The sequence below is a fragment of the Arthrobacter saudimassiliensis genome (assembly GCF_059090665.1).
In genome coordinates this window covers 1-110,606 of sequence record NZ_JBNHFX010000004.1, presented here as the reverse complement: position 1 = coordinate 110,606, position 110,606 = coordinate 1, and the positions used below count along the sequence as shown (strand labels likewise).

The window sequence follows — 110,606 nt, the reverse complement described above, 5'->3', positions numbered from 1 at the left end:
GCAGGAACGGATGCGTGTTGACCAGGGTGTCTCCTCCGGTGCTGGCGTACCGGATATGCGCCACGAACGGGGTTCCCTCCAGCTCGCGGGCCTCCGCCGCGTACTGCACGTCCTCGTACGCGGCGATCGGCGCCTTGTCCACCTTGGGCCGCCCCTGGGGATCGAAGAGCCCGATGCCGAACCCGTCCGCTTCCCGGCGGCTCTGCTGCGCCAGGCTGTCCGGGGCGGTCAGCAGCCAGAACGTGGCCTTCGCCGGCGCGCCGGTGTGCATTCCAAACAGACGGCACATGGTTCCTCCTCGGGGGCCCGCCGGGACCGCAGATGGCGCCGGCACCGGGACCTGCCATCAGGCTCCCCGCTCGGCCGCGGAGGGGCAAGGGACAGCGCCCGTTCCTCCGCCGCCCCGCCCGGATCCCGTGTCCGTCCCGGGTTCAGCCACGGGCAGAAGCGCCGCGTGCCGAATGACGCCCGGCCGGGCTTTGCGGTAGAACACTGCTATGAGCGTTCGTACCCCAGACCCTTATCCCGGCTGGCTCTCGGAGGAGGATCTCCACGAAGCCCGGCAGCGGCTGCCCATGGTCTATGTGGAGGCCGTTCCGGTGCGCTGCGACCCGCTGGGGTACGTGACCGAGGTGGGCCTGCTGCTGCAGGGAACCAACGAGGGTCAGATCGTGCGCTCCTTCGTCTCGGGCCGGGTGATGTACCGTGAGACCATCCGCGCCGCCCTGCTGCGCCATCTGGAAAAGGACCTCGGGCCCATGGCGCTGCCCCAGCTGCCGCCCTGCCTGACCCCGTTCACCGTGGCCGAGTATTTCCCCGCCCCCTCACAGACCGGGCTGACCGACGAACGCCAGCACGCCGTCGCGCTGTGTTACGTGATTCCGGTGACCGGTGAGTGCAATCCGCGGCAGGACGCCCTGGAGCTGTCCTGGCTGACGCCCGAGGAGGCGCTGCGCCCCGAGGTGTACAACGAATTCTCCGGCGGCCGCGGCGACCTGCTCCGGCAGGCCCTGGCCTCCGCCGGCTGGGGTCGCTGAGCGGCGTCGTTACCGCACCTTTATATACTGGGGGAACCGTCCGAGGGAGAAGGAACCAGCAATGCCAGAGAACCAGCCGGAGACGTATGCCTTCCGGGTGAACGCGGAACACCTCCGCCCGGGCCAGGCCCTGGTTCTCGCCGACGGCAGCGCCGCCCCGGTCGAGTCGCTGAGCGTCGAAACGGATGACTTCGGCGTGCCCGCCCTCGCGGTGGCCCTGCTTGAGGACAACCGGACCGTGCGGATGGCGTACGGCTCCACCGTGCGGGTCCAGGCGCCGGCTCCGGAGGGGCCGCCGTCGGCCGCCGTCCGTTCGGTGCCCACTGAGGAGGAAAGCTTCACCGCCGTCCTCGACGCCGCCGCCCGGGCCCACCCCGACGAACCCGCCGTCCGCGAGATCACCGCCCGGCTGGGCCGCGGCTTCAACGTGAAGTCCGGCAGCCAGCTGCAGGACGTCCGGGACCTGGCGCACCTGCTGTACGTGGACCTGGCCGACGCCCGGCACGCCCTGCAGGTCAGCACCCTGCTCACCGGGCTGCCCTTCGACGGCAACTTCGGCCGCTGGCACTGGATCCAGGGCACCCTGGCCCTCGCCTCGCACATCACCCGCGAGCAGGGCGACCCGGAGGCCTCGGCGGCCTTCGCCCGGGCGGTGCGGGCCGCGGACGACTCCGAAACCGATCCGCTGAAGGCCAAGCTCGCCGCCGAACTGCTGCAGCGCCAGCTCAACCAGCCGAACCTGTACGACCGCGAGATCCACCGCGCCGCCGAGGCCGGAGACCAGGCCGCCGAACGGGAATGGCGGGTGCTGCGCCTGGACACCCTGCTCTATCTGCGCGCCCACGGCGGCTCGCAGACCCTCTCCGCCGGTGAGCTGGAGCGGCGCATCGACGCCGAGCTCGCCGCGGTCCGGGCCCTCGGCCGCGACGGCCAGCCCGCCTAGCCCTGCCCGCCCCGGTTCCCCTGCGGTTCCCTGCTGCTAGCGCGGCGGCCGGGTCGAATCACGCACCACCAGCTCCGGCTGGAAACTGACGTGCCGGTGGTGGTGGTCCTCGGCCAGCTCATCTTCCAGCAGTTCGACGGCGGTGCGCCCGATCAGCCGCGCCGGCTGGCGGATGGAGGACAGCGGAACAATGGCTGAGGGCGCGAAATCAATGTCGTCGTAGCCGATCAGGGCGATGTCCTGCGGCACCCGGATACGGTGGCCGAACACGAAGGCCTGCAGCAGTCCGATGGCGAGCAGGTCGTTCGCCGCGAAAACCGCATCGGGGCGTTCGGCCGCCGGCCTGCCCAGCAGTGCCTCGCCGACGCGGCGGCCCTCCAGCACGGTCAGGGACTCGGTATCCACCACGTCCAGCGACGCCCCGGGAACGGCGTCGACGGCGGCCCGGGCTCCCGCTTCACGGTCCGCCACCTGGTGCAGGGACGTCGGGCCGCCCACAAACGTGACCCGCCGCGCTCCGCCCTCGAGCAGGTGGGTGACCGCCATCCGGCCGCCCTCGACGTCGTCAACGGCCAGGGAACAGTACTGGGAGGCCGGCGCCTGTTCATCCACCAGCACCACCGGGGTACCGCGGGAGCGCAGCCGGTCGATCCGCCGCCGTTCCGGTGACTGGGGGGTGATCAGCACGCCGCGCACGCGCTGTTCCTCGAACAGGTCCAGGTAGACCTGTTCCCGGCTGCGGGACAGCCCCGAATTGCCCACGATCACGGCCTGCCCGTGCGCGTCCGCGGCCGCTTCGGCACCGCGGGCGATCTCGTTGTAGAACGGGTTCCCGGTGTCCTGCACCACCAGCCCGATGGTGCGCGAGCGGCCCGCCTTCAGCTGCCGGGCGACGTCGTTGCGGACATACCCGAGGTCCTCGATGGCCTTCTGCACCCGGCGGCGCCGGTCTTCGGAGACCATCTCGGGCCGGTTGATCACGTTGGAGACCGTGCCGATCGAGACCCGGGCTTCCCTGGCGACGTCCTTGATGCTCACCGGGAATCTCTCCATGCAGTGCCTTCACTTTCACATCGGTCGTGGTGCGTCATGCGGGCTGGCTTCGGCCCGGACCGCCGCGGCCGTCCAGGGTGCAGGGGTCCATTCTAATGAGCCCCGTCCCACGTGGGGGCGGAAATGCCCTCCGATGACGGCGGGCAGCCGGGCGGCCCGACGGGCGGTCCGCCGGTGCCGGGCAGCCGAACGCCGTCAGGGGCGCATGTATGCTGGGCCACACGCTGAGAAGGATCAGCGGTTCTGCGGGAGCCCTCCGGGGCTGAGAGGGCTTAAGCGCCGACCGCCGCACCTGATGCGGGTTATGCCGCCGTAGGAAAGGACCCTCCGATGCACCCTGCCCTCCCCGCTCCCGGCGGCCCCGCCGCGCCTGACAACTACGCCCCCGACCGCTCCGTGTCGGTGGACGTCGCGGTGGCCGGCGCGGGCGTGATCGGCCTCGCCGTCGCGTGGCGGCTCCGGTTGGCAGGATTCCGGGTGGCGCTGGTGGATCCCGCCCCCGCCATGGGGGCCTCCCGGGCCGCGGCCGGTATGCTGGCCCCAGCCAGCGAGGTCCAGTATCAGCAGGAGGCCCTGTTCCCGCTGATGCGCGCCGCCGCCGGGGAGTATCCGGAGTTCGCTGCGTCCGTGGAACGGGCATCGGGGCTGCCGTCCGGCTACCGGGCTACCGAGACCCTGGCCTGCGCAGCCGACGCCGCCGACCGGCGCGCCCTGGAGGACCTGCGCCGCCTGCAGGAGGCGCACGGAATGGCGGTGGAACCGCTTCCGCTGCGGGCCGCCCGCCGGATGGAGCCGGCGCTCAGCCCAGGGCTGGCCGGCGTCTTCCGGATTCCGAGCGACCACCAGGTGGATCCCCGGATGCTGGCCGCCGCGCTCCTGGGCGCCCTCGGCTGCCGGGACGCTGGCACCTGGGGAACACCGGGTGCCGACGACGGCGGGCCGGCGCTGGTTCTCCGGGACCGCGCCGAGGCGCTGCACCGCACCGCCGACGGTGCCGTGGCCGGACTGGTCCTGGCCGGCGGCACCACCGTGCGCGCCGGCTGGACCGTGCTGGCCACCGGAGCAGGCCCGGAACCGGCCAACCTTCCGCCCGGGCTCAGCCTGCCGCCGGTGCGGCCGGTGTTCGGGGACATCCTGCGGGCGCGGGTGCGGCCCGGGGCTCCTCCCCTGCTCGAGCGGACCGTGCGCGGCCTGGTCCACGGCGTTCCCGTCTACCTTGTGCCGCGGGCTGACGGTTCCCTGGTCATCGGCGCCACCTCCCGCGAGGACAACCGCCCTGGGGTGGACGTCGGCGGGGTCTTCGCCCTGCTGCGTGATGCCCGGGCGCTGGTGCCTGCGGTGGACGATCTGGAGCTGGTGGAGACCATGGCCCGGGCCCGGCCCGGCACCCCCGACGATCTGCCCTGTCTGGGCATTCCCCGCACCGACGACGGCCGCCCGGTTGCCGGGCTGGTGCTGGCCACCGGCTTCTTCCGGCACGGCGTGCTGCTGGCGCCGCTTGCCGCCCGGCTCACGGCCGGCCTGATCGCCGGCACGTCCGGGGCCGATCCTGCGGACGCCGCGTATCTGGCCGCAGCTGCCCCGGACCGTTTCCGCTCCGTCCCGACGCACCTCTGAAAGGAACCATCCATGCCGGCCATTACCTTCAACGGCGCCGCCCGCGCCGTGCCCGAGGACACCACGGTGTCCCAGCTCGTCGCCGCCGCGCTCGGCCGCGCCCTCGACCCGGCAGGCCAGCCGGCCGACGGCGGCCGGCTGGGCGTCGCGGTGGCGGTGGACGCCGTCGTCCTGCCGCGCAGCCTCTGGCACACCACACCGGTGGCGGACGGGCAGAGCATCGAACTCGTGACCGCCGTGCAGGGAGGCTGATCATGGACACCTTCACCGATCCGCTGGTCATTGACGGGGTGGCCCTGGGCTCCCGGCTGATCATGGGCACCGGCGGGCTCAGCTCGCTGCACACGCTGGAACAGGCGCTGCTGGCCTCGGGCACCGCGCTGACCACGGTGGCCCTGCGTCGGTACGCCCCGGCGTCGGGCAGCTCGCTGTTCGAGGTGCTGGAGCGCAACGGCATCCGGATCCTGCCCAACACCGCCGGCTGCTACACCGCCCGGGACGCGCTGCTGACGGCGGAGCTGGGGCGCGAGGCGCTGGAGACGGACTGGGTCAAACTGGAGGTCATCGCCGATGACCGGACGCTGCTGCCGGACGTGGTGGAGCTGCTGGACGGCGTCGAGCAGCTGGCGGCCCGCGGCTTCCGGGTCTTCGCCTACACCTCGGATGATCCCGCCGTCGCCCGGCGGCTGGAGGACGTGGGCGCCGCGGCGGTGATGCCGCTGGGGGCACCCATCGGCACCGGACTGGGGATCCTGAACCCGCACAACATTGAGCTGATCTGCACCCGGGCGCAGGTGCCGGTGATCCTGGACGCGGGCATCGGCACGGCGTCGGAGGCCGCCCGGGCCATGGAGCTGGGCTGCGACGCCGTGCTGCTGGCCTCCGCGGTGACCCGGGCCCAGGATCCGGTCGCCATGGCCGCGGCCATGGCGCACGCCGTCGCCGCCGGCCGGCTGGCCGCCGGCGCGGGCCGGATACCGGCCCGCCGGCATGCCCTCGCCTCCTCGCCGATGGCGGGACGGGTGGACACCGGTGGGCCCGCGGAGATCCCGCGCGGGGACTGGGCTCCGGCCGGAGACGGCGCCTAGCGCGCCGCGGTGACCCGCGGTTCGTAGCGGATCGGTTCGAACGTCCGCGCGACCAGCAGGCGCAGCTCCTCCAGCCCGCCGCTGACCAGGCCGGCGGCGCGGGCCTGGACCAGCACGTTGCCGATCGCGGTGGCTTCGACCGGACCGGCGTATACGGTGCGGCCGGTCCGGTCGGCGGTGAGCTGGCAGAGCAGGCTGTTCTGCGATCCGCCGCCGACCACGTGGACCGTGCGGATGGTCCGCCCGGTGAGCCGCTCGATCTGTTCCAGGACGTCGGCATAGGCCGCGGCCAGGGACTCCAGGATGGAGCGCACCACCTCGGCCCGGGTCTGCGGCGGCCGGATCCCGCGCTCGGTGCACCATTCGGCGATGCGGGCCGGCATGTCCCCGGGCGGGGTGAACCGGTCGTCCATCACGTCGAAGACCGGCATCGGCTCCGTGACGGCGGCCGCCTGGCTGATCAGTTCGGCCAGGTTGCTGGTGCGCTGGGCGTCGGTGGCGCCGGGACCATCCCAGGTCCGGATGGACTCGGAGAGCAGCCAGAGCCCGGAGACGTTCTTCAGGTACCGGATCCGCCCGTCCACGCCGCCTTCGTTGGTGAAGTTGGCGGCGTGGCTTTCGGACGTGAGGACCGGCGCGGGCAGCTCCACGCCCACCAGGGACCAGGTGCCGGAGGAGATGAACGCGGCGTCCTCGTCGGCGAAGGGCACGGCGACGACCGCTGAGGCGGTGTCGTGGGAGCCGACCGCGGTCACCGGCAGCCCGGCGGGAGCACCCAGTTCCGCGGCCACCGCCGGCAGCAGGCCGCCGATTTCGGCGCCCGGAGCGACCAGCGGCGCGAACAGGTCCGCGGGCAGTCCCAGCCGGCCCATGAGGTTGGCGTCCCACTGCCGGGTGCGCGCATCCAGCAGCCCGGTGGTGGCGGCGTTGGTCTCCTCGGTGACCTGGGCGCCGGTGAGCCAGTAGGCCACCAGGTCCGGGATCAGCAGGGCCCGGTCGGCCGCGGCCAGGTCGCCGCGCTGCCGGTCCACGGCCAGCTGGAAGACCGTGTTGAACGGCAGGTGCTGCAGGCCGCTGCGGGCGTACAGATCCTCCGGCGCCACCGCGGCGTGCACGGCCTGCACGCCCGCGGCGGTGCGCTCGTCCCGGTAGTGGTACGGCAGGCCGAGCAGCTTCCCGCCGCGCAGCAGCCCGTAGTCCACGGCCCAGGAGTCGACGCCGATGGACCGGACGTCCGGTTCCTCCCGCAGCGCCTGCGCGAGCCCTGCGGTCAGGGACCGGTAGAGCTCGGTGATGTTCCAGTGCAGGCCGGACCCGTTCCCCTCATGCAGCCGCACCGGCTGGTTGGGGAAGCGCGCCACGTGCCGCATCCGGATCCGCCCGTCGGCCACGCTGCCCAGGATGACGCGGCCGCTGGTCGCCCCCAGGTCGACGGCCGCCACCGCTGCCGATGTGCTCATGCTCTGTCCTTATCTCTTGCCCGATGCGCCGCTCAGCGCAGGAACGCGGCGGCGACGCCGGCGTCGACCGGGATGTGCAGGCCGGTGGTGTGGGAGAGGTCGGAGCCGGTCAGCACGGCGGCCGCGTTGGCCACGTTCTCCGGCAGCACCTCGCGCTTGAGCAGGGTGCGCTGGGCGTAGAACTTGCCCAGCTCCTCCTCGGGGACGCCGTAGACGGCGGCGCGCTTGGCACCCCAGCCGCCGGCGAAGATGCCGGAGCCGCGGACCACGCCGTCGGGGTTGATGCCGTTGACCTTGATGCCGTGCTCGCCCAGTTCGGCGGCCAGCAGGCGCACCTGGTGGGCCTGGTCGGCCTTGACCGCGGAGTAGGCGATGTTGTTCGGGCCGGCGAAGACGGAGTTCTTGGAGGAGATGTAGAGGATGTCTCCGCCCATTTCCTGCGCGATCATGGCCTTGGCCGCGGCCTGGGAGACCAGGAAGGAGCCCTTGGCCATGACGTCGTGCTGCAGGTCCCAGTCCTTTTCGCTGGTTTCCAGCAGCGGCTTGGAGATGGACAGGCCGGCGTTGTTGACCACCAGGTCGATGCCGCCGAAGGCCAGCACGGTGGCGTCCACCGCGGCGGCGACCTGCGCGGCGTCGGTCACGTCGGCGCGGACGCCGATGGCGACGTCGGAGCCGCCCAGCTCGGCGGCCACCTGCTCGGCGGCCTCCAGGTTCAGGTCGGCGATGACCACGCAGGCGCCTTCGGCGGCCAGGCGGGTGGCGATGGCCTTGCCGATGCCCGACGCCGCGCCGGTCACCAGGGCGATCCGGGTGGCGTGGCTGCGCGGCTTGGGCATCCGCGCCAGCTTCGCCTCCTCCAGCGCCCAGTATTCGATGCGGAACTTCTCGGACTCGTCGATCGGCGCGTAGCTGGAGATGCCCTCGGCGCCGCGCATGACGTTGATGGCGTTGAGGTAGAACTCGCCGGCCACCCGGGCGGTCTGCTTGTCCTTGCCCCAGGAGAACATGCCGACGCCGGGCACCAGCACGATGGCCGGATCCGCGCCGCGCATGGCGGGCGAATCGGCGTCGGCGTGGCGCTCGTAGTAGGCCTGGTAGTCGGCGCGGTAGGCCTCGTGCAGTTCCTTCAGCCGGGCAACGCAGTCCTCGATGGAGGCGTCGGCGGGCAGGTCCAGGACCAGCGGCTTGACCTTGGTGCGCAGGAAGTGGTCCGGGCAGGAGGTGCCCAGGGCGGCCAGCCGCGGGTGCTCCGCGGCGGCCAGGAAGTCCAGGATCCGCGGGTCGTCCATGAAGTGGCCCACCTGCGGGCGGTCATGCGAGGCCAGGCCGCGGATCACCGGGGCCAGCGCGGCGGCCTTGGCACGCCGTTCGGCCTCCGGCAGCGCCTCGTAGCCGGGCTGCACCGGGCCGAACGGCTCGGCCTTGGAGTGCTCGGCGATGTAGGCCTCGGCGGTGTCGATGATCCACCGGGAGTTGGCCTCGGCCTCATCGCTGGTTGCGCCCCAGGCGGTGATGCCGTGGCCGCCGAGGATGGTGCCGACCGCGGCCGGGTTGGCTTCCTTGATCGCGGCGATGTCCAGGCCCAGCTGGAAGCCGGGGCGGCGCCAGGGCACCCAGACCACCTTGTCGCCGAAGATCTTCGCCGTCAGCTCCTCGCCGTCGGCAGCGGTGGCGATGGCAATGCCGGAGTCCGGGTGCAGGTGGTCCACGTGCGCGGCGTCCACCAGCCCGTGCATGGCGGTGTCGATCGACGGCGCGGCGCCGCCCTTGCCGTGCAGGCAGTAGTCGAACGCGGCGACCATTTCATCTTCGTGCTCGACGCCGCGGTAGACGTTCTTCAGCGCGCGCACGCGGTCCAGGCGCAGCACGGCCAGGCCCTTCTCCCTGAGGGTGCCCAGGTCACCGCCGGAGCCCTTGACCCACAGCAGTTCAACGTCCTCGCCGGTCACCGGGTCGGCCGCGGTGCCCTTGGCGGAGGTGTTGCCGCCGGCGTAGTTGGTGTTCTTCGGGTCCGAACCGAGCCGGTTGGAACGGGCGATCAGGTCGGCGACGACGGTCTGCCCGGCGGTCGGGGTGCTGGCGGGGGCGTTCATGCGAAGGGTCTCCTCGTGGAGTGGACGAAATCGAATGGAGGGCGGAAGCGGGAGGGCGGGCGCCGCCGCCCGGGGCTCAGGTGCCCCGGGCGGCAACGCCGGACGGGCTCAGGAGCCCCAGGAGGCCTGGGTGCCGCCGACACGTTCCTCGGCGATGCGCTGCTGGTAGCCGGACGCGGCGTAGGCGGCCATGGGATCGGCGGGCAGGCCCCGGGACTCGCGCCAGGCGGCCAGCTGCGGGCGGACGTCGGTGTAGAAGGCGTCCATCAGCACCTGGTGCGCACCGAGCACATCGCCGGCGGCCTGCGCGGCGGCGAGGGCCTCGCCGTCGATCAGCAGGGCACGGGCCGTCATTTCCTGGACGTTGAGCACCGAGCGGATCTGGCCGGGGATCTTGTCCTCGATGTTGTGGCACTGGTCCAGCATGAACGCGACGCCGGCCTCCGGGTCCAGCCCGCCGCCGCGGACCACCTCGACCATGATGCGGAAGAGCTGGAACGGATCGGCGGCGCCGACGATCAGGTCGTCGTCGGCGTAGTTGCGGGAGTTGAAGTCGAAGGAGCCGAGCTTGCCCAGGCGCAGCAGCTGCATGACGATGAACTCGATGTTGGTGCCGGGGGCGTGGTGGCCGGTGTCCAGGCAGACCTTGGCCTTGTCGCCGAGGGCGGCGACCTGGGTGTAGGCGGTGCCCCAGTCCGGCACATCGGTGTGGTAGAACGCCGGTTCGAAGAACTTGTACTCCAGCACCAGGCGCTGCTCGTCGCCCAGCTGGGCGTAGATTTCGGCCAGCGACTCGGCGAGGCGGTCCTGGCGTCCGCGCATGTCCTGCTGCCCGGCGTAGTTGGTGCCGTCGGCCAGCCAGATCTTCAGGTCCCGGGAGCCGGTGACGTCCATGATGCGCAGGCACTCGAGGTGGTGGTCGATCGCCTTGCGCCGCACGCCGGGATCGGCATGCGTCAGCGAACCGAACTTGTACTCCTCGTCCTGGAACGTGTTGGAGTTAATGGTGCCCAGCTCCACGCCCTGGTCGGCGGCGTAGCGGGCCAGCGCGGCGTAGTCGTCCACCTTGTCCCACGGAATGTGCAGCGCCACCTTCGGGGCCAGCCCGGTGAACCGGTGGACCTGGGCGGCGTCGGCGATCTTCTCCTCCACGGTGCGCGGCGTGCCCGGGGTGGAGAACACCTTGAAGCGGGTTCCGGAGTTGCCGAAGGCCCAGGACGGAAGTTCGATGGCCTGCGCGGCCAGCTGGGGGGCGATGTCGTCGAATTCAGGCATGTGCATCACTTCTCTGTGGATAGCCGGCGGGCGGCGCCGCAGATACGCATGGACACCGCATTGAATCGTTTCACCAAACTAAGCCCGAACCGTGAGCCAGGTCAAACGTCGCCCCAGCAGCAACACGAGCACCACGGGAAACTTTGTCTTGAAACGTCTCAAGTTTTGGATACTATGAGTCCGGCAGCACATGAGAGCCCCCTCACAGGGATCACCGCCTCCGGCCTTCCCGTCCGGACGGTCCGGCTGCCGCCACAGGTGCGAAGGTCCTCCCGGACCCGCCACATTACGAAGGAGTGATGAATGGGCCGTTCCCCATCCACGGCTGACCTGCCGGAGCTGGTCCGGCTTCCCGCGGAGACCACGCGCACCCGCCGGTGCTTCCTGCTCCACGTCCGCCCGGAGCGGCTCGCCGAGTACGTCGAGGTCCACCAGCGGGTCTGGCCGGAGATGCTCGAGGCCCTGCGCGAGACCGGCTGGCGGAACTATTCGCTGTTCCTGCGCGCGGAGGACGGCCTGGTCGTGGGCTACTACGAGGCCGACGACGCCGAGGCCACCCAGGAGCGGATGGACGCGCACCCGGTCAACACCCGCTGGCAGGCCGAAATGGCGCAGTACTTCGTCGAAGGCACTTCGGCGCAGACGCTGACGCAGTACTTCCACCTCGCCTGACTCTGTCTTCTTCGGGGCACACCCGTGCCCGCTTCACAGCACCTTCTTCACCGTTGCAGAAAGGCTCGCCATGAGCAGCACCACGAAGCTCGGCGGATGGAAAGCCACCATCGCCGTGTCTATGTCCAACTACATCGAGGCCGGCTCGATCATCGCCCTGGCCACCAGCCTGACCCTCTGGCAGGAGTACTTCGGGTTCAGCAACCTGCTGGTCGGCCTGGTCGCCGCCCTGAGCGCCAACGCCTTCGGCGCGGCGATCGGCGCCCTCATCGGCGGGCCGCTGGGCGACCGGTACGGGCGCAAGTTCATCTACACCTATGACCTGATCCTCTACATGCTCGGCACCCTGCTGGTCATCTTCGCCGTGGCCCCGTGGATGCTCATCGTGGGCGTGATCCTCACCGGCATCGCCGTCGGCGCCGGCGTGCCCGTCGCCTGGACCTACATTGCCGAAGAGGCGCCCGCGGAACACCGGGCCAAGCACGTGGGCACCGCCCAGCTGGCCTGGTCCCTCGGCCCGGCCCTGGTGTTCCTGTTCGCCACCCTCGTGGTTCCGCTGGGCCTGACCGGCAGCCGCATCATCTTCGCCCACCTGTTCGTGGTCGCCTTCGTCACCTGGTGGATCCGCCGCGGCCTCTCCGAGTCGGCCACCTGGAAGAAGTCCGACGAGGAGCGGCGCGTCGCCGAGGCCGGCGGCGTGAAGCGCCGCAACTACCGCGAGCTGCTGACCAGCGCCACCAACGTGAAGGCCCTGCTGTTCCTGACCGGCGTGTACGCCCTGTGGAACCTGGTTGCCGGGCAGATGGGCATCTTCATGCCGCGCGTCTACGAGACCGCCGGCGTCGAATCCGCCACCCAGCAGAACCTGCTGCAGGTGCTGCTCTGGACCCTCACCGTGGCCGCCACCTACTTCGGCTTCATGAAGTACGGCGACCGGGTGGACCGCCGCCTGCTCTACGGCATCGGCGCCGTGCTGGGCATCATCGCCTGGCTGCTGCTGGTCTTCGCGCACGTGACCATGCCGGTGCTGATCCTCTTCGCCGCGCTGTGGGGCATCTCCGCCGGCATCGGCGCGCAGGCCTTCTACGCGCTGTGGGCCGCCGAGATGTTCCCGACCCGCCTGCGTGCCAGCGCCCAGGGCGTGCTGTTCTTCGTCGCCCGCATCGTGGTCGGCCTGCTCAGCTACTGGTTCCCCACGCTGCTCGCCGAGCAGGGTGTGCCGTTCGTGGGCATGATCATGATCGGCGCGCTCGTCGCCGCCATGCTCATCGGCGTCGTTTGGGCCCCGAACACCCGCGGCAAGACGCTGGAGGACATCGAGGCCGAGCGTTACGGCCGGGCCCCGGAAGCGGCACGGCAGGACGCGCTCTAACCCCGGCTTCTCCGGCGGCTGACCGCCGCGGACAAGCTCTCCACGCAAAGGCCTTCGGTCCGGCCCGGGTACATAGCCCGGCCCGGGCCGGAGGCCTTCGTGCTGCCTGGGCCGCACCGTGGTGACTGCCGTGTGCGACGCGGGGACCTGCCGCGCTCCGCTTTGGGAAAAACCCTCCAGTTTGTGCGTTTACCTCCACTGCGCAGCGGAGGGATCTGCACAAACCGGAGGAATTCAGAGAAACCGGAGGAATCCGGACGGCGCTCAGGCCTTGGGGCTCAGGCGGGGCGCACAAACCGGAGGAACCAGGACAAACCGGAGGGATCCGGAAGGATCCGGACGGCGCTCAGGCCGGGGCGCGCACCTCGCGGGGTGCGGCGGAGCCCGGGTCAGCCGCCGGCGGCATCCCGGCCGTGCGGCGGCGCAGCACCGTGGCGCGCCAGTGCAGCAGGAGCACCACGGCCATGCCGACGGCGGCGCCGATCACCGTCTCCACGGCCCGGTCCTGCAGCAGCACCGCCGGGTCCGAGGGGCGTGCCAGCTCGGTGCTGACCAGCGCCAGCGGGGTCACGAACACCTGCGCCAGGGCGTACTGGCGGAGCACGAACATCTCCGCGGCGAACTGCAGCAGGGCGATCACCACGGCCATCTGCCAGGGCTCCAGCCCCGGCCACAGGATCAGCGCGGTGACCAGCAGGCCCGCGAACGTGCCCAGGACCCGCTGCACCCCGCGAAACATCCGGCTGCGCACGGTCTGGCCCACCAGCGGCACGGTCGCGGCGACCATCGCCCAGTAGTTGTGCCCGATGCCGAGTGCGGTGGCGATGCACCCGGCGACGGCGGCCGCGAGCAGGTGCAGGCCGGCGTCGGCGGCAAGGGCCCGGCGCTGGGCCGGCGAGAAGCGGGCCCGGGCCGGCCGCCGCCAGCCGGTGCGGTGCCTGCGGCTGAGCAGTCCAAGCTGTCCCAGGACCAGGGCGAAGACCACCGTGCAGACCGCGGTGAGCAGCGCCTGCCAGGCCGGCGGATGCGACGGCATGGAGGCGATCGCGCCGTAGGCGAAGATGTGGAACAGGGAACCGGCCGGGCGCAGCCGCCACAGGCCCGCGGCCAGGCTCGCCAGCCCCGCCACCAGCGAGGTTCCGGCCACGATGTCCCACGCATCGGGATGCAGCCGGGCGGAGGCCACCGCGGCGGTGACCACCAGGAGCATCAGCGCCCCGGCACGCAGCTGGTGGCCCAGGCGTGCCCGGTGCGCCTCGTTGCGCCCGTAGATGCCGGTGAAGGCGCCGAAGGTCGCGAAGATCGCCAGGTCCACCCGGCCCAGCACCAGCAGCAGCAGCAGCGGCACGCCCACGCCCACCCCGCAGCGCAGCGCCACGTGGTGGTCATTGTGCGCAGGGGCCAGGGCGAACAGATCTCGCAGATGCTTCAACGGGACGGCGGTACCTTTCTCGGATCCGGGGCAGAGTCCACCCGGGAAAGGCGGGCGGTGGGGCGGCGGCGACGGCGCCGCCTGTCCACGCTACTCCCGCGGTTTGGCGGGCCCGAACTTTTGTGGTGCACCTCCCAGCCGCCCTGCCGGCACCGGCCGCCGGGCACCGCCGTCGCCCCGCCGTCGCCCCGGAAGCGGCGCGCCGCCGGTAGGGCAAAATGGGAGGGTGTCCTCCTCATCTTCCTTTTCCTTCACCCTTGGCAAGCGGCTGCGCGAGACGGCGCAGCCCACTGAAGAGCAGACGGCGGCCAACGGCGGTGAGTTCCAGGGGCGCACGGGCGTGATCTCCACGCCGCACGGCGAGATCCGCACGCCGGCGTTCATCGGCGTCGGCACCCAGGCCACGGTCAAGGCGGTGCTGCCCGAGGCCATGGCCGATCTCGGGGCGCAGGCGCTGCTGGCCAATGCCTACCACCTGTACCTGCAGCCGGGCGCGGATGTGCTCGACGCCGCCGGCGGGCTCGGGAAGTTCATGAACTGGCCCGGCCCCACCTTCACCGACTCCGGGGGCTTCCAGGTGATGAGCCTGGGCGCCGGGTTCAAGAAGGTCATCAACATGAACGCGGACGGCAGCACCCACGCGACCGGGGCGGACGACGACGTCGCCCCCGGCAAGGAGCGCCTCGCGCACGTCGATGACGACGGCGTCTGGTTCAAGTCCCACATCAACGGGGACAAGCACCGGTTCACCCCGGAGATCAGCATGCAGGTCCAGCACCAGCTCGGCGCGGACATCATGTTCGCGTTCGATGAGCTGACCACGCTGATGAACTCCCGCGGCTACCAGGAGCGTTCGCTGGAGCGCACCCGGCTGTGGGCCATCCGCTGCCTCGAGGAGCACCGGCGGCTCACCGAAGAGCGCGCGGACAAGCCCTACCAGGCGCTGTTCGGGGTGCTGCAGGGTGCGCAGTACGAGGACCTGCGCCGCAAGGCCGCCCGGGACCTCGGCGCCATGGACTTCGACGGGTTCGGCCTGGGCGGAGCGCTGGAGAAGGAGAACCTGGGCACCATCATCCGCTGGTGCACCGAGGAGCTGCCGGAGGACAAGCCGCGGCACCTGCTCGGCATCTCCGAGCCGGATGACCTGTTCACCGCCATCGAGAACGGCGCGGACACCTTCGACTGTGTCTCCCCCACCCGGGTGGCGCGCACCAGCGCGTTTTACACACCGTACGGGCGGATCAACCTGCTCAAGGCCCGGTACAAGAAGGACTTCTCGCCGCTGGTCGAGGGCTGCCCCTGCTACACCTGCACGCACTACACCAAGGCGTACCTGCACCACCTGTTCAAGGCCAAGGAGATGCTCTCGGCCACCCTGGTCTCGATCCACAACGAGCACTTCACGGTGAACCTGGTCGACGACGCCCGCCGGGCCATCGAGGACGGCACGTTCTTCGAGCTCAAGGCCGAGGTGCTGGGCAAGTACTACGGCGGCGCGAAGGAAGCCTAGGCGGCGCCCGGACCGTTAGTCCCGGATCCGGTCGATCCGCTCGGTGGCGCCCGCCGCCGGCGCCCGGCCGGGCTCGGCCGGGATGCGGGCGGTGGCTGCGTCGTCGGCGGCAGGCGTGCCGTAGCTCGGCTCGTGCTTCTTCAGCAGCCGGATCACGACGCCGGTCACCGGGATAAAGAGGAACTCGACGCCGGTCTTGTACAGGAAGCCGAAGATCACGTAGTTCAGGAACCCGGCGGCGTCGCTGATGCCGATCACCGGCGCAGCGACCGCGCAGAAGATCAGCGTGTCGGCGAACTCGCCCACTCCGGTGGAGGCCATCAGCCGGCCGATCAGGGCGCGTTCCTGGAAGCGGCGCTTCATCCGCACCAGCACGTAGGAGTTCAGCAGCTGGCCGACCAGGAACCCGAGCAGGCTGGCGACGACGATCTGCCAGACCGGGCCCAGCGCCTGCTCCAGCGCCGCCTGCTTCGCGATGCCGCCGGCGTCGTCGAACCCGGGCAGGGCAATGAGCACCGCGAAGCTGAGCACCGCCAGCAGCGACATGGCAAAGCCGGTGTAGATCGCGCGGCGGGCGGCCTTGAAGCCGTACACCTCGCTGATCACGTCGCCGAGGATGTAGGCGAGCGGAAAGAGGAAGAAGCCGCCGTCGGTGATGATGCTGAAGTCGCCGAAGATCGGGCCGATCACCACCCCCTTGCTCGCGCCGATGTTCGACAGCACGATCACCACGCACATCACCGTCAGCAGGATGTCGTAGTGGGAGCCGCGCCGGCTGGCGAAGGCGGGGACGGAAAGTACCTCGGTGGGGGTCTCTGTACGCATGGGTCCGTTTTCGGTAGTGGTTCGCCTGGCCTAAGCCGGCTGTATTAGCACTGTGCCCGCTGCCCCGGGCGGCCGCCGCCGGTGGCATCTGCGTTCCGATGCGGCCGCGTCCATTCTGCCATGTCCGGGAGCGCGCTGCTGTGGATTGCCCTCCCGCCCGGCGGCCGCAGCGCCTACTGTGGTGCCACCGGTCCAGGGCCCAGCACCCGATCAAGGCCGGCTCAGGTGCCCAAGGAGGCGCGCGGATGATGGAGCAGACGGACGACGGCGGCCTCCTCCGCCCCGCGCTGCGGCTGCCCGGACGCCGGCTCGCCGCCCCCGGGGCCCGGGTCCGGTTCGGGCCCACCGCGTTCGCCGTCGGCTACGGAGTCGCCGCCCTGGTCCTGGCCGCCATCGCCACCGCCGCCGTCGGGTGGGGCACCAGCCGGGATTTCTGGGGCTACGCCTGGATCGCGGTGATCGCGGCGTTCTACGCAGCGGGCCTCGGCCTGCCGACGGCGGTGCCCGTGGGCATCGCCCTGGGGCTGGCGCTGCGGCCGGTGGCCAGCCAGTGGCTGCACGTGCTGGCCTTCTTTGCGGTGCCGGCGCTGCTGACCTGGCTGGCGGTGGCTCTGGCGGTGCGGTCGGTGTTCGTGCCGCTGTTGATGGGGCTCGCGGTGGGCGTTTCCGCGGCCCTCGGCCGGGCAGCCGTCTGGCGGCTGGTCACAGTCGGCTGAAGCGGTGGCACCAGCCGCCGTTCCGGGTGGAAGATAGACCCATGTCTGCTAACACACATCCGGCCGCGGCACCGGCCGTAACGCTCACCATCGCAGGTTCCGAGGCCACCGGCGGCGCCGGCGCGCAGGCGGACCTGAAGACCTTCCAGGAGCTCGGCGTCTACGGCATCACGGCGCTGACCTGCATCGTCGCCTTCGATCCGAAGGACAGCTGGAACCACCGCTTCGTTCCGGTCGAGCCGCAGGTCATCAGCAACCAGCTCGAGGTGATCCAGACCGCCTATGACCTGGACACGGTTAAGATCGGCATGCTCGGCACCCCCGCCACCATCGACACCGTGGCCAAGTCGCTGCAGAGCCAGGAGTGGGCCAACATCGTGCTCGACCCGGTGCTGATCTGTAAGGGCCAGGAGCCCGGTGCCGCCCTGGACACCGATCAGGCGCTCAAGGCGCAGATCCTGCCGCTGGCCACGTTCGTGACCCCCAACCACTTTGAGTCCATCTCGCTCTCGGGCATGGACGACATCACCAGCGTCGAGGACCTCAAGGAGGCGGCGAAGCGCATCCACGAGGCCAGCGGCGCCGTCGTCCTCGCCAAGGGCGGGGTCCGGCTGGAAGGCGACGACGCCGTCGACGTCTTCTACGACGGTGAAACCCTGGAGGTGCTGCGCGCGCCCAAGATCGGCGACGTCGCGGTCAGCGGCGCCGGCTGCACCCTCGCCGCGGCGATCACCGCCGAGCTCGCCAAGGGCGCCTCGCCGCTGGAGGCGGCGAAGACCGCCAAGGCGTTCGTCACCGAGGGCATCCGCAACCGGGTGTCCTCCAACGCCCCGTTCGACGCCCTGTGGCAGGGCGGCGCCGGCAGCGGCCCGGCCCTCTAGGCCTGCCTGACGTTCCCCTGCGGGGCCGGTGCCGACGGCACCGGCCCCGCAGCCGTTTGCGGCCACGGTCGTTAGTGCCATTCCGATAAGGCAAGTCATTGCGCGGCGTCAAGGGTGCGGGACGAAAGTGCGCGGCTTTTGAGCCAATCTCCAACTTCTTCGAGGGTTACTCTCAGCTCCTTCCTCGGCTGCCCCTATGGTGTGGCTACGGCTGCAGGACTAATGGGGGCCGTAGGTGCACGCTGGCACCCCGCTCGGGGGTTGGGGGCACTGAGGAAAGCTGTCGCAGCGTGCCAGCAGCCGGTCTTGAACGTCTCGTAAGCGTCTGTCCGGTGACGCGCGGCGGAACGTTCAAGGAGCAGGATGAGACTCTCGAAGCATCGGGCCGGCGCAGGGGTGGTTGCCACCCTGGCCGGTGTCGCCCTCACCGCAGGCCTCGGCCTGCCGGCGCAGGCGCAGGAAACGGACGGCGGCGAAGCCCCGGCGCAGGGCATCCAGGTTCGGGATTTCGAGGCCCTCAAGGTCTCACCCAGCCTGCGGGACCTCAACGGTGAGGTGTCCGCCTATGTGCAGTTCAAGGGCGACGGCGCGTTCGGGCAGACCCAGCCCGAGGCCGTCAAGGAGGGCCGGGAAAAGCCGGTCAACAAGCGTGAACGGGTCCGCCAGATCCGCTCCAACATCGAGGCCCAGGCGCAGTCCGCCGCGGCCGAGGCCTCCGCCGAGGCCCTGTACACCACCACGAACACGCTGCCCGGCGTCGCGGTGCGCGGCGACGCGGAGGCCATCAAGGCACTGGCCGGCCGCGACGACGTCGCCAGCATCACCCGCATCGTGCCCAAGACCGTGGACAACAAGGGCGCCGACATCGACACCCGGGCACTGGACAGCTGGGTGCAGCGCAGCGAAACCGGCGAGGGCATCACCATTGCGGTGCTCGACACCGGCATCGACTACACGCACTCCTCCTTCGGCGGCCCCGGCACGGTGGAGGCCTACCAGGCCGCGCAGGCCTCTGCGGCCATCCCGGCGGCGGACTCCGGCCTGCTCGATCCGGAGAAGTTCATCGGCGGCTACGACCTGGTGGGCGATGACTACAACGCCGACCCCTCCTCCCCCACCTATCAGCCGGTGCCGAAGCCGGACCTGAACCCGCTGGACTGCGGCGGGCACGGCTCGCACGTGGCCGGCACCGCCGCCGGCTACGGCACCAACGACGACGGCAGCACCTTCCGCGGCGACTACACCAAGCTCACCGCCGAAGAGGTCAACGGGATGCGCATCGGCCCCGGCTCCGCTCCCGAAGCCAAGCTGGTCGGCATCCGTGTCTTCGGCTGCGAGGGTTCCTCCGCCGTCGTCGGACAGGCCCTGGACTACGTCCTGGATCCCAACGGCGACGGCGACTTCTCCGACCGCGCCCAGGTGGTGAACATGTCCCTCGGCTCGGAGTACGCACCGTACGACGATCCGGAAAACGCCATCGTGGACAAGCTCACCGAGCTGGGCATCCTCTCCGTCACCTCGGCCGGCAACGCCGGCGACGTGTACGACGTCGGCGGCTCGCCCGGCAACGCCCGCTCCTCGCTGGCGGTGGCCAGCAGCATCGGTTCCCAAGTGACCCTGGACCGTGCCGATGTGCTCGCCCCCGCTGATGTGGAGGGCACGGCCTCGGGCCAGTACAGCTCCAACTTCAACTACTCCGACCCGGCCGTCACCGAGGAGCGCCTCACCGGCAGCGTGGTGATGGCCCCGGCGAACAACCGGTTCGGCTGCGAGGCCTTCCCGGCCGGCTCGCTGGCCGGCAAGTGGGTCTGGATCCAATGGGAAGAGAACGGCCAGTTCCCGTGCGGCTCCGGCGTGCGCTTCAACCACGCGCAGGCTGCCGGCGCCACCGGCGTCGTCCTGGACTCCCCGCGCTCGGTGTTCGACGCCGGCATCGGCGGCAACGCGGCCCTTCCGGGCATCCAGCTGAACCGCGACTCCTCGGACCGGCTGCGGCCCGCCGCCGTCGCCGGCACCCTGGAACTGCGCCTGGCGCCGGAGTACATGGCGACCGCCACCGGCCCGTCGGAGTCCCAGGACACCGTCAGCTCCTTCTCCTCCCGCGGCCTGCACGGCTCCAACGGCGTGGTGAAGCCCGACGTCGCCGCTCCCGGCTCCTCGATCGGCTCCGTGTCGGTCGGTTCCGGTGACGGAGCCTCGACCAGCAGCGGCACCTCGATGGCCGCTCCGCATGTCGCCGGTCTGGCGGCGCTGATGTACGCGGCGACGGACTACAACCCGTATGAGGTCAAGACCGCGATCATGAACACGGCCACCCACGACCTGTTCTCGGCCGAGGGCACCGTCCTGGCCCCGAACCGGGTGGGCTCGGGCCGGGTGGACGCACTCGATGCGCTGAACACCAAGGTGCTGGCCTACGCCACGGATGATCAGGCGCTGACCAGCGTGAACTTCGGCGTGCTGGAGCTGGGCGACGAGGCGCTGCGGCTGACCCGCAGCATCACGGTGGAGAACAAGTCCGACACCCCGCGCCGCTACACGGCCTCGTACCTGGAGTCCTCCACCATGCCGGGCGTGGCCGTCAGCGTCAGCCCGCGGGTGGACGTGCCGGCCAACGGCAAGGCCACCGTGGAGGTGACCCTGGACATCGCCGACCCGTCGGCGCTGGCCAAGACCATCGATCCGGGCGCCGAGACCGAGCAGCTGGAGCTGGCCCGGCAGTTCCTGGCCGACGTCTCCGGCCGCGTGCAGCTGGCCGCCGACGGTGTGCCGACACTGCGGGTGCCGGTGTACTCCGCGCCGAAGCCGACCTCCGCAATGAGCGCCGGCACCGGGGTCGCGTTCGCCGACGCCGAGGCGGGCGCGGCCGACGTCGTGCTGCGCGGCCGTGACCTGCAGCAGGGTGAGGGTGCTTCCCGCTACCTGTCGCTGGTCGCCCCGCTGGTGCTCGGCGCGGAGAGCCCGCGCCTCGAGAAGGTGAACCTGGAGTCGATGCGGTCCATGGACCTGCAGTCTGTGGGCGCGTCCTCGACGCTGCCCGCGCTGCGGGCCGCCGGAGCCGACCAGCGGGACGCGATGCTGCACTTCGGCGTCAGCACCTGGGCCAACTGGCCGATCCTCGGCGGATCCAACGAGATTGACGTGGAGATCGACGTCAACGCCGACGGCATGCCGGACTTCATCGTCGCCACGACCCGGGCCGCCGACCTGGACCTGGTCCTGGTCTCCACCTACCGGCTGGTTCCGGGCGGCAGCCCGGAGCTCACGGACCAGTACGGGGCCAACGGTGTGACGGGTGAGCTGGACTCCAACACCTTCGACACCAACGTCGTGACGCTGCCGGTGGCCGTGGAGGCGCTGGGCCTTGATCCGGCCGCCGACGCGCTGCCGATCCAGTACCGGGTCAGCACCTGGAGCCCCTACAACTCCAACGAAGCCGGCCGCAACGTGCCGGTCGACGAAACCGCCTGGATCGGGTTCGACGCCGTCAACCCGGCCCTGTGGTTCAGCGGTGCGACTCCGGAAGCCGGGCTGTTTGCCGACGTCGACGGCGGCAAGCTCACCGTGAACCGCGGGGCCGAGGTCACCGACGCCAAGGCGCTGTTCCTGCACCTGCACAACGGCACCGGGGACCTCTCCGGCGCCGCAGGCCTGGGCGGCCGCACGGAGATCCTGCCGATCTCGGTGCCGGCTCCGGTGGTGAACCCGGTGAGCGCCGTCGCGGTCTGCAACGCGTTCAAGTCCGAGATCAAGGTGACGGTGTCCAACCCCGGCGACCGCCGGGCGGACATCACCATCAACACCCCGTACGGCAACGCCAAGGTGCAGAAGCTGCAGCCCGGCGAGACCCGTACCGAGGTGATCAAGACCCGCAAGCTGACCACCGCGGCCGGCGAAGTGACCGCCGACTACAAGTGGACCGGCGGCGGCAAGGCCGAGAAGGCCGAGTTCACGGCTCCTTTCGGGGCAGTGAAGTGCAGCCGGTAGCCTGACGCGCTGAGTGCAGCACAGCAGCGGCCGTCTCCCTTCGGGGAGGCGGCCGCTGCTGTGTCAGGCCGGTGCGGGAGCTGCGGCGCCTAGGGCACGTATCCCTCAGTGAGTGCCCTGGCTACGAAGTGCAGCTGGAAGTACACCGGCCAGATCACCATGGCGGAGCCGACGATGATCAGGCCCCTCCGTGAGCCCTTCCCCATGTGTCCGGCATCAGGCTTTCGGCCGGTGCGCTCCAGCATCAGGGCCCAGGCCGGTGGAAGAAGCATTGGCAGCACTGCGAGGACCTGATCTCCGTCGCCGTACCGGTAAATGCGCCCCGGCACCATGGTGTTCAGCGGGACCTGCAGGAAGAGCCAGACAGCCAGGACCGTCGAGGCGGCAAAACTGATCCAGCAGAGGCGCGTGAGGTAGCGGGACGCGTAGTTGCCCAGTTCCAGCTCACGCGCGGTGAGTGTGCCTGGGCCGCGGCCCGTCCCGGTTCCGGCTTTTTCATCGCCATCCGCCGTCTGTTCCGCCGCCGGATTCTCCGGGGGCAGGCCGGGACGGCCGCGCAGGCCCGCGTTCGCCCCGAGGCAGCGCTCCCCGAGAACGCCGATGGCGGCGGCGAGCGCGACGGCCAGCCATACCGTTCCGGTGTACAGGGGATTCCAGAGCTCCACCACTACCGCTCCGAATGCGCCTGCAGGAAGGAGTAGACCTCGGTCTCGTCGACGCCGGGGAACGCGCCGGGCGGCAGCGCCGCCAGCAGGTGGGAGTGGGCGCGGGCGCTGGGCCAGGCGTTGCCGGACCACTCCGCGGCCAGCTGCTGCGGGGGCACCCGGCAGCAGTTCGGATCCGGGCAGGTGGACTTGGACCGTTCCTGGGTCTCGCGGCCGCGGAACCACTTCACGTGCGCGTATGGGACGCCGATGCTCAGCGAGAACAGCCCGGCGGAGCTGCGCTCGGTGCGGGCGGTGCACCAGTATGTGCCGGCCGGCGTGTCCGTGTACTGGTTGAAGGCGCTGAACTGGTCCGGCACGTTGAACACCTCCCGCGAGGTCCAGTACCGGCAGATCGGCTGGCCCTCGATGGCGCCGGTATGGTCCGCCGGGAAGGTCACGCCGTCGTTCTCATACGCCTTGTAGACGATGCCGGATTTGTGCACCTTCTGGAAGTGCGTGGGAATGCCCAGGTGCTCGGTGGCGAGGTTGGTGAAGCGGTGCGCGGCGGTCTCGTAGGAGACGGCGAACGCGTCCCTGATGTCCTCGACGGCGATTTCCTTGGCAGCCTTGGCCCGCTGCAGGAACTCGACGGTGGCCTTTTCCGGCAGCAGCAGCGCCGCGGCGAAGTAGTTGGTGGCCACCCGCTGGCTGAGGAACTCCCCGTAGCTCTGCGGGGTCTCATGCTGCAGCACGTAGTGGCCCAGGGCCTGCAGCAGCACCGAGCGCGGATCGTGGTCGGACTGCTGGGACTGGGTCAGGTAGATCCGCTTGTTCTTCAGGTCGGTGACCGATCGGGTGGAGTGCGGCAGGTCGTTCACGTGGTGCAGCGAGAAGCCCAGGTGCGCGGCGATGTCGGCGATGACGTGCTGGGACAGCGGCCCGGCGGTGTGGCCCACCGAGTCCAGCACCTGCTGCGCCGCCTGCTCGTACTCCGGAAAGTAGTTGTTCCGCTCGCGCATCATCATGCGCAGTTCGGTGTTGGCCCGGCGGGCCTCCTCCGGGGTGGCGATCTGCTCGTTCAGCCGGCGCTCCAGCTCGGCCTGCAGCCCGACCAGGGACTCCAGCACATCGATCGGCAGCCTTGAGCTGATCCGCACCTTCGGCAGGCCCAGCGACTCATACAGCGGACCGCGCTGGGCTCGCTCCAGCTCGATCTCCAGGGCGGCGCGCCGGCTCGGCGGCTCGGCCTCGCCCAGCAGCGCGTCAATCGTCACGCCCAGCGCCTTGGCAAGGGCCTGCAGCATGCCCAGCTTCGGCTCACGCTTGCCGTTTTCGATCAGCGACAGCTGGGAGGGCACGGTGCCGACGGCGGCGCCCAGCTCCTCGAGGGTCAGGCCCTTCGTCTTGCGCAGGTGCCGCAGCCGGCGTCCCAGGGCGATGCCGTCCATCCGGTCGTCGGGCACGGGGGCCTCCGGCGCCGGCCGGTTCCATGTTGAACTGGTCACATTTTCACGGTACGCGAAGAATCGCGTTTTTTTCCAGAGAAAACCTCTGGAAGAGGGGTTGTTTTTGGCGAAAAGTGGTTCCCACAGCAAGGGAAACCCGGCCGGAAGGGCCGGGACACAGATCCAAGGAGATGTTGGAAATGACGCAGGAGACGAGCACCGCCGCCGAGCAGCTGGCCCAGGAATGGGCCACCGACCCGCGCTGGGAAGGCATCGAGCGTGACTACACCGCCGAGGACGTCGTCAAGCTGCGCGGCCGCATCCAGGAGGAGCACACCCTGGCCCGCCGCGGCGCGGAGAAGCTCTGGGACCAGCTGCGGAACGCCGGCGACGAGGGCTATACCAACGCCCTCGGCGCGCTGACCGGCAACCAGGCCGTCCAGCAGGTCAAAGCCGGCCTGAAGGCCATCTACCTCTCCGGCTGGCAGGTCGCCGCCGACGCGAACAACTCCGGCCACACCTACCCGGACCAGTCCCTCTACCCGGCCAACTCGGTGCCCACGGTGGTCCGCCGGATCAACAACGCGCTGCTGCGCGCCGACCAGATCGAGTTCGCCGAAGGCATCCAGTCCGTCGAGGACTACCTGGTGCCGATCGTGGCCGACGCCGAGGCCGGCTTCGGCGGCCCCCTCAACGCCTATGAACTGATGAAGGCCATGATCCAGGCCGGCGCGTCCGGCGTGCACTGGGAGGACCAGCTCGCCTCGGAGAAGAAGTGCGGCCACCTCGGCGGCAAGGTGCTCATCCCCACCGGACAGCACATCCGCACCCTGAACGCCGCCCGGCTCGCGGCCGACGTCGCCGGCACGCCCACCGTGGTCATTGCCCGCACCGACGCCGAGGCCGCCACCCTCATTACCTCCGACGTCGACGAGCGGGACCAGGAATTCATCACCGGCGAGCGCACCGCGGAGGGCTTCTACAAGGTCCGCAACGGCATCGAGCCCTGCATCGCCCGGGCCAAGGCCTACGCTCCGTACTCGGACCTGATCTGGATGGAGACCGGTACTCCGGACCTGGAGATGGCCCGCAAGTTCGCCGAGGCCGTCCGCTCCGAGTTCCCGGACCAGATGCTGGCCTACAACTGCTCGCCGTCGTTCAACTGGAAGAAGCACCTGGACGACGACACCATCGCCAAGTTCCAGCGCGAGCTCGGCGCCATGGGCTTCAAGTTCCAGTTCATCACCCTGGCCGGCTTCCACGCCCTGAACTACTCGATGTTCGACCTGGCGCACGGTTACGCCCGCTCCGGGATGAGCGCCTACGTGGAGCTGCAGGAGAAGGAATTCGGCGCGGAGGGCCGCGGCTACACCGCCACCCGCCACCAGCGCGAAGTCGGCACCGGCTACTTCGATGCCATCTCCACCGCCCTGAACCCCGAGGGCAGCACCCTGGCGCTGGCCGGGTCCACCGAGACCGCCCAGTTCCACTAACCCCATCTTCCTGCCGGCGCCGCCTGCCCTTGCCGGCGCCGGCAGGAACCCCCGTTGTGCACTTCTGAAGGAGAACCGCCATGAATGACCCGATCACCCTGAACGGAATTTCCCTCACCGCGCCGGCCGTCCGGCGCCAGGAGGAGATCCTGACGCCGCAGGCGCTGGACTTCGTCAAGGCACTGCATCGGGCCACCGCCGCCCGCCGGCAGGAACTCCTCCAGCAGCGGCAGGCCCGCCGGCAGAAGATCTCCAACGGCGCGGACCCGTCCTTCCTGCCCGAAACCCGTGACATCCGCGAGGACTCCACGTGGCGGGTGGCCCCGGTCGCCCCTGGACTGGAGGACCGACGGGTGGAGATCACCGGGCCGGTGGACCGCAAGATGACCATCAACGCCCTGAACTCCGGCGCCAAGGTGTGGCTGGCGGACATGGAGGACTCCTCCACCCCGTCCTGGACCAACGTCGTCAACGGCCAGCTGAACCTGCGCGACGCCCTCGAGCGCCGGATCGACTTCACCTCGCCCGAGGGCAAGGAGTACAAGCTCTCCGGCGGCCAGCTGACCGACCTGCCGACCATCGTGGTCCGGCCCCGCGGCTGGCACCTGCCGGAGAAGCACATGCTGGTGGACAACACCCCGATCGCCGGCGGCATCGTAGACTTCGGCCTGTACTTCTTCCACAACGCGCACCGACTGATCGCCGAAGGCCGGGGCCCGTACTTCTACCTGCCGAAGATCGAGAACCACCTCGAGGCGCGGCTGTGGAACGACATCTTCATCCTGGCGCAGGACCTGCTGGGCATTCCGCAGGGCACCATCCGCGCCACCGTGCTGATCGAGACCATCACCGCGGCGTTCGAGATGGAGGAGATCCTCTACGAGCTGCGGGACCACGCCGCCGGCCTGAACGCCGGACGCTGGGACTACATCTTCTCGGTGATCAAGAACTTCCGCACCCGCGGCCCGCGGTTCGTGCTGCCGGACCGGAACATGGTGACCATGACCGCCCCGTTCATGCGCGCCTACACCGAGCAGCTGGTCCGGGCCTGCCACCGCCGCGGCGCGCACGCCATCGGCGGCATGGCGGCCTTCATCCCGAACCGGAAGGACGCCGCGGCCAACGACGTCGCCATGGAGAAGGTGCGCGCGGACAAGACCCGCGAGGCGAACGACGGCTTCGACGGCTCCTGGGTGGCGCACCCGGATCTGGTGCCCGTGGCCCGCGAGGTCTTCGACTCCGTGCTCGGGGACCGGCCGAACCAGGTGGAGCGGCTGCGCGAGGACGTGGTGCCCGACGACAAGGCGCTGCTGAACGTGGCGGCCACCCAGGGCGTGATCACCGAGCAGGGCGTGCGCTCGAACATCGAGGTCGGCATCCGCTACATCGAATCCTGGCTGCGCGGCAACGGCGCGGCGGCGATCAACAACCTGATGGAGGACGCCGCCACCGCCGAGATTTCCCGCTCGCAGATCTGGCAGTGGATCCACTGCTCGGCCGTGACCGATGAGGGCGAGATCATCACCCGCCACTGGGTCGAGGAACTGCTCGAGGAGGAGTTCGCCAACCTGCAGCGCTTCGACGGCGACCGCTTCGAGGACGCCCGCGAGCTGTTCGAGGAGGTCGCCTGCGGCGAGCACTTCCCGACGTTCCTCACGGTTCCGGCCTACGCCCGGTTCCTGCACGAATCCCAGGGTGAGCTGGCCGCCGCATAGGAGGCACACGGCACACAGGGGGTCCGACGCCGGCAACGGCGTCGGACCCCCTTTCCGCGTCCTGCCGTCCACTTGGTTTGCTTAACCGACCAAATGGTCCGTAGCGTGGAGGCATGGCTTCCTCCCCTCCCGCCTACCGCCAGGCCGGCCGCCGCGAGTGGCTGGCGCTTTGCGTCCTCATGCTCGCCGTCGTCCTGCTCGCGGTGGACGCCACCGTCCTTTATCTGGCCGTCCCCGCCCTGACGGCGGAGATCTCCCCGACCGCCACGCAGCTGCTGTGGATCGGTGACATCTACTCCTTCGTGCTGGCCGGCCTGCTGATCCCCATGGGCAACCTCGCGGACCGGGTGGGCCGCAAGAAACTGCTCATCATCGGCAGCACGGCCTTCGGCATCGCCTCGCTGATCGCCGCCTACTCCCCCTCCGCGGAACTGCTGATCGCCTCCCGGGCGCTGCTCGGCGTCGCCGGCGCCACGATCATGCCCTCCACCCTGTCGATCGTGCGGGACATGTTCGAGGACCCGGTGCAGCGCACCCGCGCCATCGCCGTCTGGTCCGCCGGGGCCACCGGCGGCGCCGCGCTGGGCCCGCTGGTCGGCGGGGCGCTGCTGGAACGGTTCTGGTGGGGCTCGGTGTTCCTGATCAACGTGCCGATCATGCTCGTGGTGCTGGTGGCCGGGCTCATCCTGCTGCCCGAGTCCCGCAACCCCAACTCGGGACGGGTGGACCTGCTCTCCGCGGTGCTGTCGGTGCTCGCCATCGTGCCGGTGGTGTACGCGGTGAAGCACGCCGTCGGCACCGGCCTGGACTGGACCGTACCGGCCACCGCCGCGGCCGGCGTGCTGGCCGGCATCACCTTCGTCCGCCGGCAGCGCCGGCTGCCGCACCCCCTGGTGGACATCGACCTGTTCCGCATTCCGGCGTTCAGCGGCGCCGTGGTCGCCAACACGCTGTCCATCTTCGCGTTCAGCGGCCTGCTGTTCTTCTTCTCCCAGTACCTGCAGCTGGTGCGCGGCTACGGACCCCTGATGGCCGGGCTGGCCGAAATGCCGGTGACCGTGACCTCCATCCTGGTCATTGCGTTCATCGGGTTCCTGCTGACCCGGCTGGGCCGCGGCCGGTCCATCGGCGCCGGGCTCGGCGTCGCCGCCCTGGGCCTGGCTGCCCTGGGCCTGGCCGAGGGGCTGCCCACCTACTGGGGCATCGGGCTGGCGCTGGCCGTGCTCGGCCTGGGCGTGGGAGTGGCGATGGCCCTGTCCACCGACGCAATCGTCGCGGCCGCGCCCCGGGAACGCGCCGGCGCCGCGGCGTCGATCTCCGAGACCGGCTATGAACTGGGCGTGGCGCTGGGCATCGCCGTGCTGGGCTCGCTGCAGACCGCGCTCTACCGCGCCAACCTGGCCCCGCCCGCCGACCTCGCGGCGGCGGACCGCGCGGCGCTGGAGGACTCACTGGCCTCCGCCAGCAGCCGGCTCACCGACCCCGCACTGATCGAGCAGGCGCAGCATGCCTTCACCGGCGCCATGCAGCTGACCAGCTATGTCGCCGCCGGGATCCTGGTGCTGGCCGCCGTGATTGCCTGGCGGGTCATCCCTTCCCCCACCGGAGCGCAGGAGCAGCAGCATGTCGGGCACTGAACCGGCCGGCGGCCGGGAAGGCGGCCGGGACAAGGAACGCACCCGGCGCGGCATCCTCGACGCCGCCTCCCGGCTGGTCGCCGAGCAGGGCGGCGGAGTGTCCCTCGCCGACGTCGCCGCCGCCGCCGGGATCTCCAAGAGCGGGCTGCTGCACCACTTCCCCGGGCGGGAGGCGCTGCTGCTCGCCCTCGTCGAAGACGCCGCCGAACGGCTGTGGACCGAGGTCCGCGCCCACGTGGACCTGGCGGAGAACCGGCCGGGCAAACTGCTGCGCGCCTATGTGCGGGCCCTGACGGAGGGCGGCGACACCGTGGCCCAGGTCTTCGCGCCCACCGGGCTGACCGCCGCCGTCGGCACCCTGCCCGGCATCGAGGAATTCATGGAACGCGACGCGAAAATCTGGCGGGAGGCCTTCGCGGCCGACGGGATCGAGCCGGCCCGGAGCATCGTCGTGCAGCACGCCGCGGAGGGACTGGCCGCCTCCATGGGCAGCCCGTACCTCACCGCCGACGAGCTGGCCGCCGCCCGGGCGCACCTGCTGGAGCTCGCGGAGCCGTAGCGGCCGCCCGGCACGCCAAGGGGTGGCCACAAAACGCGGAGGCGGGGCGCCGGCACGGGCGGTGAGGCCCCGAACAGCCTGCCGCGCCGCGCGGGCGTACCATGGATTGGCCGCTTCTTCAGCAGCCCTTCCCCGATCTCCAAGGTGCGTTTTTCTTGAAGTCCTCCTTCGCCCAGGCCCTGGCCCGCGGGCTGAACGTCCGGCACATCCGCTTCATGGCGCTCGGTTCGGCCATCGGCACCGGCCTGTTCTACGGATCCGCCTCCGCCATCCAGTCCGCCGGTCCCGCCGTCCTGCTCGCGTACATGATCGGCGGCGCCGCCGTCTTCCTGGTCATGCGGGCCCTGGGCGAGATGGCGGTCCGGCATCCGGTCTCCGGTTCCTTCGGCCAGTACGCCAGCCGCTACCTCGGCCCGTTTGCCGGGTTCATCACCGGCTGGACCTTCGCGTTCGAAATGGCGATCGTCGCCATCGCCGACGTCACCGCCTTCGGCATCTACATGGGCTTCTGGTTCCCGGACGTGCCGCGCTGGATCTGGATCCTCGCCGTCGTGCTGCTGATCGGCGCGTTGAACCTGATGCGGGTGAAGGTGTTCGGCGAGACCGAGTTCTGGCTCTCGATCATCAAGGTCAGCGCCATCATCGCCATGATCCTCGGCGGCGCGGCGATCATCCTGTTCGGTTTCGGGCTGGAGGACGGCGCCAATCCGGGCCTGGACACCATGCTCGGCTCGGGCGGCTTCTTCGCCAACGGGTTCTGGGGCCTGCTGGCCTCCTTCTCCATCGTGATGTTCGCCTTCGGCGGCATCGAGACCATCGGCATCACCGCCGGCGAGGCGGAGGAACCGAAGAAGGCCATCCCGGCGGCCGTGAACACCGTCCCGCTGCGCATCCTGATCTTCTACGTCGGTGCGCTGTCCGTGCTGATGATGATCTTCCCCTGGCAGGACATTGACGGCTCCACCAGCCCGTTCGTGCAGATCTTCGACTCGCTGGGCATTCCCGCCGCCGCGCACATCCTCAACGCGGTGGTCATCACCGCGGCCCTGTCCGCCATCAACGCCGACACCTTCGGCGCCGGCCGGATGATGTACGGGCTCGCCCGGCAGGGCCAGGCCCCGGCCGCGTTCGCCCGGGTGTCCCGGCACGGGGTGCCGTGGCTGACGGTCTCCGTGATGGCGGTGGTGCTGCTGGTCGGCGTCGTGCTCAACGCGCTGCTGCCGGAGGAGCTGTTCACCATCATCGCCTCGATCGCCACCTTCGCCACGGTGTGGGTGTGGGTGATGATCCTGCTCTCGCACATCGCCATGAAGCGGGACATCAAGCGCCGCGGCCTGCCCGCCTCCGAGTTCGGCGTGCCGTTCTGGCCGGTGGCCTCCTACGCCGCGCTGGCGTTCATGGTCTTCATCGTGGTGCTGCTCGGCGTCATGCCCGGCACCCGGGTGGCCCTGATCGTGGGCGCGGCCTGGATCGCGCTGCTCTTCGTCGCCTACCGCCTGTGGGTGCGCGGGGACGGGCGGCTCCGCGCGGAGCTCGCGGACGAGACCGGAGCCGACGACGGCGCCGCGCCCGCCCCGGCCCGCGCCGCGGCGGAATGATTCGGGCCCGGCGGAGGTTCTTTCCGGCATGAGAATCGAGATCTGGTCCGACATCGCCTGCCCCTGGTGCTTCATCGGCAAGCGCCGCTTCGAGACGGCGCTGGAGGGCTTCGCCCACAAGGACGAGGTCCAGGTGCAGTGGCGCAGCTACCAGCTGGACCCGTCGCTGCCGGAGCACTACGACGGCACCGAACTGCAGTACCTGTCCGAGCGCAAGGGCATGGACCCGCAGCAGATGTCGGGCATGCTGGCGCATGTGGCCGAGCAGGCCCGCGGCGAGGGCCTGGCCTACGACTTCGAGAACCTGGTGGTGGCGAACAGCTTCACCGCCCACCGGCTGATCCACGCGGCGCGGGAGCTGGGCGGCGCCGGTGCCGCCGACGCCGTGAAGGAGGCGCTGCTCTCCGCGCACTTCGAGCAGGGCCGGAACATCGGCGACGTCGAGGTGCTGGTCGCGATCGGCGTCGACGCCGGGCTGGACGCCGGCCGGGTGCGGACGGCGCTGGCCGGGGATGACTACGCCGACGACGTGCGGCAGGACATTGCCGAGGCCCGGGCGCTGGGCGTCAGCGGCGTGCCGTTCTTCGTCATCGACCGCCGCTACGGCATCTCCGGAGCGCAGCCGGCGGAGGTGTTCACCGGAGCGCTGGAGAAGGCCTGGCAGGACGCCAACCCGCTGCAGATGGTCACGCCCGGCACCGACGGACCCGCCTGCGGCCCGGACGGCTGCTGAGCCGGAGCACCCGGGAAGTTAAACATCGGAGGGCCGTGCACACGCACGGCCCTCCGGCGTTTAAGCGGTGCGGGCCCTACTCGTCGAGCACCAGCACGCGGGCGTGCAGGATGGTGCGCTGGTGCAGTGCCGTGCGCACGGCGCGGTGCAGCCCGTCCTCGAGATACATGGTGCCCTTCCACTGCACCACGTGCGGGAACAGGTCGCCGAAGAAGGTGGAGTCCTCGGCCAGCAGGGCCCCGAGATCCAGGGTGGACTTCGTGGTCACCAGCTCATCGAGCCGGACCTGCCGCGGGGCAACGGACGCCCAGTCCTTGGGCGTCTCGTATCCGTGCTCGGGGTAGGGGCGGCCATCGCCAACAGCTTTGAAGATCACCAATCAAGAGTACGAGACGAACCGCCCGCAGACCCAGCGGACACGGCCCGCGCCGTCCCCCGCTCCGGCCGCCGCCGCTCCGGCGCGGGGTCCGGCGCAGACCTGCGCACGAAACCGGGAATACTGGAGGCATGACTTCCGCGAACACCTGGGGCCTGCTGCTCGACGTCGACGGGCCCGTGGCCAGCCCCGAATCCCGGACCGTACGCCCGGAGATCATCGAGAACCTGGTCCGCCTGGCCGTTGCCGGCTGGCCGGTGGCCTTCAACACGGGGCGGTCGGTGGACTTCATCGTGGAGCAGGTGATGAACCCCATGATCGCCGCCGGGCTGCCGGCGGATGTGCGGGTGCTCGCAGTGTGCGAGAAGGGCGGGGTGTGGTTCACGTTCACCGGCGACGGCCCGGACCAGCCGCAGGTCGATCCCGGGCACCGGCTGCCCGGCGACTTCGCCGCCGACGTGCGGGCCCTGGTGGCGGAGCGGTTCGCGGACCGGATGTTCTTCGACGAGACCAAGCTCGCGATGCTCTCCGTGGAGCAGCGGACGGACGTGACCAACGCCGATTACCTGGCCGTCCAGGAGGACTTCGAACTCGCCGTCCTCGGCCTCGCCGCCCGCCGCGGACTGGGCATCAGCCGGCTCGGTCAGGTGCTGCCCGCCGTCGACGGTTCGGTGCCGTACCGGGTGGATCCGACGATCATTTCCACCGACATCGAGGCGGTGGAGGCCGGCAAGGACCTGGGCGTGCGCAGGGTGCTGGAGCTGCTGGAGCAGGCCGGGGCGCCGGTGCCGGCGGTGTGGCGCACCATCGGCGATTCCCGGACCGACTACGCCATGGCCGATGAACTGCATGCCCGGGGTTTCGACGTCGCGCACGTGGACGTGCGCCCGGCCGACGGGGTGCCTGCGGTGCCGTATCCGGTGCTCACCGCTGCGGAGCTGGTGCACGACGACGCCGGCGCGGTGTTCATCGCCCGCTGGGCCGCCGTCGCGGCCGGGGAGGCGGACGACGACGCCGGTCTGGGCCCGCTGGGCGCCGCACCGGCGGGGTTGGAGACGGCCGAAACCGCGCGGCACAGCAATTCGTAACATTCGGTTCATAGTTGATTTCACCCGGTGATACGTTGCCGGAATGAGCGCGATTCCCCAGTCGATCCCTGTCCTTGACCTGAGCACCGCCCGCCGCCCCGACGGCACGTTCAACCCGGATTTCATTGACCAGCTGCGTGAGGCCACGCACCGCATCGGCTTCTTCCAGCTGGTCGGCTACGGCCCCGCCGCGCAGATGGTGGAGCCGCTGTTCGAGGTCACCAAGCGGTTCTTCGACCTGCCGCTGGAGGACCGCCTGGAGCTGGACAACCGCCGCTCGCCGCACTTCCGCGGCTACACCCGCCTCGGCACCGAAATCACCCAGGGCCGGCCCGATGCCCGCGAGCAGGTGGACTTCGGCCCGGAGCGCGAACCGGTGGCCGAGTACCCCGCTGACCAGCCGTACTGGCTGGTCCAGGGCCCGAACCTGTTCCCGGACACCAAGCTGCCCGAGCTGCGCGAAGCGTCCATGGCCTGGGCCGAGGAGATGAGCCGGGTGGGCGCGGAGCTGCTCAGCGCCATCGCCGTCTCCCTCGAGCTGCCCGAGGATCACTTCACCGAACCGTTCGAGGGCACCCCGGCCTGGATGGCCAAGCTGATCCACTATGTGGGCGGCGTCGTGCAGGAGGCCGGCACCCAGGGCGTGGGCTCGCACGCCGACTATGGCTTCGTGACCCTGCTGCTGCAGGACGAGGTCGGCGGCCTCGAAGTGCGCCCGCACGGCACCGACACCTGGATTCCGGTGGAGCCGATCCCGGGCGCGCTGGTGGTCAACCTCGGCGAAATGCTCGAAGTCGCCACCCAGGGCTACCTCTCCGCGACGATCCACCGCGTGCTGGCTCCGGCCCCGGGTGTGGACCGGTACGCCATCCCGTTCTTCTGGTCCCCTCGCCTGGATTCGGTCATCGACCCGGTGCAGCTGCCCCCGGCCCTGGCCGAGCAGTCCCGCGGCATCACCGACGACCCGGAGAACCCGATGCTCGCCTCCTACGGCGCCAACGTGCTGAAGGGCTGGCTGCGCGCGCACCCGCAGGTCGCCGAGCTGCACCACCCGCACCTGCTGACGAAGAAGTAGCTGCAGGAGTTTCTAAGTGCGCGACGGCGCCGTCCGGCCGGGGGTCGGGCGGCGCCGTCGCGTTTGAGCGGTTCGGTCTCGAGGCACACTCACCGCGGCGGGAACATCAGGTGCCGGCTTTCCGGCAGGAACTCCTCCCACACGCTGGGCGTCGGCGGCAGCCGCCGGGTCTCCTCCGCCTGCCCGCGTCGGCCTCGACGCTTCTTCTTCCCCTGCCGGTCCTGATGTCCCATGTCTGCTCCTTGCTCCGGTGAGTGATGTGCCCACTGAACAAGCTCAAGTGCGCTTGAGGTCAAGCGGCTGCGTCACGGAACCGGCGGCGCGGCCCGCACGCCGGTCAGGCGGCGTGCTCTTACGCTGCCGACAGCACCGCCACCAGGAACCCTGACTCCGGCGTGAGCGGGCGCAGGTCCCAGGTGGACAGCTGCAGGTCCACCCGCAGCCCCGCGGCCTCGGCGTCGGCGAAGAACTGCCCGAAGTCGTAGCCGCGGCCGGCGCCGAAACCGATCACCACGCGGCCCTCCGGCGCCAGGTGCGCGCGCATCCGGGCCAGCACCTCGCCGGCGGTGCCGGGGGCCAGGAACGTCATCACGTTGCCGGCGCAGACGATCACGTCGAACGGCTCGCGGATGCCCTCGCCGGGCAGGTCCAGCTCCGCCAGGTCCCCCACCAGCCAGGTGGCCTGGGGATGGTCCTTCCGGGCCGCCTCGATCAGCTCCGGGTCGACGTCGACGCCGACGACGGCGTGGCCGCGCCTTGCCAGCTCCCCGCCCACCCGGCCGGGCCCGGCACCGGCGTCGAGGATCCGCGCGCCGCGCGGAACCATCGCGTCGATCATCCGCGCCTCGCCGTGCAGGTCCGCGCCCTGCTCGCGCATCTGCTCAAACCGCTGGATGTACCAGGCGGAGTGTCCCGGATTCTGCTTCTTTTTGGCTTCCCAGAGGGTTTCCTTGCGCATCCTCCCAGCCTACTCAGCCGGTGCCCGTGCTCCCTGCCTTCTCAGCGCGCCGCCTCGGTGCCGCGGGGGCGCCCGGCCGGCGCCTCGTCCCACGGCCGTCGGGCGGCAGCGGCGGGCAGCGCCGCGGAGGCGAGCAGGGCGAGCTTTTCGGCATCCACGGAGCCCTGGTCCGGATGGAACACCACCAGCTTCAGTCCGTCCGCGCCGCCGATGTCGAGCCGTTCCCGGTTCAGGGTCAGTGCGCCGACCAACGGATGGTTCAGCCGGAGCCGGCCGCCGTACTGGCTGCGCACCTCGTGCCGGGCCCAAAGCTGGACGAACCGCGGGCTGGCCAGGGACAGCTCGCCGGTGAGCTCGATGAACCGGGGATCGTCGACGTCCTTGCCCACGGAGTGCCGCAGGTTGGCGACCAGGCATTCGGCGGCGGCCTGCCAGTCCGGATACAGGTCCTGTTCCGCCGGGTCCAGGAACAGGTCGCGGAGCTGGTTGCCGCCGACGGCGAGCCGGGGCGAAAGCGCCGCGGCGAGCGGGTTGGCGGCCAGGATGTCGAAGTAGCGGCCCTCGATGACGGCCGGCTGGGCGAGGGAGCCGAGCAGGTTCAGGGCGCCCGGCGGCGGCACCTCGGCCCGGGCACGGCGCCGGCGCTGCCGGGGCGCCTCGCAGACCAGGGTCATCAGGTGGGACAGGTGGTCCTGGTCGAGCCGGAGCACCCGGGCCAGCGCGTCGAGGACCTGCAGGGAGGGATTACGGTCCCGGCCGCGCTCCAGCCGCAGGTAATAGTCGGCGCTGATGCCGGCCAGCATGGCCACTTCCTCCCGCCGCAGGCCGGGCACCCGCCGCGCACCGCCGCCGGGAATTCCCGCCTGCTCCGGGGTCACCAGCTCACGCCGGGCCCGCAGGAAGTCGCCCAGCGCGTTGGTTGTCTCAGTCATGCGCCTACCCTACGACGCTCCCGGACGGGCTGCGGTGGCCCTGTCACACCCCCGGATCGCGGGGGCTCTGGCTGGGGCCGGCGGCCGCTCCTAGCGTCGGGGACGGCAGGCACCCCAGCCGCCGACCATCCGAAAGGCAGCATCATGACCGTCACCCTGATCACCGGAGCCAACAAAGGCATCGGCTTCGAAACCGCACGGCAGCTCCTGGCCCACGGCCACACCGTCTATCTCGGCGCACGCGACCCGGAGCGCGGCGCGAAGGCCGCGGCGGAGCTGGGCGCCTTCTTCGTCCAGCTCGACGTGACCGATGACGCGTCGGTCGCCGCGGCGCTGGAGACGATCGGCCGCGCGGAAGGGGCGCTCGACGTGCTGGTGAACAATGCCGGCGTCATGGCCAACGGCACCGTCGACGGCCCGACCGCGCTCCGGTCGTTCGACACCAATGCCGTAGGGATCGTCCGCGTCACCGAAGCCGCGCTGCCCTGGCTGCAGCGGTCATCGCAGCCGGTCGTCGTCAACGTTACGAGCAGCATGGGCTCCTTCTGGGCCGTGACCACGCCCGAGCGGCCGGAGTCCGGGCTGACCACGGCCCCGCTGTACGCGGCGTCCAAAGCTGCGGCCAACATGCTGACCCTGCAGTACGCCAAAGCACACCCCGACATCAGGTTCAGTGCGGTGGAGCCGGGCTTCACCGCCACCGACATGACGGCGGGGATGGACGGCGGCCGGCCCGTGGAGGTCAGTGCCCGGACGATCGTCCGGCTCGCGACGCAGGCGCCGGCCGGCCCCGCCGGAACGTTTTCGGATGAGGGCGGCCCCCTGCCCTGGTAGCCGCCCGCTCCGACCGGGCCGCTGCGGCGGGTTACTGGGCGATGAACGCAGGTTGAACGGGTAACGTATCGGTATTACTCTTCTACGGACCCAAAAACGGGGTGGATGTCAAGGGTGCCCGGCCAACGCGGGGCCCGGAACGTGAGGTATTGCCAATGTCCGGTCGGCTTCTGCATACGGCCCGGCGGGGCGGCGTCGTCCTGGGACACGTCCTGGTCTACGCCCTGATCTGGCTGTCCCTCGCGCTGCTGGTGGCCGCCGTCGGTATCCGCTTCTACTTCGGTGAGATCTCCGTGGGCCAGATGCTGCTGAACCTGGTCTCGGTGGAGGCCGACGGCGGCGGCGGCGACCTGGTCTGGAAGGGCATCCTGGGCATCGGCGTGGCGCCGCTGCTCATCACCCTGGCGCTTGCGTACTGGCAGCACCGCCGCCGCCGGCGCCGCCGCGGGGGCGAGGGCCCGTCGCCGCGCACCAAGTGGATCACCCGCGCCGTTTCCACGGTCGCGGTGTCCGCGCTGGTGGTGGGCAGCACCACCGCCTTCGCCACCACCGTGAACATGGCCGACTACATCAAGTCCGGCAATTCCAAGTACGACGTCGGCGACTACTACGCGGAGCCGACCGTCACCAGCGCCGACGGCGCGCGCAACCTGGTGCTGATCTACCTGGAATCCGGCGAGGGCACCCTTGCCGATGACGAGCTGTTCGAGAAGGACGCGTTCCTGCCGCTGAAGGAGGCCACCCCGGCCGCCGAGGGCTGGCAGAGCGTGGAGAACTTCCAGCAGTACGCCGGCGGCGGCTGGACCATGGCCGGCCTGGTCTCCACCCAGTGCGGAGTGCCGCTGAAGAGCGCGGGCGGCGACGGCGGCCGCGGCGTCGGCGGCGTCGACACCTACATGGGCGGCACCACCTGCCTGGGCGATGTGCTGGCCGAGCACGGCTACACCAACGTCTTCCTGGGCGGCGCCAGCTCCTCGTTCGCCGCGAAGGACACCTTCCTGGCCAGCCACGGCTACTCCGAGGTGAAGGGCCTGAACGACTGGCGGGACGCCGGCGAACCGGCCGACAGCTTCCGCCCGGACTGGGGCCTGAGCGATGAGCGGCTCATGGCCAACGCCCGGGACAAGGTCGACGAGCTGCACGCCGAGTCCGAGCGCACCGGCAAGCCGTTCAACCTGTCCGTGCTGACCCTGGACACCCACGAACCGGTGCACATCTACGACTACTGCGACGTGGACACCGAGAACCGGGTCACCTCCGCCTTCCACTGCTCGCTGACGCAGGTGGCCGGCTTCGTGGAGCACATGGAGGCCCAGGGCTACCTCGAGGACACCGCCGTGGTCATCATGGGCGACCACCTCAAGCACATGAGCGCCGGCGACGCGTTCCACGAGCAGCTGGATTACCACCCGAACCGCACCATCTTCAACCGGATCTGGGTGCCCGGCCAGGACCAGGGCACCGTGCTGCGCGACGGCGTCGACCAGCTGAGCATGTACCCCACCCTCCTGGAAGCCGCCGGCCTGACCCTCGAGGGACGGCAGGCTGGACTGGGCGTCTCCGCCTTCGCCCCGGAGGTGCCGGCCGGCTCCGCGCAGGCCATGCACCCGGAGGCCTACGCCGAACTGCTGGACTCCCGCTCCGCCCAGTTCTACACGCAGGCCTGGGCCACCGACGACGTCACCGAGTAGCCCCAGCCCGATCAAGTAGCGCCGGCCCGGTCACAAGTCCGCCGCAGTGATGGACGATGGGAAGGTCAGACCGGGGCCGCCTGCCGGCGGACCCGGCCCCCCACAGGACGAAAGGCGGAAGCCACATGGCGGATCTGGGCGGAATGGCGGACAAGGCCAAGGACGCGGCCAAGGACCACCCGGAGCAGGTGGACCAGGCCAAGGACAAGGTCAAGGACAAAGTCACCGGCAACAAGGACGACGAGCAGAAATAGAGCTCAGCACAACGAAAGCCGGGCCGCCCGAGTTGGGCGGCCCGGCTTTCTGCCTGTCCGGCCCGGCCGGCGGCAGGGCATCAGCCCAGTTCCCGCTGGCGTTCCACCTCCCGGGCCACCTGGTCCTCCCGGACGCGGAAGCCGAAGCTGCCGTACAGCGCCAACCCCCAGAGCAGCGCCGCCACGGACAGGCCCAGCGCCGGCCACACCGGCCAGAAATAGCCCTCCGGCGTCGTCCACCACCAGATCATCAGCATGCCGGCCAGCGCGACGGCCCACACGACAAGCACCGCCTTGTACACGCTGCGCGCGATGACGATGGTCCGGGCGCGGCGTTCCAGGTCTGAGTCGCGGTCCATTGTGAGTCTCCTTTACCGGTGCGCCGGCCCGCCGGGTCCAGGGACCGCGGCGGTGCCGGACTGTCCATCCCGTGTCGGAGGCCCGGCTCACGTGGTCGTTCCTGCGTGGTCGCGGCGTCTCCCGCGGGCTTGGTACAGACGCTACGGACGTGCCCCTGCGGCAGCCAGAGCCCCGCTCAGCCCGGGGCCTGACAAGACCCCCGCTCACGGCTGTTCGCCCGGCCCGGCGGCGCCTACCCTGAGCGTATGACTCCTGCCTCGAACGCCCTCGGCAGCTACCTGCGGGCCCGGCGCGAGCTGATCACCCCGGAGCAGGCCGGCATCCCCGCCACCGGGGTTCGGCGGGTGCCCGGGCTGCGGCGCGAGGAGGTGGCCATGCTCGCCGGGATCAGCGCCGACTACTACCTGCGGCTGGAGCGCGGACGGGACCGGCATCCGTCCGTGCAGGTGCTGGAATCCATCGCCCGGGTACTGCAGCTCGACGACGACCACCTCGCCCACCTTCTGACGCTCGTCGCGGAGGTGCCCCGGCACCGGCCCCGGCGGCCGCCCCGGGAGACGCCGCCGGAGGGGGCACTCAAGCTCATGGAGTCCCTGCCGCACCCGGCCTTCATCGAGGGCCGGTACTTCGACATCCTGGCCTCCAACCGGCTCGCGAAGGCGTTGTCCCCGCGGCTCGACGTCGGCGGCAACCAGCTGCGGGACATGTTCCTCGACCCGTCCGAGCAGGCCCTGCACCCGGACTGGGAAACCGTCACCGAGTGCTTCATCGCGAACCTGCGGCAGGCCGTGGGCAGCGACGTGGACAACCCGCGGTTCATTGACCTGGTGGGCGAGCTGTCACTCGCCAGCCCGTACTTCCGTCAGCTGTGGGCACGGCACGAAGTGCGCGGGCAGAAGGGGACGCCGATGCGGCTGAACCACCCGCAGGTCGGGGAGATGACGCTGAACCGGGAACGGCTGGCCATCAGCGGAGCGGATCACCTGATGCTGGTGGTCTATCACCCGGACGAGGGAACCCGGGACGCGGAGCGGCTGGCCCTCCTCGCCTCCGCCGCTCTGCCCGCCGCAACGCCGGTCAGAGAAGAGGCGACGTGACGGCCTGGGTGCTGCATGTGGACCTCGACCAGTTCATCGCCGCCGTCGAGGTGCTGCGGCGCCCGGAGCTGGCGGGGCAGCCCGTGATTGTCGGCGGCCGGGGTGATCCCACCGAGCGGGCCGTGGTGTCCACCGCCTCCTACGAGGCGCGGGCGTTCGGCGTCGGCTCCGGGATGCCGCTGCGGGTGGCGGCCCGGAAGGTGCCCGACGCCGTGTTCCTGCCCGTGGATGCCGAGGCGTACCTGGCCGCGTCGGATACGGTGATGGGCACGCTGAAGGCCCGGCCCGGCGCCGTCGTGCAGGTCCTGGGCTGGGATGAGGCCTTCGTCGGCGTCGAGACCGAGGATCCGGCGGCCTACGCCCGGGACCTGCAGGACCCCGTGCTGGAGGCGACGCAGCTGCACTGCAGCGTGGGCATCGGCGACACCCTGATCCGGGCCAAGAACGCCACCGACTTCGGCAAGCCCGCCGGGCTCTTCCGGCTCACCGCGGAGAACTGGCTGGACGTGATGGGCGCTCGGCCCACCAAGGAGCTGTGGGGCGTGGGCAATAAGATCTCCGCCCGGCTGGCGAAGCTCGGCATCAGCACCGTGGCCGAGCTGGCCGCCGCCGATCCGCAGGCGCTGGTGCCGGAGTTCGGGCCCAAGATGGGGCCCTGGTACGCGCAGCTGGGCCGCGGTGACGGCAGCAGCGAGGTGGACGACACGCCCTGGGTGGCGCGCGGGCACAGCCGCGAGACCACCTTCCAGCAGAACCTCACCGAGCCGGAGCAGGTGCTCGACGCCGTCCGGCAGCTGACGGACGACGTGCTGAAGGACGTCGCGGCGGAGGGCCGGCCGGTGATCGGGCTGACCCTCAAGGTCCGCTACGCGCCGTTCACCACCAAGACCCACGCACGGAAGATTCCGGAGACCGCCGACGGCGGCGAGGTCCTCGCGAGGGCGCTGGACCTCGCCGCGGCGATCGAGCCGGGCCGGCCCATCCGCCTGCTGGGCCTGCGGGCGGAAATGCCCATGCCCGATGACGCGCGGCAGGGACACACGCCCACCCGCGGCGGATGGTGAAGCTCGGCCGGCGACAAGCGGGGCGCGCGGTGACTAGTCCTCTGCGGCCACCCGGATGAGCACCTTGCCGGTGACGCCGTCCTCCACGGCGTCGTGCGCGGCGGCGGTGTCCGCCAGCTCGAACCAGGTCAGCGGCAGGCCCGCGGCCTCCCCCACCGGCAGGGCGCCGTCGCGCAGCGCCTCGGTGATGTCCTTGACCGCGGCGTGGTGGGCGGCTTCGCCTTCGGTGTAGACCAGCACGCCCTGCCAGCGGACGTTCTTCGCGAAGCTCGCCACGATCGGCACAGTGAATTCCTCGCCGTTGTTGTTCGCGTAGTAGGCGATGCTGGCGTGGTTGGCGGCCACCTCGACGTCGAGCGCCGCATTCTGTGCCGGGGACACCTCCACGATGTGGTCGACGCCGTCGGGCGCGATCTCGCGGATGCGGTCGGCTTCGGCGTCGTCGGGATAGCGGACGATGTGGTGGGCACCGGCGGCGCGGGCCAGCTCGGCCTTCGCGTCGCTGCTGACCGTGGCAATGACGGTGGCGCCGGCCCAGGCGGCGAGCTGGATCGCGGCGTGACCCACCGCTCCGGCGCCGCCCTGGACGAGGACCGTGCGGTCCGCGAGCGCCCCCGGTGCCAGCCGGGCGGGGCCGAACTCGTGCACGGTGAGGGCGCGGTGCGCGGCCATGGCCGGGACGCCCAGGCTGGCGGCGACGTCGAACCCGGTGCCCTCGGGCAGCGGCACCGCGCGGTCGGCGGGCAGGACGGCGAATTCCTGCGCGGTGCCGTTCGGGCGGCCGTGGGCGGCGAGGTAGATCCAGACCCGGTCTCCGGGCTGCAGGCCGGTGACGCCCTCGCCCACCGCGTCGACGATGCCTGCGCCGTCCTGGTTGGGCACGACTTCGGGGAAGGGCACGCCGGCGGCGCGGGCCTTCCAGTCGGTGGGGTTCACCCCGGAGACAATGATGCGGACCCGGACTTCACCGGGACCGGGATCGGCAACCTCACGCTCGGCGAGGGAGAGGACAGAGGACGCTCCGGGCTCGGAGTAGACGATTGCTTTCATAGCGGACTGCAAGGACTTCGGGGTGTGGTCTATTCCCCGGCCGCCGGCGGGCCGGGCCGGACGTAGGCATTGTCGGCCGCGTCGGTGATCGCCGCCCAGGGCCTGCCGGCGCTTCGGGACGCGGGCTATCGGGTCCAGCATCAGGCAGCCGGGCCGTAGACGGATCCTGCTAGGGAGCGGGAGTCCTCTGGCCATGAGCGTCTCGCCCGCGACGTTTCCTGAGCCAACGGCTCACGCAGATGGTGATGAACATTCCGAACATGACGGCGATGGCCCAGCGAAACAGCATCTGGATGTCCGTATAGGTATCGAGAACGATATTCATCACGAGAGCAGCGAGGGTGCCGACGACGACAATGACGGTTTCGGGCTTCATGGAGCCGAGCGTTCCAGCGTTGGGCAGCCCGGTCAAACGGAGCAGTCCGGCCAACGAGCCCAGGGATACCCCCGGAGGTGGCCCTGGGTCACAGCAGCACGCCTCCGGACACTTCGATGCGCTCCCCCGTTGCCCAGCGGAGCTCATTGGACACCAGGGCAGCGATTGCGTCGGCGATGTCGTCCGGCTCGCCCACCCGCCCGAGGGCGGTCTGCCCGGACAGCGTCGCGCGCATGGCTTCGCTGTCGCGCATCGCTCCGCCGTTGAAGTCGGTCGCGGTCGGCCCGGGGGCAATCGTGTTGATCCGGATGCCCCGCGGACCCAGCTCGAGGGCGAGGCTGCGGGTCAGCGCTTCAAGCGCCTTCTTGGATGCCGCATACACGGAGGTTGCCGGGCTGACGTGCCGGCTGAGCGAACTCGACACGTTCACAATGCTTGCCCCCTCTGAGAGATAGGGCAGGAAGGCCTGCGTGACGAAAAGCGGACCACGGACGTTGACCGCGAAGGTGGTGTCGAAGTCTTCCGGTGTGATGGCTCCCAGCGGCGCGAACAGTCCCACCCCGGCGTTGTTGACCAGCACGTCCAGGGACCGCGCATTCCATTCCCGGGCGACGCCGTCGAGCACCGCCACGCGGGCGGCCTCAATGGAGGAAAGGTCTGCAACATCCAGCCGGACCGCGATGGCTTCGCCGCCTGCATCAACGATGTCCTCCACGACCTCGTCCTCACCACCCCGTGAGGCAGCGACGACGTTGATCTTGTTCCGGGCCAAAGCGAGCGCGGTGGCCCGTCCCAGTCCGCGGTTGGCTCCGGTCACGAGGGCAATGCGGGTCATGGTGCGCTCCTATAAGTAAATAGATACTTACCCGTAAGCTAGTGGTCGACAGCCGAGCCGGTCAAGACCTATCCGAGGGGAATCGCATGGCACGTGACGCCGAAGCTACAAGGGAGCGGATCCTCGCGGCGGCGACCGTGGAGTTCGCCGCGCACGGGTTCGCCGGCGGGCGCGTGGAGCGGATCGCCGCCCAGGCGCAGAGCAACGTGCGGATGATTTACGCCTACTACGGCAGCAAGAGCGGCCTGTTCGACGCGACGGTTGCGGACGCGCTGCGCCGGATGGCGGAGAACGTTCCGCCGCGCCCCGAGGACCTCGCAGGCTGGGCCGGGGACGTGTTCGACCATCATCAGCGCTTCCCCGAAGTCCTCCGCCTGAGCATGTGGGCCCGGCTCGAGCGGCCGGAGGCCACCGCGGAGCCGAGCGATGCCTACCGCAACAAAGCGCTCGCCGTGGAGACCGCCGCCGCACACCCGCTGACCGCCGTCGACGTCCTGGTCTTCATTTACGCCATCGCCCAGGCCTGGCAGCTCTCACCGGAAGGGCTTGCCGGCCTCGCGGAAAGCGCGGATCGAGGCGGGGAAGCCGCCGCCCGCCGGCAGGCGGTGGTCACCGCCGTCGAGCGGATGCTGCAGGCCCACAGCGAACCCGCCGGCGACAGCAGTGACTGAACAGCTGCAGACGCCGGCGTCGATGACGGGAGTCAGTCGGCGCTCACGCGTTCCTCGCGTTTGCGGCCGGCCCGGGCAGCGAGGAACAGCAGGGATCCGATCGCTACGTAGACGGCGGCACTGAGCCAGATCGCCGCGCTTTGTTGAGTGAGGAGCGCAATGCTGGCAATGATCGCCAGGACCGGCATGAACCGCGGAGCTGAGAAGTGGTCATGGTCCACTTTGTCCTTTTTGAGGACCAGGACGCTGACGTTCGCGGACAGGAACACCAGGAGCAGCAGCAGCACGGTGGTCTCGGCCAGCGAGGCAACATTTCCGGTGAGGGTCAGGACGATCGTCAGCCCGGCCACCACGACAATGGAAACCCACGGAGTGCGGCGGCCCGGCAGCACGCGGCTGAAGGCACGAGGGAGCAGTTCCGCTTCGGCCAATCCGTAACCGACACGGCTGGCCATGACCATGAAGAGCAGGGCCCCGTTGGCAATGGCGATCAGGGCGATGATGCTGAACAGTCCGGGCGGAATTCCGACGCCGCTGGTGGCGACGACGTCGAGCAGAGGCCCGGTCGACTCCGCCAGGTCGACCGGCGGCATGACGATGACCGCACCGACAGCGATCAGGAGATAGACCACCCCGGCCGTGCAGATGGCGCCGAACAGTGCACGGGGGTACGCCTTGGAGGGGTTGCGGACCTCCTCCGCCATGTTGGCTGCCGCCTCAAAGCCGAGGAAAGAGAAGAAGGCGACGATCGACGCGGCGAAGGCGCCCTCGAGGGGCGGTACGTCCGGCGCGAATTCCAGGAGCCGGGACGGATCCCCGTTGCCGGCGGCGAAAACCATCGCGGCGACGACAATGACGATGACGAGGCCGGTGACCTCGATGATGGAGGCTACGAGGTTCGCGGCGAGGGATTCCCGGACGCCGCGAAGATTGATCAGGGTCAGCAGGATAATGAACGCGATCGCTGCGGGGACCGCCGGCACGTTGATGAGTGCGGTCAGGTAGTCGCCGGCGAAGGCGTTCGCGAGGGCAGCAGCCGTGGTGATGCCGGAGGCCATCATCAGGAAGCCGACGAGGAACGACACGTAGGGAATGCCAAAAGCCCGGTCAGCGTAACGTGCGGCGCCGCCGGCGTGCGGATACTTGGTGATCAGCTCCGCGTAGGTGGCGGCGGTGAGCAGCGCGACGACCAGGGCGATCAGCAGAGGTATCCAGATCGCACCCCCGACGTCGGCGGCCATGGTGCCCACCAGGGTGTAGATGCCGGCACCGAGGGTGTCGCCAACGATGAACGCGAACAGCAGCGGTGCGCCGACAGCCCGCTTCAGGCCGGGCGACTTTTGCGGTGTGGTCGTGCCGGGGTCCTTCGTCATTGGGCTATTGGATTCCGATTACCGCCCCTGCGCAAGCACTTGGGTGAAATTTTGTGGGCGCCGAAACCCTCGGCACGATTGATTTTTCCGCGACAGAACGTCCGGGGTGACCGGGCAGGAGGAGCCAGCCGAGGTCTGGCGCTGGCTTGCTCCGGCAAGGCCGGCTCCCAGCGTCAGGTACGGCCTGGTGCCCTGGTTTTCGTCGACACTGTGGCAGGTTGGTCGCACCAGTCACCTGTCGAGCCAGTCCTCCGGTGCGTCAAACGAGGGTCGCTGGCGTTCGTCGCGTCCTTCCGAATTCAATGGCCTCCGCTTTCTTTCACCGCGATTCAGGCTGATCAGTCGAAATGACCAGGTGAGGATCAGGATGGAACCGGCTGCCACGCGCATGATGTCCGATGCAATGAATTCGAAGGGCTTACACGGGCTGCCGGTGATCCGGTCGGCCGCTGCCCCGCTTGTTCTAGTAGTATCGGCTAACAGACGAGCGGTATCCGCTTTTTCTAACCAGATGGGAACTCCCGCCAGCCGCTTCGCCAGCGGCGGTATCTCAAACTCATTTCGGCTCATCTGAAGGCGACTGCCAGTGCATATCGCGACAGGATACGAGACAGCCATGGGACAATTCAGGGATTCCGTTCACAACATCGAACGCAACACACGGAGCGCGGCTGCCTCAGCCGCATCGACCGCTCGAAGTAGTGCCGCTACCACAAGAGCAGCTCAGAGCGCTGCGACCGGCGCCTGGGTGGGCGCAGGTTTCCAAGCAGCCGCTGCATTCCAGTCAGCTCGTGCCGCGCGAGCCACGGAAGAACTGGTAGAGCTTCAGCGCGCGAGGAACGACGAGGATAAGCGGTATCGGTTCGCCCAGTGGAGTCAAACGCGCAATGGGCTCGCGTTCGTAGCATGGCGAGAGCGCGCCGTCGGCCTCGCACAGACCCTTCGCAACCGGGATGCCGAGTGGCTTTCTGCATGGGCCAGGGTCATCGGACGAGCGCAAGCGGAAACGACCGAAGAAGAAAAGCATCGATTTCTGAGACATCCTGCGCGGCTGAAGCAGAGGGGCTTGCGAATCGCGGCCACCGTGAGTTTTGTTATCGCGGTACCGTATGCCGTCAGCTTCGCCCTCCAGATTCTCGTGCCGAACATGTTTCAGCCCGCTGCAGCTGTTGGCGGCTACACCTACGAGCAGTGCCTCGCAGATCTTGAGGACCCCGAAAACTTCTTAATCAACGAAGCCGACTGCGAAGCCATCAGCCCTCACCTATCTACGCCAACGACCCTGTTTCCATTGATACTTCTCATCGGTTTAGGTGTCATCTTCGCGGTCTTGCGTCGCATCAGAAAACGGGCTGCCCAAAGTGACCTGACGGTGACCCGCGAGGAGCGGTCGCGAATTGAACGCTGGGGCTTCGATCCGCTCGCAGTGCAGCCAGGCTATGCGGCGTTTACATGGCATCAATCGCAGGACGCGAACGAGTATGCCGACCGGCTCATGCACCTCGCGCTGCACGGACACGCCAGCTTTCCAGCCCAGTCGCAACTAATCCCGCTCGCCGTTCCCGACTCATGGCCTCCCTCCGGAAATTACCCGGCGGAGGTAAACGAAGTGCTCGAAAAATACCGGACGGAACGGCCTCCGCTCGGATAAGAGATCTTCGGGTGGGAAGCCGGCTTCGCACCCGCCGCTAGGCTGGGGCAATGGCAACAGTGATCCTCGTGCGGCACGGCCGCACCACCGCGAACGCCTCCGGGCTGCTGGCCGGCCGCACCCCCGGCGTCGAACTGGACCAGGTGGGCCGGGACCAGGCGGCCGCGACGGCGGACCGGCTCGCCGCGGTGCCGCTCGTCGGCGTCGTGTCCAGTCCCCTGGAGCGCTGCCGGCAGACCGCGCAGTTCATCCTGGACCGCCAGTCCGGCACCCCGCACACACCGGTCGAGGAGGACATCACCGAGTGCGACTACGGCTCCTGGCAGGGCCGCACCCTCGAGGAGCTCGCGCAGGAGGAGCTGTGGCGGACGGTGCAGGCCCAGCCCTCCGCCGTCGTCTTCCCCGGAGGGGAGTCCATGCCCGCGATGCAGGCCCGCGCAGTGGCGGCCATCCGCCGCCATGATGCGGCGTTCGAGGCCGAGCACGGGCCGGGGGCCATATGGGTGGCGGTGAGCCACGGTGACATCATCAAGTCCGTCCTGGCCGACGCGCTCGGCATGCACCTGGACCTGTTCCAGCGCATCGCCGTCGGCCCCGCCTCCGTGTCGGTGGTGACCTACGGCGCCCACCGCCCCACCGTCCACGCGACCAACACCGACGCCGGAGACCTGTCCTGGCTGGCGGGCAGCGCCGCGGGTCAGGACGCGCCGGTGGGCGGTGGCGCCGGACACGCAGCGCCGCCGGCCCGATGAGCCTAAAGTAGTCCTATGCCTACGACCGTTCACGAGTTCGACTGGCCTGACCGCGTCGTCATCGGCACCGTCGGCGTCCCCGGGCAGCGCACCTTCTATCTGCAGGCGCGGGCCGGGAAGCAGCTGATCAGCGTCGCCCTGGAGAAGCAGCAGTCGGCCCAGCTCGCCGAGGGGATCGATGAGATCCTCGACCAGCTGATGACCGTCGACGGCAATCCCTTCAGCGTTCCGGCGAACACTCCCCTGGAGCTGGTCGACAACGACGACCTCGAGGCGGTGGAGGAACAGTTCCGCACCGGCGTCATGAGCCTGGGCTGGGACCCGACGACGGCGCAGATCGTCATCGAGGCCTACCCCCTGCCCGAGGATGATGAGGACGACGACGGCGCGCCCGAGGACGGCGCCCTCGGCGACGGCGAGGATCCCGACGTCCCCGAGATGCTGCTGGTGCGGATGCCGGTGGGCACCGCCCGGGCCTTCGCGAAGCGCACCCGGGAAGTGGTGGGCGCCGGGCGGCCGATCTGCGTGATCTGCGGCCAGCCGATGGACCCCGACGGGCACACCTGCGCTCTGCCCGAGCCCTGATGCCGGCTCCGGACCTGGTCACCGCGGAGCTGACCCTCACCGGCCGCCTCACGACGGCGTCGAACGCCACCTTTCTGGGCGGCATCGGCGACGCCGCCGTGGTCTACAAGCCGATTGCGGGCGAGCAGCCGCTGTGGGATTTCCCCGACGGGTGCCTGGCGCACCGGGAGGTGGCCGCCTACCTGGTCTCGGAGACCCTGGGCTGGAACATCGTGCCGCGCACCTGGCTGCGGGACGGGCCGTTCGGTGAGGGCATGGTGCAGCTCTGGCAGGAGACCGACCCCGAGCAGGCCGCGGTGGACCTGGTGCCGGCGGACGACGTGCCGGACACCGGCTGGAAGCAGGTCCTGGAAGGCCAGGACGAGCGCGGACGGATCGTCGCCCTGATTCACGAAGACACCCCTGCGCTGCGCCGGATGGCGGTGTTCGACGTCCTGGTCAACAACGCCGACCGCAAGGGCGATCACGTCCTGCCCATGCCCGGCGGACACCGGTACGGCGTGGACCACGGGCTCACCTTCCACCGCGAGCACAAGCTGCGCACCGTGCTGTGGGGCTGGATCGGCGAGGAACTGACCGCCGAGGAACTCGACGGCATCGACCGGCTGACCGGCGCGCTGCAAGGGAGACTGGGCGAACAGCTGAACGAACTGCTCACCGCCGAGGAACTCGCTGCCCTGGCGGCCCGCTGCACCCGGCTGCGCCGGACGGGCCGGTTTCCGGGACCCAGCGGCGGCATGCCGGCGGTGCCCTGGCCGCTGTTCTAGGCGGACAACCCCCGCTGATGGAAGGCGCGGAAGATTGGTTCCCACGACCTATCCAATGTTTGAGCCGCCGCTCCGAAGACTGCATGTTCCCGGGCAGCTATGCCCGCTACTGCGCCGGAGCTGGATCAATGCGGTGAGCGGCGGGAGGCCCGCCGCTCCCGCGCCGCCGTTCTATTTACCTGTCCTACTTAATGGGTTCCCCGAAGTAGAGAACTGTTCCATCAACCTGATTGCGTGTCGCGAACTGGCCTCCTGGAATAGCGGAACTTGGCACCTGAATAGCGAAGCGACCGGTAGACTCAATCCCTGTCTTGGCAATGATGTCGGGCTGTCCGATCCAGTCCTCTTCCAGCACGACGGCTGAGTTGTCGTCATTCCATATTTCATAAATCCGTCCGTCGCTGCCGATGAATATCGGCATAACAGATGCTGTCGGAGATACGGGTTCACCAGCATCCGCGCTTGGAAGGTTTTCATTCACCACCGAGGTCATGCGCCCGACCACGTAGTCCCAACCGTCCTTGACCTCGTTGTATGGGTTCTCAGCGAGGATCAGCGCTGCGCCCCCAGTCGTTACCGTTTCAGTCACAGTCACATCCCATCTGCTCTTGGCAGAAGAGGTAGCCAGCGTTCCGAAATCGAATGGCTGGGATGCTGTGCCGTCCTCCTGAGGAGCAGAGGCAGGTGTGCTTGGTGCGCTGGACGCTGACGGCTCCGTGAACGCTTTATCCGCTGATGCAGGACCCGTGTCTCCACATCCAGCGAGCACCATGGTGCTGAGTGCGGCAGCGACAACAAGCTTCAAGTACTTCAAGGGCCCTCCGGCAAACGTGCGATATGAACAGGTTTCACTATCGGTCGTTTGCATGAGGATGTGAGGCGCCTGCTGCACTCTCTGCGGTGGCGGCTACCCAATCACCTGACTGTGCGCACCAGATAATCCAAAGCTCGACAGGCCCGCCATCCAGTCCATATAGCAAAGATACCGGCGCCGACAGCTGCAACGGCGGCGAAGACCGCCAGCAGCGACGGCTGCCCCGCGAGTCCAGCGTTCGGGTTAATCCCGTCTGTGAAAGCGACAAAGAAGGCACAACCGACGGACACAGCCCCCAGCACAAGCGTGGCGACAAACATTCCCGCAACTGGGTACGGACGCTTCATTGATTTCCCCCTGAGAATGACAATTGGGCCCACCCTACCCCACCGCCCAAGCGCTTCTGAGCAAACCGATATGAAAAATTGGAGGTGCTCGGTGAAATCGCTTTGTCGCCCTGGCCGCTGTTCTAGGACCCTACTTCCGGATCGCTGAGCCGGCCTGACCGGAAGGCAGCTGAACGGAGATGCGGAGGCCGCCCTCGGGCCGCGGTGCCAGGGTCAGGGTGCCGTTGTGGGCCTGGACGATGCTCTTGACGATGGTCAAGCCGAGCCCGACGCCGGCCTGCTCGGAGCGCACCCGGTCGGTGCCGCGGCGGAAGGGTTCGGTGAGCGTGACGACCAGCTCGTCCGGCAGCGGCTCGCCGGTATTCTCAACGATCAGGTTGACGCCGCCGCGGTGCGCCTGGGCAGTCACCCAGATGTCGCCGCCGTCGGGGAGATTGTGCACGACCGCGTTGTGCAGCAGGTTCACGGTCATCTGCAGCAGCAGCGCGCGCGAGCCCATGGTGCGGGCCGCGTCAACGGTGCTGTGGAAGGTGATCCGGCGCTTCTCGGCCAGCGGCAGCAGGGTTTCGATGGCTTCGTCCACGAGCAGGGACAGATCGACCGGTTCGCTGGTGAAGGTCCTGCGGTCCGCCCGGCTGAGCATCAGCAGCGCCTCGGTGAGGTCGATGGCGCGAACGTTGACGGCGTGCAGCCGGTCGATGAGCTGGACCGGGTCCAGCTGCGGGTCATTGCGGGCGACTTCCAGCAGCGTCTGGGATATCGCCAGCGGGGTGCGCAGCTCATGTGAGGCGTTGGCCGCAAACCGCTGCTGTTCGGCCACATGCGCTTCGAGCCGTTCGAGCATTTCATCGAAGCTGTCCGCGAGGTCGCGGAACTCGTCCCGCGGGCCGGGTAGCCGGATCCGGTGGGACAGCGAGCCGCCCATGGCGGTCTGGGTGGCGGCCCGGATCTGGCTGAGCGGGGCCAGCATCCGCCCGGCGAGCAGCCAGCCGCCGCCCAGCCCAAGGATGAGCAGGAAACCGAGCGCCCAGGCCGCCCGCGGCGCGAAGGCCGCCCAGAGATCATCGCGGCCGGGGATAAAGACAGGGGTGACATAGGGATTGTCGGTCGGCGGGATCGCCGCCTGCTGCGGTACGTAGCGCAGCAGGAAGAACCACAGCACGGCCAGGAGCAGCGCGCTCGTGACCATGAGGAACCCGGCGTAGCTGAGGGCGAGCCTGGCCCGGACACTGAGCCCGCGCCCGCGCCCGCGCCTAGGCACGCCCGCCCGCCGTCCCGCCGACGTCGGCCTGCTCCGCGTCCGGTGACGGCGGCTTCGGGTTGGCATCAGGCTGCCCGTCGATCCGGTAGCCGACGCCGGGCACGGTGGCGATGATCCACGGCTCCCCCAGCCGTTTGCGCAGCGCGGAGACCGTGATGCGCACGGCGTTGGTGAACGGGTCCGCGTTCTCGTCCCACGCTTTGGCCAGCAGGTCCTCGGCGCTGACCACTCCGCCGTTGGCTGCCACGAGGATTTCCAGCACGGCGAACTGTTTGCGGGTGAGGGCGACGTACCGCCCGTCGCGGAACACTTCCCGCCGGAACGGATCCACCCGCAGCCCGGCGATTTCGCTGACCGGGGGCCGCGCCTGGGGCCGACGCCGGTGCAGGGCCCGCAGCCGCAGCACCAGTTCACGGAACTCGAACGGCTTGGTGAGGTAGTCGTCGGCGCCGAGTTCGAAGCCGGAGGCCTTGTCATCGATCCGGTCCGCGGCGGTGAGCATCAGGATCGGCAGGCCGCTGCCGGAGCTGACGATCCGGTGCGCGATCTCATCCCCGGAGGGGCCCGGGATATCGCGGTCCAGGATCGCGGCGTCGTAGGAGTTGAGGGAGAGCAGTTCCAGAGCCGTGTGGCCGTCGCCGGCGATGTCCGCGGCGATGGCTTCAAGCCGCAACCCGTCGCGGACGGCTTCGGCCAGCAGGGGCTCGTCCTCGACGATCAGCACACGCATAGGCCCGATCCTACGAGAGAACGAATATCGTCCGCGTATCAAAAAGCGCATACGCCGCGGCAACCGGCCATCCTTTTGCCTTGAGGCATGGCAGACATCGTCACGTTGAAAACCCGGGATCGCCGCACCCGCCGGGTATTGCTCGCTTCCATCACCGCGTTGAGCCTGGCCTTCCTGACCGCCTACGTGCTTACCTTTGTCGATTGGACGCCGCACGCCGGTGTCGCCTCCGGGACGCACGTTGCCGGACCTGCCGCTGATCCTGCTGCTCACGGTGCCACCGCGGAGGGCGTCTCGGTTTTCGACGACACGTATCCGTCGGTCAGCAACCTCGATCCGGCGCTGGTCGACGCGCTGCGGGCGGCAGCCACGGATGCCGCGCCCGCCGGCACCGGCGTCGTGGTCACCAGCGGCTGGCGGCCCCCGGAGTATCAGGACCGGCTGCTGCACGACGCCGTCATCCGGTACGGCTCGGAGCAGGAGGCGTCCCGCTGGGTGGCCACCGCCGAGACCTCCGCCCACGTCCACGGTGACGCGGTCGACGTCGGCCCCTACACCGCCATCGACTGGCTCGCCGTTTACGGCGCCGCCTACGGCCTCTGCCAGACCTATGCCAACGAGCCCTGGCACTTCGAGCTCCACCCCGACGCGGCAACGTCCGGGTGCCCGGCCATGTATGCGGACCCGACCTCGGATCCGCGGATGCATCCTGCCGGGTGGTGAGCCGCGGACCGCGTCTTGACGACCCGACACATATGAGTGATAGCTTACTCACATGGTTTCCCAGCGCACGCTGTCCACGGCCGAGGCTCGCCGAAGTGATGTCCTCGCGGCCGCCACCCACGCCTTCGCCCGTGGCGGATACTGGGGAACCAACACCACGGAGGTGGCCCGCGCCGCGGGCATCTCCCAGGCCTATCTGTACCGGCTCTTTGCCAGCAAGGAGGAGCTGTTCGTCGCCGTCATCGGCGAGGTGCACCGGCGGCTGGAGCAGGACGTCACCCGGGCACTGGACGGAGCAGTATCGGGCGGCGAACTGGCGGCGCTGCTGTCCGCGAACCACGGAGCCCCGGTCGACCATGACGCCGCAATGGTCCTGCTGCATGCCGCCGCGGCGTCCAGCATCGAGCCCATAGGGGCTGCGGTGCGCCGATGCTACCGGGGGCAGGCCCGGCACCTCGCGGGAAGGGGTCTGAGCGAGGCCGATATCCGCTCCTACTTCGCCTGGTCGCAGTACGCCAACACGCTGACGGCGGCGGGCATCACGCCCGACGACTCCGACGACACCCTGGCCCACCTGCTGCCTTCCTGAACCGCGCCGGCCCGGACCTGCCCGGCCACTGACCGCCCGCACCGGGCCCTTACCTCGGGCCCACCTCTGCTCACGCCACCCGTCTATGCCGCAGCTTTTTCGCCCATCTAGTGAGTGATCTACCACTCTCTAACCGAAAGGTTGTCCCATGTCTCAGCAACTTCTCACCCGGCGGCATCCGCTGCTGTTACCGGTGCTGGCCTTTGCCCAGTTCCTGCTCGCCCTGGACTACAACATCGTGCTCGTGGCCCTGCCGGACATGGGGTCCGAGCTGGGCATGTCTCCGGCCACCCTGCAGTGGGTGGTCAGCAGCTACGCCCTGGCGTTCGGCGGCCTGCTCCTCTTCGGCGGGCGGCTCGGCGACGTGTTTGGGCGGCGCAGGTTCGTCCTGCTCGGGCTGATCATCTTCGCCGCCGGGTCGCTCGCCGCGGCTCTGGCGCCGCATGCCGCCCTGCTGCTGATCGGCCGGGTGCTGCAGGGCGTGGGCGGGGCCCTGCTCTCGCCGTCCGTCCTGGCCACCATCGCCGTCTCCTTTGAGGAAGGCCCGGCCCGCTTCCGGGCTCTGGCCATCTGGTCCTCCGCCGGCGCGGTGGGGCTGGCGCTGGGCTCCGCGCTCGGCGGCGTGCTGATGGCGTTCTTCGACTGGCGCGCCGTCTTCCTGCTGCTGGTGCCGCTGGCCCTGCTCGGCCTGGCCGGCGCGTGGACCGCCGTTCCCCGCGACAATGAAGTCACCGCCAGACGGCGTCCGGTCGATCTGCCGGGCGGACTGTTCGCCGCCGTCGGCGTTGCGGCCGTGGTGTTTGCCCTCGCCGAGCTGCCCAACCGTGGAGCCGATGCGGCGTGCCTCACGGCGGCGATCGCCGGCGTCATCCTCCTGGCTGCCTTCGTGCTGCGGGAGAAGCGCGCCGCACACCCGCTGCTGCACCTCTCGCTGTTCCGGCGGCGCACCCTCGCCGGCGGCCTGGTGGCAATGGTGCTGTTCATGGGGTCCATCGGTACCAGCTACTACGTCTTCACCCTCTTTGCCCAGGATGTGCTCGGCGCCTCGGCGCTGGTGACCGGGCTCGCCTTCCTGCCCTGGGGCATCGCCGGCCTGCTGGCCTCCGGCCTCGCCAGGACCGCGCTGAACCGGCTGGGGATTCGCGGTGCATTGGTCCTGGGCCTGGCGGTGGCCGCCGCCGGCAACGCCGGACTGGCCTCGTCCCTGGATGCGGACGCCCCGCTGGCGGCGGTGGTCGCCTGGACCGTGCTGCTCGGCGTCGGGCAGGCCATGGGCTTCGCCACCCTCTTCGCGGCGGCGGGAACCGGCGTCCCGGCGGAGCAGCAGGGCGTGGCGTCCGCCCTGATGTCCACCATCCAGCAGGTGGGCACGGCCCTCGGCCTTGCCGTGCTGATTGGACTGGCCACCGGGGTGACCCGGGGGTCCGACCTCGCCGGCGTCGAGGCCACCGCCGCCGGCCTGCAGGCCGCCACCTGGGTGGGTGCGGGCATCCTGGCCGCGGGAGCCGTCCTCAGCGCCCTGATCCTGCCCGGGCGGAAGGCACTCCAGGCAGCCAGCTAGCTGCCGCGCAGATGGCCGCCGTCGCTCCTTCAACGGGGCGGCGGCGGCCGCTCGCGTCTCTCCTGCGCCGCCTGCTTGCCTCCCCGGCCGGGCGCCGGCGGCCGGCGCATATCGTCCGCGTATCGAAATCCCCATACGGGCTGGGAACACCCGACAGGCTTGAGTGAAGGACATGCTCTCCACTTCACTGCACCCTGCGCCGGACCCCCGCCCTGGCTCTCCGTTCCGCTCGACCGCCCTGTCCCTGGGCGCGCTGGCCGCCGGGGCTACGATGATCGCCCTGGCGTTCCTCATTTCCCCGGTGGAGGGCCTGGATTTCCGGGTCTATCTGAGCGGCGGCCAGAGTGTCCTCGACGGGCGCGGAGAGCTGTACACCAAGAAACTGGTCTACCGCGAGGGCAGCAGCCTGCTGTTCACCTATCCGCCGTTCGCCGCGCTGGTGTTCGCGCTGCTGGCGCCGCTGGGGCCCGACGGCGGCCTGCTGGCCTTCACGCTGCTGTCGCTGGGGATCGCGGCGGCGACGGCGGTGCTCGGGGTGCGGCACGTCTTCCGGCAGCCGTCCGTCGCCGCCGTGCTGAGGCAGCCGCGGCTGCGGGCGCTGGCGCTGGCCGGCGTCGGGCTGGTGGCGCTGCTCGGTCCGTGGCGGGAGACGCTGGCTTTCGGCCAGATCAACATCCTGCTCTTCGGCCTGATCATGGCGGACTTCCTCGCCAAACGGGCAGGATGGCCCACGGGGCTGCTGACCGGCATCGCCGCGGGGATCAAGCTCACGCCGCTGGTGTTCGGCTGGTACTTCCTGGTCCGCGGCGACTGGCGCGGACTGCGGAACATGGCGGCTGGCTTCCTGATGAGCGTCGGGCTTGGCTTCCTGCTGCTTCCGGCGGAGTCGCGGACCTACTGGCTGGAGCTGCTGCCGGATACCTCGCGGATCGGCGGCGCCGGCTACGTGGACAACCTGAACATCACCGGCGCGATCCTGCACTTTGCCGGACCGGACTTTCCCGTGAGGCTGCCGTGGCTGGCGCTCTCCCTGCTGGCCGTGGCGGTGGCGGCTTTCATCATCCGCCGGGCCGCCGGACGCGGGGAGCGCCTGACCGGCGTCGCGGCAACCGCGCTGCTGATGTTGCTCATCTCCCCGGTCTCCTGGTCCCACCACTGGGTGTGGGTGGCCCTGTTCCTGGCCGTCCTGGCCCGCAATCTCGGAGACTTCACCCGGCAGGGCACCGGCCTCCGGCGGTGGGGCACCGGGCTGTTGGCCTCAGGAATGGCCATCTTCCTGCTGTCGCCCAAGTCGATCGGCTTCCTCCTGGGAGCGCCCGACCTGGACTCGCAGATTCCCACCCCGTGGCTGATGGCCTCCAGCGTTGGCGTGTTCTGGGCGGTCGGGCTGATGGCGTGGTGGGGTGTCGCACTTTGGGGAAACCGCGGCACCGGTCCTGCCGGGCCCTCAGAGCAGCTGGCGCGCGTTGGCTTTGGCAAGGTCGATGAGTTCGCGCCCGTTCCCGGCGAGTACGGTGCGCAGCGCGTAGACCGCGAATCCCGTGGCCTGCTTCGCCTCGATCTTCGGCGGCATGGAAAGCTCCTGCCGCTCCACCGCGACTGACACCAGCGCCGGGCCGTCGTACTCGAACGCACGGCGCAGGGCGCCCTCGAGGTCCTCGGGACGGATCACGCTTTCACCGTGCATCCCCACCGCCTGCGCGACCTTGCCGAAGTCCGGGTTCTGCAGCCCGGTGCCGAAGTTGACGAGGCCTGCGGCCTTCATCTCCACTTCGACAAAGCTGAGCGCCGCATTGTCGAACACCACGACCTTGATCGGCAGCCGATGCTGCACCGCCGTCAGCAGCTCGCCGAGCATCATGGCGAGGCCGCCGTCGCCGGCGAGGACCACCACCTGCCGGTTTCGGTCCACTGCCTGGGCGCCGAGGCCCAGCGGGGTGGCCGCCGCCATCGTGCCATGCCAGAAGGAGCCGATCAGCCGTCGTCGCGGGCCGATGTGCAGGTGCCGGCACGCCCAGATGACCGGGGTGCCGACGTCGGGCAGGAAGACCGCGTCGTCGTCGGCGAGCTCGTCGATCAGGTGGGTGAGGTGCTGCGGATGGATGGCGCCCGGGCCCTGCTTTTCCAGGTCATCGAGCTGCTTGCGGGTGCGGCGGTAGTGGTCCAGCGACTTCTCCAGGTGCGTGCGCTGCTGCTTTCGCTCGAGCAGCGGCAGCAGGGCCGCCGCCGTCTCGCGTACGCCGCCGACCATGCCTTGGGTGAGCGGCACGCGGCGGCCGAGCTGCTCGCCGCGGATATCGATCTGCAGGATCTTCGCGTGCTTCGGGTAGAACTGCTGATACGGAAAGTCGGTACCGAGCATCAGCAGTGCGTCGCAGTCCTCCATCGCCCGGTAGCCGGACGCGAAGCCCAGGAGCCCGGTCATGCCGACGTCGAACGGGTTGTCGTGCTCGATGAACTCCTTGCCGCGCAGGGCGTGCACGATCGGCGCGCCCAACGTGTCGGCGAGGGCGAGGACCTCCTCGCGGGCTCCCTCGACGCCGGCCCCCGCCAGGATCGTTACGTTCCCACAGGCGTTCAGCGTGGCGGCGGCCTCCTCCAGTTCCGCCGCCGAGGGCACGATGACCGGGTCGGTGCGGCGGACCGTGAAGACCCGCTCGTCCCTGGCGTCTTCCAGTGCGGTGTCGCCGGCCATTATGAGGACGGCGACACCCCGCTTTTCGATGGCGGTGCGCATCGCGATTTCCAGCAGCCGTGGCATCTGGTCCGCGCTGAGGACCATTTCGCAGAAGACCGTGCAGTCGCGGAACAGTTCGGTGGGCCGGGTCTCCTGGAAGTACTGGCTGCCGATCTCGTCGCTTGGGATGTGCGAGGCGATCGCGAGCACGGGAACGCGGCTGCGGTGCGCGTCGTAGAGTCCGTTGATCAGGTGCATGTTGCCGGGCCCGCAGCTGCCTGCGCAGACCGCGAGTTCGCCCGTCAGCGCGGCCTCGCCGGCGGCGGCGAACGCGGCCTCCTCCTCGTGCCGGGTGAGCATCCATTCGATGCCCTTCTCCCGGCGGATCGCCTCGGTCACCGCGTTCAGGGAATCGCCGGGGACGCCCCAGATCCGCTGGATCCCGTTGGCGGCAAGGTTCCGGACGACGGTCTCCGCAATCGTGGGCATGCTGCTCCTCTGGTCGGCGCTCGGGCGGCGCCGTCAGTCTAGGCTGCGGGAACGGGCTGGGCGACAGTTATAGCGGCTTTCGGGTGGCGTCAGCGGTCTTGTTTCCGCACTGCCGGATTGGGTTGTCGGTGCCGGTAAGAGCGCCCTGCAGGCACAAATTCTTTCCCAAGGGACTGTGGTGTGCGGAGCGTTTGCAACGGCATGGGAAGGCCAAATGCACTGCGTTCGTGGCGGCGCCAGATGCCTACGCGTTGCGTACGCTAAGGACCCTGCGTCTCTGAATAGATGCCTGAAAAGCGCTAGCTCGCGGCAACGTTGAGCCAGAGACAGTCGTCAACCGGGTCAGTGTTTGCGCCCCAGCCTGTCGGACGACGGGTCGATGCGTACGCCCGCGCTGGGGAGGAAGGCAGGACGGTGTGGACTACCCGCACTACGGAGACAGGCAGCCACGCATGTTCCTGGACAACAACGTGGACAGCTAGATGGACAACATCATGGACAAAAACTTGTGCCATAATCGCTGGATGACCTCAAAGCGACGCTACGAAGAGACGCATCCTTGGCTGACGTTCAGGCTGGACATCAGGCCACTGGGGTATAGAACCTGGCTATTGCTTGGGGAAGCTGAATCCAAGTGTCGACACCTCGCCGGCGCACCGCTGACCCCCCAGGTCGCCCAGGACCTCCACGCGCTATACCTCAGTAAGGGTATTCATGGAACAACAAGCATCGAGGGCAACACCCTCACTGAATCGGAAGTACGACAGCGCATAGAGGGCGACTTGCCTTTGCCCCGCTCTCGAGAGTACTTAGGTACTGAAATTGATGCGGTCCTAAATATATGTAACGACCTAGCAAATGAAGTCGCCAGCGGTCGCCCGCCAGGACTCACTGTTGAGCGAATCCATGACTTCAATCGACGGCTCCTCGAAGGCCAGCCTTCAAAGGACGATGTTATACCCGGAGAGACCCGCACCCACAGCGTCACCGTCGGTATAAGCTCCTATCGAGGTGCACCAGCAGAAGACTGCGACTTCCTTCTCGAAAAGATGGTTGACTGGCTGAACGGCATTCAAGCACCCGAAGGTCAACCAGAACTGCGATTCCCATTGGCCGTAATAAAAGCCATACTGGCCCACCTTTATATTGCATGGATCCATCCCTTCGGGGACGGCAATGGCAGGACGGCTCGACTCATAGAGTTTCAACTGATGATCGAAGCAGGAGCACCGACTCCGGCTGCACATCTCCTCTCAAACCATTACAACCGGACGAGAGAGGCCTACCTGGTCGAACTTGACCGCACAAGCCGGGCCTCAGGCTTTCCTGTAGAAGGATTCATTCTTTACGCGCTTCAAGGCCTCGTTGATGAGCTGAGGGAACAGATCGACGTGGTTCGAGCCCATCAGAAAGAAGTTATGTGGCAGAAAATTATTCATGACAGCTACAGCAACGAAGATACGCCAGCAAAGAGAAGGCAACGGCACCTCATCCTGGACATACCCGAGGGCAAGGCGATAGCTCGCTCAAAACTACGCGAAGTTAGTGCACGTGTTGCTGCTGAGTACGCAGGTGCGGGCGCAAAGACGGTAACACGGGACGTTAACGAACTGATCAGAAGAAACCTCCTAGTAAAGCAAGGAGCGGGGTACATGGCCAATAGGCGAATAGTCGATGCTTTCTTGCCTCTTACTGTGCGAGATGCCCCCTAACCATGATTTTCAGAACCAACACGCAAGTCGTGATGTGTAGTTCATGCTCAGGGTGTCGCCTTGGTTGATCGGAACGGGCAAGTCGAGACCGCACCGCTCTCGACTAGCTGCCTTGCCTGCCTGAAGAACGCTAGGACGAGGCGAGTTTGAGTAGGGCAATGGATGGCAACATCACGGATACAGATCCGCGTCAAATTCTACAAAACTGAGGACCTCTTTACTGATGGGTAGATCGAACACACAACAGAAGCAATCAGCCGCTTTCCCAATGGCAGTCACGGTGACGGTCGCGGAAGCTGCTGTCCTGTACATCCCTCAGATGTACAGGACAGCAGTTCTGTTACCGACACGCTCCGGATCACCTCACGAGGGGCTACCCCGAGTTGCAGTGCCATAGCCCAGCGCCGCCGTCGGTCCGTTCTTGTCAAAATCGACCAGAACACGATGAATCTTTAGGAAATCGGCTGTTACTGTACTTTCAATCCCCCAGGGTTTGCCCACGGAAGATTTCTAATCTATATCCAGCCGGCACCCTCTCCGGCACTGTTTTCTGCCTTCGATAACCTTCGGGAATCTAGCTAGGTGGAACGAATCGTGAAACGCGACGAAAAAAGACACCGGCAGAAAGATTGGTGAAAGACGCCACTAATGTAATACGTCATCCGAAAGCACCTGCTGGCCTTGGTAGGCTCATGAAATTTATCGCCGGCGCGCGCCGGGTGAGTAGACGCTAGGCAACTGATAAGACTGGCAGAGCTACCCCTGCCCCTCCCACCTCCCCACCCAGCTAGAATCGGGAAGGCCCGTTTTCCCCACAGCACGGGCGGAAAGTGCAGCATGTCCTTCACCGAAAACGCCCTGGCGCACCGGGCGGAACTGCAGCGCCTGCAGGCCGCGCCAGGCTGGCGGCTCACCACGGCGAACCCTTGGGTGCTGGCGCTGTTCCGCGAAGCCTTCCCCCGCACCCGGCCCCGGGTGCCGCTGGAGGACTTCCACGACATGACCGACACGTTCCTCGCCGCCCTGCGCCGCGAAGGCGTCGCCCTGCGCGAGGACTGGACCGGCAAGAACTACGCCGATGACTGGGTGGCCCGCCGATTCCTGGCCCGCCCCCGCGCCGACGGCCGGTTCGTCTACGAACTCACCGAATCCTCCGTCCGCTTCCTCTCCTATCTGGACGGGTTCACCAGCGACAAGACCTCGCTGAACAGCTCCCGCCTGGCCACCCTGCTCTCCCGCGTGGAGAACCTCGCCCAGGAATCCAACCCGGACCCGGAAGCGCGCATCGCGGTGCTCCGCGAGGAAATCGCCCGGCGCGAGGAAATGATTGCCGCCCTGGAAGCCGGCGACGCTCCCCCGCCCATGGCCGCCGACGCCGCCCTCGAAGCCGCCGGCGACATCCTCGACCTCGCCGCGTCCCTGCCCGCCGACTTCAAGCGCATGCGCGACGGCCTGGAAAAGATGCTGCACGCCCTGCGCCAGGAAATGGTGGAATCCAACGCCGCCAAGGGCCTGACCATGGGCGAAATCCTCGAAGCGGACCGGAAGCTGCGCAGCACCAGCGAAGGCCGCACCTACGAGGGCTTCACCGCGTTCCTGAACGACGCCGACCAGCAGGCCCGCTTCCGGCAGGCCATCAGCGAAGTCCTGGAACGCGACTTCGCGGACCGGATGAGCCCCGAAGACCGGCAGGCCCTCTACCGCTTGATCAGCGACATGCGTGCCCAAGCCGCGGAAATCCACCGCATCTACGGCCGGCTCTCCGAATCCATGCACACCTATGTGCAGAGCGACGAGTACCGCGAATCCGTCCAGCTGCGCCAGCTCATCCGTGCCGCCGAGACGGCCATCCACAAGGCACCCCGCGGCCGGCGCCGCGCCGCCGTCGTGCCCGCACCGAAGCTGTACGGCTCGGCCTTCGAGTCCCTGGGCATGGTGCGCCTGTTCGACCCGGCCGACCACCGCGCCCCCGGCCGGCTGCCCGAGCCGCCCAGCTTCACCGAAACCGACATCCACCGCGCCGCCCGCACCCCGCGCGCGGACCGGAAGGTGCTCGACGTCGCCGTCCGCAAGGCGGCCGCCCGCCGCGGCCGGGCCACCGTGGCCGAAGTCTTCGCCGAACTGCCCGCCGAACACCGGCACCTGAACAGCATCCGTGCCCTGCTCGCCCAGGCGGCCGCCGCCGGCACCGTTCCCGGCTCCGCAGCCGACGACGGTTCCACAACCTCAGGGGCCGGCGCGCGGTCCGAATCCGTCTCCTTCATCCAGATCGACGGCACCGAGCGCACCGCCGTGCTGCCCGCCGTCACCGTCGCGAAAGACCCAGACCATGAGTGAGCCCACCCCCGCCCCCACCGAGCAGGACCTGCCCGACGACGGCACTGAGCTGAACACCGCCCCGGATGAGGCCGCCGTCGCGGTTGAACTCGAGGACGGCGCCGACTTCGCCGAGGCCGACGACACGGACGACGTCGACTCCGACCTCGACGACTTCGACGACACCCCGGCCCGTGACGTCCTCGTGGACGGCCCGGAGCTGTTCCCCGGCGACACCGGCACCCTGCCGCTGAAGCTGCGCCAGGCCCTGGTCCGGCTGCTGCGCGGCCCCTACCTGGACGCCACGTCCTCCGACAACGTCTACAACACCGTGGTGGACAACCAGGAGCAGCTGCGCGTCCGGCTCAGTGAACTGTTCCTGCAGCTGGTCATCGACGAGGACCGCAAGGTCGCCCTGCTCCGCCCGGTGGACATGGCCGAGCCGCACACCCAGGTGCTGCAGCGCCAGCGCGAAATGACCCGCGAGGAAACCCTGCTGCTGCTGCGCATGCGCCTGCTGCTGGACCGCCACGCCGGCACCGGCAACGACGCCGTGATCGCCCGCCGCGACATGGTCGAAATCCTGGATCAGTACGTGGACCCCGGCCAGCAGGACGCCAAGGGCGTGGAGGACCTCACCGACGCCGCCATCCGCAAGCTCGTCTCCGAACGCCGCCTGCTGCTGCCCACCGAGCTGGAGGACACCTGGGTGATCTCCCCCGCCCTGCCGCTCGCCCTGCCCTACGAGCACATCGGAGACATCATCGCCTTCATGCAGTCCCTCACCGAGCCCGACGACGACGGCACGCCCGCCGCTGCCGACGGCACCGCCGCCGCTGCGGCCGGCACGGATTTGACGGAGCCCGACGCGGCCGGCACCCCGGCGCTGGACCTCACTGAGCTCGATACCGCAGCGGAGGAGCAGGCATGAGCATCGAAACCACCCTGCCCATGGGGGACCTGATCAACCCCGGCCAGAACCGGCTCGCCTCGGTGCAGATCGTCAACTGGGGCACCTTCGACGGTGCGCACACCATCCACGTGGACCGCGCCGGCACGCTGCTCACCGGCGACTCCGGCGTCGGCAAGTCCACCGTCTTCGACGCGATCCTGCAGGTCATGGATGCCCGGCCCAAGATGAACGAGGCCGCGCAGAACAACGGCGGCACCACCGCCGAGGAGCGGCGCACCGCGTTCAGCTACATGCGCGGGCGCCTGGGCACCCAGCCGACGTCGGCCCCCGCCGGCCCCAACGCGCCCGCCGGCACCGCGGACGCCGCCGCCGGCACCGATCCGGTCACCGGCACCGCCTACCAGCGCCCCGGCGCCACCTGGTCCGCCGCGTGCCTGACCTTCGACAACGGGCTGGGCCAGGTCACCAGCCTCTCAGTGCTGATGGACCTGCCCGAGCACGGCACCGAGCAGCACGTGGGCCGGTTCTACCTGCTGCACAACCGGCCGCTGGACGTCGCCGCCATCGAGACCGGCATGCGCGGACGATTCACCAAGGGCAGCCTGGAGGCGCTGCTGCCCGGCGCGCAGGTGTTCGACTCGCACAAGCTGTTCGCCGAGCGTTACCGGCACGCCCTGGGTGTGGAGGACGAGAAGGCGTTCAACCTGCTGCGCATCCTGCAGACCGGCCGCGGCCTGGGCGGCACCGTCAACGACTTCTTCCGCGCCAACGTGCTGGAAACCCCCAAGACCCTCACCGCTGCCGAAGAGGCGGTGGAGGACTTCAGCCACCTGCGCAGCATCCGCCGCCAGCTCGAACGCGCCCGCCGGCAGCGCGACCACCTCGCCGAGGTCCCCGGCCTGCACGCCCGCTACCTCACCGCCCGCGCCGAACTCGAGCGCTCCCGCGCCCTGCTGGACCGCGGCCTGCCCGCCTACCGCCGCAGCCTGGCCCTCGCCGGGCAGGAACGCGAGGTCGCCCGGCTCACCGGCGAGACCGACGCCGCCCGCACCGCCCTGGCCGACGCCGAAACCCGCCGCGGCGAGCTCAAGGACGCCATGGACGCGCTCCGCGCCCGCTACGCCTCCGAGGGCGGCGGCGCCGTCGCCACCCTGGAACGCGAACTGGCCGCCGCGCAGGCCCAGCTGGCCGCCCGCGAAGCGGTGGAGACCGCCGCCCGCGCGGACCTGCACGCCGCCGGGCTGGACGCCGACTTCTCCCCCGCCGGCCTGGAAACCGCCCGACGCCGGGCCGCCGAGCAGGTGCGCTCCCTCGCCGCCGAGCTGGCCGCCGCCCGCGAGCGCAGCAGCGACGCGCACGGCGAGGCGTGGGCCGCCAAAGGCCGGATCCGCCGGCTCGAGGAGGAAATCGCGTCCTTCCGCCGCCGGCGCAGCAACATCCGCCAGGACAGCCTGGACCTGCGCGCCCGGATCAGCGCCGGCACCGGCATCCCGGCCGAGGAGATGCCCTTTGCCGGCGAGCTGATCGACCTCGCCCCGGAGCACGCCGCCTGGCGCCCGGCCGCCGAGCGCGCCCTGCGCTCCCTCGCCGTGTCCCTGCTGGTGCCCGGCGAGCACATGCCCGCCGTCACCCGCTACCTGAGCGAGACGAACCTGCGCGGCTTCATCCGCTGCATCGACGTCTCCGTCCCGGTGGACGGGCGGACCGAGCCGGACGAGGACCACCTGGTCACCAAGCTGCTCACCGCTCCCGGGGAGATGGGCGACTGGGTGCGCCGCAAGATCACCGCCCACTACGACTACGTGTGCGTCGCGGATCCGGCCGGGCTGGCCGGCGTCGACCGCGGCGTCACGCGCGGCGGTGCGGTCAAGCGCAACGCCAGCACCACCGAGAAGGACGACCGGCACACCAACCCGGGCGATCAGGTGCTGGGCTTCGACAACAAGGACAAGGTCGCCGCCCTGGAGGCCGAGCTCGAAGCGCTGCAGCGCTCCTTCGAGGAGGCGGATTCCGCGTCCCGCGAGCAGGCCCGCGCCCAGGACGCCGTCGCCGCCCGGCTGGCCGCCGCGTCGCGGGTCGCCGAGGACACCCGCACCTGGGAGGAGCTGTCCGCGGACGCGTTCCGCGCCGAGCTGGCCGCCGCGCAGGAGCGGCTGGACACCGCCCGGGACGCGAACGCGGACCTGGAGCAGATCCGCTTCGAGCTGGAGACCGCCGAGCTGGACCACACCGCCGCCGTCGAGAAGGTCGGCACCCTCAAGGGCGAGCTGGCCCGCCTGCAGACCCAGCTCGACGCCGCCGTCGGCCGCCGCGACGTGCTCGCCGCCCGCGGCACCGAGGCCCTGGACGAGGAGCTGCGCGCCGCGCTGGAGGAGCTGTTCGCCCCCTACGGGGAGGCCCGGGACGCCGACGCGGTCACCGCGGCCGCCGCCGCCGTCGAACGCAAGCTGCTCACCGGTGCCGCCGCGCAGGAGAAGGCGCTGCTGGAATCGAAGAACCGGCTGGAGCGGATCTTCGAGACCTACACGGAGAAGTGGGGCTCGGACTTCGGCACCTCCGTGGAGGCCGCTGAGGCGTACGCGGACCGGTACGAGGACATCGTCACCGAGGGCCTGCCGCAGCGCGAGGCCGAGTTCCGCGAGTACTTCAACAACCGCACCTACGAACGGTTCAGCGACCTGCTGCAGCTGCTGGACGAGGAGCGGCGCAGCATCTCCTCGCGGCTGCTGCCGCTGAACTCCGTGCTCCGCCGGGTGGAATACCACGCCGGCAGCCACCTGGAGATCGAGGTGAAGGACAGCATTCCGGACGCCGCGCACAAGTTCCGCCAGGACCTGAAGAACGCGCTGCCGCTGATGGGCCGCCGGCAGGACAAGGCGGACATGGACGCCCGCTACGCCGGCCTGGAGGCGCTGGTGGAGCGGCTGAAGGACCCGGAGGAGAAGCGCTGGCGCGCCGAGGTGCTGGACGTGCGCGCGCACGTCACCATCACCTGCACGCACCGGCTGCCCGACGGCGGCGCGTACACCAACCTGCAGGCCTCCCTGATGTCCGGCGGCGAGGGCCAGCGGTTCACCGCGTTCATCATGGCCTCCGCGCTGGCTTACCAGCTGGGCATCGTGTCCCAGGGGTTCAGCACCTACGGCACGGTGATGATGGACGAGGCGTTCGTGAAGTCCTCGCTCTCCTTCGCCGAGGCGTCCATCAACGCGCTGCACGAGTTCGGGTTCCAGCTGCTGCTGGCCGCCCCGGAGGACAAGGTGGACCTGTCCCGCTTCCTCGGCTCGGTCACCGAGATCCTGCGCGACGACGCGACCAACCGCTCCGGCACGCTGCAGCGGTCCGGCGGCTCGGTGCCGGTAAACATCCTGCTGCGCTGAGAGGTTTGCTGCACGCTTTCACGTAGTCACGGACCGAATTCGAGCATTCGGCGGCGGCGTGTTGGCCCGGACCCGTTGTTAGGGTCCGGGCTCATGGAAACCACGAACCGATGCCAGCGCGGCGTCGTCGGTGCCTGGACGGTCGGCGCCCTGGGCCTGCTCTGCCTGGTGGTGGTCTTCGCCGTCCATTCGCCGCTCGCACCGCAGGGCAAGGCGGTGGCCGGCGCTGCCGCCGTCCTGGCCTCGGCGCTGGGAGCGGCGTACCTGCTCAACGGGCAGCTGCTGGGCCGCCGGCTTCCGGCAGGCTCCGCCTGGGGCGCGGCCGCCGGACTGACCGTGTGGGCGGCGGGGCTGGCCCGGCTGGCCCTGTGGGAGGACCCGGCGAACCAGCTGCCGCTGGCGTTCCTACCGCTGCTGCCCGCCGTGTGGGTGATCGCGGCCTGCCAGCCGCGCGGCCGCCCGCCGGAACGCTGACCCGCCCCGAACTGGCCTTCGGGGTTCCGGCCGGAGGACACTGGGAGAAACCTCACGGCAGGAGCACCATGAACCGTGTACGGCAGGCCTGGCAGTCCTGGCGCCGGCAGCTGATCGGCACCTTCAGCAACAACAGCCCCACCGAGCAGCAGTGGGAGCTCGACCTGGCCAAAGGCGACGACGTCGGCCACTTCGGCCCCGACTCCGCCGTCTGGGCGGTGCACGGCTCCATGACGCCCATCGTCGCGGGCATCCGCGCACTGCTGCTGCAGGCCCTGCACCCGGGCGCCCTGGCCGGGGTGCATGACTACTCCAACTACAAGGAGGATCCGCTCGGCCGACTGGCCGGCACCATCCGCTGGATCTTCACCGTCACCTACGGCGACACCGCCGCCGCCCGCAACGGCTCGCAGTGGGTGCGCCGGCTTCATGAACGGGTGCAGGGCAGCTACGTCGACGCCTGCGGCGCGCCGCAGGACTACTCCGCCAACGATCCGGAGATCGGCCGCTGGGTGCACCTGGCTTTCACCGACGCGTTCCTCACCTCGCATCTGGCCTTCGGCGGCCCGATTCCCGGCGGCGCCGACCAATATGTGGACGAGTGGGCGGTGGCCGGGGAGCTGATGGGCATTCCCGATCCGCCGCGCAGCGAAGCGCAGCTGCGCGCACAGATGGCGGCGTTCGACGGCGAGCTGTACCACAGCGCGTACCTGGACGAGGTGCTCGGGTTCCTCCGCAACCCGCCGCTTCCCCGCTCCCAGCGGCTGGGCTACCGGGTGCTGTTCGCCGGCGCGGTCTCCACCCTGACTCCCGAACACCGGCAGCTGCTGGGACTGCGCGCCCCGCATCTCGGGCCGGTGCCGATTCCCATGCGGCTGCCGGTCAGGGCGGTGCTGGGTGTAATCCGGCTGGGCCTCGGCGCGCAGGGGCCCAGCGAACGCTCCGCCCGGGAGCGCATCGCCCGGCTGCAGAACCTGCCCTAGCGGTCCCCGGCGGCCGCCACCGCAACCAGCTCCGCGGCCGCCCCGGTCAGCCGGCGGGGGCCTGACCAGACGGCCGTCAGCGGCCGCCCGGCGTCCAGCCCGTCCACCGGAACCTGCAGCAGTTCACCGGCGGCCAGCTGGTTCCGCACCGCCAGTTCGCTGAGTGCAGCCGGACCGGCGCCGGCCGCCACCGCCACCCGGACCGCCGCGTTGCTGCCCAGCACCTGCACCGGCTCGGCGACGTCGTATCCGGCGAGCGCGTCCCGCAGCGCCTGCCAGGTCCCCGAACCCGATTCACGCACCACCAGCGGAGTGGCCGCCAGCTCCGGCACGCTGAGCCGCCCGGCACGCTCCGCCCACTCGTGGCTGGGCGCCACGACCACCACCAGCTCGTCCTCGGCGACCACCAGGGTGTTCAGCCGGACCGGGACCGTGGGCGTTTCCACGAACCCCAGCTGCAGCTCGCCGCGCTGGACCTCGTCGAGCACCTGGGCCGAGTTCAGCACCTGCACCTGCACCCTGGCCTCCGGCAGGCGGCGTTTCAGTTCGGCCAGCCAGGCCGGCAGCAGCGTCTCGGCAATCGTGTCGCTGGCGCCGACGGTCAGCTCCTGCACACCCGAGCCGGCGGCTCCGCCCTGCACGGCGGTGAACCGGCGGGCCGCATCGAGCAGCTCCCGGGCCGCCTCCGCGAGCTGCTGACCCCGGGCGGTGGGCACCGACCCGCGCGGGCTGCGCACCAGCAGGGCCGCATCCTGGTGCGCCTCCAGCTCCGCGAGCGCGCGGCTGGCGTTGGGCTGGGCCATGCCGACCCGCCGCGCCCCGGCTCCGACGCTGCCTTCCTCGACCACGGCAACGAACAGCTCCAGCACCTGCAGGTCCGGCCACGGCTCGCCCATATCAGAACGATATAGGCCGGTGCCGATCAGCGGGGTACCGGCACCCCGGCCGCCGGTGCAACGATCGAAACGATGGGGAGCGCAGTGCCTGCCGGCATGATCCGGCCATCCCTCCTTTCCCTCCCGGCCCCTCCCCATCAACAAGGCCTCCCACGACTCAAGGCATCCCCGGACTCTTGAAAGGAACCATGCGCAGGGTTGCAACCTCACTTCTCATCGCGGGTCTGCTGGCAGGCGGCGGCGTGGTGTCCTGCGGAACCACCGACGCGCCCTCTCCGGAGGCCTCGACCAGCGCCACCGCGGCAACCACGGTGCCCGCGGAGCAGGCCGACCAGCTGATCCCCGCGGACGCCCGGACCCTCACCAACCCGGCGGATCCGCAGGCCACCCTGGTGCTGTTCACCGACTACCAGTGCCCCTACTGCGCCATGATGGATGAGCTGCTCCAGCAGGCCAGGGACGACTACGGCGACTCGGTGCGCATCGTCGTGCGGAACTACCCGCTGCCCAAGCACCAGAACGCCGAGCCGTCCGCCCGCGCCGTGGAGGCCGCCGCGGAGCAGGGCGCCATGGAGCAGATGGCCACGGCCGTGTTTGAGCACCAGCAGGACTGGAAGACCGCGGACAACGTGGATGACATCTTCGCCGGCTACGCGGAGGAGATCGGCTTCGACATGGACCGGTACCGCGCCGACTACGAGTCGGACGCCATCAGGGACCGGGTGGCCCGGGACCTGCAGGACGCCCAGGAGCTCGAGGTCCGCGGCACCCCCACCCTCTACCTGGACGGCGAGGTGCTGCAGCTCGAGTCCGGTGAGTACAGCGAGATCCAGGAACCGCTGGACGAAGCCCTCGGCAGGTAAGCCCCCCAGCCGGCGTTGCCCAGGAGTACCTAGGAGCGCAGATAGGCCAGGGTGGCCAGGACCCGGCGGTGCCCGCTGTCCGACGGCGCGAGCCCGAGCTTCGCGAAGATGTTGCCGATGTGCTTGCTCACCGCCGTTTCGGAGACGGAGATCGTCTCGGCGATGGCCGCGTTGCCCAGCCCCTCGGCCACCAGCCCGAGCACCTCGAACTCGCGCGGCGTCAGAGAGCGGATCGGGTCCTGGGTGCTGCGGCGGCTGAACAGCTGGGCGATGACCTCCGGGTCCATCACGGTGCCGCCGGCCAGCACCCGGCGCAGCCCGTCCACGAACTCGCCGACGTTGCCCACCCGCTCCTTCAGCAGATAGCCCACCCCCTGCGCACCGGAGGCCAGCAGCCGGCTGGCGTACCGGTCCTCCACATAGGCGGAAAGCACGAGGACCGGAAACTCCGGCACCCGTTCGCGCAGGTCCAGAGCCGCGCGCAGGCCCTCGTTCGTGAAGGTCGGCGGCATCCGCACGTCCAGCACCGCGCCGTCGGCGCCGCCGGGTTCGAAGGCCGCCAGCAGGTCATCGGCGTTGTCCCAGGACCCGACCACGTCGAACCCCTCCCCGCGCAGCAGCAGCTCCAGGCCGGCGCGCAGCAGCGCATCGTCTTCGGCGATCAGAAGGCGCATGGCAGCTCCACCCTCAGCTTCGTCGGTCCGCCGGCCGGGCTGTCCAACAGCACCCTGCCGCCGAACGCGGCCGCCCGCCGGGCGATGCCGGCCAGGCCGGTGCCGGAGCCGCCGGCCGCGCCGTCGTCCGGTTCCGGCACCCGCGCGCCCCCGCGCCCGTCGTCGTCCACTGCAATCACCAGGATCTCCTCCCGCCCGCTCGATTCGGTCCGCAGGACCACGTCGATCCGTGCCGCCTGCGAATGTTTGGCCGCGTTGGTCAGCGCCTCGGCGAGCACGAAATAGGCCGCCGACTCCACCGCCGCCGGGGCCCGCTCCAGCCCGGCCGTGTCCAGGGTGGCAGGGATCGGTGACCGGCTGGTCAGCGCCGACGCCGCCCCGCCCAGGCCGAGCTCGTCCAGCACCGGCGGATAGATATCGTGCACCGCCGCGCGCAGCCCGGCCAGCGCCTCCGACGCCGCGTCCTGCGCCCGGCCCAGGAACGGAACCGCGGCCGCCGGATCGGTTTCCGCTGCCCGCTGCGCCAGCCCGAGCATCATGACGACGCCGACCAGCCGGTTCTGCGCGCCGTCGTGCAGTTCGCGTTCAATCCGGCGCAGCTCGGCCGAATGCGCGGCGAGCGCGCTGGCCCGCGCGGAGGACAGCTCCTGGATCCGGCGGGAGAGCTCCGCGTACCGGCGCGGCGAGAGGATGGCCAGCGTTCCATCACTCAGCCGCCGGGCCATCCACGGCAGCAGCAGCCAGGCCAGCGCGGCGTACAGCAGCCCAAGCAGCATGGCCAGGGCGGCGTCGGGCCAGCTGGTGACGGTGATCGTCATTTCCAGCGGCGCGTCCGCCGGGAACAGCTGCCACCACGGGGCCAACAGCAGGTACAGCACCGCCCCGACGGGCAGCGCCAGCGCCAGCGCTCCGGCCAGCAGCCCGAACGCGCAGTGGAACAGCAGCCAGGACAGGTCCCGTTTGGTGTCCGGGGCGGTGACCAGGGCGGCCAGCTCGCTGAACGAGTGCCGGCCGGCCAGCCGGCGCCGGTCAAAGGGCATCACCGCGTGGGCGAACCCGGCCGAGCGGCGCTGGGCGCGGACGGCGAGCCGGTTCACCGCGGTCAGCAGTCCCGGCACGGCATAGAGGCCCACGCCCAGCGCCACGAACGGCAGCAGCGCGATGCCGACCACCAGCGTCACCCACGAGACCAGCGACCAGGCGCCTTCGCGCAGCAGGAACAGCAGGTCCCGGGTGCGGGAGGCGAGGCCTGCGCGGCTCGGGGAGGTCATTTCCAGAATTATGCCGGACCGCCCGGCGGCTGTCGGTATAGCTGGCTCTACCCCAAACCGGCCGGCTGGCGGTATCGGATCGGCACCCGGCGCTCAATAGCGTCGAGAGGGAAGCCAACCCCTTCCCGATAGGACAAACCATGTACACCGATGCCGCTGAGTTTTCCGCCCCTGCGGCCCTTGCGCTGCAGGGCGTTTCCAAGAGTTACCGGTCCGGCAGTTCCCGGGTCGACGCGCTCCGGGACGTGTCCCTGGCCCTTCCGGCCGGCACGTTCACCGCGATCATGGGCCCCTCGGGCTCGGGCAAGAGCACCCTGCTGCAGAGCGCGGCGGGCCTGGACACCCCGGATTCCGGCCGGGTGCTGCTGGGAGGCACCGAGATCTCCGCGCTGCGCCCCAAGGCGCTGACCCGGTTCCGGCGGGACCACGTGGGCTTCGTCTTCCAGTCCTACAACCTGCTGCCCCAGCTGAGCGTGGCGCGGAACGTGACGCTGCCGCTGCTGCTGGCCGGACGCGGACCGGACCAGGCCTGGCTGGACTACGTGCTGGAGGCGGTCGGGCTGGGCGGGCTGGGCCACCGAAAGCCGCAGGAGCTCTCCGGCGGCCAGCAGCAGCGGGCCGCGATCGCCCGGGCCCTGATCACCCGCCCGGCCGCCGTCTTCGCCGACGAGCCGACCGGCGCCCTGGACTCGGCCACCGCGCAGCAGGTGCTGGGGCTGCTGCGCCACACGGTCTCCGCCCTGGGCCAGACCGTGATCATGGTGACCCACGATCCGGTGGCCGCCCGGCACGCGGACACCGTCCTGTTCCTCGCCGACGGACGGCTGGACGGCAGCATGACCGACGCCTCCGCCCGCGACATCACCGCCCGCATGGCCGACCTGGGAGAGCGCTGATATGTGGACCCTTGCCAAAGCCTCCGTCCGCCACCACCTCGGCGGGTTCGCCGGCGTCTTCGTCGCCGTGTTCCTCTGCTCGGCGCTGATCACGGCCATGGGCGTGCTGATTGAATCCGGGCTGCGCGGCGGCGTCGCCGCCCAGCGGCTGCAGGGCGCGGACGTCGTCGTGGGCGCCCCGCAGGAGGTTCCGGTCGTGGAAGACATGGACGTCGCCCTGCCCGAACGGGTCCTGCTGCCGGCCGCGGCGGTGGAGCAGATCGCCGCGGTGCCCGGCGTGGACCGGGCCGTGGGCGGCGTCGAGATTCCGCTGGCCACCGCGGACGGCGCCGCCGTCACGGCCGCCGGCTGGGACAGCGCCGCCCTGGGCCCGTACGAGCTGGCCGAGGGGCGGGCCCCGCAAGCGGCCAACGACGTGGCCGTGGACGCCTCCTTCGGCGCGGAGCCGGGCAGCCGGCTGGTGCTGGCCCACGGCGGGGAGCGCACCGAGTACACGGTCTCCGGCGTCCTGGCGGCCGACGGCGGCGCGGAGGGCGCGTCGTCGGCGGCGGGCCCGGCCGTCTTCCTCAGCCCTGCCGGGGCGCAGGCCCTGTGGCCGCACGGCAACTCCGTGGCCACCGTCGGTGTACTCGCCGCGCCCGGGGTCGGCCCGGACCAGCTGGCCGCAGCGATCGAAGCCCGGGTGGACGGCGTCGTCACCTACACCGGCGACGCCCGCGGGGACGTGGAGAACCTGGGCGGCGCCGCCGCCCGCTCGGGCCTGCTGCTGCTGAGCGGCTCGCTGGCCGGCGTCGCCGTGATGACCGCGGTGTTCGTGACCGCCGGAACGCTGTCCCTGTCGGTGCTGGGCCGCCGCCGCGAGTTCGCCATGCTGCGGGCCGTGGGGGCGGGCACCGGGCAGGCGCTGGGGCTCGTCGTCCGCGAGGTACTGCTGGTCTCGGCGGCGGCCGCCGTCCTGGGCGCGGCCCCGGGGTTCGGACTCGCCGCGCTCCTGGGCGGACAGTTCGCCGACGCCGGCGTCATCCCCGAATCCTTCCGGCTGGCCTACGGTCCGCTGCCGGCGGTGGCCGCGGTGCTGATCAGCGTGGCCGCGGCCGTGGGCGCCTCGTTCGTTGCCGCCCGCAGCACCGTGCGCACTCCGCCGACGGCCGCGCTGCGGGAGTCCCAGACCGAGTCCTCCCGGCTCGGCCGCGGCCGGGTGAACACCGGTCTGGCCCTGCTGGCCGCGGGCCTGCTCGCCGCCGTCGTCCCGGTGGCGGTTCCCGGCGACGGCGGGCTGGCGGCGGCCGCCTCCAGCATCCTGCTGCTGGTGATCGGCACGGCGGTCCTCGGGCCGTGGCTGGTCACCGCGGTGCTGAAGCTGCTGCGGCCGCTGCTGGGCCGCAGCTCCTCGGCGTCGCTGGTGCTGGCCGAAGCCAACGCGGGCGCGTTCCCGCGGCGGCTGGCCGCCGGCATCGTTCCGCTCGCCCTGGCCGTGGCGCTGGGATCGGTGCAGTTCTTCACGCCCACCACCGTGGAGGCGGAGGCTGAGCGACAGGCCCGTGACGGAACGGTGGCCGCCTATCTGGTCAGCGCTCCGGCGTCGGGGCTGTCCGCGGAAACCACGGACCGGGTGGCCGCCCTGCCCGGGGTGCAGTCCGCGACCGCCGTGGCCCGGTCCGCGGTCCTGGCGGACACCCGCTTCCTCGGCATGGAGGACGGCGTCACGCCCTACGCCGTGCAGGGGCTGGACCCGGCGGAGCTGGACGGGACGCTGGACCTGCAGGTCAGCGAGGGCTCCCTGGACCGGCTGGCCGAGCCCGGCACCGTGGCCCTCAGCGTGGACCTGGCCCGGGCCGCCGGCGTCGCGCCGGGCGGAGAGTTCGGCTTCCGGTTCGGCGACGGCACGCCGGCGACCGCCGTCGTCGTCGCGACCTATGAGCGGGGGCTGGGCTTCGGCGACGTCGCGGTGGCCAACGACACGCTGCGCGCCCACACCACCACGGGCCTGAACGACCATCTGCTGGTCAGCGCCGCACCGGGCACGGACCCTGCGGACCTCGAGGCGGCCGTGGCCGGACTGGGGCTGACGCTGCTGGACCGCGACGGCCTGGCCGCAGCCGGCTCCGCGGAACGGAACGCCGAGTCCTGGGTGTCCGTCATCGCCATGCTGGTGCTGCTCGGGTACCTGGCCGTCTCGGTGGTGAACACCCTGGTGATGGCCACCGCCCGGCGTCGGCCGGAGATGCTGCTGCTGCGCAGCCTGGGCGCCTCGGATGCCCAGCTGCGGCGGATGACCGGTGCGGAGGCGGTCCTGGTCGCGGCGGTGGCCGTCGCGGTGGGCACCGTGCTGGCCGTCCCGCCGCTGATGGGCATCGCGTACAGCGTCTCCGGGGCGCCGCTGCCGTCGATCGTCCCGGCCGCCTATCTCGCCCTGGCCGGCGCGACGGCGGCCCTGGGGCTGGGCTCCGTCGCCGTGGCCACGCGGGGGGCGCTGCGCCCGGACCGGACCTGAGCGGCGGGCCTGGCGCAGTCCGCAGAAAGCAGAACACCCCGGTCCAAGGGACCGGGGTGTTCTGCTTGATGATCATCTCATCGGCGGAGGATGGGGGATTTGAACCCCCGAGGGCGTTAACCCAACACGCGTTCCAGGCGTGCGCCATAGGCCGCTAGGCGAATCCTCCAGGCTTGCTCGTCAAGAGCAGATACAAGACTACCGGACAACGCCCGGATTGCCGAATCGGGGCGGGACGGCCGCCGTCTCACTCCGGCAGCGGCCGCCGGCCCAGCACGGCCAGCACCGCGTTGGCGGCGAGGATCGCCAGCCAGGAATACTGCGCGGCGACGGGACTGATCAGGGCGATCGGCACCGAGATCAGGAACACCAGGGGCGCGACGGCGGCGTGGCGCCAGGCGGTGTTGAGCACGCGGAGGTCGAAGGCGGCGCTGAACAGGTTCCGGCGCTTGCAGTACAGCCACATCAGGGCGTCGACGCCGCCGATCACCGCCACGGTTCCGGCGTAGATGGCGACGCCGAGCGGCTGGTCGCCGTAGAAGACGAGGATGTCCGTGGCGTAGCCGATCAGGGCCACGAACAGCAGCAGCAGGAGGTTCAGGCGTTGGAACCCGGGGGTGAAGCCGCGCAGCACCCGGATCATGCGGTGGTGGCTGAGCCAGTACGCGCCGGTGACGACGAAGGAGAGGGCGTAGGCGCCGAACTGGGGAAGCTGTTCGGCCACCGCGGCCGCCAGGCCATCGGGCGCCACCCTGGGCGCCTCGATGCCGACGGCCAGGAGGGTCATGGCAACGGCGAAGATCGCATCGCTGAAGGAAGCGGTGCGGTCCAGGCTGTCTCCGGAGCTGAACTCCTCCCGGAAAATCCGGTTCCGGCTGCCGTCCACTCCGCCATTGTTTCCGCTTTGCCCCCGCCCGGGACACCCGGGCGGGAGCAAGCGGGAGCGGGCGGCCGGAATCCGGCCGCGGTCAGCGCCCGACTTTGCCGAACAGCGAGGCGATCGGGGCGAGCACGAACGGGCGGGCGGCGAACCAGCCGCCGGCGATCACCAGCAGGGACGCGAACATGATCCAGAAGCCCGTCCAGTTCACCGCGTCCTGGCCGGCGTACATGTGGTTCAGGTTCTTCAGCGCCCCGGTGGACAGCACCAGTGCAACGTGCACGATGATGAACGCCACGAAGTACAGCATCACCGGGAAGTGGATGGCCCGGGCCACCTCCACCGGGAAGATGCGGTTCAGCCGGTCCGCCCTGGCCGGCCACATCCCTGACATGCGGTAGCCGCTGAGCGCTGCCAGCGGCGCGGCCACGAAGATCGTGACGAAGTAGGCCAGCACCTGCAGGGAGTTGTAGTTCACCCAGCCGTTTTCCGTCGGCCAGTCCAGCGACAGGTACTGCAGGGCCGCGGAGGCAGCGTTCGGGAACACGTCCCAGCTGGTCGGCACCACCCGCATCCACTGACCGGTGGCGGCGAGCAGCACCACGAAGACCGCCCCGTTGACCAGCCAGAGGATGTCCAGCGACTGGTGCAGCCACAGGGTGAGGCTGATCTTCTTCGGGTTCCGGCCCCACTTGGGGGTCCACTGCGCCGGCGGGCGGCGCTGGGTGCGGACCTGCCAGCCGGAGCGGATGATCAGGACCATCAGGAACACGTTGAAGAAGTGCTGCCAGCCCAGCCAGGCCGGAATCCCGACGGGAGCGCCGTGCGGCAGCTCGCTCTCCCCCGTGTAGCGGGCGAGGAACTCCTGGACCGGCCCCAGCGTGACCAGCCACCGTGCGGCCAGCACCGCGGCGGCGCAGAGCACCAGCAGGACGACGGCGAGCAGCGCGGCCTGCCGCAGCCGGCTCCGTTCCGGCCTGGCGGGGGCGGACGCGGGCGAAGCGGCGGAGCCGCAGGCCGTGGAACCGGAGGCGGGGGCAGCGGCCGGGCCCGGCACGGAAGCCGCCACGGCAGCTGCCGCGGCAGCGGGCGCCGGGGCCGCCGCCGGGCGGGGCATCCCCTGGCGTCGGCCGGCGGGTGCACTGGTGGATGCACTGCCGGATGCGCTGGTGGGCGCATTCTCCGGCGGGCCGGCAGCCGGTTCCGCCGCCGCGGGAACCGCAGGGGCCTCCCCCGCGGCGGCCGGCCGGGGCAGCCCCCGGCGCCGGCCGGTGGTTGCCGCTGCGGTCGGCGCGGTCGGCGCGGAGGAAGCCGGCGGTGAGGAAGGGCCGGGGGTGGCCGCGGCGTCACCGGAGCCTCCGGCGGCTGCAGCTGGTGCGGCGCCCGGCCCGGAGCCGGGCGCCCCGGCCGTCCGGGGCAGCCCCTGCCGCCTGCCGGTGCGGGCCGGTGCGGCAGCAGGTTCGGCCGCAGCCGTGGTCCCCTGCTCCCCGGCCGACGTCGGCACCTGCTCCGGAGCTGCTGCACCCGTTCCCGCCGGGGCGGCGGCCCCCGCACCGGGTGCCGCTGCGGCCTGTTCCGGAGTCGCCTCGGCTGCCTGCCCGGCCACCCGGGGCAGTCCCTTCCTCACCATCGGACTATCCCCGCTTCTCTTCGAGGGCGGCCACCAGCTGCGGCACCACGGTGAACAGGTCCCCCACCACGCCGAAGTCGGCGATGTCGAAGATCGGCGCGTCCGGGTCCTTGTTCACCGCAACGATGGTCTTCGCGGTCTGCATGCCGGCCCGGTGCTGGATGGCGCCGGAGATGCCCAGGGCAATGTAGAGGTCGGGAGCCACGGTCACGCCGGTCTGGCCCACCTGCATCGCCTGCGCCACGTAGCCGGCGTCGACGGCGGCGCGGGAGGCACCGACCGCCCCGCCCAGCGCGTCGGCCAGGCTTTCCACCAGGGCGAAGTTTTCGCCGGAGCCCAGGCCGCGGCCGCCGGAGACGACCACGGAGGCGCCGCGCAGCTCCGGGCGGGTGGACACCGTGCCGGTCTCCTCGCAGCTGGTGACCGTTGCGTCCGGAGCGCCGGAGGCCTCCGTCGCCAGCACCTCCACCGAGGGTTCCTGCGCTTCGGCCCGGAGGCTGGAGGAGCCCTGGCGCAGGGTGATGACCAGGGTGCCGTTCGCCGCGGCGGAGTCCGTCAGGTACGCCCCGCCGTAGACGGAGTGGTGCGCCACCACCCCTTCCTCGTCCCGGGAGACGCCGACGGCGTCGGCCGCCAGGGCGGCGCCGGTGCGGACGGCGAAACGTGCGGCGGCGTCGCGGCCCTGGATCGAGTTCGGCACCAGCACGGCTTCGGGTGCCAGGGCCGCGGCAGCGGCGGTCAGCGCGTCCACCACGGGTCCAACCACGGAGGTGGCGGCCTGGTCGGTTTCGGCGACCAGCACGTGCGCGGTGCCCAGGCCCGCCAGTTCCTTGCCGAGCCGGTCAGCGCTGCCGGGCGCAGCCACCGCGAGGGCCACCGGCGTCCCGATGGCGGAGGCGGCGCCGATCAGTTCGGCCGCGCTGGAGCGCAGTTTGCCCGACGGCGAGAGGTCGACGAGCACGAGGGTCGCGTTTTCGGGGTATGCGGGCATGGTCAGTGTCCTTTGATGAGTTGGTTCTCGGCGAGGAAGTCGGCGATCTGCCGGCCGGCGTCGCCCTCGTCTTCGATGCGGATGCCGGCGGCGCGGGCCGGGCGCTGCGCCACGGAGAGGATGATGGAGCGGTTCGCCTCGTCGTCGACGGTGATGCCGAGGTCCGCCAGCGTGAGGGTGTCGAAGGGCTTCTTCTTCGCGGCCATGATGCCCTTGAAGTTGGGGAAGCGGGCGTCCGGCAGGGCTTCGGTGATCGAGATGACGGCCGGCAGCGGCGCCTGCACCTGGGTGCTCTCGGCCTCCAGGTTCCGGCGCCCGGAGACCGTGTCCGCGGTGAGCTCCACCGTGCTGAGGAAGGTGATGCCGGGAACGCCCAGCAGCTCGGCAAGCATGGAGGGCAGCACGCCGGCGCCGCCGTCGGTGGAGATGTTGCCGGCGATCACCAGGTCGAAGCCGATGCTCCGGATGGCCGCCGCCAGGACCTCGGCGGTGAGGGTGGTGTCGGCACCGAGCATGGCCGGGTCGCAGACGTGCACGGCGCGGTCGGCGCCCATGGCCAGGCCCTTGCGCAGGGTGGCCGGCATGGTGCCGTCCGGCCCGGCGGCGAGCAGGACCACCTCGGTGTCCGGATCGGCGCCGCGGTGGGTCAGCGCCACCTCGAGGGCCCGTTCGGTGATTTCGTCCAGGACCGGATCTCCGGCGGCGCGGTCCAGGAGACCGGTTTCCAGGTTCAGTGTGCGGTCCCCGTAGGTGTCCGGCACTTCCTTCATGAGAACAACTATTTTCATCGATTTCCCTCTTTCATCGTCGAAGTTCGGGGCGCAACGTGCGGGTTACGCGAAAGCTATCAGGCCGTCGGTGATCACGGGACGTTCCGCCACGGCGGCGTCGAAACGTCCGTCGGTCCAGCTCCGGACGGCGATTTCGTCGCCGGGGAACACCACGCCGGAGAACCGTCCGGAGAACTCGCGGAGGTCGGCCGGATGGGCTCCGGCCAGCCCGGCCAGCGGCAGCGTCACCGCGGCCAGCGAGGCCAGGCCGTGCAGGATGGGCCGGTCCTGGCCGATCCGCCGGGCGGACTGCGGGTCGATGTGGATGTGGTGCCGGTCCCCCAGCAGCCGGTACAGCGCCGCCTGGTTGGGCTGGGTGGCGATGCTTCCGGTGCCGGCGGGCTCCGTGTCCGGCGCCGCGGGAGCGGAGGGGCCGCGGTCTCCGCCGAAGCCGCCGCAGCCCGGGGCGAAGATGCGCCAGGTTGCCGCGAAGAAGTCGCTTTCGACGATGACGTTGAAGACGGCGGCGGACCCTTTGTCCCAGACCTCGCCCACGCGGGCGCTCATGGTCAGTTCGCCGGAGCGGGGCAGCGGGCGGTGGACGGTGAGCTGCTGCGAGCCGTGCACGGCGCGGTTGTCGAAGGCGCCCTGCCCGGCCAGCACGTCCGGGGCCCACTGCGCCAGCGTCAGGCCGAAGGAGGGCAGCACCCGCAGCCGGTCCTCGAAGACCAGGTCCAGGTCCTGTGCGGAGGCGCCGACGGCGAGCGCGTAGAGAATGGCCTCGGTTTCGGTGTAGCCCGCCGTGCGGTCGCCGAGGCTCCGCCCGGCCCAGTCGCCGGCGCTGCCGGCGCCGGCCCCGGGGTCAACCCCGATGCCTGTGGCGGCTGCGCCGCTCATGCGCCGTACACCGGTTCCGGAGCGGCCGCCTTCTGCAGCAGCTGTGTGATCGCCTCGCCGGCGGCGGCGGCCTCCCAGCGACGGCCCAAGTCGTTCGCCGGGCCGTGGTTCCAGCCCTCTTCGATGCAGATGCGCCCGCCTTCGATCTCGATCACCCGGCCGGTCACCTCGCTCGAGCCGGGGCTCGCCAGCCAGGCGACCACCGGGGAGACGTTGGCCGGGTCCATGGCGTCGAAACCGCTTTCGGGGGCGGCCATCGCCTCGGCGAAGGCGCCTTCGGTCATGCGGGTGCGGGCGGACGGGGCGATGGCGTTCACGGTGACCCCGTATCGGGCCAGCTCATGGGCGGCCACGAGGGTGAGCCCGGCAATGCCGGCCTTCGCCGCGGAGTAGCTGGCCTGCCCGACGCTGCCCTGCAGCCCGGCGCCGGAGGAGGTGTTGATGACCCGGGCGTCCGGGGTTCGCCCGGCCTTGGCCTCGGCCCGCCAGTACTCGGCGGCGTGGCGCAGCGGGGCGAAGTGCCCCTTCAGATGCACCCGGATCACGGCGTCCCACTCCTCCTCGGACGTGTTGACCAGCATCCGGTCCCGCACGAAGCCAGCGTTGTTCACCAGGATGTCCAGGCGCCCGAAGGTGTCGACGGCCTGCCGGACCAGGCCCCGGGCCTGCTCGAAGTCGGCGACGTCCGCGCCGTTGGCCACCGCCTCCCCGCCCATCGAGCGGATCAGGTCCACGACGTCGTGTGCCGGCCCGGAGGCCTCGACGACGCCGTCGAGGGAGGTGCCGAGGTCGTTGACCACGACCTTCGCGCCCTGCCGCGCCAGCTCCAGCGCATGCTCGCGGCCCAGGCCGCGGCCGGCGCCCGTCACGATGGCAACTCGTCCCTTACAGATGCCGGTCATGTCGATTTTCTCCTTAGGGTTCACTGCCCTGGTCGGCCAGTGTAGCGTCTACCAAGCAAATGTTAGGGTATCAAGCAAACGTTAGGTAGGGTACTGCTATGCCAATCAGATCGAAGATGCACTCCAACGGCGTCCGCGTGGTCACCATGGACTACCCGCCGGTCAACGCCCTGCCGGTGGCGGGCTGGTTCGCGGTCAGCGAGGCGCTGAACGAGGCGGGCGCCGACGCCGCCACCCGCGTGGTGGTGCTGCGCGCCGAGGGGCGCGGCTTCAACGCCGGCGTCGACATCAAGGAAATGCAGGCCACCGACGGCTTCACCGCCATCCTCGGCGCCAACCGCGGCTGCTACGAGGCGTTCCGCTCCATCTACGAATGCCCGGTCCCCGTGGTCGCCGCCGTGAACGGGTTCTGCCTGGGCGGCGGCGTCGGCCTGGCCGGCAGCGCGGACACGATCATCGCCTCGGAGGACGCCTACTTCGGCGTGCCCGAAGTGGACCGCGGCGCCCTGGGCGCGGCCACGCACCTGTCCCGGCTGGTGCCCGCCCACCTGCTGCGGACGCTCTACTACACCAGCCGCACCATCAGCGCCGCCCGCCTGGCGGAGCTGGGCAGCGTGGCGGAGGTGGTTCCCGCCGACCGGCTCGACGACGCCGCGTTCGCCTTCGCGGACGAGGTGGCTGCCAAGGACCCCCGGGTGATCCGTGCCGCGAAGGAGGCCCTGAACGGCATCGACCCCGTCGACGTCGTGAAGAGCTACCGCTTTGAGCAGGGCTTCACCTTCGAGCTCAACCTGGCCGGCGTCGCCGACGACCTCCGCGACGACTTCGTCGCCACCGGCGCCTCCGCCCCATGAGCGGAAAAGTCACCGCCCTGGACGCGGTGGCCGGCCGGTTCCGCGACGGGATGACCATCGGCATCGGCGGCTGGGGCTCACGCCGCAAGCCCATGGCGCTGGTGCGCGCACTCGTGCGCTCCGGCGTCCGGGACCTGACCGTGGTGAGCTTCGGCGGGCCCGACGTCGGCGTCCTCTGCGCCACCGGACAGGTGCGGCGGGTGGTGTTCGGGTTCGTGACGCTGGACAGCATCGCCGTCGAACCGCACTTCGCCGCGGCCCGGCAGGCCGGCGCCGTCGAGGTCGTGGAGCTGGACGAGGCGATGCTGGTGGCCGGGCTGCGCGCCGCCGGGCGGCGGCTGCCGTTTGAAGCCACCCGCTCCGGGCTCGGGGCGGACACGCTCGCCGCCAATCCCTGGATCCGCACCGTGGCGTCCCCCTACGACGACCGCGAGGTGCTGGTGGCCATGCCCGCCGTGCCCCTCGACGTCGCCCTGCTGCACCTGAACCGCGCCGACGCGCTGGGCAACGCCCAGTGCCTGGGCCCGGATCCGTACTTCGACGACCTCTTCGCGCGGGCGGCGGCGGAGACCATCGTCAGCGCCGAGGCCGTGGTGCCCACCGACGACCTCGCCCGGAACGCCCACCCGTCCACGCTGCTGCTGAACCGGACCATGGTCGATGCGGTGGTGGAAGCTCCGCTCGGGGCGCACTTCACCTCCTGCCTGCCCGACTACGGGCGGGACGAGGCGTTCCAACGCGAGTATGCGCGCAGTGCCGCCTCGGCGGAGGACTGGCAACGGTTCCGCGGCCGGTTCCTCGATGTGGACGACGCCGGCTACCGCGCCGCCGTGGGAGCCGGCCGATGAGCGCGCCGACCCGGGCCGAAGTCGCAGTCACGGCGTGCAGCGACCTATTCCGAGGGCAGGCGGACATCCTGGCCAGCCCCGCCGGGATCGTGCCCACGCTCGGCGCCCGGCTGGCCGCCCTCACGCACGCACCCGGGCTGATGCTCAGCGACGGAGAATCCACGATCTTCGGCGACGTGCCGCCCCTGGAGGGGACGTCCGCCGTCACCGCCGGCTACCTGCCGTACCGCGAGCTGTTTGAGCTGATCGCCGCCGGACGGCGCCATGTGGTGATGGGCGCCGCCCAGCTGGACCGCACCGGCAACCAGAACCTCTCCGTCATCGGCGGCCACGACCGGCCGCGGCGCCAGCTGCTGGGCACCCGGGCCGCCGCCACCAACACCGTCAACCACCGGACCAGTTACTGGATCGCCCGGCACAGTCCGCGCATCCTGGTGGAGCACGTGGACTTCGTGACCGGCGTCGGCACCGACCGCGCCCGCGAAGCCGGCCCCTCCGCCACCCGGTTCCACGACCTGCACCGGGTGGTGACCGACCTGGGCGTCTTCGACTTCAGCGGCCCCGGCGGCACCCTGGCCGTGGTCTCGGTCCATCCCGGCGTCGACGCCGGGCAGATGCAGGCCGCCACCGGGTTCCCGCTGCACTTCGGCGGCCACGTTCAAACCACCCGCCTTCCGGACGAGACCGAGCTGCGGCTCATCCGGGAGGTCCTGGATCCACGGAAGCGCAGAGAAGACGAGGTACCGGCATGAGCACCACCACCCGCATTTCCACGCCGCTGACGGACCTGGCCGGCGTCGACCACCCGATTGTCCAGACCGGCATGGGCTGGGTGGCCGGCCCCCGGCTGGTCACCGCGACCGCGGAGGCCGGCGCCCTGGGCATCCTGGCGTCCGCCACCATGACCGTGCCCGAGCTGGAGGAGGCGATCGTGGAGGTGAAGAGCCGCACCGACCGCCCCTTCGGGGTGAACCTGCGCGCCGACGCCGCCGACGCCGGCGCCCGGGTGGACCTGCTGGTGAAGTACGGGGTCAAGGTGGCCTCATTCGCCCTGGCGCCGCGGCGGGAGCTCATTGACCGGCTCAAGGAGCACGGCTCCGTGGTGATCCCCTCGATCGGTTCCGTGCGGCATGCGGAGAAGGTCGCCGCCTGGGGCGCCGACGCCGTCATGATCCAGGGCGGCGAGGGCGGCGGGCACACCGGCGCGATTCCGACGTCGATCCTGCTGCCCAGCGTGGTCTCGGCCATGGATCTTCCGGTCATCGCGGCCGGCGGCTTCCACGACGGCCGCGGGCTGGCCGCCGCGCTGGCCTACGGCGCCGTCGGCATCGGCATGGGCACCCGGTTCCTGCTCACCCGGGACAGCGCGGTGCCGGAGGAGATTAAGCAGCGCTACCTCGGGTTCGGGCTGGACGGCACGGTGGTCACCGCCAAGGCCGACGGCATGCCGCACCGGCTGCTGCGCACCGAATACGTCGAAGCGCTGGAGGAGTCCGGGCGGCTGCGCCGGCTGCTGCCCACGCTGCGCCGGACGCTGAGCTTCAAGGAGATGTCGGGGCAGTCCTGGGCCGGGCTGCTGCGGGACGGGGTGGCCATGAAGCGCAGCACGGGGCGCAGCTGGAGCCAGATGATGCTGGCCGCCAACACCCCCATGCTGCTCAAGGCGGGACTGGTCGACGGCGACACCTCCGCCGGCATGCTGGCCTCCGGGCAGGTGGTCGGGGTGATCGACGACCTGCCCAGCTGCGCCGAGCTCGTGGACCGGATCGTGGCCGAGGCTGCGGAGCGGCTGCAGGCCGCCGCCGGCACCGTGCGCGTCGGCCAGGTGGAAACCGCCTGACCCCGGCCCCGCGGAGAACGCAAAGGGGGCCGCCGCAGCCGTTGCGCTGCGGCGGCCCCCTTTTCCAAGCGCTGCCGCGCGCTACAGGCGTTCGATGATGGTGACGTTGGCCTGGCCGCCGCCCTCGCACATCACCTGCAGGCCGTAGCGGCCGCCGGTACGTTCCAGCTCATTGAGCAGCGTGGCCATGATGCGGGTGCCGGTGGCGCCGATCGGATGACCGAGCGCGATCCCGCCGCCGTTGACGTTGACCTTCGCCAGGTCGATGCCCAGTTCCATGGTCCAGGCCAGGACCACGGAGGCGAACGCCTCGTTGCATTCGAACAGGTCGATGTCGTCCACGCCCATGCCGGCCTTCTCCAGCGCATGCGCCGTCGCCCGGATGGGGCCGGTGAGCATCCAGACCGGGTCGTCGGCGCGCACCGAGAGGTGGTGGATCCGGGCCCGGGGCGTGAGCCCGTGCGCGGCGACGGCGGCCTCGGAGGCGACCAGCAGGGCGCTGGCGGCGTCGGTGATCTGCGAGGCGACGGCGGCGGTGATGCGCCCGCCCTCGGTCAGCGGTTCCAGCGCCGCCATCTTCTCCAGCGAGGTGCCGCGCCGCGGGCCTTCATCCTGGCTCAGCCCGGCCAGCGGCACGATCTCCCGGGCGAAGCGGCCTTCGTCGGTCGCGCGGATGGCACGCTCATGGCTGCGGAGCGCGAACTGCTCCATCTGTTCCCGGCTGATGTTCCACTTCTCGGCGATCATCTCCGCCGAGCGGAACTGCGAGACCTCCTGGTTCCCGTAGCGGGCCACCCATCCGGGAGACTCGGCGAACGGCGTCGTGAAGCCGTACTGCGTGCCCAGGACCATGGCCGCGGAGATGGGAACGGCCGACATGTTCTGCACGCCGCCGGCCACGATGAGGTCCGCGGTGCCGGACATGACGCCCTGCGCCGCGAAGTGCACGGCCTGCTGGCTGGAGCCGCACTGCCGGTCGATCGTGACGCCGGGAACGTGGTCCGGCAGCCCGGCGACCAGCCAGGCGGTGCGGGCAATGTCGCCGGCCTGGGAGCCGACGGTGTCGGTGCAGCCGAAGATCACGTCGTCGACCGCGCCGGGATCGACGCCGGTGCGTTCCATGAGCGCGGAGATGACATGGGCGCCGAGGTCGGCGGAATGGATGCCGGCCAGGGAACCGTTGCGGCGCCCGCCGGGGGTGCGGACGGCGTCGACAATGTAGGCGGTGGTCATGGTGGCTCCTTAGGCCTGCTGGCTGCTGACGGAAACGACTTCGCCCGTCATGTAGGACGAGTAGCCGCTGGCGAGGAAGACCATTACGTTGGCGATCTCCCACGGCTCGGCGGCCCGGCCGAACGCCTCCCGGGAGGTCAGCTCCTCGAGCAGCTCATCGGAGGTGACCTTGGCCAGGAACGGATGCATGGCCAGGCTCGGGGAGACGGCGTTGACCCGGATTCCGGCGTGGGCGAGGTCCAGGGCGGCCGAGCGGGTCAGGGCCATGACGCCGGCCTTCGCGGCGGCGTAGTGCGCCTGGCCCTCCTGGGCGCGCCAGCCGATCACGGACGCGTTGTTGATGATCACGCCCTGCACGCCGTTGCGGACCATGCGCCGGCCCGCGGCGCGGACGCTGCGGAAGGTGCCGGTCAGGGTGACGCCGAGGACCTTGTCCCACTGCTCGTCGGTCATCTCCAGGATGGAGGCGGTGCCGCCCAGGCCGGCGTTGTTGATCATGACGTCGACGCCGCCGGCGTCCTCGGCGAGGTCCAGGAGGGCTTCGACCTGCTCGTCCACGGTGACGTCGCAGACCGCCGTGCGGACCCGGTCGGCGCCGAATTCGGCGCCGAGCTCTGCGGCGGCGGCCTCCAGCCGGCCGGCGTGGGTGTCGCCCAGGACCACCAGCTGCGCGCCCTCCTCCAGGGCGCGCCGGGCGGCGGCGGCGCCGATGCCTGCCCCGGCGGCGGCGGTGACCACCACGCGCCGGCCGGCGAGCAGGTTGTGGGCCGGAACGTAGTCGGGAACGGGCTGGGCGGTGCGGGTGGGAATCATACGCGGGCCTCCTTGGGCAGGCCGAGCACGCGCTCGGCGATGACGTTTCGTTGGATTTCGTCCGAGCCGCCGTAGAGCGTGTCCGCGCGGCTGAACAGGAAGAGGGACTGCAGGGGGTCCAGGTCGTAGGGCGCCCCGGCGACGGTGAGCCCGGCGGAACCGGCCACGGCCATGGCCAGCTCGCCCAGGGACCGGTGCCAGGGCGCCCACAGCAGCTTGGTGATCGAGGCTTCGATGCCCTGTTCGCCGCTGAGCGTGCGCAGCCCGTGCAGGCGCAGCATCTGCAGGCCCATGTGGGCCGACACGATCCGGTCCCGGATCAGCGGATCCTCGAGCGCGCCGTTGTCCCGGGCGAGGTCGACGACGGCGTCGAGCTCGCGCTGGAAGGCGATCTGCTGGGCGAGGGTGGAGACGCCGCGTTCGAAGCCGAGCGTGCCCATGGCCACGGCCCAGCCGGCGCCCGGCTCGCCGACCACCAGATCGGCGTCGGTGCGCGCGCCGTCGAAGAAGACCTCGTTGAACTCGGAGGTGCCGGTCAGCTGCAGGATCGGGCGGATCTGCACGCCCGGCTGGTCCATCGGCACCAGCAGGTAGGACAGTCCGTGATGCGGGCGGTCGCCGGTGCCGGTCCGTGCGATGACGAAGCACCAGTCGGCGTGGTGGGCCAGGGAGGTCCAGACCTTCTGCCCGTCGATGACCCACTGCCCGTCCTCAGGCCGCGCCTTAGTGGCGACCGAGGCCAGGTCGGAGCCGGCGCCCGGCTCGGAATAGCCCTGGCACCACAGTTCCTCCACCGCCACGATCTTCGGCAGGAACCGGGCCTGCTGCTCCGGGGTGCCGAACGCGATCAGCGTGGGGCCGAGCAGTTCCTCGCCCAGGTGGTTGACCCGTGCAGGGGCGTCGGCCCGGGCGTACTCCTCATGGAAGATCACCTGCTGCAGAAGGCTCAGGCCGCGGCCGCCGTGTTCCTTGGGCCAGCCGACGCAGCTCCAGCCGTGGGCGGCGAGGTGCCGGTTCCATTCCAGGCGCTCCTCGAAGGCCTCGTGCTCCCGGCCGGAGCCGCCCAGGCCGCGCAGCTGCGCGAACCTGCCGACGAGGTTCGCTTCCAGCCAGCTGCGTATCTCCCGGCGGAACTCCTCGTCTTCTGCTGAATAGTTCAGGTCCACGGAACACCTTTCCTCGGCCGCCGCCACTGGTCAATAAGTCGAGCGTCGCCTATGCTAGCAAACCAAGCACTTGTTTGGTAAGTGTTGGTTGAAGCATCCCAGAGAGGAACCACGATGCAGAACGACGAAGCCGGCGGGGTGGTGACATACGAGGTGCGCGGCTCCGTCGCCGTCGTCCGCCTCAACCGCCCGCAGTACCGCAACGCGCAGAATTCGAAGGTCACCTACGCCTTGGATGCCGCGTTCACCCGCGCCGTCAATGACGACGCCGTCAAGGTGATCGTGCTCGCGGGCAACGGAAAGCACTTCTCGGCCGGCCACGACATCGGTTCCCCCGAGCGGGACGCCGATCAGAGCTTCGAGCGCCGGGCGGTGATCTGGTGGGACCATGTGGGCGCCGAGGGCGTGGACTCCCGGTTCGCCCGCGAATCCGAGGTCTACCTGGGCATGTGCCGGCGCTGGCGGGAGATTCCCAAGCCGATGATCGCGATGGTGCAGGGCGCCTGCATCGCCGGCGGCCTGATGCTGGCCTGGTCCTGCGACTTCATCGTCGCCGCCGACGACGCGTTCTTCTCCGATCCCGTGGTGCGGATGGGCATTCCGGGGGTGGAGTACTTCGCCCACCCGTGGGTGATGAACCCGCGCGCGGCCAAGGAATTCCTCTTCACCGGCGACCGCTTCACCGCCGCCCGCGCCCGCGAGCTGGGCATGGTCAACCACGTGGTCCCGGCCGCCGAGCTGGAGGACACCGTGATGGCGATGGCCGGGCGGATCAGCGCGATGCCCCGCCTGGGGCTGGCCCTGGCCAAGAAGGCCGTGAACCAGGCCGAGGACCTGCAGGGCATGCGCGCCGGCATGGACTCGGTCTTCGGGCTGCACCACGCGGCCCACGCGCACAACGCGGAGGTCGGCGTCGACTCGCTGGCCGGAATGGGAGTAAAGAGCATGCGGAACGCGGCGGTGCAGTCATGAACGGCGACGCGATGAACCTTGATCTGACCGAGGAGCAGCAGGCCTTCGCCGCCGAGGCGCGGGCCTGGCTGGCCGCCCATGTGCCTGCGCAGCCGCTGCCGTCCATGGACACCGCCGAGGGCTTCGCCGCGCACCGCGAGTGGGAGGCCGAGCTGGCCCGCGGCGGCTGGTCGGTCGTCTCCTGGCCCGAGGAGTTCGGCGGTCGGGGCGCGGGCCTGATCGAATGGGTGCTGTTCGAGGAGGAGTACTACCGCGCCGGGGCACCCACCCGGGTAGCCCAGAACGGCATCTCGCTGCTGGCGCCCATCCTCTTTGAGCACGGCACCGACGACCAGCGCCGGCGCTACCTGAAGGACATGACCGACGGCTCGCTGATCTGGGCGCAGGCCTGGTCGGAGCCCGGGGCGGGCAGCGACCTGGCTGCCATCCGCAGCACCGCCAAGCGCGACGACGAGCGCGGGGGCTGGCTGCTGAGCGGCCAGAAGACCTGGAGTTCGCGGGCGGTGTGGGCGGACCGCGGGTTCGGCCTGTTCCGTACGGATCCCGAGGCCCAGCGGCACCGCGGGCTGACCTATTTCCTCTTTCCGATGGACGCCCCGGGCCTGAGCGTCCGGCCCATCACGCAGCTGGATGGATCCACCGGGTTCGCCGAGCTGTTCTTCGACAACGTCTTCGTGCCCGACGCCGACGTCCTGGGCGCACCGGGCGACGGCTGGCGGGTGGCCATGAGCACGGCCGGCAACGAGCGCGGCCTGTCGCTGCGTTCCCCGGGCCGCTTCTGCGCCGCCGCCGACCGACTGATCGACCTCTGGGGCGCCCTGCCGGATCCGGATCCGTCCGCCCGCGACGCCGTCGTCGACGCCTGGATCAAGGCGGAGGCCTACCGGCTCTACACCTGGGGCACGGTGGGCACCATGCAGGAGGGCGGCGACATCGGCGCCGAAGGCAGCGTCAACAAGGTGTTCTGGTCGGAGCTGGACATCGCCCTGCACGAAACGGCGCTGTCCCTGCTCGGCCCGGACGCGGAGCTGCGCGGCGCCCCCGCCGTCGGCGACGGCCGCTGGGCGGAGGACTACCTGTTCTCCGTGGCCGGGCCCATTTACGCCGGCACCAACGAAATCCAGCGCAACATCATCGCAGAACGGCTGCTCGGTCTCCCCCGCGGCGGCGACGCCAGGAGGAAGCCATGAAATTCGTGCTCAGTGAAGAGCAGCATTCGCTGGCCGAGGCCATCGACGAAATCGTCGAGAGCGCGGGCGGCACCAAGATCGCCCGGACCTGGGCCGACGGCGACCCGGCGCTCGGGCGGGCCCTGTGGGCCCAGCTGGCCGAACTCGGCCTGTTCGGGCTCTGCGTGGCCGAGGACGACGGCGGCCTGGGCGGCACCGCGGTGGACCTCGCGGTGGCGTTCGAACGGCTGGGCTACCACGCGGTTCCCGGACCCTACGTCGAATCCGCGGCGCTGCTGCCGGACCTGGTCGACGCCGATGTGCGCGCCGGACTGCTCGACGGCTCGGTCATTGCCACGGCCGCCGTCCCCGGCGCCGCGCCCTACGCCCTCGACGCGGCCACGGCCGACCGGAGCTTCCTGGTGGACACGGCGTCCATCGCGCCCGCCGCGGCCGGTCCCGGCGTCGCGTCCCTGGACCGCACCCGCACCCTCAGCCCGCTCACGGCGGCAGGCCCGGCAGCGGACCTCGACCCGGCCGTCCGGGCGCTGGCGGTGGACCGGGCCGCGCTGGCCTGCGCCGCCGTCCAGCTGGGCGCCGGCGAGCGCCTGCTGGCCGAGGCCGTGTCCTACGCGAAGATCCGCGAACAGTTCGGCCGGCCGGTGGGCGAGTACCAGGCCCTGAAGCACCAGCTGGCCAACGTCCGGATCGCCCTGACCTTCGCCCGGCCGCTGATCTTCAACGCCGCCCTCGACCTGGGCGGGCCCGACGGCCCGCGCAGCGTCTCGGCGGCGAAGGTCGCCGCCACCGACGCGGCGGACCTCGCCGCCCGGGTCGGCCTGCAGGTCCACGGCGCCATCGGCTACACCGAGGAGCACGACCTGGGCCTCTGGTTCACCCGGGTCCGCGCCCTTGCCGGTGCCTGGGGCACCCCGCGGCAGCACCGGGACCGGCTGGCTTCCCTCCTCCTTCCTTCCACCCGCTGAGGACACCATGGACTTCTCCCTGACCGAAGAGCAGAACGAACTCGTCAAGATGCTTCGGGCGGTCCTGGACCGCCATGCGACCTCCGCCGCGGTGCGCGACGCCGCAGCCTCCGAGACCGGCTACGACGCGGACCTGTGGCGTGTCCTGGCCGAAGAGATCGGCGCCGCGTCGCTGGCCATCCCGGAGGAGTACGGCGGCGCCGGCTTCACCTGGTTCGAGACCGGGCTGGTCCTGGAGGCCCTGGGCTATTCGCTCGCACCGACGCCTCTGCTCGCCTCCGCCGTACTCGGCGCCGCCGCGGTGCTGCACGCCGACGACGAGGCGGACCGGGAGCGGCTGCTGCCGGGCATCGCCGAAGGCTCCACCATTGCCACCCTGGCCTGGGCCGACGAACAGGGCCGCTGGCGCACCGACGGATCCGGCCTGACCGCCGTCGAAGGTTCCGGGTGGACCCTGGACGGCACCGCCACCCTGGTGCTCGACGGCGCCGGCGCGGACACCATCCTGGCCGTCGCCTCGACGCCGGCCGGCGTCGGCCTGTTCGAGGTGCTCGACACCGGGGCCGTGGAGCCGGCGGAGACCCCGGCGATGGATTCCACGCTGCGGGTGGCCACGCTGACGTTCCGCAAGGTCGCCGCCCGCCCGCTGGTGCTGGACGCCCGCGCCGCGCTGGAGGAGATCCGGGACATCGCTCTGGTGGCTGTCAGCTGCCTGCAGGTGGGCACCGCCCAGCGCGGGCTGGACATGACGGTGGAATACGCCGGGCAGCGGGTGCAGTTCGGCCGCCCGATCGGCTCCTTCCAGGCACTGAAGCACCGGATGGCCGACATGCTCGTGCAGGTGGAGACGGCCCGCACGGCGGCCTGGGCCGGCGCCTGGTCCGTCGGCACCGGCGCGGCCGACCTGCCGGAGCGGGCAGCGATGGCCAAGGCCTGGTGCTCCGACGCACTGGAGAAGGTGGCCTCGGAGACCGTGCAGCTGCACGGCGGCATTGCCATCACCTGGGAGCACGATGCGCAGCTGGTGTTCAAGCGGGCCCACGCCACGGGAGAGCTGTTCGGACCCGCCCGGGAGCACCGCAGTCGGCTGCAGTCCATGCTTGGCCTGGTTCCGGCCTAGACGCAGGTGGGCCCGGCGTCGCCTGAACCAGGCGACGCCGGGCTTCCTGCTGCAGAGCGCCTGACGGCCCAAGGGCTCCTGATCAGCGTCGAGATCAGCGCCATGAACAGGGCCGTGGACAGCGCCGTGGAGTCACTCCCCGACGGCCGTCCAGCCGCCGTCGACCGCCAGGCACTGACCGGTGACGAAGGTGGCGTCGAGCAGGAGGAAGAGGATGGCCGTGGCAATTTCCTCCGGCTGCGCAAACCGGCCCAGCGGGGTGCGCTTTTCCACTGCAGCGGTGTCGTAGCTGCCGCTGTCGATCACCGCCTGAACCATGGGCGTCAGGGTGTTGCCCGGAGCCACGGCGTTGACCCGGACCCCCAGAGGCGCCCACTCAATGGCCAGGTTCTGGGTCAGCTGACGCACGGCGGCCTTGGCGACGCCGTAGTCGGCCTGCTTCTCCCAGCCGCCGAAAGCCGTTGCCGAGGAGACGGTGACGATCGAGGCGGGCCGGCCCTCCAGTCGGCGGACCACTTCCCGGCTGACGGCCAGCGCCCCCAGCACGTGAATGTCGAAGACCTTGCGGGCATGCTGCAGGTCGGCCTCCATCGCGGGCACGAACAGGCCGCGGTTGCCGTGGCAGATCACGATGCCCGTCACGGTGCCCTGTTCCGCCTCCGCCTGCGCCACCGCGTCCCGGACCGCGTCCTCATCGGAGGCATCCACTTTGATGAAGCCGACGCCTGCGGGCATGGTTTCCGCCAGCGGGGGCTGCAGGTCGAAGATCGTCACCTGTTCCCCGCGGGCCAGGAGCGCCTCGACGACGGCGGCTCCGATGCCGCTGGCTCCGCCGGTGACGACTACGTGTGCTTGGCTCAATGTTTGGCTCCTTTGCCTTGTCCCTCCGGGTCCCGTCCGACCCGGAAACAGTGGGATTCCGGCCCATGCTAGCCTAGCGCCCTAACAAGCGCTAGGTTTAGTAGTAGTACTGCCGGCAGACACGCAAAGGAGCACTGCATGCCCAACAAGAAGATCGGGCTCTCGGACGCCATAGCGTCCATCGAGTCCGGAATGACCATCGGCATCGGAGGGTGGGGCTCCCGGCGCAAGCCGATGGCCGCCGTCCGCGAACTGCTGCGCAGCGACGTGAAGGACCTGACCGTCGTCGCCTTCGGCGGGCCCGACGTCGGCCTGCTGGTCGCCGCGGGCAAGGTGCGGAAACTGATCTACGGGTTCGTCTCGCTGGACAGCATTCCGCTGGATCCGCTGTTCACGGCCGCCCGCGAGCGCGGCGAACTCGAAATCAACGAATACGACGAGGGGATGTTCGTCACGGGGCTGCGGGCCGCGGCGTCGCGCCTGTCCTTCCTGCCCACCGTGGCCGGCCTCGGCTCGGACGTGCTGGCCGCGAACCCGCACCTGAAGACCATCGCGTCGCCGTACTCCGACGACGAGTACGTGGCCGTGCCCGCCATTCCGCTGGACGTGGCCTTCATCCACGCCAACCGCGCGGACAGCGGCGGCAACGCCCAGTTCCTGGGCCCGGACCCGTACTTCGATGACCTGTTTGCGATGGCCGCCAAGCGCACCTTCGTCAGCACGGAGCGGATTGTGGAAACCCGGGACCTGCTCAACCAGGGCTCGTTCCACACGCTGATGCTCAGCCGCATGTACGTCACCGGCGTCATCGAAACCCCGCGCGGCGCGCACTTCACCACCTGCGAACCGGACTACGGCCGCGACGAGCGCTTCCAGAAGCACTACGCCGCCTCCGCCAAGGATCCGGACACCTGGCGTGCCTTCACCTCCGAATTCCTCGACGGCGACGAGGCCGGCTACCTCGAGGCCGTGGACCGCTTCCACGCCGCCCAGGAGGTGAAGTGATGGCTGCCGACGTCACCCTCGCCGAGATCTGTGTCGCCGCCTGCTCGGACACCTACCGCGAATCCGGCGAGATCCTGGCCCACGCCGTCGGGATCATTCCCACCATCGGCGCCCGCCTGGCCAAGCTCACGCACTCCCCCGACCTGGTCCTCAGCGACGGCGAGGCGTTCATGATGAGCGAGCCACCGCCCCTGGGCAAGACCGCGGCCGCCGGCGGCGTCATCGAGGGCTGGGCGCCGTTCCGCCGCATCTTCGACATCGTGGCCTCCGGACGCCGGCAGAGCATGATGGGCGCCAGCCAGATCGACCGCTACGGCAACCAGAACATCTCCCTCATCGGAGACTGGAACACGCCCAAGCGCCAGCTCATCGGCGTCCGCGGCGCCCCGGGCAACACCGCCAACCACCGGGTCGACTACTGGGTCTCCCGGCACAGCCCCCGGCTCTTCGTCGAGGCCGTGGACATGGTCTCCGGCGTCGGCAACGACCGGGCCCGCGCCGCCGGACCCTCGCTGCGCCACCACCATCTGGGCGTGATCGTCACCAACCTGGCCGTGCTCGGCTACGACGACGACGGCGCCGTCACGGTGCTCTCCATCCACCCGGGCGTGGACCCGGCGACGGTGGCCGAGAATACCGGCTTCGCGCTCGACGTCGACGGCGCCCCGGCCACCCGCATCCCCACGGAGGAGGAACTGCGCCTCATCCGCGAGGAGCTGGATCCGCGCGGGGCCAGGACCCGCGAAGTGCCGGACTGACCGGCGCCCGCCGATCAGTCCTGCAGGAGGCCGGAGTGAATCAGTTCGAGGAAGTGGCGGCCGGCGCTTTCAGCCGAGTGCCGGCCGCCGGGGCGGAACCAGCGCACCGAGGACCACATGCCGTCGCGGATGAAGCGGTAGGTCATCGCCGAGTCCAGATCCGCCCGGAACACGCCCTCGCGCTGCCCGTCCTGGATCACGTTCTGCCAGATCGCCTCGATCTTCGCGCCCTCCTGGGCCACGAACTCGAAGCCGGGCAGCTTGGCCAGGAACGCGGCCTCGTTCTGGTAGATGCCGACGGCGTCGGGCTCCTGCTCGATGGTCCGGAACGCGGTGCGGACCAGCTCGTCGAACATGTGCAGCGCTCCGCCGCCCTTCTCGGCGATCTCCTCGCAGCGCTCCCGCAGGCCGACCATGAAGGTCCGCAGGACCTCGTCGAGGATCGTCTCCTTGGAGGAGAAGTGGTGGTAGAGGCTGCCCGAGAGGATGCCGGCTTCATCGGCGATGTCCCGCACCGTGGTGGCCGAGTAACCGCGGGTGGCGATCAGCCGGGCCGCGATGGCCAGCAGCTGTTCGCGGCGCCCGGAACCGGGCTCGCTGGCCGCGGCGCGGTCGGTTTTCCTGCTCGTTGCCATTCCGTCTCCTCAGGTTCCAGTTCACCAAGCGTATGCTCGATTATCCCGCATCCGCCGCCGCGGCCGCGCCCGCCGCGCCAGCCTCCCGCACACCGCACCGCCTCCTGCCCTGAAAGGATCCACCCCTGATGCACCCCGCACAGACCCTCCCCGAGCTCCTTGCGCAGATGGCGCGGCTCGGCGACCACCCCGCCGTCGTCGACCGGGACACCGCTGTCTCCTACCGCGAGCTGGACGAGCGGGTAGCCGAGGTCTCCCGCGGCTACCTCGCCCAGGGCGTGCGGCCCGGCGACCGGGTCGCGGTGTGGTCGCCGAACCGGCTGCAGTTCATCCTGGCCATGCTCGGGGCGCAGGCGGTCGGGGCCGCCGTCGTGCCGCTGAATACCCGCTTCACCGGCCACGAAGCCGCGGTGATCCTGCGCCGTTCCCGGGCCTCGGTGCTGGTGGTGGCCGGCGGTTTCCTCGGCCGGCGCCCGCTGCAGGCGCTGCGGGCGGCGGCCGCGGACGCGGACCCCTCGTCCGGCCCGGTGTCCGGGCTGCCGGCGCTGGGGCTCGTGGTCGACCTGGACAGCACGGCGGATACCGACGGCGAGATGGCGTGGGACTCGCTGCTGGCCTCCGGCCGGTCCGTGGACGACGCCGCGTACGCCGCCGCCGTCGCCGCCGTCACCCCGGATGACGTGTGCGACATCGTCTACACCTCCGGCACCACCGGCCTGCCCAAGGGCGTGATGAGCGCGCACCGGCAGACCCTCGGCGTGGCCCGGGCGTGGTCGGCCGGCGCCAACCTGGAACCCGAAGACCGGTACGCGGTGGTGAACCCGTTCTTCCACGGGTTCGGCTACAAGGCCGGCATGATCGCCTGCCTGGTGGCCGGCGCCACCATCTATCCGGTGGAAACCTTCGACGCCGGCGCGCTGCTGGAGCTGATCCAGTCCGCCCGCATCACGGTGCTGCCGGGCGTGCCGACGATCTTCACCTCGCTGCTCAACCATCCGGACCTGGCGGAGTTCGACACGTCGTCGCTGCGTTTCGCCATTGCCGGGGCGGCCACCGCACCGGAGACCCTGTTCCGCGACATGGTGGAGGTGCTGGGCTTCCGGACCGTGGCCCAGGCCTACGGGCTGACCGAGTGCGTGGTGGCCACCATGTCCCGGCCGGGCGAGTCCCTGGACCACGCCAAGCAGACCACCGGCCCGGGAGTCGAGGGCATCGAGGTCCGGGTTGTGGACGCCGACGGCGCCGACCTGCCCGTCGGCGAGGACGGCGAGGTCCTGCTGCGCGGCGAGAACGTCATGCTGGGCTACTTCGAGGACCCGGAGGCGACCGCCGCCGCGATCGACGCCGACGGCTGGTTCCACACCGGGGACATCGGCCGGCTGGACGAGCACGGCTGCCTGAAGATCACCGACCGGCTCAAGGACATGTTCATCGTGGGCGGGTTCAACGTCTACCCGGCGGAGATCGAAAACGTGCTGCGCCAACACCCGGCGGTGAATGAGTCCGCCGTCGTCGGTGTGCCGGACGAGCGCATGGGCTCGGTGGGCCGGGCCTACGTCGCGCTGCTGCACGACGCCGATCCGGTGCCGACGGCGGAGGATCTGCGGGACTTCTGCCGGGCGCGGCTGGCGAACTACAAACTGCCGCGGGAGTTCGTGATCGTGGAGGACTTCCCGCGCAACGGCACCGGCAAAGTCCTGAAGACGGAGCTGCGGTCCCTGCCGGCGTAGCCGGAGCTGACACCAACGGCCGGGGGCCGGAAGGAAACCCTGTTTCCTTCCGGCCCCCGGCCGTTTCGGGCTGTTCGCCGGCCCGGTGGGCTGCACGGCGGCGCCGGACAGGCCGCTGCAGTGCAGCCCGCCGCGGTGTCAGCTGAGCCGCTCCAGGACCATGGCCATGCCCTGGCCGCCGGCCACGCACATGGTCTCGACCGCGAACTGCTCGTCCCGTTCCTGCAGGGCGTGGATGGCGGTGGTGGTCATCCGCGCCCCGGTCATGCCGAACGGATGCCCCAGGGCGATCGCTCCGCCGTTGACGTTGACCTTTTCCGGGTCCATGCCGAGGTCCTCGATGGAGGGCAGGACCTGCGCGGCGAAGGCCTCGTTGAGCTCCATGATGTCCATGTCCGAGACGGACATTCCCGCGTTCGCCAGCGCCTTCCGCACCGCGGGCACCGGCCCGAGCCCCATCAGCTCCGGCGTCAGGGCCGAGACGCCGGTGGACACGATCCGAGCCAGCGGCGTCAGGCCGAGCTCGGCGGCGCGCCGGTCGCTCATGATCACCAGGGCCGCGGCGCCGTCGTTCAGCGGGCAGCAGTTGGCGGCGGTGACGGTGCCGTGTTCCCGGAAGACCGGCTGCAGCGCCGAGAGTTTCTCCAGGGTCACGCCAGCCCGCGGGCCGTCGTCGCGGGACACCACACTGCCGTCGGGCAGGATCACCGGGGTGATGTCCGTGTCCCAGAAGCCGCGGGCGGCCGCGGCCTCGGCGCGGTTCTGGCTCAGCACGGCCCATTCGTCCTGGGCGGCGCGGGAGACGCCGCGCACCTGGGCGACGTTCTCGGCGGTGTCGCCCATGGCGATGTAGATGTCCGGCAGCTCCCCGTTGGCCCGGGGGTCGCTCCAGCGGGCGTCCGGGTCCTTGGCGAGCAGCTTGGTGCGCTCCATAGCCGCGAACCACGCCGGGTTCTTGGTGTCCGGCATGCCGTCGGACTTGCCGAGCCCGAACCGGGAGACCGTCTCGACGCCGGCCGAGATGAAGACGTCGCCTTCACCGGCCTTGATGGCGTGCAGCGCCATCCGGGTGGTCTGCAGCGAGGAGGAGCAGTAGCGGTGCACGGTGGTGCCGGGCACGGTGTCCAGGCCCAGCTGCATCGCCACCATCCGGCCGATGTTGTAGCCCTGTTCGCCGGCCGGCTGCGCGCAGCCCATCATCAGGTCCTCGACGGTGGCGGGGTCCAGGGCCGGCACCGCCTCAAGCGCCGCGCGCACCATCTGGGCGGCGAGGTCATCCGCCCGCATTTCGCGCAGCGATCCTTTGTGGGCGCGTCCGATGGGTGAACGGACTGCGGAAACGATTACCGCCTCGGTCATCAGTGTGCTCCTTCTGTTCGGTTGAGTCTCAGGGACTCCGCGTTGGGAGTGTGCGCGAGGAAGGCCGGCCATTCCCCGCCGCCGTCGACGTCGAGGACGGCTCCGGTGATATGGCTGGCCAGGTCGGAGGCGAGCATCACGCAGGCCGAGCCGATCTCGGCCGGGGCGGCCAGCCGGCCGCGGGGAATGGTGGCCGCCACCCGGGCGTAGCTGTCCGCATCGCCGTAGTGGTCGGCGGCGCCGTCGGTGGCGACGAGGCCGCAGCTGACGGCGTTCACCCGGATGCGCGGCGCCCACTCCACGGCGAGGCTGCCGGTCAGCGATTCCAGAGCCGCCTTGGCCGCGCCGTAGACGGCGGTGCCCGGGCTGGGCCGGCGGGCGCTGATCGAGGTGATGTTAATGATCGAGCCGCCCTGGCCCTGGGTCATCATGACCGGATGCACGGCCCGGGCGACGTGGGCGGCGGAGAGGAAGTTCAGCTCCGTCACGGCCCGCTGGTACCGGGCGGAGCCCTCCTCGAAGGGCCCGAACGGCGAGCCGCCGGCATTGTTCACCACCACGTCGATCCGGCCGCGGCGGGCCGCGACGTCGTCAATCCAGGCGCGCACCTGCTCGTCGTCGCGCACGTCCAGCCGACTGAACCGGACCGCCGCTGCCGCGCCGTCGGCGGCGGAGGCAGCCGGCCCGGGTTCGGTGCGGCCGCAGGTCTCCACCGTGGCGCCGGCCGCCAGGAAGGCGTCGACGACGCCGGCGCCCACCCCGCGGGCACCGCCGGTGACCAGGACGACGCGCCCTGTGAGGTCAATGGTGATCGACATGAGTTTCCCGTCCCTCATCGCAACAGTATGAAAGCAACCTACCAAACAAATGCTAGGTTGTCTCGCAGTCTCCGGATTTCATCTGGGATCCGGGCGAAAGGCCGGAGCCGGAAACCGCTGTGCGGTTCCCGGCTCCGATGTTCGGCGGGGGCCGGCGATCAGCTCGTCACGGCCCGGTTTCCCCGCGCCGGGGCCCCGAAGTAGGCGCGCTTGAGTTCCTCGAGGTCGAGCGATCCGGCCGGGCCGGCCAGCACGTTGCGCCCCATGTCCACCACCACCACGTCGTCGGCGATCGCCACGGAGGCCTCCACCGCCTGCTCGACCAAAAGGATGCCGATTCCGGTCTCCTTGAGCTCGGCCACGCGCGCCATGACCTCCTTGACGACCACGGGGGCCAGGCCGCCGGAGGGCTCATCCAGCAGCAGCAGCCGGGGTCCGGCCATCAGGGCCGAGCCGATGGCGAGCATCTGCTGCTGGCCGCCGGACATGCTGCCGGCCGGCAGTGAGCGCTTCTCCTTGAGGACGGGGAACAGTGCGTAGATCCGCTCGATGTCCTCGTGCAGCTCGGACCGCCGGACCCTGCGCACCCGGCCTCCGAGCAGCAGGTTCTCCTCCACGGTCTGCGCGTGCAGCACGCGCTTGCCCTCCTGCACGTAGGACATGCCCATGCGTACGCGCTCCGCCACCGTCTTCCGGTCCACCGGTTCGCCGTCGAACTCGATCCGGCCCCCGGCGAGCCGGTTCAGGCCGGAAATGGCCCGCAGGGTCGTTGTCTTGCCGGCGCCGTTGCGTCCCAGCAGCACGGTCAGCCGCCCGGGCTGCACCTCGAAGGAAACGTCCCAGACGACCCGCAGGTCGCCGTACCCGGTGACCAGCCCCTCCACTTTCAGCAGGGGCGTTGCCGCGGCTGAAGCGCTCATCGCTGCACCTCCGGTTCCATTTGTGATTCGTCCTCCGCTTCGACGCCGAGGTACTCGTTGAGGACGCGCGGGTTGGACTCGATCTCGGCCGGCGTGCCGCTGGCCATCACCTCTCCGTGGGCCAGGGCCACGATCCGGTCGGCCAGGGAGAGCACCAGCTGGAAGTTGTGTTCCACCAGCACCACGGTGCCGCCTGCAGCGGTGACCTTGCGTACGACGGCGGAGAGCAGTTCCACCTCGTGTTCATCCAGCCCGGAGGCCACCTCGTCGAGCAGCAGGACACCCGGCCGGGAGATCAGGCAGCGGGCCACTTCCAGCATCCGGCGCATGCCGAGCGGCAGCGAGGCCGCCTCGACGTCGCGGTGCCCGTCCAGCCCCACCATCTCCAGGACGCGTTCGGCCTCCATGCGGTCCTCCCGGCACACCCGCCGGAAGCCGGGCAGCTGGAGCACTGCGGCGGGAATCGAGGCGCGGCTGGAGGTGTACCGCCCGGCAACCACGGCGTCGTAGACGGAGATCCCCTCGGGGATGTTGGGCGTCTGGAAGGTACGGGCAACGCCGGCCCGCGCAACCGCGTCCGGGCGCGCGGATTCCAGGCGGCGCTCATCCAGCGAGATGGAGCCTGAATCGGTGCGGTAGAACCCGCTGATCATGTTCAGCAGCGTGGTCTTGCCGGAACCGTTGGGCCCGATCACCGCGGTGACCTTGCCCGGCTCGGCCGCCAGCGAGACTCCGCGCAGCGCCTCGTTGCCGCCGAAGGCCTTGGATACGTCCCTGACCTCCAAACGACGTCCATGGAAGGCGATGGGCGCATCGTCCACCGGCACGGAGGCGGCGGGCAGCCGGTGCCCGGCGCGCTCCGCCCGGGCGTCCAGGCGGGCGACCGCGGAGCGCAGCAGCCCGGCGATTCCGCCGGTGAGGAAGACGCCGCCGATGATGAGGAAGATGCCGGTGAAGACCAGTGAGTACTGCTGGAACTCGCGGGAGCTGTTGGTGGCGAACTGCAGGATGGCTGCCCCGATGAGGGCTCCGTAGACGCTGGCCGAACCGCCGAGGATCGAGGCGGCGAGCACCGTCGTCGCGAAGGTGAACGCGAAGGCCTCGGGCGAGACGTACAGGTCCACGTTCGCGAACAGGCTGCCGGCGAGGCCGGCGGGTACGGCGCCGAGCGAGTAGGCGAGGAGCTTCATGCGGAACACGGAGATGCCCAGCGACGAGGCCAGCACCGGGCTGCGCTTGAGGACGCGGAAGGCGACGCCGTGCCGCGAGACGATGATGTTGCGGACCACGATGAACCAGAGAATGGCGACGACAGCCACCACCATGAAGAGGGCATCATCGGTGACCCGCTGGCCGAACAGAGTGGGCGAGGTGATGCCGCTGAGTCCGTTTCGGCCTCCGGTGACATCCTTGAAGATGGCAATGACGTCCGGCAGCAGCAGGACCAGGAAGAACGAGGTCATCGCCAGCGACCAGCCGCCCAGGCGCAGGCCGGGGATGCCGGTGACCAGCCCAACGACGAGCGCGGCGGCGGCGCCGGCCGCGAGCTGGAGGAGAATTTCCGTGTGACCGGACTTGGCCATCAGCCCGGCGGTGTAGGCGCCGGCGGCATACATGGCGGCCTGGCCCAGTGCCAGCTCGCCGGCGTAGCCGAGGCTGAGGTTCAGGCCGCTCACGACCAGGGCCAGGATCAGGGTGAGCTGCACCTGCCGCTGGGCGGAGTAGGGGATGCCCAGGGTCGGCAGCAGCACGATGATGATTCCAAGCAGCAGCGGAAACACCCAGGGGGGAAGCGCACGGAGTCGGACCCACAACGCCATGGTCAGACCGTCCTTTCAGTGGCACGCACGAACAGCCCGGAAGGCCGCAGCAGCAGGATGGCGATCAGCAGCGCAAAGACCGCCAGAAGGGCGTATTCACCGCCGAGGTAGCGGGCGGCGAGGGCTTCAGTGAGCCCGACGATGATTCCTCCGACGGCGGCGCCGGGCATCGAACCGAAGCCGCCGATGGCCAGCACCACGAAACCCTTCAGCGCCAGCGCGGCACCCAGGGTCGCCACGGCGAAGGTCTTGGGGCCGACGAAGAGTCCGAGCACCCCGGCCAGGGCGCCGGCAAAGATGAACGTCATCAGAGCCAGCCGGCGGACGTTCACACCGCGCAGCTGCGCTGCCTCGGTGTCCTCGGACATGCCCCGCAGCGCCAGCCCGGTCAGGGAGAGCCGGCCGTAGACGGCGAATCCTCCCACGAGAAGCGCGACGACGAGCACCAGGGCGATCTCCACCGGGTAAACGCGGCCGCCGAAGAAATCGATCGCCGTATCACCGGCGAAGAACGGAACCTTCAACGGCTCCCCGCCCCACAGCAGCTGGGCGGAACCATCGAGCAGGACGGCGGCGCCCAGGGTGGTGACGAGGATGTTGTGCGGATCGCGGACAGGCCGGATGGCCAGCACGAATTCCAAGTAGGCGATTCCGGCCACCACGATCATGCCGATGGCCGCACCGATGATGGGGTTCAGTCCGAAGACCACCACCGAGGTGTACACGATGAAGGCACCGAACATGATCAGCTGCGCCTGGGCGAAGTTGAAGGTCTTCGAGGAGATGAAGACGATGTTGTAGCCGATGGCCACCAGCGCGTAGACCGCTCCGAGGGACAGGCCGCCGAGCAGCACGGTCATGGCCAGGAACCTGCCTGCAGATGGAACTGGCCGTCCTTGACCTCGGAGGGGGGAATGAACCGGAACTCCGTGCCGGGGAACTCGGCCGCGTGCCGCGTATCGCTGAAGACGTATTCCGTGAGCATCGCCGTGGGGGCGCCCTTGGTCACCTCGGGATCCTCCAGCGCGGCGGCAACCGCCTCGACGTCGTCGGTGCCGCCCACGGATTCGACGGCCTCCTTGAGCAGGATGACGGCGTCGTAGTTGGTGGCGAGGATCAGCGTTGCCTTGATCTCGCCCAGCCCAAGCATCGCTTCGACGGAGCGGTTGGTCTCCTCCGCGGCGGGGTCGTGGACGGTGCTGTGGAAGACCTGCATCACCAGGTTCCTGACCTGGTCGGTGCCCATGACCCCGGCGGGCGGCGGGGTGTTGACCAGGGCGGTGGCGGAGACCGAGGTGTTGCCGATGATCGGCACGTCCCAGCCGAGCTTCTCGATGCCCTGCAGGATGTAGCCCAGCGGTGCGCCGTAGGCGTCGAGCACCAAAGCGTCCGGCTTCTTGGCCCGCAGCGCTTCCAGCTGGGGCGTCATGTCCAGCGACGCGACGTCGTACTCCTCGTTGCCGAGCACCTTCACCCCGGCCTCCCCCAGGTCCTCCTCGGCGGCGGCACCGAAGGTCTCGCCGTAGGAGCTGCTGCCGTGCAGCACGGCGGCGGTGCCGTACCCCTGCTGCTCGAAGTAGGTGGCCACACCGCCGGAGACGTCGAGCGGACCGACCGCAATGTCGAAGTTGTACGGGAAGGCCGCGGGATCCCACGAGGTCTCAGTAGGACCGATGTTGAAGGAGACGATGCCTGCCTGGGAAATGATCGGCAGCGTCGCCTCGGCCACGGTGGAGGGGCCGGAGTTCAGGATCGCATCGGGCGGCGTGTCCGAATTGATCGCCTCGCGCACCAGGGTCACGGCGACGGTCGGGTCAGCCTGGTCATCGACCACCTTGACCTCCACGTCCCTGCCCAGGATGCCGCCGTCCTCATTGAGGACGTCCGCCGCCGCTTGGGCCGAAAGCACCGAGGTCGAAGCGTTGATGCCCATGACGCCTTCGGCGCTGAGCGCTCCCAGCACCAGGATGCGGTAAGGGTCGTCCTCGCCTGACCCGCCGGCGTCGGCGGAACCGGAGCAGCCGGCCAGGACCAGACCGGCAGCGGCCGCGGCGGCCGCAACCTTGGCGCCGCGACGGGCGCCGAACCTCAGAGCATTCATTGACTTCTTCTCCTTCGAAGACCATGCCGGACAGTGGGGGAACCATGGCCGCTTCATCGCCGGTAGCAAAACCAAGCGGTCGTTAGATCAGGGACGCTAACACAGCGACAGGTCCTTATCAATCGCTTGCTTGGTTGGCGGAACATGCCCTACGGTTCGGCAATGGAACAGAGCGAAAAAGCCTTCGTAAATGACGCCGGCGGTGACTTTTCAGGACGCCCTGGCGTGGCCTTGGTGGTCGGGGGTTCCGGAGGCATCGGCAGCGCGGTCTGCCGCACCCTGACCGCACGGGGCGCCCGCGTGGCGCTGACCTACCGCACCACCCGCCCCGGCAGCCTCCTCGCCGAGCTCGGCCCGGCCGCCGTTGCTCACGCCCTGGATGCGAGCGATGCCGACGCCGTGGCGGCACTGGCGGCGAACCTGGCCGACGGTCGCGACGGCGTCCACACGCTCGTTCACGCGGCGGGCCCGCACGTGCCCATGATGCACCTCTCCCGGGTCAGTCCCGCCGCCTTTGCCGGCCAGGTCCAGGCCGACCTGCTCGGATTCTTTACGGTCGCCACCGCCTTCCTGCCCGCACTGCGCGCCGCCGGCGGGTCGATCGTGGCCGTGACCACGGCCGCCACCCGGCGCTATCCGGTGCGTGACGGGCTCAGTGCGGCCCCCAAGGGCGGCGTCGAGGCGCTGGCCATGGCCCTTGCTGCCGAGGAGGGCAGGTTCGGTGTACGGGTGAACTGCGTGGGACCCGGCATGCTCACCGACGGGATGTCGGCCCGCCTCATGGCCTCCGGGGACCTCGACGAACGTGCCTTGGCGGTGGCCAGGTCCAACATCCCGCTGCGTCGGTTTGGCAGCGCCGCCGACGTCGCCGAGGCGGTCGCCTTCCTCGCCTCCGACCGCGCCGGCTTCATCTCCGGGCAGAAGCTCGACGTCGACGGCGGATACGGCGTCTGATCCGCGGTTACTGCGTGATTGTCCACCCGCCGTCGACCGGCAGGAACACTCCGTTGATGTAGGACGCGAGCGGGGAGAGCAGGAACAGCACCGCGTAGGCGATATCGTCGGGGTCGGCCATGCGCTGCAGCGGAATGCGCTCGAGCACGGCCTGACCGCGGCCGCTGGAGGCGAAGCCCTGGAGCCGCGGCGTGTCAGTCATGCCGGGAGCGACGCCGTTGGCCCGGAATTCCCGCCCCCGGTGGGCTGCAAGGTGGCGGACATATCCCATCAGGGCAGCCTTGGCGGCCGAGTACCAGTCCACCTCGGTGCCGACCAAGTTGCCGGCGACCGAGGTGGTGACCGCCATGGCCGCACCGTCGGGCAGGCCCTGCGCCGCCCAGGCCTCGGTGAGTCGGCGGACGCTGCCCACGCTGACTCCCAGGGCGTCATCGAAGGCCAACGGCGCTCCGGCGGAGGGGCCGGCGTTGTTGTGGAGGTACCGCACCGGCCCCAGCGCGCTCCGGACGGACTCCAGCCCCTCCCGGACCACCTCGTCTGAGGAGACGTCTCCCGTCACGGTGTGGAGGTCGCCGCCGACGGCACGGACCAGGGCGGCGGTCTCCTGGAGCCCAGGCGCGCTCAGGTCCCAGGCGCTGACGCGCAGGCCGAGCTCGGAGGCCCGGACGGCGGTGGCCCGCCCGATCCCGCTGCCCGCTCCGGTGATGACGATGACGTCTCCCGAGGTGAATCCGAAATCCGCTTCGGCCATGACTGCCCCTTCGGCAAAACAAGCAATTGTTTGTGTACGATGGCCAGCATACCCGGGCCCGGGGCGGATCCGGCCGCCGCGGCCTCCCTGACGATGAGGGGCAACGAATGGCTTCCCAGCAGTCCGCCGAACCGAGCGGCCGGCCCCCGCGGCCCGTGCTGCACCGGCATACGCAGCGCCTGAGCTACGCCGACACGGACCCGGCCGGCATCCTCTACTACGCCACCTGGTTTCCGCGGATGGAAGCGCTGCAGACCGAGTGGCTGTTTCTCAACGGCCTGCGGCAGGACACCCTGCTGGAACGGTTCGGCTGGTGGACCGTGTCACGTGCGACGCGTTGCGACTACCTCGCCGCCGCGCGGCTGTTCGATGAAATCACCATCGAACTCAGGGTCGGGGAGATCGGCACCTCGTCGGTCCGCTTCGACTTTGAGATGTGGCGCACCGCCGACCGGACCCTGGTCGCGACGGCGTCGAACTGGCTGGTCACGGTCTCTCCCGAGCAGCGGCCCATCCGGATTCCGGATGCACTGCTCCACTGCCTGACCGGCGCAGGAGAAGACGCCCGGGAACCGGCGGCGGAGCCGGAGCCCCGCGGCCTCTAGGGAACTACTGCGCCCGCCCGGCCCGCGCGGCGCTGAAGTCCACCGGTTTCTTGTTCAGGAAGCCCTCCCGCGCCAGCGCATACTCCGGGCTGGCAAGCAGCTCCGACTGCACGTCAAGCTCCCGCCGGGTGGCTGCACGCAGCGCGGGCGCCTCCGCTTGGCGCAGCAGCCTTTTGGTCTCGCGCACCGCTGCCTGCGGTGCGGCGACCATCCGCCGGACCAGGTCCTCCACCCGGCCCTGCAGCTCGGCGTCGGGCACCACTTCGCCGACCAGTCCCCACTCGGCCGCCAGCGCCGCAGGGATCCGCTCGCCGCCGAAGGCCATCCTGGCGGCCCGGGCGCGCCCGGCGCCGGCGAGCACGCTGTGGGTGGCCCCGCCGTCGGGAACCAGGCCCAGCGGCAGGAAAGGCAGCAGGAAGAACGCGGATTCGGCCGCCAGCACCAGGTCGCAGGCCAGCGCGATGGACGCCCCCACCCCGGCCGCCGGCCCGTTGACCGCCGCGATGACCGGCACCGGCACCTCAGCAATCAGGTTCACCAGCGTGCCGGCGGCATCCACGGTCTCAGCGGTCACGTCCGTGCCGAGATCGGCCCCCGTGCAGAATGCACGCCCTGCCCCGGTGAGGACGACGACGTCCGCGTCGCGTGCAGTGTCGACAGCCTGCGTCAGGGCGCGCAGCGTGGCGGTGGACAGGGCGTTGAGCCGATCCGGGCCGTTGATCCGCAGCCACGTCACACCCTTGTCGGACTCGGCCAGAATTTCGGTCTCAGCAGACGCCATGCGCGCCACCTCCAGTTCATCCGGTTACGTTTCGTGCACGCTACCAAACTATTGCTTGGTATTGTCGACGCATGATCGAGAATCCAGCATCGGAATCCGCGTCCGTGCCAGCTCTTTTCACCCCGCTGACCATCCGCGGCGTGACGCTTCGGGACCGCGCGGGCGTCTCGCCCATGTGCATGTACTCGGCGGAGGACGGCATGGTGGCGGATTTCCACCTCGCCCACCTGGGCCGCTTCGCCCTCGGCGGGGCCGGCCTGGTGATCGTCGAGGCGACGGCCGTCGAAGAGCGTGGACGGATCTCGCATCACGACCTGGGCCTGTGGAAGGACGAACAGCTGCCGGGAATGCGGCGCCTCGCGGCACTCCTCAGCACCCAGGGCGCAGTGCCGGGCATCCAGCTGGGCCACGCGGGCCGGAAGGCCTCGGTGCGTGAACCCTGGCTGGCGGGCGCCCCGCTGGATGCCTCCGATGCAGACGCCGGACGGGCTCCATGGCCTGTCGTCGGGCCCTCGGCCCTGCCCGCCGGCCCCGGCTGGCCGGTCCCGCATGAGCTCACCGCCGATGAGGTCGCCGGAACGGTCACGCAGTGGGTCGCTGCGGCGGTGCGCGCCGCCGCCGCCGGATTCCGGTTCATCGAGCTGCACGGAGCGCACGGCTACCTGCTGCATTCCTTCCTGTCCCCGGTCTCCAACACCCGCACCGACAGCTACGGCGGCGACGGGGAGCGCCGCATGCGCTATCCGCTCGAGGTGATCCGCGCCGTGCGTGCCGCGCTTCCCGACGACGTCATCCTCTCCTACCGGCTCTCCGCCGTGGACGGTGTGGCCGAGGGAGGGATGGACTTCGACGACGTTGTCGAGTTTGCCCGCCGCGCCGCCGAAGCAGGCGTCGACGTCATTGACACCTCGTCCGGCGGAATCAGCGCCGACCGGTCCACGGACACCCGCGTGCGCCGGGGGTTTGCGTTCCACGCGGACTTTGCCCGCGAGCTCAAGCGGCGTTCCGGCGCCGTCGTTGCCTGCGTCGGTTTCATCCTGGAGCCGGGGCAGGCCAGCAGTCTCGTGGCGGCCGGCGACGCGGACCTCGTCCTCCTGGGCCGGGAGATGCTCGACAACCCGAACTGGGTCCAGCATGCCCGCCGCGAGCTCGACGCCGACGAGGCCGGACACTGGGACGTGCGCTTCGGCAGCGCCCTGATGCCGCGCCGTCGCACCCTGGATCAGCTCGCCGCGGCCGGTGAAACACCCATGGCCCGCTTCCAGCCCGTCAGTTCGTAGGCGGGGCGGGAGCCGCCGTCACGGGAAGATCAGCGGGCCAGCAGGTTCCGCGCCGCGTCGTCTCCGGTCAGCAGCGCGTTGGTCCGGTCCGTGACGCGCCATCCGTCGTCGGTCCGCGTGAGGGTCCAGTGGTTGGCGCTCACCCGTTCGGCGACCCAGATTCCGTCCCGGTGGACGAGCACGACCGAGTGGTTCACCGCCGTGGCCGTGTCGCCGTCGATCCTCACCGCCGGCGCGCTGAGGAAATGGGCGCAGCCCGCCGCCATCAGTTCCCGGTGGGATTCCAGCTCCACCAGTCCGCCGAGCTGCGGTCCCCGGAGCGTTGTCGTTTCGCCGGCCATCTCGAAGGAGTAGGTGCCGCCGTCGGCCCAGAGCGCGCCGATCCCCGGTCCGTTTCCCGAATCGGCCAACGGGCCGTAGCCGGCAATCAGGTCGAGGATGCAGGCGCGGTCTTCGAGCGCCCGCAGGCGCTCCTCCAGGCCGCTCACCAGTCCTGCCACGGGACGATGGTGCGAAGGGTGGAGGAGAAGAGAACTTCCCCGGGCTCCCCTGCCCCGCCTTCCGCTGCACCGAGCGCATCCTCGGCCGACTGGATCCGCCGCCCGGTTTCCTGGACCTCCTCGTCCAGATAGAGCATGCGGATCCGCAGGCTGCCGGGCCGCTGGTGTGCGGAGGCCTCGAAGGGCAGCGAGCTGTGCTGCTGGGGGTGGCTGAAGGAGAAGGTCCAGGCACCCGCCACACCTTCCACGGCCAGGAGCCCGGGGATCAGTTCCCGGTCCTCCCACGCGAAGCGGCTGTGGACCTCCGGAGCGTGAGGCTCCTCGTAGCGGGTCAGCGTGAGGTGAAGGCCACGATTGGGCCGGTAGGGAAGGACCTCGGGGCTGACCAGGGCCCGGGGCGAGGCATAGCCCTTCACCGGTCGAAAGAACCCCAGGAGCGGACGCTGCACGCCGGGAATGATGGGACCCCTGCCCCACTGGTAAGACGCTTCACCTAACCGGTCCCACTCGGCGACGCTCTCCTCAACCGGGGAACGGAACCAGTACATCGCAACGTAGTCCGTGCCGGCGAAGGGTCCGGCGGCGTGACCTGCGGGACCGTCGGGTGTGCGTGTCCGGGCCCAGCGGTCACCCCAGGCGACCCCGGGAAGGGCAAGGTTCTCGGGACGGTGGTCCAGCTGGTGCCATCGGTTGTATGCACTGTGCTGGGATTCATCCGTAAGTTCAACGAACGAGAAAAAGGCCAATTCAGCGGGCAATGCGGCTCCTCCGGTCAGCGCGTGTCCGAGCACGCTACCAAGTGGGGCGGTTGCCTGTACGGCGCAGTCCCACCCTGAGGGACCGGGGCCGGAGCTCCAGGAGAGGGCTTAAACAGTTCGGGCCCCGCAGCGCTGCGGGGCCCGAACTGATTCAAAAGATGTCCGGCGGTGACCTACTCTCCCACACCCTCCCGGGTGCAGTACCATCGGCGCTGTGGGTCTTAGCTTCCGGGTTCGGAATGGGACCGGGCGTTTC

At 70.3% G+C, this 110,606-nt stretch carries 102 protein-coding genes, 1 tRNA gene, 1 rRNA gene, 1 pseudogene and 1 riboswitch (1 of these 106 running past the window's edge); of the genes and pseudogenes, 56 read left to right on the top strand and 49 right to left on the bottom strand.

From position 1 onward, the window contains the following. Window positions 1-289, bottom strand: partial view of a class II glutamine amidotransferase gene (locus AC5RV6_RS15265; RefSeq protein WP_494008208.1) — the start only. Its footprint begins 584 nt before the window's first position; the window shows 289 of its 873 coding nt (coding positions 1-289); the start codon lies at window positions 287-289; its stop codon lies off the left edge, out of view. Window positions 290-497: 208 nt separating this feature from the next. Between AC5RV6_RS15265 and AC5RV6_RS15260 the strand changes: the two genes are divergently transcribed. Then, window positions 498-1,037, top strand: coding sequence for an NUDIX hydrolase family protein (locus AC5RV6_RS15260; RefSeq protein WP_494008207.1), 540 nt, complete (start codon window positions 498-500; stop codon window positions 1,035-1,037). Window positions 1,038-1,098: 61 nt separating this feature from the next. Continuing rightward, window positions 1,099-1,980, top strand: coding sequence for a DUF6707 family protein (locus tag AC5RV6_RS15255; protein ID WP_494008206.1), 882 nt, complete (start codon window positions 1,099-1,101; stop codon window positions 1,978-1,980). A gap of 36 nt (window positions 1,981-2,016) precedes the next feature. Here the strand turns inward: AC5RV6_RS15255 and AC5RV6_RS15250 are convergent, their stop codons facing one another. After that, window positions 2,017-3,033: a LacI family DNA-binding transcriptional regulator gene (locus tag AC5RV6_RS15250; protein ID WP_494008205.1), complete on the bottom strand. Its 1,017-nt coding sequence runs from the start codon at window positions 3,031-3,033 to the stop codon at window positions 2,017-2,019. Window positions 3,034-3,268: 235 nt separating this feature from the next. Beyond that, window positions 3,269-3,369, top strand: a riboswitch (TPP riboswitch). On the opposite strand from AC5RV6_RS15250, the gene thiO reads away from it, so the two are divergent. The 3 genes from thiO (at window position 3,364) to AC5RV6_RS15235 (ending at window position 5,738) form a co-directional block, all read left to right on the top strand. After that, entirely contained in the window at window positions 3,364-4,650 is a 1,287-nt protein-coding gene (gene thiO / locus AC5RV6_RS15245) for a glycine oxidase ThiO (RefSeq protein ID WP_494008204.1), read from the top strand. (Overlaps the previous riboswitch by 6 nt.) A 12-nt stretch (window positions 4,651-4,662) precedes the next feature. Then, window positions 4,663-4,902, top strand: coding sequence for a sulfur carrier protein ThiS (gene thiS / locus AC5RV6_RS15240; protein WP_494008203.1), 240 nt, complete (start codon window positions 4,663-4,665; stop codon window positions 4,900-4,902). 2 nt (window positions 4,903-4,904) lie between these two features. Then, window positions 4,905-5,738, top strand: coding sequence for a thiazole synthase (locus tag AC5RV6_RS15235; RefSeq protein WP_494008202.1), 834 nt, complete (start codon window positions 4,905-4,907; stop codon window positions 5,736-5,738). On the opposite strand, the gene AC5RV6_RS15230 is transcribed toward AC5RV6_RS15235, so the two are convergent. From AC5RV6_RS15230 to rhaI, 3 genes are all read right to left on the bottom strand, one after another. Continuing rightward, window positions 5,735-7,198, bottom strand: a complete 1,464-nt coding sequence (locus tag AC5RV6_RS15230; protein ID WP_494008201.1) for a rhamnulokinase — start codon at window positions 7,196-7,198, stop codon at window positions 5,735-5,737. The two genes, AC5RV6_RS15235 and AC5RV6_RS15230, sit on opposite strands and share 4 nt — an antisense overlap. Before the next feature lie 32 nt (window positions 7,199-7,230). Then, complete coding sequence (locus tag AC5RV6_RS15225; protein ID WP_494008200.1) at window positions 7,231-9,294, bottom strand: bifunctional aldolase/short-chain dehydrogenase; 2,064 nt, start codon at window positions 9,292-9,294, stop codon at window positions 7,231-7,233. 108 nt (window positions 9,295-9,402) lie between these two features. Further along, a complete protein-coding gene (gene rhaI / locus AC5RV6_RS15220; protein WP_494008199.1) occupies window positions 9,403-10,569 on the bottom strand; it encodes an L-rhamnose isomerase in 1,167 nt (388 codons plus the stop codon). Window positions 10,570-10,872: 303 nt separating this feature from the next. Here rhaI and AC5RV6_RS15215 point away from each other — a divergent pair, with 303 nt between their 5' ends. After that, window positions 10,873-11,241, top strand: coding sequence for an L-rhamnose mutarotase (locus AC5RV6_RS15215; protein WP_494008198.1), 369 nt, complete (start codon window positions 10,873-10,875; stop codon window positions 11,239-11,241). Between the two features lie 70 nt (window positions 11,242-11,311). Beyond that, a complete protein-coding gene (locus tag AC5RV6_RS15210) occupies window positions 11,312-12,613 on the top strand; it encodes an MFS transporter (protein ID WP_494008197.1) in 1,302 nt (433 codons plus the stop codon). Between the two features lie 346 nt (window positions 12,614-12,959). Here the strand turns inward: AC5RV6_RS15210 and AC5RV6_RS15205 are convergent, their stop codons facing one another. After that, complete coding sequence (locus tag AC5RV6_RS15205; RefSeq protein ID WP_494008196.1) at window positions 12,960-14,045, bottom strand: FUSC family protein; 1,086 nt, start codon at window positions 14,043-14,045, stop codon at window positions 12,960-12,962. Window positions 14,046-14,271: 226 nt separating this feature from the next. Between AC5RV6_RS15205 and tgt the strand changes: the two genes are divergently transcribed. Further along, window positions 14,272-15,555, top strand: a complete 1,284-nt coding sequence (gene tgt / locus AC5RV6_RS15200; RefSeq protein WP_494008195.1) for a tRNA guanosine(34) transglycosylase Tgt — start codon at window positions 14,272-14,274, stop codon at window positions 15,553-15,555. A gap of 15 nt (window positions 15,556-15,570) precedes the next feature. Here the strand turns inward: tgt and AC5RV6_RS15195 are convergent, their stop codons facing one another. Next, window positions 15,571-16,380 carry a queuosine precursor transporter gene (locus AC5RV6_RS15195; RefSeq protein WP_494008194.1) on the bottom strand — a complete coding sequence of 270 codons (810 nt, stop codon included), beginning with the start codon at window positions 16,378-16,380 and terminating at the stop codon, window positions 15,571-15,573. A 245-nt stretch (window positions 16,381-16,625) separates the two neighbouring features. Here AC5RV6_RS15195 and AC5RV6_RS15190 point away from each other — a divergent pair, with 245 nt between their 5' ends. From AC5RV6_RS15190 to AC5RV6_RS15180, 3 genes are all read left to right on the top strand, one after another. Beyond that, the gene (locus AC5RV6_RS15190) at window positions 16,626-17,096 is read left to right on the top strand and encodes a hypothetical protein (protein ID WP_494008193.1); all 471 of its coding nucleotides are present in this window, start codon (window positions 16,626-16,628) and stop codon (window positions 17,094-17,096) included. A gap of 41 nt (window positions 17,097-17,137) precedes the next feature. Then, entirely contained in the window at window positions 17,138-17,977 is an 840-nt protein-coding gene (gene thiD, locus AC5RV6_RS15185; protein ID WP_494008192.1) for a bifunctional hydroxymethylpyrimidine kinase/phosphomethylpyrimidine kinase, read from the top strand. A gap of 363 nt (window positions 17,978-18,340) precedes the next feature. After that, complete coding sequence (locus AC5RV6_RS15180; protein WP_494008191.1) at window positions 18,341-21,964, top strand: S8 family peptidase; 3,624 nt, start codon at window positions 18,341-18,343, stop codon at window positions 21,962-21,964. 89 nt (window positions 21,965-22,053) lie between these two features. On the opposite strand, the gene AC5RV6_RS15175 is transcribed toward AC5RV6_RS15180, so the two are convergent. Next, complete coding sequence (locus AC5RV6_RS15175; protein ID WP_494008190.1) at window positions 22,054-22,632, bottom strand: hypothetical protein; 579 nt, start codon at window positions 22,630-22,632, stop codon at window positions 22,054-22,056. After that, window positions 22,632-24,059, bottom strand: a complete 1,428-nt coding sequence (locus tag AC5RV6_RS15170) for a helix-turn-helix domain-containing protein (RefSeq protein WP_494008359.1) — start codon at window positions 24,057-24,059, stop codon at window positions 22,632-22,634. The genes AC5RV6_RS15175 and AC5RV6_RS15170 overlap by 1 nt, the downstream gene beginning before the upstream one ends. A 188-nt stretch (window positions 24,060-24,247) precedes the next feature. Between AC5RV6_RS15170 and aceA the strand changes: the two genes are divergently transcribed. The 6 genes from aceA to AC5RV6_RS15140 all read left to right on the top strand — a co-directional run bounded on the left by aceA (window position 24,248) and on the right by AC5RV6_RS15140 (window position 31,791). Beyond that, window positions 24,248-25,549, top strand: a complete 1,302-nt coding sequence (aceA, locus tag AC5RV6_RS15165) for an isocitrate lyase (protein ID WP_494008189.1) — start codon at window positions 24,248-24,250, stop codon at window positions 25,547-25,549. A gap of 80 nt (window positions 25,550-25,629) precedes the next feature. Further along, a complete protein-coding gene (aceB, locus tag AC5RV6_RS15160; protein ID WP_494008188.1) occupies window positions 25,630-27,264 on the top strand; it encodes a malate synthase A in 1,635 nt (544 codons plus the stop codon). A gap of 113 nt (window positions 27,265-27,377) precedes the next feature. Then, a complete protein-coding gene (locus tag AC5RV6_RS15155) occupies window positions 27,378-28,901 on the top strand; it encodes an MFS transporter (protein WP_494008187.1) in 1,524 nt (507 codons plus the stop codon). Beyond that, the gene (locus AC5RV6_RS15150) at window positions 28,888-29,460 is read left to right on the top strand and encodes a TetR/AcrR family transcriptional regulator (RefSeq protein WP_494008186.1); all 573 of its coding nucleotides are present in this window, start codon (window positions 28,888-28,890) and stop codon (window positions 29,458-29,460) included. The genes AC5RV6_RS15155 and AC5RV6_RS15150 overlap by 14 nt, the downstream gene beginning before the upstream one ends. Window positions 29,461-29,675: 215 nt before the next feature. Then, on the top strand, window positions 29,676-31,058 hold the full coding sequence (locus AC5RV6_RS15145) for an amino acid permease (protein WP_494008358.1): 1,383 nt from the start codon (window positions 29,676-29,678) through the stop codon (window positions 31,056-31,058). A gap of 28 nt (window positions 31,059-31,086) precedes the next feature. Then, entirely contained in the window at window positions 31,087-31,791 is a 705-nt protein-coding gene (locus tag AC5RV6_RS15140) for a DsbA family oxidoreductase (protein ID WP_494008185.1), read from the top strand. 76 nt (window positions 31,792-31,867) lie between these two features. Here AC5RV6_RS15140 and AC5RV6_RS15135 read toward each other — a convergent pair whose 3' ends face one another. Continuing rightward, the gene (locus AC5RV6_RS15135; protein WP_494008184.1) at window positions 31,868-32,167 is read right to left on the bottom strand and encodes a type II toxin-antitoxin system VapB family antitoxin; all 300 of its coding nucleotides are present in this window, start codon (window positions 32,165-32,167) and stop codon (window positions 31,868-31,870) included. Window positions 32,168-32,298: 131 nt separating this feature from the next. On the opposite strand from AC5RV6_RS15135, the gene AC5RV6_RS15130 reads away from it, so the two are divergent. Then, window positions 32,299-33,255 (top strand): hypothetical protein, encoded by a 957-nt coding sequence (locus AC5RV6_RS15130; protein ID WP_494008183.1) that lies wholly within the window; start codon window positions 32,299-32,301, stop codon window positions 33,253-33,255. A gap of 43 nt (window positions 33,256-33,298) precedes the next feature. Beyond that, a complete protein-coding gene (locus tag AC5RV6_RS15125) occupies window positions 33,299-34,330 on the top strand; it encodes an isopenicillin N synthase family dioxygenase (RefSeq protein WP_494008182.1) in 1,032 nt (343 codons plus the stop codon). Between the two features lie 89 nt (window positions 34,331-34,419). Here AC5RV6_RS15125 and AC5RV6_RS15120 read toward each other — a convergent pair whose 3' ends face one another. The 3 genes from AC5RV6_RS15120 to AC5RV6_RS15110 form a co-directional block, all read right to left on the bottom strand. After that, window positions 34,420-34,563, bottom strand: coding sequence for a hypothetical protein (locus AC5RV6_RS15120; RefSeq protein WP_494008181.1), 144 nt, complete (start codon window positions 34,561-34,563; stop codon window positions 34,420-34,422). Between the two features lie 119 nt (window positions 34,564-34,682). Further along, window positions 34,683-35,288, bottom strand: a complete 606-nt coding sequence (locus AC5RV6_RS15115) for a class I SAM-dependent methyltransferase (protein ID WP_494008180.1) — start codon at window positions 35,286-35,288, stop codon at window positions 34,683-34,685. A gap of 41 nt (window positions 35,289-35,329) precedes the next feature. Continuing rightward, entirely contained in the window at window positions 35,330-36,220 is an 891-nt protein-coding gene (locus AC5RV6_RS15110) for a helix-turn-helix domain-containing protein (RefSeq protein WP_494008179.1), read from the bottom strand. A gap of 144 nt (window positions 36,221-36,364) precedes the next feature. Here AC5RV6_RS15110 and AC5RV6_RS15105 point away from each other — a divergent pair, with 144 nt between their 5' ends. The 3 genes from AC5RV6_RS15105 (at window position 36,365) to AC5RV6_RS15095 (ending at window position 38,999) form a co-directional block, all read left to right on the top strand. Then, window positions 36,365-37,054 (top strand): SDR family NAD(P)-dependent oxidoreductase, encoded by a 690-nt coding sequence (locus tag AC5RV6_RS15105; RefSeq protein ID WP_494008178.1) that lies wholly within the window; start codon window positions 36,365-36,367, stop codon window positions 37,052-37,054. Window positions 37,055-37,209: 155 nt separating this feature from the next. Then, window positions 37,210-38,745, top strand: a complete 1,536-nt coding sequence (locus tag AC5RV6_RS15100) for an LTA synthase family protein (protein WP_494008177.1) — start codon at window positions 37,210-37,212, stop codon at window positions 38,743-38,745. 125 nt (window positions 38,746-38,870) lie between these two features. Then, entirely contained in the window at window positions 38,871-38,999 is a 129-nt protein-coding gene (locus AC5RV6_RS15095; protein WP_494008176.1) for a hypothetical protein, read from the top strand. Window positions 39,000-39,079: 80 nt separating this feature from the next. Here the strand turns inward: AC5RV6_RS15095 and AC5RV6_RS15090 are convergent, their stop codons facing one another. Further along, window positions 39,080-39,358 (bottom strand): hypothetical protein, encoded by a 279-nt coding sequence (locus AC5RV6_RS15090; protein WP_494008175.1) that lies wholly within the window; start codon window positions 39,356-39,358, stop codon window positions 39,080-39,082. 246 nt (window positions 39,359-39,604) lie between these two features. Between AC5RV6_RS15090 and AC5RV6_RS15085 the strand changes: the two genes are divergently transcribed. Together AC5RV6_RS15085 and AC5RV6_RS15080 are read left to right on the top strand one after the other, a co-directional pair. Further along, window positions 39,605-40,456 carry a helix-turn-helix domain-containing protein gene (locus AC5RV6_RS15085; RefSeq protein WP_494008174.1) on the top strand — a complete coding sequence of 284 codons (852 nt, stop codon included), beginning with the start codon at window positions 39,605-39,607 and terminating at the stop codon, window positions 40,454-40,456. Beyond that, entirely contained in the window at window positions 40,453-41,520 is a 1,068-nt protein-coding gene (locus AC5RV6_RS15080; protein WP_494008173.1) for a DNA polymerase IV, read from the top strand. Before AC5RV6_RS15085 ends, AC5RV6_RS15080 begins: the two co-directional genes overlap by 4 nt. A 33-nt stretch (window positions 41,521-41,553) precedes the next feature. Here the strand turns inward: AC5RV6_RS15080 and AC5RV6_RS15075 are convergent, their stop codons facing one another. The 3 genes from AC5RV6_RS15075 to AC5RV6_RS15065 all read right to left on the bottom strand — a co-directional run bounded on the left by AC5RV6_RS15075 (window position 41,554) and on the right by AC5RV6_RS15065 (window position 43,781). Next, entirely contained in the window at window positions 41,554-42,570 is a 1,017-nt protein-coding gene (locus tag AC5RV6_RS15075; RefSeq protein WP_494008172.1) for an NADPH:quinone reductase, read from the bottom strand. A 169-nt stretch (window positions 42,571-42,739) separates the two neighbouring features. Beyond that, complete coding sequence (locus tag AC5RV6_RS15070) at window positions 42,740-42,946, bottom strand: hypothetical protein (protein ID WP_494008171.1); 207 nt, start codon at window positions 42,944-42,946, stop codon at window positions 42,740-42,742. Window positions 42,947-43,034: 88 nt separating this feature from the next. Continuing rightward, window positions 43,035-43,781, bottom strand: coding sequence for an SDR family NAD(P)-dependent oxidoreductase (locus AC5RV6_RS15065; protein ID WP_494008170.1), 747 nt, complete (start codon window positions 43,779-43,781; stop codon window positions 43,035-43,037). Window positions 43,782-43,867: 86 nt separating this feature from the next. Between AC5RV6_RS15065 and AC5RV6_RS15060 the strand changes: the two genes are divergently transcribed. Further along, entirely contained in the window at window positions 43,868-44,452 is a 585-nt protein-coding gene (locus AC5RV6_RS15060; protein ID WP_494008169.1) for a TetR/AcrR family transcriptional regulator, read from the top strand. 32 nt (window positions 44,453-44,484) lie between these two features. On the opposite strand, the gene AC5RV6_RS15055 is transcribed toward AC5RV6_RS15060, so the two are convergent. Together AC5RV6_RS15055 and AC5RV6_RS15050 are read right to left on the bottom strand one after the other, a co-directional pair. Beyond that, on the bottom strand, window positions 44,485-45,825 hold the full coding sequence (locus AC5RV6_RS15055; RefSeq protein ID WP_494008168.1) for an APC family permease: 1,341 nt from the start codon (window positions 45,823-45,825) through the stop codon (window positions 44,485-44,487). A gap of 231 nt (window positions 45,826-46,056) precedes the next feature. Next, complete coding sequence (locus tag AC5RV6_RS15050; protein ID WP_494008167.1) at window positions 46,057-46,443, bottom strand: hypothetical protein; 387 nt, start codon at window positions 46,441-46,443, stop codon at window positions 46,057-46,059. On the opposite strand from AC5RV6_RS15050, the gene AC5RV6_RS15045 reads away from it, so the two are divergent. The 4 genes from AC5RV6_RS15045 to AC5RV6_RS15030 are packed head-to-tail and all read left to right on the top strand — an operon-like array spanning window position 46,442 to window position 49,580. Next, the gene (locus tag AC5RV6_RS15045; RefSeq protein ID WP_494008166.1) at window positions 46,442-47,476 is read left to right on the top strand and encodes a hypothetical protein; all 1,035 of its coding nucleotides are present in this window, start codon (window positions 46,442-46,444) and stop codon (window positions 47,474-47,476) included. The genes AC5RV6_RS15050 and AC5RV6_RS15045 overlap by 2 nt on opposite strands. Before the next feature lie 50 nt (window positions 47,477-47,526). Continuing rightward, window positions 47,527-48,228: a histidine phosphatase family protein gene (locus AC5RV6_RS15040; protein WP_494008165.1), complete on the top strand. Its 702-nt coding sequence runs from the start codon at window positions 47,527-47,529 to the stop codon at window positions 48,226-48,228. A gap of 15 nt (window positions 48,229-48,243) precedes the next feature. Then, window positions 48,244-48,813: a DUF3090 domain-containing protein gene (locus tag AC5RV6_RS15035; RefSeq protein WP_494008164.1), complete on the top strand. Its 570-nt coding sequence runs from the start codon at window positions 48,244-48,246 to the stop codon at window positions 48,811-48,813. Then, window positions 48,813-49,580, top strand: coding sequence for an SCO1664 family protein (locus AC5RV6_RS15030; RefSeq protein ID WP_494008163.1), 768 nt, complete (start codon window positions 48,813-48,815; stop codon window positions 49,578-49,580). Before AC5RV6_RS15035 ends, AC5RV6_RS15030 begins: the two co-directional genes overlap by 1 nt. Window positions 49,581-49,764: 184 nt before the next feature. Here AC5RV6_RS15030 and AC5RV6_RS15025 read toward each other — a convergent pair whose 3' ends face one another. From AC5RV6_RS15025 to AC5RV6_RS15015, 3 genes are all read right to left on the bottom strand, one after another. Beyond that, the gene (locus AC5RV6_RS15025; RefSeq protein ID WP_494008162.1) at window positions 49,765-50,169 is read right to left on the bottom strand and encodes a hypothetical protein; all 405 of its coding nucleotides are present in this window, start codon (window positions 50,167-50,169) and stop codon (window positions 49,765-49,767) included. 702 nt (window positions 50,170-50,871) lie between these two features. After that, window positions 50,872-52,002, bottom strand: coding sequence for a sensor histidine kinase (locus AC5RV6_RS15020; protein WP_494008161.1), 1,131 nt, complete (start codon window positions 52,000-52,002; stop codon window positions 50,872-50,874). Beyond that, window positions 51,995-52,732, bottom strand: coding sequence for a response regulator transcription factor (locus AC5RV6_RS15015; protein WP_494008160.1), 738 nt, complete (start codon window positions 52,730-52,732; stop codon window positions 51,995-51,997). The genes AC5RV6_RS15020 and AC5RV6_RS15015 overlap by 8 nt, the downstream gene beginning before the upstream one ends. A gap of 87 nt (window positions 52,733-52,819) precedes the next feature. Between AC5RV6_RS15015 and AC5RV6_RS15010 the strand changes: the two genes are divergently transcribed. The 4 genes and pseudogenes from AC5RV6_RS15010 to AC5RV6_RS14995 all read left to right on the top strand — a co-directional run. Next, complete coding sequence (locus tag AC5RV6_RS15010; protein WP_494008159.1) at window positions 52,820-53,455, top strand: M15 family metallopeptidase; 636 nt, start codon at window positions 52,820-52,822, stop codon at window positions 53,453-53,455. 52 nt (window positions 53,456-53,507) lie between these two features. Next, window positions 53,508-54,044: a TetR/AcrR family transcriptional regulator gene (locus AC5RV6_RS15005; RefSeq protein ID WP_494008158.1), complete on the top strand. Its 537-nt coding sequence runs from the start codon at window positions 53,508-53,510 to the stop codon at window positions 54,042-54,044. A gap of 148 nt (window positions 54,045-54,192) precedes the next feature. Next, entirely contained in the window at window positions 54,193-55,605 is a 1,413-nt protein-coding gene (locus tag AC5RV6_RS15000) for an MFS transporter (protein ID WP_494008157.1), read from the top strand. A gap of 172 nt (window positions 55,606-55,777) precedes the next feature. Then, window positions 55,778-56,731, top strand: a pseudogene (locus tag AC5RV6_RS14995) (glycosyltransferase 87 family protein); the annotation flags it as partial. Window positions 56,732-57,052: 321 nt separating this feature from the next. Here AC5RV6_RS14995 and poxB read toward each other — a convergent pair. Then, entirely contained in the window at window positions 57,053-58,771 is a 1,719-nt protein-coding gene (poxB, locus tag AC5RV6_RS14990; protein WP_494008156.1) for a ubiquinone-dependent pyruvate dehydrogenase, read from the bottom strand. Between the two features lie 482 nt (window positions 58,772-59,253). Between poxB and AC5RV6_RS14985 the strand changes: the two genes are divergently transcribed. From AC5RV6_RS14985 to AC5RV6_RS14960, 6 genes are all read left to right on the top strand, one after another. Further along, window positions 59,254-60,483 carry a Fic family protein gene (locus tag AC5RV6_RS14985; RefSeq protein WP_494008155.1) on the top strand — a complete coding sequence of 410 codons (1,230 nt, stop codon included), beginning with the start codon at window positions 59,254-59,256 and terminating at the stop codon, window positions 60,481-60,483. A gap of 837 nt (window positions 60,484-61,320) precedes the next feature. After that, complete coding sequence (locus tag AC5RV6_RS14980) at window positions 61,321-62,820, top strand: DUF3375 family protein (protein ID WP_494008154.1); 1,500 nt, start codon at window positions 61,321-61,323, stop codon at window positions 62,818-62,820. Continuing rightward, complete coding sequence (locus tag AC5RV6_RS14975) at window positions 62,813-63,730, top strand: DUF4194 domain-containing protein (RefSeq protein ID WP_494008153.1); 918 nt, start codon at window positions 62,813-62,815, stop codon at window positions 63,728-63,730. The genes AC5RV6_RS14980 and AC5RV6_RS14975 overlap by 8 nt, the downstream gene beginning before the upstream one ends. Further along, window positions 63,727-67,092 carry an ATP-binding protein gene (locus AC5RV6_RS14970; protein WP_494008152.1) on the top strand — a complete coding sequence of 1,122 codons (3,366 nt, stop codon included), beginning with the start codon at window positions 63,727-63,729 and terminating at the stop codon, window positions 67,090-67,092. The genes AC5RV6_RS14975 and AC5RV6_RS14970 overlap by 4 nt, the downstream gene beginning before the upstream one ends. Before the next feature lie 93 nt (window positions 67,093-67,185). Continuing rightward, window positions 67,186-67,566, top strand: a complete 381-nt coding sequence (locus AC5RV6_RS14965) for a hypothetical protein (protein WP_494008151.1) — start codon at window positions 67,186-67,188, stop codon at window positions 67,564-67,566. Between the two features lie 68 nt (window positions 67,567-67,634). Further along, on the top strand, window positions 67,635-68,549 hold the full coding sequence (locus AC5RV6_RS14960; protein WP_494008150.1) for an oxygenase MpaB family protein: 915 nt from the start codon (window positions 67,635-67,637) through the stop codon (window positions 68,547-68,549). Here AC5RV6_RS14960 and AC5RV6_RS14955 read toward each other — a convergent pair. Then, complete coding sequence (locus AC5RV6_RS14955) at window positions 68,546-69,445, bottom strand: LysR family transcriptional regulator (RefSeq protein ID WP_494008149.1); 900 nt, start codon at window positions 69,443-69,445, stop codon at window positions 68,546-68,548. The genes AC5RV6_RS14960 and AC5RV6_RS14955 overlap by 4 nt on opposite strands. A gap of 188 nt (window positions 69,446-69,633) precedes the next feature. On the opposite strand from AC5RV6_RS14955, the gene AC5RV6_RS14950 reads away from it, so the two are divergent. Further along, a complete protein-coding gene (locus AC5RV6_RS14950; protein WP_494008148.1) occupies window positions 69,634-70,308 on the top strand; it encodes a DsbA family protein in 675 nt (224 codons plus the stop codon). 29 nt (window positions 70,309-70,337) lie between these two features. On the opposite strand, the gene AC5RV6_RS14945 is transcribed toward AC5RV6_RS14950, so the two are convergent. After that, window positions 70,338-70,982, bottom strand: a complete 645-nt coding sequence (locus AC5RV6_RS14945; protein WP_494008147.1) for a response regulator — start codon at window positions 70,980-70,982, stop codon at window positions 70,338-70,340. After that, window positions 70,970-72,253: a sensor histidine kinase gene (locus AC5RV6_RS14940; RefSeq protein ID WP_494008146.1), complete on the bottom strand. Its 1,284-nt coding sequence runs from the start codon at window positions 72,251-72,253 to the stop codon at window positions 70,970-70,972. The genes AC5RV6_RS14945 and AC5RV6_RS14940 overlap by 13 nt, the downstream gene beginning before the upstream one ends. A 140-nt stretch (window positions 72,254-72,393) precedes the next feature. Between AC5RV6_RS14940 and AC5RV6_RS14935 the strand changes: the two genes are divergently transcribed. Both AC5RV6_RS14935 and AC5RV6_RS14930 read left to right on the top strand, forming a co-directional pair. Beyond that, window positions 72,394-73,149, top strand: coding sequence for an ABC transporter ATP-binding protein (locus tag AC5RV6_RS14935; RefSeq protein ID WP_494008145.1), 756 nt, complete (start codon window positions 72,394-72,396; stop codon window positions 73,147-73,149). 1 nt (window position 73,150) lies between these two features. Continuing rightward, complete coding sequence (locus tag AC5RV6_RS14930) at window positions 73,151-75,643, top strand: ABC transporter permease (RefSeq protein WP_494008144.1); 2,493 nt, start codon at window positions 73,151-73,153, stop codon at window positions 75,641-75,643. An 84-nt stretch (window positions 75,644-75,727) separates the two neighbouring features. Here AC5RV6_RS14930 and AC5RV6_RS14925 read toward each other — a convergent pair. From AC5RV6_RS14925 to AC5RV6_RS14895, 7 genes are all read right to left on the bottom strand, one after another. After that, window positions 75,728-75,812 (bottom strand) — tRNA-Ser (locus AC5RV6_RS14925). A gap of 78 nt (window positions 75,813-75,890) precedes the next feature. Further along, complete coding sequence (locus AC5RV6_RS14920; protein ID WP_494008143.1) at window positions 75,891-76,529, bottom strand: TMEM175 family protein; 639 nt, start codon at window positions 76,527-76,529, stop codon at window positions 75,891-75,893. Window positions 76,530-76,611: 82 nt separating this feature from the next. Further along, window positions 76,612-78,153: a cytochrome b/b6 domain-containing protein gene (locus AC5RV6_RS14915; protein WP_494008142.1), complete on the bottom strand. Its 1,542-nt coding sequence runs from the start codon at window positions 78,151-78,153 to the stop codon at window positions 76,612-76,614. 4 nt (window positions 78,154-78,157) lie between these two features. Further along, entirely contained in the window at window positions 78,158-79,144 is a 987-nt protein-coding gene (locus AC5RV6_RS14910; protein WP_494008141.1) for an electron transfer flavoprotein subunit alpha/FixB family protein, read from the bottom strand. Window positions 79,145-79,146: 2 nt separating this feature from the next. After that, the gene (locus tag AC5RV6_RS14905; protein ID WP_494008140.1) at window positions 79,147-79,932 is read right to left on the bottom strand and encodes an electron transfer flavoprotein subunit beta/FixA family protein; all 786 of its coding nucleotides are present in this window, start codon (window positions 79,930-79,932) and stop codon (window positions 79,147-79,149) included. A gap of 45 nt (window positions 79,933-79,977) precedes the next feature. Continuing rightward, the gene (locus AC5RV6_RS14900) at window positions 79,978-80,811 is read right to left on the bottom strand and encodes a MaoC/PaaZ C-terminal domain-containing protein (protein WP_494008139.1); all 834 of its coding nucleotides are present in this window, start codon (window positions 80,809-80,811) and stop codon (window positions 79,978-79,980) included. Next, window positions 80,808-81,713, bottom strand: coding sequence for an SDR family oxidoreductase (locus tag AC5RV6_RS14895; protein WP_494008138.1), 906 nt, complete (start codon window positions 81,711-81,713; stop codon window positions 80,808-80,810). The genes AC5RV6_RS14900 and AC5RV6_RS14895 overlap by 4 nt, the downstream gene beginning before the upstream one ends. A gap of 98 nt (window positions 81,714-81,811) precedes the next feature. Between AC5RV6_RS14895 and AC5RV6_RS14890 the strand changes: the two genes are divergently transcribed. The 4 genes from AC5RV6_RS14890 to AC5RV6_RS14875 are packed head-to-tail and all read left to right on the top strand — an operon-like array spanning window position 81,812 to window position 85,255. Continuing rightward, window positions 81,812-82,567 (top strand): enoyl-CoA hydratase family protein, encoded by a 756-nt coding sequence (locus tag AC5RV6_RS14890; RefSeq protein ID WP_494008137.1) that lies wholly within the window; start codon window positions 81,812-81,814, stop codon window positions 82,565-82,567. Then, window positions 82,564-83,415, top strand: a complete 852-nt coding sequence (locus AC5RV6_RS14885) for a CoA transferase subunit A (protein WP_494008136.1) — start codon at window positions 82,564-82,566, stop codon at window positions 83,413-83,415. Before AC5RV6_RS14890 ends, AC5RV6_RS14885 begins: the two co-directional genes overlap by 4 nt. Next, on the top strand, window positions 83,412-84,167 hold the full coding sequence (locus AC5RV6_RS14880) for a CoA-transferase subunit beta (RefSeq protein WP_494008135.1): 756 nt from the start codon (window positions 83,412-83,414) through the stop codon (window positions 84,165-84,167). Before AC5RV6_RS14885 ends, AC5RV6_RS14880 begins: the two co-directional genes overlap by 4 nt. Continuing rightward, window positions 84,164-85,255, top strand: coding sequence for an NAD(P)H-dependent flavin oxidoreductase (locus AC5RV6_RS14875; protein WP_494008134.1), 1,092 nt, complete (start codon window positions 84,164-84,166; stop codon window positions 85,253-85,255). The genes AC5RV6_RS14880 and AC5RV6_RS14875 overlap by 4 nt, the downstream gene beginning before the upstream one ends. Window positions 85,256-85,336: 81 nt before the next feature. Here AC5RV6_RS14875 and AC5RV6_RS14870 read toward each other — a convergent pair whose 3' ends face one another. Genes AC5RV6_RS14870 through AC5RV6_RS14860 form a run of 3 tightly spaced genes read right to left on the bottom strand, consistent with a single transcriptional unit; the run spans window position 85,337 to window position 88,467 of the window. Beyond that, window positions 85,337-86,488, bottom strand: coding sequence for an acetyl-CoA C-acetyltransferase (locus AC5RV6_RS14870; RefSeq protein ID WP_494008133.1), 1,152 nt, complete (start codon window positions 86,486-86,488; stop codon window positions 85,337-85,339). 9 nt (window positions 86,489-86,497) lie between these two features. After that, a complete protein-coding gene (locus AC5RV6_RS14865; protein ID WP_494008132.1) occupies window positions 86,498-87,301 on the bottom strand; it encodes an SDR family oxidoreductase in 804 nt (267 codons plus the stop codon). Continuing rightward, the gene (locus tag AC5RV6_RS14860; RefSeq protein ID WP_494008131.1) at window positions 87,298-88,467 is read right to left on the bottom strand and encodes an acyl-CoA dehydrogenase family protein; all 1,170 of its coding nucleotides are present in this window, start codon (window positions 88,465-88,467) and stop codon (window positions 87,298-87,300) included. The genes AC5RV6_RS14865 and AC5RV6_RS14860 overlap by 4 nt, the downstream gene beginning before the upstream one ends. Before the next feature lie 114 nt (window positions 88,468-88,581). Between AC5RV6_RS14860 and AC5RV6_RS14855 the strand changes: the two genes are divergently transcribed. The 4 genes from AC5RV6_RS14855 to AC5RV6_RS14840 are packed head-to-tail and all read left to right on the top strand — an operon-like array spanning window position 88,582 to window position 92,714. Further along, window positions 88,582-89,439 (top strand): enoyl-CoA hydratase, encoded by an 858-nt coding sequence (locus tag AC5RV6_RS14855; RefSeq protein ID WP_494008130.1) that lies wholly within the window; start codon window positions 88,582-88,584, stop codon window positions 89,437-89,439. An 11-nt stretch (window positions 89,440-89,450) separates the two neighbouring features. Continuing rightward, entirely contained in the window at window positions 89,451-90,629 is a 1,179-nt protein-coding gene (locus AC5RV6_RS14850; protein ID WP_494008129.1) for an acyl-CoA dehydrogenase family protein, read from the top strand. Beyond that, entirely contained in the window at window positions 90,626-91,594 is a 969-nt protein-coding gene (locus AC5RV6_RS14845; protein WP_494008128.1) for an acyl-CoA dehydrogenase family protein, read from the top strand. The genes AC5RV6_RS14850 and AC5RV6_RS14845 overlap by 4 nt, the downstream gene beginning before the upstream one ends. 7 nt (window positions 91,595-91,601) lie before the next feature. Further along, on the top strand, window positions 91,602-92,714 hold the full coding sequence (locus AC5RV6_RS14840) for an acyl-CoA dehydrogenase family protein (RefSeq protein WP_494008127.1): 1,113 nt from the start codon (window positions 91,602-91,604) through the stop codon (window positions 92,712-92,714). A 132-nt stretch (window positions 92,715-92,846) separates the two neighbouring features. On the opposite strand, the gene AC5RV6_RS14835 is transcribed toward AC5RV6_RS14840, so the two are convergent. After that, window positions 92,847-93,575 (bottom strand): SDR family NAD(P)-dependent oxidoreductase, encoded by a 729-nt coding sequence (locus AC5RV6_RS14835; protein ID WP_494008126.1) that lies wholly within the window; start codon window positions 93,573-93,575, stop codon window positions 92,847-92,849. Between the two features lie 138 nt (window positions 93,576-93,713). Between AC5RV6_RS14835 and AC5RV6_RS14830 the strand changes: the two genes are divergently transcribed. Beyond that, a complete protein-coding gene (locus AC5RV6_RS14830; RefSeq protein WP_494008125.1) occupies window positions 93,714-94,580 on the top strand; it encodes a CoA transferase subunit A in 867 nt (288 codons plus the stop codon). Then, on the top strand, window positions 94,580-95,338 hold the full coding sequence (locus AC5RV6_RS14825) for a CoA-transferase subunit beta (protein WP_494008124.1): 759 nt from the start codon (window positions 94,580-94,582) through the stop codon (window positions 95,336-95,338). Before AC5RV6_RS14830 ends, AC5RV6_RS14825 begins: the two co-directional genes overlap by 1 nt. A gap of 14 nt (window positions 95,339-95,352) precedes the next feature. On the opposite strand, the gene AC5RV6_RS14820 is transcribed toward AC5RV6_RS14825, so the two are convergent. Then, on the bottom strand, window positions 95,353-95,973 hold the full coding sequence (locus AC5RV6_RS14820) for a TetR/AcrR family transcriptional regulator (RefSeq protein ID WP_494008123.1): 621 nt from the start codon (window positions 95,971-95,973) through the stop codon (window positions 95,353-95,355). A 128-nt stretch (window positions 95,974-96,101) separates the two neighbouring features. Between AC5RV6_RS14820 and AC5RV6_RS14815 the strand changes: the two genes are divergently transcribed. Next, entirely contained in the window at window positions 96,102-97,703 is a 1,602-nt protein-coding gene (locus tag AC5RV6_RS14815) for an AMP-binding protein (protein ID WP_494008122.1), read from the top strand. A 138-nt stretch (window positions 97,704-97,841) separates the two neighbouring features. On the opposite strand, the gene AC5RV6_RS14810 is transcribed toward AC5RV6_RS14815, so the two are convergent. The 6 genes from AC5RV6_RS14810 to AC5RV6_RS14785 all read right to left on the bottom strand — a co-directional run bounded on the left by AC5RV6_RS14810 (window position 97,842) and on the right by AC5RV6_RS14785 (window position 104,721). Continuing rightward, complete coding sequence (locus AC5RV6_RS14810) at window positions 97,842-99,062, bottom strand: acetyl-CoA C-acetyltransferase (RefSeq protein WP_494008121.1); 1,221 nt, start codon at window positions 99,060-99,062, stop codon at window positions 97,842-97,844. After that, window positions 99,062-99,898, bottom strand: a complete 837-nt coding sequence (locus tag AC5RV6_RS14805; protein ID WP_494008120.1) for an SDR family oxidoreductase — start codon at window positions 99,896-99,898, stop codon at window positions 99,062-99,064. Before AC5RV6_RS14805 ends, AC5RV6_RS14810 begins: the two co-directional genes overlap by 1 nt. Before the next feature lie 140 nt (window positions 99,899-100,038). Next, a complete protein-coding gene (locus AC5RV6_RS14800) occupies window positions 100,039-100,800 on the bottom strand; it encodes an ABC transporter ATP-binding protein (protein WP_494008119.1) in 762 nt (253 codons plus the stop codon). Further along, a complete protein-coding gene (locus AC5RV6_RS14795; protein WP_494008118.1) occupies window positions 100,797-102,620 on the bottom strand; it encodes a branched-chain amino acid ABC transporter ATP-binding protein/permease in 1,824 nt (607 codons plus the stop codon). The genes AC5RV6_RS14800 and AC5RV6_RS14795 overlap by 4 nt, the downstream gene beginning before the upstream one ends. A gap of 2 nt (window positions 102,621-102,622) precedes the next feature. Next, the gene (locus AC5RV6_RS14790; RefSeq protein WP_494008117.1) at window positions 102,623-103,480 is read right to left on the bottom strand and encodes a branched-chain amino acid ABC transporter permease; all 858 of its coding nucleotides are present in this window, start codon (window positions 103,478-103,480) and stop codon (window positions 102,623-102,625) included. Then, on the bottom strand, window positions 103,477-104,721 hold the full coding sequence (locus tag AC5RV6_RS14785) for an ABC transporter substrate-binding protein (RefSeq protein WP_494008116.1): 1,245 nt from the start codon (window positions 104,719-104,721) through the stop codon (window positions 103,477-103,479). Before AC5RV6_RS14785 ends, AC5RV6_RS14790 begins: the two co-directional genes overlap by 4 nt. A 162-nt stretch (window positions 104,722-104,883) precedes the next feature. Here AC5RV6_RS14785 and AC5RV6_RS14780 point away from each other — a divergent pair, with 162 nt between their 5' ends. Continuing rightward, window positions 104,884-105,675 carry an SDR family NAD(P)-dependent oxidoreductase gene (locus AC5RV6_RS14780; protein ID WP_494008115.1) on the top strand — a complete coding sequence of 264 codons (792 nt, stop codon included), beginning with the start codon at window positions 104,884-104,886 and terminating at the stop codon, window positions 105,673-105,675. A gap of 7 nt (window positions 105,676-105,682) precedes the next feature. Here the strand turns inward: AC5RV6_RS14780 and AC5RV6_RS14775 are convergent, their stop codons facing one another. Next, window positions 105,683-106,426 carry an SDR family NAD(P)-dependent oxidoreductase gene (locus AC5RV6_RS14775; protein WP_494008114.1) on the bottom strand — a complete coding sequence of 248 codons (744 nt, stop codon included), beginning with the start codon at window positions 106,424-106,426 and terminating at the stop codon, window positions 105,683-105,685. Window positions 106,427-106,533: 107 nt separating this feature from the next. Between AC5RV6_RS14775 and AC5RV6_RS14770 the strand changes: the two genes are divergently transcribed. Further along, window positions 106,534-107,031: an acyl-CoA thioesterase gene (locus AC5RV6_RS14770; RefSeq protein ID WP_494008113.1), complete on the top strand. Its 498-nt coding sequence runs from the start codon at window positions 106,534-106,536 to the stop codon at window positions 107,029-107,031. A 4-nt stretch (window positions 107,032-107,035) separates the two neighbouring features. Here AC5RV6_RS14770 and AC5RV6_RS14765 read toward each other — a convergent pair whose 3' ends face one another. Then, complete coding sequence (locus AC5RV6_RS14765) at window positions 107,036-107,812, bottom strand: enoyl-CoA hydratase-related protein (RefSeq protein WP_494008112.1); 777 nt, start codon at window positions 107,810-107,812, stop codon at window positions 107,036-107,038. A 71-nt stretch (window positions 107,813-107,883) separates the two neighbouring features. On the opposite strand from AC5RV6_RS14765, the gene AC5RV6_RS14760 reads away from it, so the two are divergent. Continuing rightward, the gene (locus AC5RV6_RS14760) at window positions 107,884-109,092 is read left to right on the top strand and encodes an NADH:flavin oxidoreductase/NADH oxidase (RefSeq protein WP_494008111.1); all 1,209 of its coding nucleotides are present in this window, start codon (window positions 107,884-107,886) and stop codon (window positions 109,090-109,092) included. A gap of 29 nt (window positions 109,093-109,121) precedes the next feature. Here the strand turns inward: AC5RV6_RS14760 and AC5RV6_RS14755 are convergent, their stop codons facing one another. The 3 genes from AC5RV6_RS14755 to rrf form a co-directional block, all read right to left on the bottom strand. Continuing rightward, on the bottom strand, window positions 109,122-109,592 hold the full coding sequence (locus AC5RV6_RS14755; protein WP_494008110.1) for a nuclear transport factor 2 family protein: 471 nt from the start codon (window positions 109,590-109,592) through the stop codon (window positions 109,122-109,124). Next, window positions 109,577-110,350, bottom strand: a complete 774-nt coding sequence (locus tag AC5RV6_RS14750; RefSeq protein ID WP_494008109.1) for a hypothetical protein — start codon at window positions 110,348-110,350, stop codon at window positions 109,577-109,579. The genes AC5RV6_RS14755 and AC5RV6_RS14750 overlap by 16 nt, the downstream gene beginning before the upstream one ends. Window positions 110,351-110,510: 160 nt before the next feature. Beyond that, window positions 110,511-110,606: ribosomal RNA gene (rrf, locus tag AC5RV6_RS14745) — 5S ribosomal RNA — on the bottom strand; the annotation flags it as partial.

Coding starts and splice junctions, on each gene's coding strand:
- AC5RV6_RS14840 (WP_494008127.1), top strand. CDS start 91,602: ATGGACTTCTCCCTGACCGAAGAGCAGAACGAACTCGTCAAGATGCTT.
- AC5RV6_RS15180 (WP_494008191.1), top strand. CDS start 18,341: ATGAGACTCTCGAAGCATCGGGCCGGCGCAGGGGTGGTTGCCACCCTG.
- AC5RV6_RS14945 (WP_494008147.1), bottom strand. CDS start 70,982: ATGCGCCTTCTGATCGCCGAAGACGATGCGCTGCTGCGCGCCGGCCTG.
- AC5RV6_RS14930 (WP_494008144.1), top strand. CDS start 73,151: ATGTGGACCCTTGCCAAAGCCTCCGTCCGCCACCACCTCGGCGGGTTC.
- AC5RV6_RS15150 (WP_494008186.1), top strand. CDS start 28,888: ATGTCGGGCACTGAACCGGCCGGCGGCCGGGAAGGCGGCCGGGACAAG.
- AC5RV6_RS14765 (WP_494008112.1), bottom strand. CDS start 107,812: ATGGCGTCTGCTGAGACCGAAATTCTGGCCGAGTCCGACAAGGGTGTG.
- AC5RV6_RS14950 (WP_494008148.1), top strand. CDS start 69,634: ATGCGCAGGGTTGCAACCTCACTTCTCATCGCGGGTCTGCTGGCAGGC.
- AC5RV6_RS14820 (WP_494008123.1), bottom strand. CDS start 95,973: ATGGCAACGAGCAGGAAAACCGACCGCGCCGCGGCCAGCGAGCCCGGT.
- AC5RV6_RS15000 (WP_494008157.1), top strand. CDS start 54,193: ATGTCTCAGCAACTTCTCACCCGGCGGCATCCGCTGCTGTTACCGGTG.
- AC5RV6_RS15255 (WP_494008206.1), top strand. CDS start 1,099: ATGCCAGAGAACCAGCCGGAGACGTATGCCTTCCGGGTGAACGCGGAA.
- AC5RV6_RS15235 (WP_494008202.1), top strand. CDS start 4,905: ATGGACACCTTCACCGATCCGCTGGTCATTGACGGGGTGGCCCTGGGC.
- AC5RV6_RS14980 (WP_494008154.1), top strand. CDS start 61,321: ATGTCCTTCACCGAAAACGCCCTGGCGCACCGGGCGGAACTGCAGCGC.
- AC5RV6_RS14855 (WP_494008130.1), top strand. CDS start 88,582: ATGCAGAACGACGAAGCCGGCGGGGTGGTGACATACGAGGTGCGCGGC.
- AC5RV6_RS14850 (WP_494008129.1), top strand. CDS start 89,451: ATGAACCTTGATCTGACCGAGGAGCAGCAGGCCTTCGCCGCCGAGGCG.
- AC5RV6_RS14780 (WP_494008115.1), top strand. CDS start 104,884: ATGGAACAGAGCGAAAAAGCCTTCGTAAATGACGCCGGCGGTGACTTT.
- AC5RV6_RS15190 (WP_494008193.1), top strand. CDS start 16,626: ATGATGGAGCAGACGGACGACGGCGGCCTCCTCCGCCCCGCGCTGCGG.
- AC5RV6_RS15095 (WP_494008176.1), top strand. CDS start 38,871: ATGGCGGATCTGGGCGGAATGGCGGACAAGGCCAAGGACGCGGCCAAG.
- AC5RV6_RS15140 (WP_494008185.1), top strand. CDS start 31,087: ATGAGAATCGAGATCTGGTCCGACATCGCCTGCCCCTGGTGCTTCATC.
- AC5RV6_RS14905 (WP_494008140.1), bottom strand. CDS start 79,932: ATGAAAATAGTTGTTCTCATGAAGGAAGTGCCGGACACCTACGGGGAC.
- AC5RV6_RS15210 (WP_494008197.1), top strand. CDS start 11,312: ATGAGCAGCACCACGAAGCTCGGCGGATGGAAAGCCACCATCGCCGTG.
- AC5RV6_RS15090 (WP_494008175.1), bottom strand. CDS start 39,358: ATGGACCGCGACTCAGACCTGGAACGCCGCGCCCGGACCATCGTCATC.
- AC5RV6_RS14865 (WP_494008132.1), bottom strand. CDS start 87,301: ATGATTCCCACCCGCACCGCCCAGCCCGTTCCCGACTACGTTCCGGCC.
- AC5RV6_RS14900 (WP_494008139.1), bottom strand. CDS start 80,811: ATGAGCGGCGCAGCCGCCACAGGCATCGGGGTTGACCCCGGGGCCGGC.
- AC5RV6_RS15060 (WP_494008169.1), top strand. CDS start 43,868: ATGGCACGTGACGCCGAAGCTACAAGGGAGCGGATCCTCGCGGCGGCG.
- AC5RV6_RS15115 (WP_494008180.1), bottom strand. CDS start 35,288: ATGCGCAAGGAAACCCTCTGGGAAGCCAAAAAGAAGCAGAATCCGGGA.
- AC5RV6_RS14985 (WP_494008155.1), top strand. CDS start 59,254: ATGGACAACATCATGGACAAAAACTTGTGCCATAATCGCTGGATGACC.
- rhaI (WP_494008199.1), bottom strand. CDS start 10,569: ATGCCTGAATTCGACGACATCGCCCCCCAGCTGGCCGCGCAGGCCATC.
- AC5RV6_RS14785 (WP_494008116.1), bottom strand. CDS start 104,721: ATGAATGCTCTGAGGTTCGGCGCCCGTCGCGGCGCCAAGGTTGCGGCC.
- AC5RV6_RS14880 (WP_494008135.1), top strand. CDS start 83,412: ATGAGCGCGCCGACCCGGGCCGAAGTCGCAGTCACGGCGTGCAGCGAC.
- AC5RV6_RS15215 (WP_494008198.1), top strand. CDS start 10,873: ATGGGCCGTTCCCCATCCACGGCTGACCTGCCGGAGCTGGTCCGGCTT.
- AC5RV6_RS14770 (WP_494008113.1), top strand. CDS start 106,534: ATGGCTTCCCAGCAGTCCGCCGAACCGAGCGGCCGGCCCCCGCGGCCC.
- AC5RV6_RS14795 (WP_494008118.1), bottom strand. CDS start 102,620: ATGGCGTTGTGGGTCCGACTCCGTGCGCTTCCCCCCTGGGTGTTTCCG.
- aceB (WP_494008188.1), top strand. CDS start 25,630: ATGAATGACCCGATCACCCTGAACGGAATTTCCCTCACCGCGCCGGCC.
- AC5RV6_RS14970 (WP_494008152.1), top strand. CDS start 63,727: ATGAGCATCGAAACCACCCTGCCCATGGGGGACCTGATCAACCCCGGC.
- AC5RV6_RS15085 (WP_494008174.1), top strand. CDS start 39,605: ATGACTCCTGCCTCGAACGCCCTCGGCAGCTACCTGCGGGCCCGGCGC.
- AC5RV6_RS14915 (WP_494008142.1), bottom strand. CDS start 78,153: ATGGTGAGGAAGGGACTGCCCCGGGTGGCCGGGCAGGCAGCCGAGGCG.
- AC5RV6_RS15005 (WP_494008158.1), top strand. CDS start 53,508: ATGGTTTCCCAGCGCACGCTGTCCACGGCCGAGGCTCGCCGAAGTGAT.
- AC5RV6_RS14760 (WP_494008111.1), top strand. CDS start 107,884: ATGATCGAGAATCCAGCATCGGAATCCGCGTCCGTGCCAGCTCTTTTC.
- AC5RV6_RS14815 (WP_494008122.1), top strand. CDS start 96,102: ATGCACCCCGCACAGACCCTCCCCGAGCTCCTTGCGCAGATGGCGCGG.
- AC5RV6_RS14875 (WP_494008134.1), top strand. CDS start 84,164: ATGAGCACCACCACCCGCATTTCCACGCCGCTGACGGACCTGGCCGGC.
- AC5RV6_RS14895 (WP_494008138.1), bottom strand. CDS start 81,713: ATGACCGGCATCTGTAAGGGACGAGTTGCCATCGTGACGGGCGCCGGC.
- AC5RV6_RS14800 (WP_494008119.1), bottom strand. CDS start 100,800: ATGAGCGCTTCAGCCGCGGCAACGCCCCTGCTGAAAGTGGAGGGGCTG.
- AC5RV6_RS14910 (WP_494008141.1), bottom strand. CDS start 79,144: ATGCCCGCATACCCCGAAAACGCGACCCTCGTGCTCGTCGACCTCTCG.
- AC5RV6_RS14790 (WP_494008117.1), bottom strand. CDS start 103,480: ATGACCGTGCTGCTCGGCGGCCTGTCCCTCGGAGCGGTCTACGCGCTG.
- thiS (WP_494008203.1), top strand. CDS start 4,663: ATGCCGGCCATTACCTTCAACGGCGCCGCCCGCGCCGTGCCCGAGGAC.
- AC5RV6_RS15130 (WP_494008183.1), top strand. CDS start 32,299: ATGACTTCCGCGAACACCTGGGGCCTGCTGCTCGACGTCGACGGGCCC.
- AC5RV6_RS14845 (WP_494008128.1), top strand. CDS start 90,626: ATGAAATTCGTGCTCAGTGAAGAGCAGCATTCGCTGGCCGAGGCCATC.
- AC5RV6_RS15155 (WP_494008187.1), top strand. CDS start 27,378: ATGGCTTCCTCCCCTCCCGCCTACCGCCAGGCCGGCCGCCGCGAGTGG.
- AC5RV6_RS14825 (WP_494008124.1), top strand. CDS start 94,580: ATGGCTGCCGACGTCACCCTCGCCGAGATCTGTGTCGCCGCCTGCTCG.
- AC5RV6_RS15015 (WP_494008160.1), bottom strand. CDS start 52,732: ATGCGTGTGCTGATCGTCGAGGACGAGCCCCTGCTGGCCGAAGCCGTC.
- AC5RV6_RS14810 (WP_494008121.1), bottom strand. CDS start 99,062: ATGACCGAGGCGGTAATCGTTTCCGCAGTCCGTTCACCCATCGGACGC.
- AC5RV6_RS15105 (WP_494008178.1), top strand. CDS start 36,365: ATGACCGTCACCCTGATCACCGGAGCCAACAAAGGCATCGGCTTCGAA.
- thiD (WP_494008192.1), top strand. CDS start 17,138: ATGTCTGCTAACACACATCCGGCCGCGGCACCGGCCGTAACGCTCACC.
- AC5RV6_RS14775 (WP_494008114.1), bottom strand. CDS start 106,426: ATGGCCGAAGCGGATTTCGGATTCACCTCGGGAGACGTCATCGTCATC.
- AC5RV6_RS15110 (WP_494008179.1), bottom strand. CDS start 36,220: ATGACTGAGACAACCAACGCGCTGGGCGACTTCCTGCGGGCCCGGCGT.
- AC5RV6_RS15195 (WP_494008194.1), bottom strand. CDS start 16,380: ATGCGTACAGAGACCCCCACCGAGGTACTTTCCGTCCCCGCCTTCGCC.
- AC5RV6_RS14870 (WP_494008133.1), bottom strand. CDS start 86,488: ATGACCACCGCCTACATTGTCGACGCCGTCCGCACCCCCGGCGGGCGC.
- AC5RV6_RS15065 (WP_494008170.1), bottom strand. CDS start 43,781: ATGACCCGCATTGCCCTCGTGACCGGAGCCAACCGCGGACTGGGACGG.
- AC5RV6_RS15120 (WP_494008181.1), bottom strand. CDS start 34,563: ATGGGACATCAGGACCGGCAGGGGAAGAAGAAGCGTCGAGGCCGACGC.
- AC5RV6_RS14830 (WP_494008125.1), top strand. CDS start 93,714: ATGCCCAACAAGAAGATCGGGCTCTCGGACGCCATAGCGTCCATCGAG.
- AC5RV6_RS14940 (WP_494008146.1), bottom strand. CDS start 72,253: ATGACCTCCCCGAGCCGCGCAGGCCTCGCCTCCCGCACCCGGGACCTG.
- aceA (WP_494008189.1), top strand. CDS start 24,248: ATGTTGGAAATGACGCAGGAGACGAGCACCGCCGCCGAGCAGCTGGCC.
- thiO (WP_494008204.1), top strand. CDS start 3,364: ATGCACCCTGCCCTCCCCGCTCCCGGCGGCCCCGCCGCGCCTGACAAC.
- AC5RV6_RS14885 (WP_494008136.1), top strand. CDS start 82,564: ATGAGCGGAAAAGTCACCGCCCTGGACGCGGTGGCCGGCCGGTTCCGC.
- AC5RV6_RS15125 (WP_494008182.1), top strand. CDS start 33,299: ATGAGCGCGATTCCCCAGTCGATCCCTGTCCTTGACCTGAGCACCGCC.
- AC5RV6_RS15070 (WP_494008171.1), bottom strand. CDS start 42,946: ATGAAGCCCGAAACCGTCATTGTCGTCGTCGGCACCCTCGCTGCTCTC.
- AC5RV6_RS14960 (WP_494008150.1), top strand. CDS start 67,635: ATGAACCGTGTACGGCAGGCCTGGCAGTCCTGGCGCCGGCAGCTGATC.
- AC5RV6_RS15250 (WP_494008205.1), bottom strand. CDS start 3,033: ATGGAGAGATTCCCGGTGAGCATCAAGGACGTCGCCAGGGAAGCCCGG.
- AC5RV6_RS15050 (WP_494008167.1), bottom strand. CDS start 46,443: ATGGCTGTCTCGTATCCTGTCGCGATATGCACTGGCAGTCGCCTTCAG.
- AC5RV6_RS15035 (WP_494008164.1), top strand. CDS start 48,244: ATGCCTACGACCGTTCACGAGTTCGACTGGCCTGACCGCGTCGTCATC.
- AC5RV6_RS15075 (WP_494008172.1), bottom strand. CDS start 42,570: ATGAAAGCAATCGTCTACTCCGAGCCCGGAGCGTCCTCTGTCCTCTCC.
- AC5RV6_RS15045 (WP_494008166.1), top strand. CDS start 46,442: ATGGGACAATTCAGGGATTCCGTTCACAACATCGAACGCAACACACGG.
- AC5RV6_RS15145 (WP_494008358.1), top strand. CDS start 29,676: ATGGCGCTCGGTTCGGCCATCGGCACCGGCCTGTTCTACGGATCCGCC.
- AC5RV6_RS14975 (WP_494008153.1), top strand. CDS start 62,813: ATGAGTGAGCCCACCCCCGCCCCCACCGAGCAGGACCTGCCCGACGAC.
- AC5RV6_RS14935 (WP_494008145.1), top strand. CDS start 72,394: ATGTACACCGATGCCGCTGAGTTTTCCGCCCCTGCGGCCCTTGCGCTG.
- AC5RV6_RS15010 (WP_494008159.1), top strand. CDS start 52,820: ATGGCAGACATCGTCACGTTGAAAACCCGGGATCGCCGCACCCGCCGG.
- AC5RV6_RS14890 (WP_494008137.1), top strand. CDS start 81,812: ATGCCAATCAGATCGAAGATGCACTCCAACGGCGTCCGCGTGGTCACC.
- AC5RV6_RS15170 (WP_494008359.1), bottom strand. CDS start 24,059: ATGGACGGCATCGCCCTGGGACGCCGGCTGCGGCACCTGCGCAAGACG.
- AC5RV6_RS15040 (WP_494008165.1), top strand. CDS start 47,527: ATGGCAACAGTGATCCTCGTGCGGCACGGCCGCACCACCGCGAACGCC.
- AC5RV6_RS15030 (WP_494008163.1), top strand. CDS start 48,813: ATGCCGGCTCCGGACCTGGTCACCGCGGAGCTGACCCTCACCGGCCGC.
- AC5RV6_RS14805 (WP_494008120.1), bottom strand. CDS start 99,898: ATGAGGGACGGGAAACTCATGTCGATCACCATTGACCTCACAGGGCGC.
- poxB (WP_494008156.1), bottom strand. CDS start 58,771: ATGCCCACGATTGCGGAGACCGTCGTCCGGAACCTTGCCGCCAACGGG.
- AC5RV6_RS15230 (WP_494008201.1), bottom strand. CDS start 7,198: ATGAGCACATCGGCAGCGGTGGCGGCCGTCGACCTGGGGGCGACCAGC.
- AC5RV6_RS14965 (WP_494008151.1), top strand. CDS start 67,186: ATGGAAACCACGAACCGATGCCAGCGCGGCGTCGTCGGTGCCTGGACG.
- AC5RV6_RS15225 (WP_494008200.1), bottom strand. CDS start 9,294: ATGAACGCCCCCGCCAGCACCCCGACCGCCGGGCAGACCGTCGTCGCC.
- AC5RV6_RS15055 (WP_494008168.1), bottom strand. CDS start 45,825: ATGACGAAGGACCCCGGCACGACCACACCGCAAAAGTCGCCCGGCCTG.
- AC5RV6_RS15100 (WP_494008177.1), top strand. CDS start 37,210: ATGTCCGGTCGGCTTCTGCATACGGCCCGGCGGGGCGGCGTCGTCCTG.
- AC5RV6_RS15260 (WP_494008207.1), top strand. CDS start 498: ATGAGCGTTCGTACCCCAGACCCTTATCCCGGCTGGCTCTCGGAGGAG.
- AC5RV6_RS14955 (WP_494008149.1), bottom strand. CDS start 69,445: ATGGGCGAGCCGTGGCCGGACCTGCAGGTGCTGGAGCTGTTCGTTGCC.